The sequence below is a fragment of the Mesorhizobium sp. M0140 genome, from assembly GCF_040322475.1.
Classification (GTDB): domain Bacteria; phylum Pseudomonadota; class Alphaproteobacteria; order Rhizobiales; family Rhizobiaceae; genus Mesorhizobium.
In genome coordinates, this window is the sequence record NZ_JAMYTM010000007.1 from 112807 (window position 1) to 215663 (window position 102857).

111 protein-coding genes and 4 tRNA genes (1 of these 115 running past the window's edge) are annotated in these 102857 nt (G+C 62.3%); 64 read left to right on the plus strand and 51 right to left on the minus strand.

Annotated features, from left to right (window positions below; translation table 11 throughout):
* From NKJ37_RS09575 to NKJ37_RS09605, 7 genes are all read left to right on the plus strand, one after another.
* Positions 1-160 carry the 3' portion of a twin-arginine translocase TatA/TatE family subunit gene (locus NKJ37_RS09575; RefSeq protein ID WP_023812188.1) on the plus strand. Its footprint begins 62 nt before the window's first position, so only the last 160 of its 222 coding nucleotides appear in the window; the start codon falls outside the window, past its left edge; the stop codon is at positions 158-160.
* A 29-nt stretch (positions 161-189) separates the two neighbouring features.
* Positions 190-972 (plus strand): Sec-independent protein translocase protein TatB, encoded by a 783-nt coding sequence (tatB, locus tag NKJ37_RS09580; RefSeq protein ID WP_128304012.1) that lies wholly within the window; start codon positions 190-192, stop codon positions 970-972.
* On the plus strand, positions 969-1844 hold the full coding sequence (tatC, locus tag NKJ37_RS09585) for a twin-arginine translocase subunit TatC (protein WP_023812186.1): 876 nt from the start codon (positions 969-971) through the stop codon (positions 1842-1844). The genes tatB and tatC overlap by 4 nt, the downstream gene beginning before the upstream one ends.
* A 197-nt stretch (positions 1845-2041) precedes the next feature.
* Positions 2042-3346: a serine--tRNA ligase gene (gene serS / locus NKJ37_RS09590; protein ID WP_352773756.1), complete on the plus strand. Its 1305-nt coding sequence runs from the start codon at positions 2042-2044 to the stop codon at positions 3344-3346.
* Positions 3346-4104, plus strand: a complete 759-nt coding sequence (gene surE / locus NKJ37_RS09595; protein ID WP_023812184.1) for a 5'/3'-nucleotidase SurE — start codon at positions 3346-3348, stop codon at positions 4102-4104. Before serS ends, surE begins: the two co-directional genes overlap by 1 nt.
* Positions 4101-4760: a protein-L-isoaspartate(D-aspartate) O-methyltransferase gene (locus NKJ37_RS09600; protein WP_023812183.1), complete on the plus strand. Its 660-nt coding sequence runs from the start codon at positions 4101-4103 to the stop codon at positions 4758-4760. The genes surE and NKJ37_RS09600 overlap by 4 nt, the downstream gene beginning before the upstream one ends.
* A 203-nt stretch (positions 4761-4963) precedes the next feature.
* On the plus strand, positions 4964-6475 hold the full coding sequence (locus tag NKJ37_RS09605) for a LysM peptidoglycan-binding domain-containing M23 family metallopeptidase (protein WP_128304014.1): 1512 nt from the start codon (positions 4964-4966) through the stop codon (positions 6473-6475).
* A 133-nt stretch (positions 6476-6608) separates the two neighbouring features.
* Here NKJ37_RS09605 and NKJ37_RS09610 read toward each other — a convergent pair whose 3' ends face one another.
* Positions 6609-7499 (minus strand): NAD-dependent epimerase/dehydratase family protein, encoded by an 891-nt coding sequence (locus NKJ37_RS09610; RefSeq protein WP_023812181.1) that lies wholly within the window; start codon positions 7497-7499, stop codon positions 6609-6611.
* A gap of 111 nt (positions 7500-7610) precedes the next feature.
* On the opposite strand from NKJ37_RS09610, the gene NKJ37_RS09615 reads away from it, so the two are divergent.
* The gene (locus tag NKJ37_RS09615; RefSeq protein ID WP_023812180.1) at positions 7611-8429 is read left to right on the plus strand and encodes an AraC family transcriptional regulator; all 819 of its coding nucleotides are present in this window, start codon (positions 7611-7613) and stop codon (positions 8427-8429) included.
* 39 nt (positions 8430-8468) lie between these two features.
* Here the strand turns inward: NKJ37_RS09615 and NKJ37_RS09620 are convergent, their stop codons facing one another.
* Entirely contained in the window at positions 8469-9344 is an 876-nt protein-coding gene (locus NKJ37_RS09620; RefSeq protein ID WP_352773757.1) for an ATP-binding protein, read from the minus strand.
* A 275-nt stretch (positions 9345-9619) separates the two neighbouring features.
* On the opposite strand from NKJ37_RS09620, the gene yajC reads away from it, so the two are divergent.
* From yajC to NKJ37_RS09655, 7 genes are all read left to right on the plus strand, one after another.
* Positions 9620-9958: a preprotein translocase subunit YajC gene (gene yajC / locus NKJ37_RS09625; protein WP_023812178.1), complete on the plus strand. Its 339-nt coding sequence runs from the start codon at positions 9620-9622 to the stop codon at positions 9956-9958.
* Positions 9959-9987: 29 nt separating this feature from the next.
* Positions 9988-11112 (plus strand): SecDF P1 head subdomain-containing protein, encoded by a 1125-nt coding sequence (locus NKJ37_RS09630; protein ID WP_352773758.1) that lies wholly within the window; start codon positions 9988-9990, stop codon positions 11110-11112.
* Positions 11113-11237: 125 nt separating this feature from the next.
* Positions 11238-13787, plus strand: coding sequence for a protein translocase subunit SecDF (secDF, locus tag NKJ37_RS09635; RefSeq protein WP_128304016.1), 2550 nt, complete (start codon positions 11238-11240; stop codon positions 13785-13787).
* 28 nt (positions 13788-13815) lie between these two features.
* Positions 13816-14208, plus strand: coding sequence for an Mth938-like domain-containing protein (locus NKJ37_RS09640; RefSeq protein ID WP_352439908.1), 393 nt, complete (start codon positions 13816-13818; stop codon positions 14206-14208).
* Position 14209: 1 nt separating this feature from the next.
* Positions 14210-15052, plus strand: coding sequence for a phytoene/squalene synthase family protein (locus tag NKJ37_RS09645; protein WP_164892931.1), 843 nt, complete (start codon positions 14210-14212; stop codon positions 15050-15052).
* A gap of 136 nt (positions 15053-15188) precedes the next feature.
* Positions 15189-15563, plus strand: a complete 375-nt coding sequence (locus NKJ37_RS09650) for a hypothetical protein (protein ID WP_348629836.1) — start codon at positions 15189-15191, stop codon at positions 15561-15563.
* Positions 15563-16513 (plus strand): sterol desaturase family protein, encoded by a 951-nt coding sequence (locus NKJ37_RS09655; protein WP_352439909.1) that lies wholly within the window; start codon positions 15563-15565, stop codon positions 16511-16513. Before NKJ37_RS09650 ends, NKJ37_RS09655 begins: the two co-directional genes overlap by 1 nt.
* An 8-nt stretch (positions 16514-16521) precedes the next feature.
* On the opposite strand, the gene NKJ37_RS09660 is transcribed toward NKJ37_RS09655, so the two are convergent.
* The 5 genes from NKJ37_RS09660 to NKJ37_RS09680 form a co-directional block, all read right to left on the minus strand.
* Positions 16522-16854, minus strand: coding sequence for a type II toxin-antitoxin system RelE/ParE family toxin (locus tag NKJ37_RS09660; protein WP_128304048.1), 333 nt, complete (start codon positions 16852-16854; stop codon positions 16522-16524).
* Positions 16838-17128, minus strand: coding sequence for a type II toxin-antitoxin system ParD family antitoxin (locus NKJ37_RS09665; RefSeq protein WP_128304019.1), 291 nt, complete (start codon positions 17126-17128; stop codon positions 16838-16840). The genes NKJ37_RS09660 and NKJ37_RS09665 overlap by 17 nt, the downstream gene beginning before the upstream one ends.
* A gap of 73 nt (positions 17129-17201) precedes the next feature.
* Complete coding sequence (trmFO, locus tag NKJ37_RS09670; RefSeq protein WP_352439910.1) at positions 17202-18620, minus strand: methylenetetrahydrofolate--tRNA-(uracil(54)-C(5))-methyltransferase (FADH(2)-oxidizing) TrmFO; 1419 nt, start codon at positions 18618-18620, stop codon at positions 17202-17204.
* A gap of 555 nt (positions 18621-19175) precedes the next feature.
* On the minus strand, positions 19176-19316 hold the full coding sequence (locus tag NKJ37_RS09675; RefSeq protein WP_013531314.1) for a DUF1127 domain-containing protein: 141 nt from the start codon (positions 19314-19316) through the stop codon (positions 19176-19178).
* A gap of 49 nt (positions 19317-19365) precedes the next feature.
* The gene (locus tag NKJ37_RS09680) at positions 19366-19506 is read right to left on the minus strand and encodes a DUF1127 domain-containing protein (RefSeq protein ID WP_013531315.1); all 141 of its coding nucleotides are present in this window, start codon (positions 19504-19506) and stop codon (positions 19366-19368) included.
* Positions 19507-19742: 236 nt separating this feature from the next.
* On the opposite strand from NKJ37_RS09680, the gene NKJ37_RS09685 reads away from it, so the two are divergent.
* From NKJ37_RS09685 to NKJ37_RS09695, 3 genes are read left to right on the plus strand one after another with little or no spacing between them, the layout of a single operon-like run.
* Positions 19743-20861 carry a DUF2157 domain-containing protein gene (locus NKJ37_RS09685; RefSeq protein ID WP_352773759.1) on the plus strand — a complete coding sequence of 373 codons (1119 nt, stop codon included), beginning with the start codon at positions 19743-19745 and terminating at the stop codon, positions 20859-20861.
* Complete coding sequence (locus NKJ37_RS09690; RefSeq protein ID WP_352439912.1) at positions 20858-21442, plus strand: GDYXXLXY domain-containing protein; 585 nt, start codon at positions 20858-20860, stop codon at positions 21440-21442. The genes NKJ37_RS09685 and NKJ37_RS09690 overlap by 4 nt, the downstream gene beginning before the upstream one ends.
* A gap of 26 nt (positions 21443-21468) precedes the next feature.
* Positions 21469-22917, plus strand: coding sequence for an aromatic amino acid lyase (locus tag NKJ37_RS09695; RefSeq protein WP_023812169.1), 1449 nt, complete (start codon positions 21469-21471; stop codon positions 22915-22917).
* Between the two features lie 240 nt (positions 22918-23157).
* Here NKJ37_RS09695 and NKJ37_RS09700 read toward each other — a convergent pair.
* The 3 genes from NKJ37_RS09700 to NKJ37_RS09710 all read right to left on the minus strand — a co-directional run bounded on the left by NKJ37_RS09700 (position 23158) and on the right by NKJ37_RS09710 (position 25135).
* Positions 23158-23243 (minus strand) — tRNA-Leu (locus tag NKJ37_RS09700).
* Between the two features lie 281 nt (positions 23244-23524).
* The gene (locus NKJ37_RS09705; RefSeq protein WP_352439913.1) at positions 23525-24190 is read right to left on the minus strand and encodes an outer membrane protein; all 666 of its coding nucleotides are present in this window, start codon (positions 24188-24190) and stop codon (positions 23525-23527) included.
* 93 nt (positions 24191-24283) lie between these two features.
* Positions 24284-25135, minus strand: coding sequence for an alpha/beta fold hydrolase (locus NKJ37_RS09710; RefSeq protein WP_352439914.1), 852 nt, complete (start codon positions 25133-25135; stop codon positions 24284-24286).
* A gap of 148 nt (positions 25136-25283) precedes the next feature.
* On the opposite strand from NKJ37_RS09710, the gene ade reads away from it, so the two are divergent.
* Positions 25284-27092 carry an adenine deaminase gene (gene ade / locus NKJ37_RS09715; RefSeq protein ID WP_352609629.1) on the plus strand — a complete coding sequence of 603 codons (1809 nt, stop codon included), beginning with the start codon at positions 25284-25286 and terminating at the stop codon, positions 27090-27092.
* 161 nt (positions 27093-27253) lie between these two features.
* Here ade and NKJ37_RS09720 read toward each other — a convergent pair whose 3' ends face one another.
* The gene (locus NKJ37_RS09720; protein ID WP_352609630.1) at positions 27254-28417 is read right to left on the minus strand and encodes an alpha/beta hydrolase; all 1164 of its coding nucleotides are present in this window, start codon (positions 28415-28417) and stop codon (positions 27254-27256) included.
* 143 nt (positions 28418-28560) lie between these two features.
* Complete coding sequence (locus NKJ37_RS09725) at positions 28561-29634, minus strand: alpha/beta hydrolase (RefSeq protein WP_352609631.1); 1074 nt, start codon at positions 29632-29634, stop codon at positions 28561-28563.
* Positions 29635-30099: 465 nt separating this feature from the next.
* Here NKJ37_RS09725 and ilvA point away from each other — a divergent pair, with 465 nt between their 5' ends.
* Both ilvA and NKJ37_RS09735 read left to right on the plus strand, forming a co-directional pair.
* Complete coding sequence (gene ilvA, locus NKJ37_RS09730) at positions 30100-31356, plus strand: threonine ammonia-lyase IlvA (RefSeq protein ID WP_352609634.1); 1257 nt, start codon at positions 30100-30102, stop codon at positions 31354-31356.
* Positions 31357-31370: 14 nt separating this feature from the next.
* A complete protein-coding gene (locus NKJ37_RS09735; protein WP_352609721.1) occupies positions 31371-31931 on the plus strand; it encodes a DUF1697 domain-containing protein in 561 nt (186 codons plus the stop codon).
* An 8-nt stretch (positions 31932-31939) separates the two neighbouring features.
* Here the strand turns inward: NKJ37_RS09735 and NKJ37_RS09740 are convergent, their stop codons facing one another.
* Together NKJ37_RS09740 and NKJ37_RS09745 are read right to left on the minus strand one after the other, a co-directional pair.
* A complete protein-coding gene (locus tag NKJ37_RS09740) occupies positions 31940-32233 on the minus strand; it encodes a DUF2218 domain-containing protein (RefSeq protein WP_352773760.1) in 294 nt (97 codons plus the stop codon).
* 131 nt (positions 32234-32364) lie between these two features.
* Positions 32365-32805, minus strand: coding sequence for a VOC family protein (locus tag NKJ37_RS09745; protein WP_352439918.1), 441 nt, complete (start codon positions 32803-32805; stop codon positions 32365-32367).
* 217 nt (positions 32806-33022) lie between these two features.
* On the opposite strand from NKJ37_RS09745, the gene NKJ37_RS09750 reads away from it, so the two are divergent.
* The 3 genes from NKJ37_RS09750 to NKJ37_RS09760 are packed head-to-tail and all read left to right on the plus strand — an operon-like array spanning position 33023 to position 34992.
* On the plus strand, positions 33023-33619 hold the full coding sequence (locus NKJ37_RS09750) for a cold-shock protein (protein WP_502897069.1): 597 nt from the start codon (positions 33023-33025) through the stop codon (positions 33617-33619).
* Positions 33620-33643: 24 nt separating this feature from the next.
* Positions 33644-34204: a DUF192 domain-containing protein gene (locus tag NKJ37_RS09755; protein WP_352439921.1), complete on the plus strand. Its 561-nt coding sequence runs from the start codon at positions 33644-33646 to the stop codon at positions 34202-34204.
* A gap of 20 nt (positions 34205-34224) precedes the next feature.
* Positions 34225-34992 carry an alpha/beta fold hydrolase gene (locus NKJ37_RS09760; RefSeq protein ID WP_352439922.1) on the plus strand — a complete coding sequence of 256 codons (768 nt, stop codon included), beginning with the start codon at positions 34225-34227 and terminating at the stop codon, positions 34990-34992.
* Positions 34993-35025: 33 nt separating this feature from the next.
* Here the strand turns inward: NKJ37_RS09760 and NKJ37_RS09765 are convergent, their stop codons facing one another.
* Positions 35026-35628, minus strand: a complete 603-nt coding sequence (locus tag NKJ37_RS09765; protein ID WP_352439923.1) for an HD domain-containing protein — start codon at positions 35626-35628, stop codon at positions 35026-35028.
* Between the two features lie 147 nt (positions 35629-35775).
* On the opposite strand from NKJ37_RS09765, the gene cysE reads away from it, so the two are divergent.
* Both cysE and NKJ37_RS09775 read left to right on the plus strand, forming a co-directional pair.
* Positions 35776-36624 carry a serine O-acetyltransferase gene (gene cysE / locus NKJ37_RS09770; RefSeq protein ID WP_013531333.1) on the plus strand — a complete coding sequence of 283 codons (849 nt, stop codon included), beginning with the start codon at positions 35776-35778 and terminating at the stop codon, positions 36622-36624.
* Positions 36625-36774: 150 nt separating this feature from the next.
* Positions 36775-36978: a DUF3126 family protein gene (locus tag NKJ37_RS09775; RefSeq protein ID WP_013531334.1), complete on the plus strand. Its 204-nt coding sequence runs from the start codon at positions 36775-36777 to the stop codon at positions 36976-36978.
* Between the two features lie 62 nt (positions 36979-37040).
* Here NKJ37_RS09775 and NKJ37_RS09780 read toward each other — a convergent pair whose 3' ends face one another.
* On the minus strand, positions 37041-37766 hold the full coding sequence (locus NKJ37_RS09780) for a hypothetical protein (protein WP_352773761.1): 726 nt from the start codon (positions 37764-37766) through the stop codon (positions 37041-37043).
* Between the two features lie 125 nt (positions 37767-37891).
* On the opposite strand from NKJ37_RS09780, the gene NKJ37_RS09785 reads away from it, so the two are divergent.
* Together NKJ37_RS09785 and NKJ37_RS09790 are read left to right on the plus strand one after the other, a co-directional pair.
* On the plus strand, positions 37892-38233 hold the full coding sequence (locus NKJ37_RS09785) for a DUF6949 family protein (RefSeq protein ID WP_352439925.1): 342 nt from the start codon (positions 37892-37894) through the stop codon (positions 38231-38233).
* A gap of 19 nt (positions 38234-38252) precedes the next feature.
* A complete protein-coding gene (locus tag NKJ37_RS09790; protein WP_352609640.1) occupies positions 38253-38780 on the plus strand; it encodes a gamma carbonic anhydrase family protein in 528 nt (175 codons plus the stop codon).
* Positions 38781-38925: 145 nt separating this feature from the next.
* Here the strand turns inward: NKJ37_RS09790 and NKJ37_RS09795 are convergent, their stop codons facing one another.
* The 7 genes from NKJ37_RS09795 to NKJ37_RS09825 all read right to left on the minus strand — a co-directional run bounded on the left by NKJ37_RS09795 (position 38926) and on the right by NKJ37_RS09825 (position 46724).
* Positions 38926-39534: a transglutaminase-like cysteine peptidase gene (locus NKJ37_RS09795; protein WP_352609642.1), complete on the minus strand. Its 609-nt coding sequence runs from the start codon at positions 39532-39534 to the stop codon at positions 38926-38928.
* Between the two features lie 271 nt (positions 39535-39805).
* On the minus strand, positions 39806-40423 hold the full coding sequence (locus NKJ37_RS09800; protein ID WP_023812149.1) for a PilZ domain-containing protein: 618 nt from the start codon (positions 40421-40423) through the stop codon (positions 39806-39808).
* 176 nt (positions 40424-40599) lie between these two features.
* Positions 40600-41232, minus strand: a complete 633-nt coding sequence (locus tag NKJ37_RS09805) for a PAS domain-containing protein (protein ID WP_023812148.1) — start codon at positions 41230-41232, stop codon at positions 40600-40602.
* Positions 41233-41678: 446 nt separating this feature from the next.
* Positions 41679-42695, minus strand: a complete 1017-nt coding sequence (locus NKJ37_RS09810) for an ABC transporter permease (RefSeq protein WP_128304034.1) — start codon at positions 42693-42695, stop codon at positions 41679-41681.
* Positions 42692-44221 carry a sugar ABC transporter ATP-binding protein gene (locus NKJ37_RS09815; RefSeq protein ID WP_352609645.1) on the minus strand — a complete coding sequence of 510 codons (1530 nt, stop codon included), beginning with the start codon at positions 44219-44221 and terminating at the stop codon, positions 42692-42694. The genes NKJ37_RS09810 and NKJ37_RS09815 overlap by 4 nt, the downstream gene beginning before the upstream one ends.
* Positions 44222-44293: 72 nt before the next feature.
* The gene (locus NKJ37_RS09820) at positions 44294-45550 is read right to left on the minus strand and encodes an LVIVD repeat-containing protein (RefSeq protein WP_206638041.1); all 1257 of its coding nucleotides are present in this window, start codon (positions 45548-45550) and stop codon (positions 44294-44296) included.
* Between the two features lie 133 nt (positions 45551-45683).
* Positions 45684-46724, minus strand: coding sequence for a substrate-binding domain-containing protein (locus NKJ37_RS09825; protein ID WP_023812144.1), 1041 nt, complete (start codon positions 46722-46724; stop codon positions 45684-45686).
* A 229-nt stretch (positions 46725-46953) separates the two neighbouring features.
* On the opposite strand from NKJ37_RS09825, the gene NKJ37_RS09830 reads away from it, so the two are divergent.
* Positions 46954-47712, plus strand: coding sequence for a rhomboid family intramembrane serine protease (locus NKJ37_RS09830; RefSeq protein WP_352773779.1), 759 nt, complete (start codon positions 46954-46956; stop codon positions 47710-47712).
* Between the two features lie 87 nt (positions 47713-47799).
* The gene (locus tag NKJ37_RS09835) at positions 47800-48231 is read left to right on the plus strand and encodes a CBS domain-containing protein (RefSeq protein WP_352773762.1); all 432 of its coding nucleotides are present in this window, start codon (positions 47800-47802) and stop codon (positions 48229-48231) included.
* A 48-nt stretch (positions 48232-48279) separates the two neighbouring features.
* On the opposite strand, the gene NKJ37_RS09840 is transcribed toward NKJ37_RS09835, so the two are convergent.
* Positions 48280-48537, minus strand: a complete 258-nt coding sequence (locus NKJ37_RS09840) for a YjhX family toxin (RefSeq protein WP_128304037.1) — start codon at positions 48535-48537, stop codon at positions 48280-48282.
* A 280-nt stretch (positions 48538-48817) separates the two neighbouring features.
* Here NKJ37_RS09840 and gatB point away from each other — a divergent pair, with 280 nt between their 5' ends.
* The 3 genes from gatB (at position 48818) to NKJ37_RS09855 (ending at position 51235) form a co-directional block, all read left to right on the plus strand.
* Positions 48818-50317, plus strand: coding sequence for an Asp-tRNA(Asn)/Glu-tRNA(Gln) amidotransferase subunit GatB (gene gatB, locus NKJ37_RS09845; RefSeq protein WP_128304038.1), 1500 nt, complete (start codon positions 48818-48820; stop codon positions 50315-50317).
* Positions 50318-50321: 4 nt separating this feature from the next.
* Complete coding sequence (locus NKJ37_RS09850) at positions 50322-50810, plus strand: GNAT family N-acetyltransferase (RefSeq protein ID WP_023812140.1); 489 nt, start codon at positions 50322-50324, stop codon at positions 50808-50810.
* 80 nt (positions 50811-50890) lie between these two features.
* Positions 50891-51235 carry a VanZ family protein gene (locus NKJ37_RS09855; protein WP_023812139.1) on the plus strand — a complete coding sequence of 115 codons (345 nt, stop codon included), beginning with the start codon at positions 50891-50893 and terminating at the stop codon, positions 51233-51235.
* A 78-nt stretch (positions 51236-51313) separates the two neighbouring features.
* On the opposite strand, the gene panC is transcribed toward NKJ37_RS09855, so the two are convergent.
* On the minus strand, positions 51314-52165 hold the full coding sequence (gene panC / locus NKJ37_RS09860; protein WP_352439929.1) for a pantoate--beta-alanine ligase: 852 nt from the start codon (positions 52163-52165) through the stop codon (positions 51314-51316).
* On the minus strand, positions 52162-53004 hold the full coding sequence (gene panB / locus NKJ37_RS09865) for a 3-methyl-2-oxobutanoate hydroxymethyltransferase (RefSeq protein WP_023812137.1): 843 nt from the start codon (positions 53002-53004) through the stop codon (positions 52162-52164). The genes panC and panB overlap by 4 nt, the downstream gene beginning before the upstream one ends.
* Positions 53005-53233: 229 nt before the next feature.
* Here panB and NKJ37_RS09870 point away from each other — a divergent pair, with 229 nt between their 5' ends.
* The 3 genes from NKJ37_RS09870 (at position 53234) to NKJ37_RS09880 (ending at position 54811) form a co-directional block, all read left to right on the plus strand.
* Positions 53234-53632: an NADH:ubiquinone oxidoreductase subunit NDUFA12 gene (locus tag NKJ37_RS09870; RefSeq protein ID WP_013531353.1), complete on the plus strand. Its 399-nt coding sequence runs from the start codon at positions 53234-53236 to the stop codon at positions 53630-53632.
* A 123-nt stretch (positions 53633-53755) separates the two neighbouring features.
* Positions 53756-54349 carry a DUF2155 domain-containing protein gene (locus tag NKJ37_RS09875; protein WP_023812136.1) on the plus strand — a complete coding sequence of 198 codons (594 nt, stop codon included), beginning with the start codon at positions 53756-53758 and terminating at the stop codon, positions 54347-54349.
* A gap of 75 nt (positions 54350-54424) precedes the next feature.
* Positions 54425-54811 (plus strand): hypothetical protein, encoded by a 387-nt coding sequence (locus NKJ37_RS09880; protein WP_352552314.1) that lies wholly within the window; start codon positions 54425-54427, stop codon positions 54809-54811.
* 28 nt (positions 54812-54839) lie between these two features.
* Here NKJ37_RS09880 and aat read toward each other — a convergent pair whose 3' ends face one another.
* The 6 genes from aat to NKJ37_RS09910 all read right to left on the minus strand — a co-directional run bounded on the left by aat (position 54840) and on the right by NKJ37_RS09910 (position 60151).
* A complete protein-coding gene (aat, locus tag NKJ37_RS09885) occupies positions 54840-55457 on the minus strand; it encodes a leucyl/phenylalanyl-tRNA--protein transferase (RefSeq protein WP_023812134.1) in 618 nt (205 codons plus the stop codon).
* A gap of 12 nt (positions 55458-55469) precedes the next feature.
* Positions 55470-56813 carry an acetyl-CoA carboxylase biotin carboxylase subunit gene (gene accC / locus NKJ37_RS09890; protein ID WP_023812133.1) on the minus strand — a complete coding sequence of 448 codons (1344 nt, stop codon included), beginning with the start codon at positions 56811-56813 and terminating at the stop codon, positions 55470-55472.
* A 10-nt stretch (positions 56814-56823) separates the two neighbouring features.
* Entirely contained in the window at positions 56824-57282 is a 459-nt protein-coding gene (gene accB, locus NKJ37_RS09895; RefSeq protein WP_023812132.1) for an acetyl-CoA carboxylase biotin carboxyl carrier protein, read from the minus strand.
* Between the two features lie 26 nt (positions 57283-57308).
* Positions 57309-57743 carry a type II 3-dehydroquinate dehydratase gene (gene aroQ, locus NKJ37_RS09900; protein WP_013531359.1) on the minus strand — a complete coding sequence of 145 codons (435 nt, stop codon included), beginning with the start codon at positions 57741-57743 and terminating at the stop codon, positions 57309-57311.
* A gap of 148 nt (positions 57744-57891) precedes the next feature.
* Positions 57892-58695, minus strand: coding sequence for a DsbA family protein (locus NKJ37_RS09905; RefSeq protein WP_352773763.1), 804 nt, complete (start codon positions 58693-58695; stop codon positions 57892-57894).
* 61 nt (positions 58696-58756) lie between these two features.
* Positions 58757-60151 carry a M48 family metalloprotease gene (locus NKJ37_RS09910; RefSeq protein ID WP_023812130.1) on the minus strand — a complete coding sequence of 465 codons (1395 nt, stop codon included), beginning with the start codon at positions 60149-60151 and terminating at the stop codon, positions 58757-58759.
* A 145-nt stretch (positions 60152-60296) separates the two neighbouring features.
* Here NKJ37_RS09910 and NKJ37_RS09915 point away from each other — a divergent pair, with 145 nt between their 5' ends.
* On the plus strand, positions 60297-61445 hold the full coding sequence (locus NKJ37_RS09915; RefSeq protein WP_023812129.1) for a pyridoxal phosphate-dependent aminotransferase: 1149 nt from the start codon (positions 60297-60299) through the stop codon (positions 61443-61445).
* A gap of 4 nt (positions 61446-61449) precedes the next feature.
* On the plus strand, positions 61450-62433 hold the full coding sequence (locus NKJ37_RS09920) for a glutaminase (protein WP_352773764.1): 984 nt from the start codon (positions 61450-61452) through the stop codon (positions 62431-62433).
* 169 nt (positions 62434-62602) lie between these two features.
* Here the strand turns inward: NKJ37_RS09920 and NKJ37_RS09925 are convergent, their stop codons facing one another.
* A complete protein-coding gene (locus tag NKJ37_RS09925) occupies positions 62603-65533 on the minus strand; it encodes a ribonuclease E/G (RefSeq protein WP_352773765.1) in 2931 nt (976 codons plus the stop codon).
* Positions 65534-66186: 653 nt separating this feature from the next.
* Here NKJ37_RS09925 and NKJ37_RS09930 point away from each other — a divergent pair.
* The 8 genes from NKJ37_RS09930 (at position 66187) to NKJ37_RS09965 (ending at position 74712) form a co-directional block, all read left to right on the plus strand.
* Positions 66187-67449, plus strand: coding sequence for an N-acetylmuramoyl-L-alanine amidase (locus tag NKJ37_RS09930; RefSeq protein WP_352773766.1), 1263 nt, complete (start codon positions 66187-66189; stop codon positions 67447-67449).
* Positions 67450-67661: 212 nt separating this feature from the next.
* Positions 67662-70118 (plus strand): penicillin-binding protein 1A, encoded by a 2457-nt coding sequence (locus NKJ37_RS09935; protein WP_352679400.1) that lies wholly within the window; start codon positions 67662-67664, stop codon positions 70116-70118.
* Positions 70119-70236: 118 nt separating this feature from the next.
* A protein-coding gene (gene prfB / locus NKJ37_RS09940; protein WP_127291384.1) for a peptide chain release factor 2 occupies positions 70237-71368 on the plus strand; the annotation gives its coding sequence in 2 pieces (ribosomal slippage) (positions 70237-70302 and positions 70304-71368; 1131 coding nt in all).
* 78 nt (positions 71369-71446) lie between these two features.
* Entirely contained in the window at positions 71447-71866 is a 420-nt protein-coding gene (locus tag NKJ37_RS09945; RefSeq protein WP_352609673.1) for a GFA family protein, read from the plus strand.
* Between the two features lie 286 nt (positions 71867-72152).
* Positions 72153-72530, plus strand: a complete 378-nt coding sequence (locus tag NKJ37_RS09950; RefSeq protein WP_128305863.1) for a hypothetical protein — start codon at positions 72153-72155, stop codon at positions 72528-72530.
* Positions 72531-72686: 156 nt separating this feature from the next.
* Positions 72687-73055 carry a GFA family protein gene (locus NKJ37_RS09955; RefSeq protein WP_352439938.1) on the plus strand — a complete coding sequence of 123 codons (369 nt, stop codon included), beginning with the start codon at positions 72687-72689 and terminating at the stop codon, positions 73053-73055.
* 176 nt (positions 73056-73231) lie between these two features.
* Positions 73232-73882 carry a YiaD family glycine zipper/OmpA-like lipoprotein gene (locus tag NKJ37_RS09960; RefSeq protein ID WP_352439939.1) on the plus strand — a complete coding sequence of 217 codons (651 nt, stop codon included), beginning with the start codon at positions 73232-73234 and terminating at the stop codon, positions 73880-73882.
* A 224-nt stretch (positions 73883-74106) separates the two neighbouring features.
* Complete coding sequence (locus NKJ37_RS09965; protein WP_352773767.1) at positions 74107-74712, plus strand: hypothetical protein; 606 nt, start codon at positions 74107-74109, stop codon at positions 74710-74712.
* A gap of 73 nt (positions 74713-74785) precedes the next feature.
* Here the strand turns inward: NKJ37_RS09965 and NKJ37_RS09970 are convergent, their stop codons facing one another.
* Together NKJ37_RS09970 and NKJ37_RS09975 are read right to left on the minus strand one after the other, a co-directional pair.
* Positions 74786-76375 (minus strand): DEAD/DEAH box helicase, encoded by a 1590-nt coding sequence (locus NKJ37_RS09970; RefSeq protein ID WP_352773768.1) that lies wholly within the window; start codon positions 76373-76375, stop codon positions 74786-74788.
* A gap of 202 nt (positions 76376-76577) precedes the next feature.
* Entirely contained in the window at positions 76578-77351 is a 774-nt protein-coding gene (locus NKJ37_RS09975; RefSeq protein ID WP_023812117.1) for an NAD kinase, read from the minus strand.
* A 955-nt stretch (positions 77352-78306) separates the two neighbouring features.
* Here NKJ37_RS09975 and NKJ37_RS09980 point away from each other — a divergent pair.
* The 3 genes from NKJ37_RS09980 to NKJ37_RS09990 all read left to right on the plus strand — a co-directional run bounded on the left by NKJ37_RS09980 (position 78307) and on the right by NKJ37_RS09990 (position 81699).
* Positions 78307-79341, plus strand: coding sequence for an extracellular solute-binding protein (locus NKJ37_RS09980; RefSeq protein ID WP_352773769.1), 1035 nt, complete (start codon positions 78307-78309; stop codon positions 79339-79341).
* 88 nt (positions 79342-79429) lie between these two features.
* A complete protein-coding gene (locus NKJ37_RS09985) occupies positions 79430-80857 on the plus strand; it encodes an amidase (RefSeq protein WP_352773770.1) in 1428 nt (475 codons plus the stop codon).
* A 140-nt stretch (positions 80858-80997) separates the two neighbouring features.
* The gene (locus NKJ37_RS09990; protein WP_352439944.1) at positions 80998-81699 is read left to right on the plus strand and encodes a TetR/AcrR family transcriptional regulator; all 702 of its coding nucleotides are present in this window, start codon (positions 80998-81000) and stop codon (positions 81697-81699) included.
* Positions 81700-81704: 5 nt separating this feature from the next.
* Here the strand turns inward: NKJ37_RS09990 and NKJ37_RS09995 are convergent, their stop codons facing one another.
* The 5 genes from NKJ37_RS09995 to NKJ37_RS10015 are packed head-to-tail and all read right to left on the minus strand — an operon-like array spanning position 81705 to position 86269.
* On the minus strand, positions 81705-82463 hold the full coding sequence (locus NKJ37_RS09995; protein WP_352773771.1) for an MBL fold metallo-hydrolase: 759 nt from the start codon (positions 82461-82463) through the stop codon (positions 81705-81707).
* A gap of 1 nt (position 82464) precedes the next feature.
* Positions 82465-83529 carry an ABC transporter ATP-binding protein gene (locus NKJ37_RS10000; protein ID WP_352773772.1) on the minus strand — a complete coding sequence of 355 codons (1065 nt, stop codon included), beginning with the start codon at positions 83527-83529 and terminating at the stop codon, positions 82465-82467.
* Positions 83526-84308 carry an ABC transporter permease gene (locus tag NKJ37_RS10005; RefSeq protein WP_352773773.1) on the minus strand — a complete coding sequence of 261 codons (783 nt, stop codon included), beginning with the start codon at positions 84306-84308 and terminating at the stop codon, positions 83526-83528. Before NKJ37_RS10005 ends, NKJ37_RS10000 begins: the two co-directional genes overlap by 4 nt.
* Before the next feature lies 1 nt (position 84309).
* The gene (locus NKJ37_RS10010; protein ID WP_128305855.1) at positions 84310-85164 is read right to left on the minus strand and encodes an ABC transporter permease; all 855 of its coding nucleotides are present in this window, start codon (positions 85162-85164) and stop codon (positions 84310-84312) included.
* Positions 85165-85177: 13 nt separating this feature from the next.
* Positions 85178-86269 (minus strand): polyamine ABC transporter substrate-binding protein, encoded by a 1092-nt coding sequence (locus NKJ37_RS10015; RefSeq protein WP_352439948.1) that lies wholly within the window; start codon positions 86267-86269, stop codon positions 85178-85180.
* A gap of 91 nt (positions 86270-86360) precedes the next feature.
* Between NKJ37_RS10015 and NKJ37_RS10020 the strand changes: the two genes are divergently transcribed.
* Positions 86361-86975 carry a TetR/AcrR family transcriptional regulator gene (locus NKJ37_RS10020; protein ID WP_128305853.1) on the plus strand — a complete coding sequence of 205 codons (615 nt, stop codon included), beginning with the start codon at positions 86361-86363 and terminating at the stop codon, positions 86973-86975.
* 124 nt (positions 86976-87099) lie between these two features.
* Positions 87100-87669, plus strand: a complete 570-nt coding sequence (locus tag NKJ37_RS10025; RefSeq protein ID WP_352773774.1) for a DUF2569 family protein — start codon at positions 87100-87102, stop codon at positions 87667-87669.
* Positions 87670-88224: 555 nt separating this feature from the next.
* Here the strand turns inward: NKJ37_RS10025 and NKJ37_RS10030 are convergent.
* Complete coding sequence (locus NKJ37_RS10030) at positions 88225-88608, minus strand: hypothetical protein (RefSeq protein ID WP_352773775.1); 384 nt, start codon at positions 88606-88608, stop codon at positions 88225-88227.
* Between the two features lie 224 nt (positions 88609-88832).
* On the opposite strand from NKJ37_RS10030, the gene NKJ37_RS10035 reads away from it, so the two are divergent.
* On the plus strand, positions 88833-88976 hold the full coding sequence (locus tag NKJ37_RS10035; protein ID WP_352556259.1) for a DUF1515 family protein: 144 nt from the start codon (positions 88833-88835) through the stop codon (positions 88974-88976).
* A gap of 32 nt (positions 88977-89008) precedes the next feature.
* Here the strand turns inward: NKJ37_RS10035 and NKJ37_RS10040 are convergent, their stop codons facing one another.
* Positions 89009-89431, minus strand: coding sequence for a DUF983 domain-containing protein (locus tag NKJ37_RS10040; protein ID WP_127291340.1), 423 nt, complete (start codon positions 89429-89431; stop codon positions 89009-89011).
* Positions 89432-89980: 549 nt separating this feature from the next.
* Here NKJ37_RS10040 and NKJ37_RS10045 point away from each other — a divergent pair.
* Positions 89981-90220, plus strand: coding sequence for a hypothetical protein (locus tag NKJ37_RS10045; protein WP_127291337.1), 240 nt, complete (start codon positions 89981-89983; stop codon positions 90218-90220).
* Positions 90221-90447: 227 nt separating this feature from the next.
* Here NKJ37_RS10045 and NKJ37_RS10050 read toward each other — a convergent pair whose 3' ends face one another.
* The 3 genes from NKJ37_RS10050 to NKJ37_RS10060 all read right to left on the minus strand — a co-directional run bounded on the left by NKJ37_RS10050 (position 90448) and on the right by NKJ37_RS10060 (position 91869).
* Complete coding sequence (locus NKJ37_RS10050; RefSeq protein WP_127291335.1) at positions 90448-90687, minus strand: DUF6894 family protein; 240 nt, start codon at positions 90685-90687, stop codon at positions 90448-90450.
* Positions 90688-90696: 9 nt separating this feature from the next.
* Positions 90697-91422, minus strand: a complete 726-nt coding sequence (locus NKJ37_RS10055; RefSeq protein ID WP_352581503.1) for a Crp/Fnr family transcriptional regulator — start codon at positions 91420-91422, stop codon at positions 90697-90699.
* A 168-nt stretch (positions 91423-91590) separates the two neighbouring features.
* Positions 91591-91869 carry a hypothetical protein gene (locus NKJ37_RS10060; protein ID WP_352581502.1) on the minus strand — a complete coding sequence of 93 codons (279 nt, stop codon included), beginning with the start codon at positions 91867-91869 and terminating at the stop codon, positions 91591-91593.
* A gap of 74 nt (positions 91870-91943) precedes the next feature.
* Between NKJ37_RS10060 and NKJ37_RS10065 the strand changes: the two genes are divergently transcribed.
* Positions 91944-92351 carry a response regulator gene (locus tag NKJ37_RS10065; protein WP_352581501.1) on the plus strand — a complete coding sequence of 136 codons (408 nt, stop codon included), beginning with the start codon at positions 91944-91946 and terminating at the stop codon, positions 92349-92351.
* Positions 92352-92577: 226 nt separating this feature from the next.
* On the opposite strand, the gene NKJ37_RS10070 is transcribed toward NKJ37_RS10065, so the two are convergent.
* Positions 92578-92653 (minus strand) — tRNA-Thr (locus NKJ37_RS10070).
* A 156-nt stretch (positions 92654-92809) separates the two neighbouring features.
* Here NKJ37_RS10070 and NKJ37_RS10075 point away from each other — a divergent pair.
* The 3 genes from NKJ37_RS10075 to NKJ37_RS10085 all read left to right on the plus strand — a co-directional run bounded on the left by NKJ37_RS10075 (position 92810) and on the right by NKJ37_RS10085 (position 94182).
* Positions 92810-92995 carry a hypothetical protein gene (locus NKJ37_RS10075; protein ID WP_352773776.1) on the plus strand — a complete coding sequence of 62 codons (186 nt, stop codon included), beginning with the start codon at positions 92810-92812 and terminating at the stop codon, positions 92993-92995.
* 219 nt (positions 92996-93214) lie between these two features.
* Entirely contained in the window at positions 93215-93430 is a 216-nt protein-coding gene (locus tag NKJ37_RS10080) for a hypothetical protein (protein WP_023812096.1), read from the plus strand.
* A 446-nt stretch (positions 93431-93876) separates the two neighbouring features.
* Entirely contained in the window at positions 93877-94182 is a 306-nt protein-coding gene (locus NKJ37_RS10085) for a BA14K family protein (RefSeq protein WP_352581499.1), read from the plus strand.
* 80 nt (positions 94183-94262) lie between these two features.
* On the opposite strand, the gene bhcR is transcribed toward NKJ37_RS10085, so the two are convergent.
* Positions 94263-95084 (minus strand): HTH-type transcriptional regulator BhcR, encoded by an 822-nt coding sequence (bhcR, locus tag NKJ37_RS10090; protein ID WP_352581498.1) that lies wholly within the window; start codon positions 95082-95084, stop codon positions 94263-94265.
* Between the two features lie 212 nt (positions 95085-95296).
* On the opposite strand from bhcR, the gene gcl reads away from it, so the two are divergent.
* The 3 genes from gcl to NKJ37_RS10105 are packed head-to-tail and all read left to right on the plus strand — an operon-like array spanning position 95297 to position 98843.
* Entirely contained in the window at positions 95297-97078 is a 1782-nt protein-coding gene (gene gcl / locus NKJ37_RS10095; protein ID WP_352581497.1) for a glyoxylate carboligase, read from the plus strand.
* A 10-nt stretch (positions 97079-97088) separates the two neighbouring features.
* Positions 97089-97892 (plus strand): 2-oxo-tetronate isomerase, encoded by an 804-nt coding sequence (gene otnI / locus NKJ37_RS10100; RefSeq protein WP_352581496.1) that lies wholly within the window; start codon positions 97089-97091, stop codon positions 97890-97892.
* Between the two features lie 33 nt (positions 97893-97925).
* Positions 97926-98843 (plus strand): 2-hydroxy-3-oxopropionate reductase, encoded by a 918-nt coding sequence (locus NKJ37_RS10105; RefSeq protein ID WP_352773777.1) that lies wholly within the window; start codon positions 97926-97928, stop codon positions 98841-98843.
* A gap of 107 nt (positions 98844-98950) precedes the next feature.
* On the opposite strand, the gene rlmB is transcribed toward NKJ37_RS10105, so the two are convergent.
* Entirely contained in the window at positions 98951-99799 is an 849-nt protein-coding gene (rlmB, locus tag NKJ37_RS10110) for a 23S rRNA (guanosine(2251)-2'-O)-methyltransferase RlmB (protein WP_023812090.1), read from the minus strand.
* Positions 99800-99997: 198 nt separating this feature from the next.
* Here rlmB and NKJ37_RS10115 point away from each other — a divergent pair.
* Positions 99998-100082, plus strand: a tRNA-Tyr gene (locus NKJ37_RS10115).
* 89 nt (positions 100083-100171) lie between these two features.
* Positions 100172-100245: transfer RNA gene (locus tag NKJ37_RS10120), tRNA-Gly, on the plus strand.
* 78 nt (positions 100246-100323) lie between these two features.
* On the opposite strand, the gene NKJ37_RS10125 is transcribed toward NKJ37_RS10120, so the two are convergent.
* Positions 100324-100788, minus strand: coding sequence for a YidB family protein (locus tag NKJ37_RS10125; RefSeq protein WP_023812089.1), 465 nt, complete (start codon positions 100786-100788; stop codon positions 100324-100326).
* A 131-nt stretch (positions 100789-100919) separates the two neighbouring features.
* Here NKJ37_RS10125 and NKJ37_RS10130 point away from each other — a divergent pair, with 131 nt between their 5' ends.
* Positions 100920-101177, plus strand: coding sequence for a GlsB/YeaQ/YmgE family stress response membrane protein (locus tag NKJ37_RS10130; protein ID WP_023812088.1), 258 nt, complete (start codon positions 100920-100922; stop codon positions 101175-101177).
* Positions 101178-101252: 75 nt separating this feature from the next.
* Here NKJ37_RS10130 and NKJ37_RS10135 read toward each other — a convergent pair whose 3' ends face one another.
* Together NKJ37_RS10135 and NKJ37_RS10140 are read right to left on the minus strand one after the other, a co-directional pair.
* The gene (locus NKJ37_RS10135) at positions 101253-101390 is read right to left on the minus strand and encodes a hypothetical protein (RefSeq protein ID WP_164778452.1); all 138 of its coding nucleotides are present in this window, start codon (positions 101388-101390) and stop codon (positions 101253-101255) included.
* A 176-nt stretch (positions 101391-101566) separates the two neighbouring features.
* The gene (locus NKJ37_RS10140) at positions 101567-102454 is read right to left on the minus strand and encodes a DMT family transporter (protein WP_023812086.1); all 888 of its coding nucleotides are present in this window, start codon (positions 102452-102454) and stop codon (positions 101567-101569) included.
* Between the two features lie 312 nt (positions 102455-102766).
* Here NKJ37_RS10140 and NKJ37_RS10145 point away from each other — a divergent pair.
* A partial coding sequence (locus tag NKJ37_RS10145) for a GTP-binding protein (RefSeq protein WP_032908143.1) occupies positions 102767-102857 on the plus strand: 91 nt, incomplete at its 3' end.

Below are 102857 nucleotides of genomic sequence, written 5' to 3' on the forward strand. Positions count from 1 at the left end.
CCGCGGCAAGATTCCCGAGCTGATGGGCGATATGGCCAAGGGCATCAAGAGCTTCAAGAAGGGCATGGCCGACGACGAGGTTGCCGAAGACAAGCGCACCGTCGAACACCGTGCCGACGAGACCGTTGCGGCCGCGAAGGAAAAAGCCAGCAAGAGCTGAGCCAAAGGTTCTAGTCGGAACAGAGTGCCATGTTTGAAGTCGGCTGGACCGAAATGCTGGTCATCGCGATCGTCATGATCGTGGTCGTCGGACCCAAGGATTTGCCCAATATGCTGCGCACCTTCGGCCGCACGACGGCGAAGCTGCGCGCCATGGCGTCCGATTTCCAGAAACAGTTCAACGAGGCGCTGAAGGAAGCCGAGCTCGACGACGTCAAGAAGTCAGTCGACGAGCTCAGGGGTCTCAGCCCGATGGCCGAGATCAGGAAGCAGCTCAATCCGTTCGAACAGGCCGCGGCCGATGTTCGCTCCGGCGTCGATGCGGCGATGAAGCCGAAGCCGGCCGATCCGGCAAGCTCTGTCGCTTCGACCCCGCAGGCGGCCGAGCCGTTGAAGAACGGTGCAACGACCATGCCTGGCGTCAACGGACCGGAAGCAGCGCCAGCAGCGCCGATTTTCCCGGCGATGACCGACGAATCGGTGGTGACGACGTCAGTACCGGCGGCACCTGTCGTGGCGCCGAAGGCATCCGCGGCGAAGAAACTAACCAAGCCTGCACCGGCAAAAGCGACGCCGGCTGCAAAAGCTTCGGCAAATGGTGCAAAGGTTGCCGCGAAGGCAGCGTCTGCGTCCAAGACGCCGGCGAAGGCCGTGACGACGGCACAGCCTGAAACGCTCAGGGCCAAGACGCCCGCTGCGGCCAAGGCTATCGCGGCCAAGACTGTAGCGACCAAGACGGGGGCGAAAGCCGAACCGAAGCTTGCAGCGGTGAAGAAGCCGGTGGCCAAGAAGACGGCTGGAGCCGCCAAGTGAGCGTTTCGGACACCGAAAAGGACGAGATCGAGAAATCGTCGGCGCCGCTGATGGAGCATCTGATCGAGTTGCGCCGGCGGCTGATCTGGTCGCTGGGCGGCTTCTTCGTTGCCTTCCTGGTCTGTTTCTTCTTCGCCAAGAAACTGTTCAACCTCCTGGTCGTGCCGTTCAAATGGGCGACGCAATGGGCAGGGCTCGATCCGCACAAGGTCGAGCTGATCTACACGGCGCCGCAGGAATTCTTCTTCACTCAGGTCAAGCTCGCCATGTTCGGCGGCATGGTGATCGCCTTTCCGCTGATCGCCACGCAGATCTACAAGTTCATCGCGCCCGGCCTGTACAAGAACGAGCGGAATGCCTTCCTGCCGTTCCTGATCGCGTCGCCGATCCTGTTCCTGATGGGTGCGTCGCTGGTCTATTTCTTCTTCACGCCGATGGTGATGTGGTTCTTCCTCGCCATGCAGCAGGCCGGCACCGACGATCAGGTGCAGATTTCGCTGCTGCCGAAAGTGTCGGAATATCTCAGCCTGATCATGACGCTGATCTTTTCCTTCGGCCTGGTGTTCCAGCTGCCGGTGGTGACCAGCCTGATGACACGGGTCGGCATGCTGTCGTCCAAGGGACTGGCCGAGAAGCGCAAATGGGCGATCGTCATTGCCTTCGTCGTCGCGGCGATACTGACGCCGCCCGATCCGATGAGTCAGATCGGCCTGGCCATCCCGACCATCCTTCTCTACGAGGTGTCCATCTGGGCTGCCCGGCTGATCGAGCGCGATCGGGAAAAGCAGCGCGTGGCACGCGAGAAGCAGGATGCGGCGGACGAGGTGGCGGACAAAGCACCGGACGAGCCCCCGGCACCTGCCTCCTCATAGGCAACAGAGCGGCTGCAGCGGCGGAAAAACATAGTCGTCGCCCCGCCCATCTTGCATCGATCTCGGATGCGGTTTACGCCCTCTGGCTGAAACGCATCGCGCTCAAAGCGATGCGTTTCAGTTTTGTTTTGAGCATATCGTTGTCCCAAAATCGCTGTGCACTTTTGGGCGACATGCTACCCAGGAGCGTTCAAACCATGCTTGACATCAAATGGATTCGCGACAACCCGAAGGCCCTTGTCGAGGCGCTGGTGAAGCGCTCGTGGTCGGCTGACGAGGCGCAGTCCATGGTCGACGGGCTGATCGCCTCGGACGAGGCGCGGCGCGAGCACGTTACCGAACTGCAGACCAAGCAGGAGCGCCGCAATGCCGCGTCGAAGGAGATCGGTAACGCCATGCGTTCGGGCGATGCCGCCTTGGCCGAAAAGCTGAAAGCCGAAGTCGGCGAGATCAAGGTCTTCATCCAGAACGGCGAGGCGCGTGAACGCGAACTCGACAAGGCGCTGAACGACGCGCTGGCAGTGCTTCCCAACGTGCCGCTCGACGATGTGCCGGTCGGCAAGGACGAGCACGACAATGTGGTCAAGCACATCGTCGGCAAGGTGCCGACGCGGCCGAACTGGGTGAAGGAGCATTTCGAGATCGGCGAAGCGCTCGGCATGATGGATTTCGAGCGCGCGGCAAAGCTGTCGGGCTCGCGCTTTACGGTGCTGAAAAGCGGACTGGCCCGGATGGAACGTGCGCTCGGCCAGTTCATGCTGGACCTGCATACGACCGAACACGGCTACGAGGAAGTCATCCCGCCGTTGATGGTCAAGGACGATGTTCTGTTCGGCACCAACCAATTGCCGAAGTTCGAGGAAGATCTGTTCTTCACGCCGCACGGGGAGGGCAGGCTTGGCTTGATTCCCACCGCCGAGGTCCCACTCACCAACCTTGTGCGCGAAGAAATCACCGCGCATGAAAAACTGCCGCTGCGCTATACCGCGCTGACGCCGTGCTTCCGCTCGGAAGCGGGTTCGGCCGGGCGCGACACGCGCGGCATGCTGCGCCAGCACCAGTTCTACAAGGTCGAGCTGGTGTCGATTACCGACCAGGAATCGTCACTCGCCGAGCATGAGCGGATGACGCAATGCGCCGAGGAAGTGCTGAAGCGGCTCGGCCTGCCGTTCCGCACCATGACGCTGTGCACCGGCGACATGGGCTTTGGCGCGCGCAAGACCTACGACATCGAGGTCTGGCTGCCCGGCCAGAACGCCTATCGCGAGATCTCGTCCTGCTCGATGTGCGGCGATTTCCAGGCGCGCCGCATGGACGCCCGCTACAAGGACAGGGACGGCAAGGGCAACCGCTTCGTCCACACGCTCAACGGCTCGGGCACAGCCGTTGGCCGCGCGCTCATCGCTGTCATCGAAAACTACCAGAATGAAGATGGCAGCGTAACCATTCCTGAAGTGCTGCGGCCTTACATGGGCGGTCTGGAAAAGATCGAAGCGAAATAATGCGTATCCTCCTGACCAACGACGACGGCATTCATGCCGAGGGCCTGGCGTCGCTCGAACGCGTCGCACGTACGTTGTCCGACGATGTCTGGGTGGTGGCGCCCGAGCAGGACCAGTCCGGCTACGCGCATTCGCTGTCGATCTCGGAGCCGCTGCGGCTGCGCAAGATCGGCGAGAAGCATTTTGCCGTGCGCGGCACGCCGACGGATTGCGTCATCATGGGCGTCAAGAAAATTCTGCCTGGCGCACCCGACCTGATCCTGTCCGGCATCAATTCGGGCGCCAACATCGCCGATGACGTCACCTATTCGGGCACCGTCGCCGGCGCCATGGAAGGCGCGCTGCTCGGTATCCGCTCGATCGCGCTCAGCCAGGGCTACAGCTATGTCGGCGAAGATCGCGTCGTGCCCTACGAGACGACAGAAGTGCTGGCGCCGGCGCTGCTGAAGAAACTTGTCGCGACGCCGTTGCCGGACGGCGTGCTGCTCAACGTCAATTTTCCCAACTGCACGCCCGAAGAGGTCGCGGGCACGGTGGTCACCACGCAAGGCAAGCTCGTGCACTCCCTGTGGGTGGACGAGCGCCGCGACGGGCGCGGCCTGCCTTACTACTGGCTGCGCTTCGGCGGCGAGCCGGTCGAGGGCAAGCAAGGCACCGATCTCTACGCGTTGCGCAACAGGCTGGTGTCGGTGACGCCGCTGCAGCTCGACCTGACCGCGCATGAAATCCGTGACCAATTGAGCAAGGCGCTTGCATGAACCAAGGCCTCCCGATCGATGACCGCGAAGGTTTTGCTGCCTTTCTGCTGCGCCTGCGCGGCCGGGGGACTGTGCCGAAGGCGCTGATCGCGGCCTTCGAGGCGACGCCGCGGCGCGGCTTCCTGGCGGCCCAGTTCCATCAGATCGCCTGGTCGGACCGTATGCTGCCGATCGAATGCGGCGAGGCGATCGAAGGTGCCGACATGCAGGCGGCGGTGATCGCGGCGCTCGCTATCGAGCAGGGCAACCGCGTGCTCGAGATCGGCACCGGCTCGGGCTACACTTCGGCGGTGATGTCGCGGCTGGCGGCGCGGGTCATCACCACCGATCGCTACAAGACGCTCGCCGAGCAGGCGCGGCAGCGCTTCGAGGCGCTCGGCATCGGCAATGTGATCGTGCGCCACGCCGATGGTTCCGGCGGGCTGCCGAATGAAGGGCCATTTGACCGTATCGTCGCCTGGGCTGCCTTCGACAGCCTGCCGCGCTTCCTGCTCGACCAGTTGTCGAGCGGCGGTATCGTCATCGCTCCGATCGGCCCCGAAGAGGGCGAACAGGTGCTGGCCAAGCTGACCAAGGTCGGCAGCCGCTTCGAGCGTGAAGACATCGGCCTCGTTCGCCTGCAGCCGATCCTGCGCGGTGTCGCCGCTGTCATCTAGCGCGTATGTCGATGTTCAGGCCGCGCCGCGTCGGGTGCGCGCGCCGTCTTCGACCCCGGCCGGCATGACCTGAAAATCTCCCCTGGGCTCGCTCTCTAATATTTTAAGAAAAATTGCGTCGGATTCCATGGGGTTAACCGTCGAGTAACATTAACGCGCTTTAATCATGCCTAGTTTGTACCGGGTATGTGCGGGTTAGTGCGATGCAACTCAGTGTTTTGAAGACAAACGGTCGCAATCTGGCGCGAGGCTGCGCCATACTGATGGTCGCGGGTGCCGCTGCGGGGTGCAGTTCCCAAGTTTCGCGGTTCAATGGCGTCGACGATGTCTTTACATCCTCGACCAACAATCAGCGCGCCATCATCAACAAGCAGGATGCCGTACAGCAGCCCTATCCGGGCGATGTCGCCGCCGCTCCGATCGATGGCAGCCATACACAGTCGGTCAGCCGCTCCAGCCTCGATCCGGTCTCGACGCGGCCGCTGCCGCCGCCGGTTGCCCAGGCTTCCGAAGTGGCGCCGGTGTCGAAGCCGGTACGCACCGCATTGGCCCCGGCACCGCATGTCGACAGGACCACGACCGGCACCGTCGCCCCAGTGGCGTCGCCTTTCAAGGTTTCGCAACCTGACGAACCCCGCGTGGCTGCTTCCGGCACTCCGCATGCAACCGAGATCGTCGTCAGGGACGGCGAAACGATCGGCGGCCTGGCGCAGCGCTACAAGGTGCCGTCCGACGTGATCATGAAGGTCAACGGGTTGAGCGCGACCAAGGGGCTGAAGACCGGCCAGAAGCTGGTCATCCCGGCCTACGCCTATTCGAGCAAGAGCGAGCCGAAGCTCGCGGATGCCAAGCCGGCGAAAGACACCAAGCACAACCTGCCGGCCACCGCGCCCGACAAGGTGGCCGTCCTGCCGCAGCAGCCGAAGCCTAGGGAGGGCAAGTCCGCCGCTCCGGTCGACACGTCGGCCGCCGCGAGCCAGCCCAAGGAGCCCAAGCCGCAGGTAGCTGCGGCCAAGGCGACCAATGCAGCTGGCACCTATACGGTTCAGTCGGGCGACACGCTTTCCTCGATTGCCAGGAAGACCGGTGTCGGTGTCGTTGCCATCAAGCAGGCCAACGGCATGCAGGATGGCTTGCTCAAGATCGGCCAGACCCTGAAGGTGCCTGCCGGTGGAACCGCGATCGTCGCCGCCGCCAAGCCGGCCAAGGTCGATCCGGTGACGACGGCCACGACGCAGCCCGCGGCAAAGACCACGCCGTCGGAAACGCTGGCGTCCTACACGCCGCCGAAGAAGGATTCGAAGGTCATCCAGCAGGCCGAGGCCGACGACGCCGTCGCGCCAGACGCCACCGGCATCGGCAAGATGCGCTGGCCGGTGCGCGGCCGCGTGATTTCCGGTTTCGGCTCCGGCAAAGACGGCGTTGACATCGCCGTACCCTCTGGCACACCGGTCAAGGCAGCCGAAAACGGTGTCGTCATCTATGCCGGCGACGGCCTCAAGGAATTCGGTAACACGGTGCTGGTGCGCCACGAGAATGGCCTGGTCACCGTCTACGGCCACGCCAGCTCGATCGAGGTCCAGCGCGGCCAGAAGGTCAAGCGCGGCCAGGAAATCGCGCTGTCGGGCATGAGCGGCACGACGGACTCGCCGAAGCTGCACTTCGAAGTGCGCAAGAACTCCGCCCCGGTCGATCCGTCCGGCTATCTCGAATAGTCGAGGCTATCTCGAATAGAAGAAAAAAAGCAATTTTGCGGGCCGTCTGACCTCCAGTCCGGCCCGCCGGCTCAGCCCGTTCCGAAAGGAGCGGGCTTTTTCAGCTTCAACGCGACGCGCCAGTCTTCAAGCTTCAAAGATGATCACGCAGGGTGTCGGCGATCATGACGCCAAGGCTGCTGGCCTTGATGCCGAGAAGCGTCTCCGCGTCGGAGGAATCGACCAGCAAGGGATTGTCGAAGAGGTAGCTCATTTCGATGAGCTCATGCATGCCCGATGCCTCCATTTCGGGGATGGAATAGGAACGTGTCTCTGGAATTTCACGGTGAAGCATTGCCGCCGTCGTTAGGATGAGTTCCCGGGGTGAGGCGTGTTGCGATGGAACATGGAATGCTCGTCCCCATTCGCCCGTGTAGCGGGAAGCGGCGACCAGTGTCCTGGCCACGTCCTTCGTGAAGGACCAGGCATGAGTCGCGTCGAGGTTTCCAATGAAAGCAGTCGGCCTCCCCTCGATTATGGAGGGCAGCGCGACCAGTGAGAAAGAGCTGATCGCGCCATGTCCAAGATAATCGCTGGACCGCACTTCGACTGCCGGCACGTCCGCACGGACCGCGCGCTGCCACATGATCGTCCGGGCGGTTCCTTTCTTCGAAGTCGGATCCAGAGACAGGTCGGAGTGAAGCGGACTATCGGCATGTTCGCCATAGCCATAGAGGTTTCCGAGTATCACAAGCTTCGCGCCGACCGCTTCCGCGGCCCGCACGGTGCCGTCGATGATTGGGAAAAAGTCGGTCGGCCACCGGTGATAGGCGGCCATGGCACACATGAAAACGGCGTCGGCGTTTCGGCAGATACGCGCCAGTTCAACGCCATCGGTGGCATCGGCCTGCACCGCCCGGACGTTCCGCAACCCGTTTGAGCCGACACTCCGGCTCGTGAGAACGACATCATGTCCTTCTTCTCCCAGAAGGCGCGCGGTCTCGTGCCCGACCGGGCCTGCTCCGACAACTACATAAAAACCCATGGCAACCTCTCGTCCAAACTCTATGGAGAGGCGTAGGTACATGTCCCCGGCATTGAAAATCGCGCGGAAATTGCCAATTCTTGGACAGGTTTTGCCATGAAGTGAGAAAGCATGCATTCGCAGTCTGTTCCGGCTCGATTTCCGCCCGACGTCACAATGGCCTTCTGGCATATCGAAGCGGGCGTCCATCGTCTCTCCAAAGCGGCCCATCATCGCATCATGGTGCATGCAAGCGCGGCGACGCGTTCCTACTGCAATGAGGTTGGTCGATATTTCGTGAGGCGCGCCGGCGATATTGACCTGGTGCCCGCTGGCCAAGAGGGCGGTTTCGAGACTGAAACCCCGTTCGACACGATCGAGATCGCGTTACAACCAGCCCTGATGGAAAGGGTGGCGGCTGAGCTTGGCGGCAAGGCGCGCGCATTGCCGCTCGACACACGTCACCTGCTTCGTGATCAGCGCATCCAACATCTCGCCCGAGCACTCGAGAGCGATGTCAACGCAAACTCACCGAGTGGACCTTTGTTTGCCGACAGCATTGGCGCAGCTCTTGCGGTGAGGCTGCTCGGTCTTGACAATCTCGATGTCGACCGAAGAAACCGGTTGTCAGATGCCCAGCTCAAGCGTGTGTTGGAGCATATTGAGGCTGGCCTGCACGAGCCCCTTTCGATCCTCCGACTGAGCCGAGTTGCCGGGGCGAGCAGCTCGCACTTGCGGGCTTGGTTCAAGGCGGCGACAGGCTTCACCCTGCACCGGTACGTCTTGCGACGCCGGGTCGAACGCGCACGCGTCCTGCTCCGGCGCGGGGATCTCAGCACAAGCGAGGTTGCGGAATTGACGGGCTTTGCGCACCAGTCACACCTGGCGCATTGGATGCGTCGTGAGATCGGCCAAACGCCGCGTGACTTGCGGCGGTCGCAGCCCAAATGATCTTGTCATTGGATGGCGTTGGCGACGCCACCCAGCGTATCAGTCCCTCAGTGGCTTGCCGAGCCGGCCAGCCAGGTCCTGGGTGAACTGCCAGGCGACGCGACCTGAGCGGCTGCCGCGGGTGGTCGCCCATTCCAGTGCTTCGGCGCGCAGTTGCTCGGGATCCACGACAAGGCCATGGTGCCTGACATAGCCGTCGATCATGTCGAGATACTCGTCCTGCGAACATTTGTGGAAGCCGAGCCACAGCCCGAACCGGTCGGACAGCGACACTTTTTCCTCGACCGCCTCGGACGGGTTGATGGCGGTCGAGCGCTCGTTCTCGATCATGTCGCGGGGCAAAAGATGCCGGCGGTTCGAGGTGGCATAGAAGATGACATTGGCGGGGCGGCCCTCGACGCCGCCTTCGAGCGCTGCCTTGAGCGATTTGTAGGAGGTGTCGTCATGGTCGAAGGAGAGGTCGTCGCAAAACAGGATGAAGCGGAAGGGCGCCGCCTTGAGCAATCCCATCAGCTTCGGCAGCGTGTCGATGTCCTCGCGGTGGATTTCGATCAGCTTCAACGGCAGGTCGGACTTGGTCCTGGCGTTGATCTGGGCATGCACGGCCTTGACCAGCGACGATTTGCCCATGCCGCGCGCGCCCCACAACAATACGTTGTTGGCCGGATAGCCGCCAGCGAAGCGTTCGGTGTTGTCGACAAGGATGTCGCGGACGCGGTCGACGCCACGGATCAGGCCGATGTCGACGCGGTTAACCCTGCGCACCGGTTCCAGATAGCCCGGATCGGCCTGCCAGACGAAGCAATCGGCCGCGCCGATGTCGGTTTGGGGTACCGGCGGCGGGGCAAGACGGCTCACCGCTTCGATCAGCCGGTCGAGTTTCTGGTTCAGGGCTTCAATGCTGCTGTCGGTCATGGCTGTCTTTTGTTTCGCGTTTTGACGTGTGGGGGCGTGAAGCTGGCCGATTCCGTCTGATACAAAACCGGCTGCAACCTTTTGTTCGAGCGTGATCTTTTCCAAAAACTGGCTCGCGCTTTTCGCGATCCTGCTCTAACACGGCTCAACAGGCCGGAAAAGCAGCCGATTTGGGCGGCCGCGCAGTTGCATTGACAACTTTACCGACTATATTCCGGCCAAATTTCAAGGGGCCGCCAGATTGGCGGCTGTTTTCAAAATTCAGGAGTACCTCGATGTTCGTGACACCGGCATACGCCCAAGGCGTCGGCGCTTCTCCAGACATGTTCATCAGCATTTTGCCGTTTGTCCTGATTTTCGTGATCATGTATTTTCTGATCATCAGGCCGCAGCGCACGCAGCTGAAGAAGCGCGGCGAGATGCTGGCCGCGGTCCGTCGCGGCGACACGGTCGTCACCGGCGGCGGCTTCGTCGGCAAGGTGACCAAGGTGATCGACGACAACGAGCTCGAGATCGACCTCGGCGGTGGCATGAAGGTGACGGCGCTGCGTTCCACGATCGCCGATGTGCGCGTCAAGGGCGAGCCGGTCGCCAACCAGAACGCCAAGAAATAACCGAATTGTCGGCGGAGGGATCCGCCAGCATGCCTGACGGAGGACGCCATTTGCCGCCTTCTTCGCGCTTCAGGATAGTTCTGATCTGTGTGGCTGCGGTCATTACAGCAGTGCTTGATGTGTCCATCCTTTTCGCGGCAAGTCCGCTCGCGAAGCAGCCTTATTGGGCACCAAAAATCCAGACGGCGATTGGCCTCGATCAAAAGGGCATTTCGCGCTTCGTATTCGGCCTGGATCTGGACGAATTGATCAAAGGCAGGCTGGAGACGACCCAAGACGAAATCCGCTCACTGCTGCGTTCCGCTCACATCGGCTATACCGGTCTGGCTGTATCGGGTCGCGCGGTTCAGGTACACATTTCGGATGCCGCTCAGCTTGTTTTGGCCAAAGTAACGCTAAAGACACTGACCGATCCGTCTGCCGATGATGACGCAGTCCAGGAGCTGGTGCTGGATGAGTCCGGACCAGTCTTGCTCAAATTCGTCATCACGGGCGCCGGCATCAAATACCTAACGTCCGCGGCTTTGAAGCAGTCAGTGGAGGTCATCAAGCATCGCATCCATGACTTCAGGAGGGTTGAATCGGGCATTTCGGAGCCGATCGTGCGGCAGCAAGGCGATGATCGGATTATGGTCCAAGTGTCGGGCCTCAAGGATTCGCATAGGCTAAGTAATATCCTTGTTCGTGCCGCCAAGCTGACTGTCCAGATGATTGATGGATCGATGCCGGTGAAAGACGCGCTTAATGGGCCGCTGCCCAATTCGTCCAGCATGCTTTATTCACACGACGATCCGCCGGTCCCCTACCTGATCGAGAACCGTGTCATCGTTTCGGATGACAACCTGATCAATGCGAAGCCGGCCTACAGCCCGCAAAGTAACAAGCCGATTGTCCTGTTTTGGGTCGATTCAAAAGGAACCGCACGGCTAAGCCGGGAGACCTCGCAGAATGTCGGCAGTTCGTTTGCAGTCGTGCTGGACGGTCGGGTGGTTTCAGTACCGGTAATCCGCGAGCCCATCCTTGACGGCATCGGCCAGATATCGGGCAATTTCACTGTCGAGGACGCTAACGATCTCGCCGTGCTATTACGCAATGGCCGCTTACCCGCACGATTGACAATAGTTGAAGAAAGTCCGATGGCAGCACCAAAGTGACCGCCTTGTGCTCGACAACCACAGATGCGCGGATGAATGGTGAGCCGGTGGCGAACCAGAATGCCAAGAAATAACCGAATTTTAGGCGGAGCGATCCGCGGACACGCTCTGACGGACGACGCCATATGCTGTATTTTTCGCGCTTCAAGATGATCCTGATCTGGGTGGCCGTGGCCATCACGGTGATCCTCGCCGCGCCCAATCTCATCCCCGCAAGCACTTTGGCCAAGCTTCCCGACTGGGTGCCGAAGCGGCAGATGACGCTCGGCCTCGATCTGCAGGGCGGCTCGCACATCCTGCTGGAGATGAATCAGAACGATCTGATCAAGGACCGGTTGGAGACGACGCGCGACGAAATCCGCACGCTGCTGCGTGACGCCAAGATCGGCTACACCGGCCTCGCCGGCACCGGACGTGTCTTGCAGGTCCGTATCACCGATCCCGCCCAGATCGATGCCGCCAAGACGGCGCTGAAGACGCTGACCGATCCGGTCGCTGCCGGCCTGTTCACCGGCGGCTCCATCCAGGAAATGACGCTCGATGATTCCGAGCCCGGCCTGCTCAAGTTCAACGTCACCGACGCCGGCATCAAATATCGCACATCGACGGCGCTGACGCAGTCGATCGAGGTGGTCGAGCGCCGCGTCAACGAACTCGGCACGACCGAACCTATCGTGCAGCGACAGGGCGACGACCGTATCCTTGTCCAGGTGCCGGGTCTTCAGGACCCGCAAAGGCTGAAGGAAATCCTCGGCCAGACCGCCAAGCTGACCTTCCAGATGGTCGACCAGTCGATGCCGGTGCAGGATGCCCTCAACGGCCGTCCGCCAGCCGGCTCGTCGGTGCTGTACTCGCAGGACGATCCGCCGGTTCCGTATCTGATCGAAAATCGCGTCATCGTCTCGGGCGAAAACCTCGTTGACGCACAGGCGACATACAATTCGCAGAACAACGAGCCGGTGGTGTCGTTCCGCTTTGATTCGAAAGGGGCGGCGCGCTTCGGCCAGGCCACTGCGCAGAATGTCGGCAAGCTGTTCGCCATCATCCTCGACAACCAGGTGATTTCGGCGCCGCAGATCCGCGAGCCGATCCTCGGCGGCACCGGCCAGATATCCGGCAACTTCACCGCCCAGAGCGCCAACGACCTTGCGGTGCTGCTGCGCGCCGGTGCGTTGCCCGCAACGCTTACGGTCATCGAAGAACGCACGGTGGGTCCGGGCCTTGGCCAGGATTCGATCCATGCCGGCAAGGTCGCCGGCATCATCGGTTCTATCCTCGTCGTCGCCTTCATGTTCGTCGCCTACGGCTTCCTCGGCTTCCTGGCCAACATCGCGCTGGCGGTGCACGTGGCGATGATCGTCGGCGTGCTCTCGTTGCTTGGCGCGACGCTGACCTTGCCTGGTATCGCCGGTATCGTGCTGACCATCGGCATGGCGGTCGATTCCAACGTGCTGATCTACGAACGAATCCGCGAGGAGCGACGCGCCGGCCGCTCCGTGATCCAGGCGATCGATACCGGTTTCACCAAGGCGCTGGCGACCATCGTCGATTCCAACATCACTTCGCTGATCGCCACCGTGGTGCTGTTCTATCTCGGTACCGGGCCGGTGAAGGGCTTTGCCATCACTTATGCCATCGGCATCCTGACGACCGTGTTCACCGCTTTCACCTTCACCCGGCTGCTGGTCTCGATCTGGCTGCGCCGGGCTCGCCCGAAGGAACTGCCGCGCGCGCCGGTGACCTTCGTTCCGCCCGGCACGAAAATTCCGTTCATGGGCATCCGTCGCTGGACGTTCACGCTGTCAAGCGCACTGTCGATCCTCTCGGTGGTGATGTTCATGACCGTCGGCATCAATTACGGCATCGATTTCAAGGGCGGTTCGCTGATCGAGGTACAGGCCAAGAGCGGCAATGCCGACCTCGCCGACCTCCGCTCGCGCCTGACCGAGCTCAACATCGGCGAAGTCCAGGTCCAGCAGTTCGGTACGCCCAACGACGTGTTGATCCGCGTCGGCACGCAGGATGGCGGCGAGAATGCCGAGCAGACCGTCATCGACAAGGTGCGCGGCGAACTGCAGGACAATTATGACTTCCGCCGCGTGGAAGTGGTGGGACCGACAGTCTCCGGAGAACTCGCCAAGCAAGGCACCATCGCCATGCTGATCGCGCTGCTCGGCATCCTGGTCTATGTCTGGTTCCGCTTCGAATGGCAGTTCGCGGTCGGCGCCATCGTGGCGACGGTGCACGATGTGGTCATGACACTTGGCTTCTTCGTCATCACCGGGCTGGAGTTCAACCAGTCGTCACTGGCGGCGATCCTGACCATCATCGGCTATTCGCTGAATGACACGATCGTGGTCTATGACCGTGTTCGCGAGGATCTGCGAAAATACAAGCGGATGCCGCTGCCGCAACTGTTGAACAACGCCATCAACGAGACTCTGTCGAGGACGACACTGACGTCGGTGACGACGATCCTGGCGCTGCTGGCGCTGGTGCTGTTCGGCGGCGAGGTGATCCGCTCGTTCACCATGGCCATGCTGTTCGGCGTCGTCTTCGGCACCTATTCCTCGATCTTTATCGCCGCACCGCTGCTGATCCTGTTCAAGTTGCGGCCGCAGGCAACTGCCGACGAGGAGAAGCCGGTCAATGGCGGCAAGGCGGTCGCGACCTGACGCGCCGCCCCGAAGGGATGACAGAACGATGACCAGCAAAGGCATCGTCATCCGCGAGGCGCATTTTCCGGGCCGCGCGCCGATCGAAGCCTACGGCAATGGCGGGTTCCGCTTTGCCGACATGTCGCACCGTGGTTCGCTCATGTGCCTGCCATCCGGCATCCATGGTTGGGAACCGGCTGATCCCCTGGCGCTGACGGTGGCGGATTTCGACAGGCTGCTGGCTGAGGCCGACAAGGTCGAAATCCTGCTGGTCGGCATGGGCAGGGATCTCAGGCCATTGCCCGCCGCATTGCTGGCCGCGCTGAAGGCCGCCGGCATTGCATCCGACCCGATGTCGACGGGGGCCGCGGTGCGGACCTACAATGTCCTTCTGGCGGAAGAGCGCGCGGTGGCCGCAGCGCTCATTGCCGTCGATTGACATGTCTCGAAGCGCTGAAATCGTCATGGACGCGGTGCGCGCCACCGACCATGACCGCTATCTGACCGCGCTCTATGCAACGGCGGACAAGCGCGACGCGCTGTTTTCGCTCTATGCCTTCAATGCCGAGATCGCAGGCATTCGCGATCGCATCCATGAAGCGCTGCCGGGCGAAGTGCGGCTGCAGTGGTGGCGCGATGTCATTGCCGCCGGCGGCGAGGCCGGCGCCGGCCATCCCGTTGCCGAAGCCTTGAACGCCACGATAGCGACGTTCGGCCTTCCGGAGCCGGCCTTCGAGAACATGCTCGATGCGCGCATCTTCGACCTCTACGACGACCCGATGCCGTCGCGCACCGATCTGGAAGGCTATTGCGGCGAGACGGCCGCAGCACTCATCCAGCTTGCGGCGATGGTGCTCGATCCCGTCGAGGCGCCGCGCTTTGCCGATCTGGCGGGCAGGGCAGGCTGTGCGCAGGCGATGACCGGCCTGCTGCTGCTGTTGCCGCTGCATCGCCGGCGCGGACAGTGTTTTGTCCCGGCCGATATCCTTGCAGCGGCCGGCTCTTCGCCGCAGGAGTTCGTTGCCGGTGATGGCGGACCCGGCGCCAAACGCGCGGTGGCGGCGATGATGGCGCTGGCACGGGAACATCTTTCCGCCTTCGAGCGAGGCGCTCCGGCTCTGCCTGTATCGCTGCGTCCGGCATTCCTGCCGCTCGCCCTGTCACGTGCCTATCTCGGCAAGATGGAGAATGGTTCGCCGCTCGAAGGCGTGGCGCGGCTGTCGGCCTTGCGCCGGCATTGGCTGCTGCTGCGTCGCGCGAGCAAGGGCTGGCCTGCGCTTTGACGTAAACGTCAATCATGTTAAGACGTCCCCGCGCCAAACTGTTGCTGAAGACAACTGGCCGGCCCGGAGGAGATGAATGAGCTTACCCATATTGGTAGCGATCGTTACCTTCGGCATCGCGCTGTCGGTTGCGGCGGTGCATTTCACCGGCGGCAGCAAGACGGCGACGCTCAGCAGTGTCGATCGCGCAGTGAGCCGATTCACTGAGGATTTTCCCGACGAGATCGCGACGGTGGTCCGCCTGACAGCGGATGCCAAGACGGCGTTTCTGGATATCGGGCGAGGGCGCATCGGCATCGTTCACAGCATCGGCGATCGCTTTTTGACCCGCATCGTCTCGCCTCAGAATGTCGCGGTTTTGAACGCCGGAGATGCGAACACGGTTTCGCTGCGGCTCGCCGATTTCACCTGGAAGGGCGGCCGCTTCCGCTTTGCCAGCTCAACGGATGCACAGGGCGTGCTGAAAGCGCTTGAGCCGCAAGGTTCAAATTCCACTGGGCAGGCCGCGTGATGGACAGCTACAATTTCCCGCAAGTCACCCAACTGGCCATCCCGTTCTTCGTGGTCGCGATCCTGATCGAGCTTTGGTTGGTGCGCACCGGCCGCGCCAGGGATTCGTTCGAGACGCGCGACACCTTGACCAGCCTGATGATGGGCACCGGCAATGTCGTTGCCGGGCTGCTGCTTGGCGTCGTGTCCTACTGGGCACTGCTGTGGCTGTGGCAATTCCGCGTCTTCAATCTCGGCCTGTCGGTCTGGGTGTTCCTGGCCGCCTTCCTGCTCGATGATCTGCGCTACTACGTCTATCATCGCATCGCGCACCGGGTGCGCTGGGTGTGGGCCGAACACGTAAACCACCATTCCAGCCAGCACTACAATCTGTCGACGGCGCTCAGGCAAAGCTGGACCGGTCTGTTCACCTTCATGTTCATTTTGCAGGCGCCGCTGGTGCTGCTCGGCTTCCACCCGGCGGTGATTGCCTTCACCTTCGGCTTCAACCTTGTCTGGCAGTTCTGGATCCACACCGAGACGATCGGCAAGATGTGGAGCTGGTTCGAGTTCGTCTTCAACACGCCGTCACACCACCGCGTCCATCACGCCACCAATCCGCGCTACCTCGACGCCAACTATGCCGGCACGCTGATCATCTGGGATCGCGTGTTCGGCACCTTCGTCGGAGAACTGGAAGAAGACCGGCCGCGCTACGGCATCGTCAGGAATGTCGGCACCTTCAATCCGCTGAAAGTGGCGTTCCATGAATGGATCGGCATGTTCAGGGATGCCTTTGCGCCCGGTCTGACGTTGAGCGACCGCCTGAACTATCTGATCAAGCCGCCGGGCTGGAGCCATGACGGCTCGCGCGAAACTTCCGAGACATTGAAAGCTGCCTATGTCAGGCGAAATCCTGATGAGGCGGGCAAGCCGGGGTTGCCGGCGGCTGGTGTCGAGCCAGCCGAATAACCATCGCCTCAGGATGGTTCGCTCGACCCGCCCTCGCGCATCAGCGTTTCATAGTCGCGACCGCCATGGAAGATGTTGACGATGCGGACGAAGTTATCGTCGATGATGTAAGCGATGACTGCAGAGTGCTCGAACGGAACTGTTCGCAATCCTGGCAGGATGTCGTCGCGGGAACGACCGCCGCGAGGCGCGTTGCCGATGCTCTGGCACCGGTCTTCGATGCGCAGAACGAACTTCAGCGCGACGTCAGGACTTCCATTGGCTTCGACTATATGTCTGAAAATGTTGGCCAGATCATTTCTGGCATCTTCACGATACTCGACCTCAAGCCGCCGAATCATCGGCACGGCTCGAATACTGGGCGAAGAGTCCCCGGAGGTGAGTGCGAACCTCTTCTCCCGAATGGCCCGGCCTTGTATCCTCGATCGACGCCTTCACCCGGGCTCTGATCGACGCCATGCGCTCGGCATGCTCTTCCTCTTCGCGCTGGAAGGCGCGAAGGGCTGCACGGATGACTTCGCTGGCCGATCCGAAGGAGCCATCTTCGACCTTTTCGCGGATCATGCGCGCCATTGCGGGCGTGACGGTGACCGATAGTTTCTCGGCGGATTCCATGGCTGTCTCTCTTAGGCAAGAAGTGAGATAGTATCCTACTTGACGCCTATGGTCCAATCAGGGAGGAAGCTGGCTACTCTGCAGCTTCGGCCGTTTCCGTTTGCGCCGCCAATCCCAGCCATTGCCGGCAATCGGCGCGTGCGCGCGATGTGATGGCATGCCGCTTGGCGACGGTCTTGTCCTTGCCGCGCATGCGCTTGCCCTCGGTCTTCGGCGCTTCCACAGGCGGGAACAGGCCGAAATTGACATTCATCGGCTGGAAAGAGCGCTTTCCCGGCTCGTCATCCGAAACGATGTGGCCGCCTGTGATGTGGTTGAGCAGCGCGCCGAAGGCCGTAGTCAGCGGCGGCAGCGACGGCGCATGGCCGAGCCTTTCCGCGGCGGCGAAACGGCCGGCGAGCAGGCCGATCGCGGCACTCTCGACATAGCCCTCGCAGCCGGTGATCTGGCCGGCAAAACGCAGGCCGGGGCGCGACTTCAGCTGCAGCGAAGCGTCGAGCAAGGTCGGCGAGTTGATGTAGGTGTTGCGGTGCAGGCCGCCGAGGCGGGCGAAATCGGCGTTTTCGAGACCCGGTATGGTGCGGAACACGCGCACCTGCTCGGCGTGCTTCAGCTTGGTCTGGAAGCCGACCATGTTATAGAGCGTGCCCAGCGCATTGTCCTGCCGCAGCTGGACGACGGCATAGGCCTTCACCGTCGGATTGTGTGCATTGGTCAGCCCCATCGGCTTCATCGGGCCGTAACGGAGCGTCTCGACGCCGCGTTCGGCCATGATCTCAATCGGCAGGCAGCCGTCGAAGTAGGGCGTGCCTTCCCATTGCTTGAATTCGGTTTTCTGGCCGTCGACCAGCGCCTGAACGAAGGCAAGGTACTGGTCCTTGTCCATCGGGCAGTTGATGTAGTCCTTACCGGTGCCGCCGGGCCCGACCTTGTCGTAGCGCGACTGGAACCAGCAAATGTCCATGTCGATCGTGTCGAAGTGGACGATCGGCGCGATGGCGTCGAAGAAGGCTAGCGCATCGGCGCCGGTCGCTTCCGCGATCGACTGGGCAAGTGAGGGCGCGGTCAATGGACCCGTGGCGATGATCGCCTGGTCCCAATCCGCCGGCGGCAGGCCCGGCACTTCCTCGCGCTGGATTGATATCAGCGGGTGCGCTTCAAGCCTTTTCGTCACCGCGTCGGCAAATCCGTCGCGGTCGACGGCGAGCGCGCCGCCAGCAGGCACCTGGTTGGCGTCGCCGGCGCTCATGATCAGCGAGCCGGCCAGCCGCATTTCGGCATGCAACAGGCCGACGGCATTGTTGTCGGCGTCGTCGGAGCGGAAGGAGTTCGAACAGACCAGCTCGGCCAGGCTGTCGGTCTTGTGCGCATCGGTGCCGCGAACGGGCCGCATTTCATGCAGGATGACGGGCACGCCGGCCTCGGCTGCCTGCCATGCGGCTTCGGAACCGGCGAGGCCGCCGCCGATGATGTGGATTGGGTTTTTGCTCATGAACGCCGGAATAATCGCTTGGTGCGGCGATTGCAATTGCCGTGCGCGGTGCGGAGCAAACAGCTGCTGATCGGAGCGCCCCTGAAAACAACAACACCCGCCGGGGGAGGAGGTCCGGCGGGTGTCGTTTTTGGGGTCGACCCTCGGGAGGAGGTGAAGGCCGACCATATTCGTCATCGCCGGGGAGGAGGTCGGCTTTGACGAAAACTCTTTCGCTAATTTTGAAAGGGGCGAAACCCTTCTGGGGCCGGGAAACAGCGCCCGCCGCGGGAGGAGGTGCGGCGGGCGCCGTTTTGGTGGCCAACCTTCGGGAGGAGGTGAAGGTCGGACCTATTCGTCATTGCCGGGGAGGAGGTCGGCTTTGACGAAATCTCTTTCGCTAATTTTGAAAGGGGCGAAACCCTTCTGGGCAAATTTGATTTGCCCCGGGGAAACAGCGCCCGCCGCGGGAGGAGGTGCGGCGGGCGCCGTTTTTGTGGTCAACCCTTGGGAGGAGGTAAGGGGTGACCGTATTCGTCAAGGTCGGGGAGGAGGTCGACCCTGCCGAAATTCTGTCTAGATCGCCTGGCGGGCGATGATCTTGATTTCGTCGCGGACGATACCGAGATCATGCAGCTGGCGGTTGGAAAGGCGACCCAGCTCGGTAACCGTCTCGCGATAAACGCGCCAGTTACGATAGTTGCGGATCAGGTTCATTGTCGTTCTCTTTTTCAAAACTGGTTCGGACCATTCGCGGTCCGAAGAATTAGACCGCCTTGCGAGCGACGTAAGGAATGTCGCTGCGGCTGATGCCGAGGTCGGTCAGTTCACGGTTGCTTAGGCGGCTCAGCTCGGACACGGTGTCCCTGTAGCGGCGCCAGTTGCGGTAGTTGCGGATCAGGTTCATGGTAGTTCTCGTTTCGTCTTTCTTGCGGATCATTCCGTTTGTGTACGAACTATAAATAGGCGGACCCATATCGATTTAAAAGCGCTATGGCTGCATGGCAGCAATGCAAATTGTGCAATGCAGCATTAACGGGCGTTCACGGACCTGACACAAAGAAACCCGAATCGGAAAATGCCGCCGCGTCAACGATTTGACCGGATCGGCTGAAAAAAGACCAAACGTGGGGGAGACACAGCATGGCGAGCTATTCGTCGCGGGTCAGGGCGGATATCGCGCGCTGGCTGCAGGCCGGGCTGATCGACGCCGCCACAGCCGATTCGCTTTCGTGCAATGTCGAGGCCAACGCGCGCGAGTCGCTTAGCTTCGGCTCTATCCTGGCAATGATGGCCGCCTTGCTGTTCGGCGCCGCCATCCTGATTTTCGTCGCCGCCAACTGGGACGCGATCCCGCGCCTGGCACGCGTGGCGGCACTGTTTGCCGTCATCCTCGGCGGCTATGTCGGCGGCGCGGTGCTGAAGACCCGCGACCATCCGGCGCTCGGCGAAGCGCTGTGGATCGTGGCGGCCGCGGCTTTCGGCGGCTCGATCGCGCTGATCGGCCAGATGTATCATCTCTCGGGCGACGAGGCGTCTGCTCTGGTCACCTGGGGCGCCGGCACGGCGCTGGCGGCGGTTGCGCTGCGTTCGAATCCGCTGACGGTCGCTTCGGTCGGCATCGCCGATGCCTGGCTGTTCCTCAAAGGCTTCGACTACTACAGCCGCAGCGAATTTCCGCATGCCTTCGTGATCATGGCGATCGTGCTGTTTGCCGTATCGTTCTGGACCCGCAGCCAGGCGGCGCGCCACCTGATCATCCTGTCGGTTCTGTTCTATCTTGTGCTGCTCGTCACCAACCACGACACGCTGCAGGTGGCTATCCCGCTGGTCGTCGTCTCGGCGCTGCTGTTCGCGGCCTCGGTCTTCGCGCCGGATCCGGTCGACCGGGTCGTGCAGCTCGGCGGCCGCTTGCCCTTGCACGCACTGCTCGGCTTCCTCACCGGCCTCGCAATGACCCAGTTCGAACTCGCCGACGAGAGCACCTACAACAGCGGTTTTGCCCTCGCTTCGGTGATCGCGCTTGCCGGCATTGTCGCCGCAATCGTGCTGGCAGGACGGGAAAGCCGTGGGCTGCGCTGGTTTGCCTATCTTGGCTTCGCCTTCGAACTCGCCATCATCTATGTGGTGACCTTGCAATCGATGCTCGATACAGCCGGCTTCTTCCTGGCCGCCGCAGTGCTGCTCGGCATCCTTGCGATCGTCATCATCCGCGTGGAAAAGCGTATGAAAGGTCCAGATGCCAAAGGAGCCACGGCATGATCACCGGGAAAAGGCTTGTCATCTCGGCACTGCTGCTGGCGCTCGTTCAAATCGGCTTCCTGAGCTGGATCATCGCCGGTCGCGCGGCCATCCTGCGCAACGGCAAGGAAGTCTTGCTGAAGATCGAACCTGTCGATCCGCGCGACCTCCTGCGCGGCGATTATATTATCCTGGGCTACGATATTTCGCGCATACCGGTGAAAATGATCGCCAACATTCCGCCCGACAAGTTTTCCAGCGACGACACCTCGATTGTCGTGCGCCTGAAGAAGGGCTCCGACGGCTATTGGCAGCCGACGACAGCCTGGTTCGGCAAGGCGCCGAAGCCGGCCGCTGCGGACGAGGCCGATATTTTAGGCCACATCGCCGAGGGCTGGGATCTTCGCGGCGAAGGGATGACCATCGCGCCGGACTATGGCATCGAACGCTTCTATCTGCCGGAAGGCGAGGGGATGGCGATCCAGAACGACATGCGGGTGCGGCCATTCGGCATCCGTCTTGCGCTCGCCGGCGACGGCACCGCGCAGATCAAGGCGCTGGTGGACGGCGACAAGACGCTGTTCGAGGAACCACTCTACTAAGTCCCTTATTTGCAGTGGTGTGAAACATGCCAGTTAGCCTGTCGACGCGTGAGGACATCAACCTCGACACTGTTTTCCGCGTCGCCTGGAAGAAGGACACGGTGGACATCGACGAGAAGGCCTTGCAGCGCATCGCCGAATGCCGCGCCTCGTTTCTCAGGCTGATTGAATCCGATCCGCCACCGGTCATCTATGGCGTCACCACCGCCATGGGAGAGCTGGCGAGCCGCAAGCTCGAACTCGACGAGCGGGATCGCCATGCGCGCATCAAGGCGTTTGCCGCCGCCACCTCGTTCGGCGATCCCTTGCCGGATCGCGTGGTCAGGGCGATCGTGCTTGCCCGCCTGACGAACTTCATCGAGGGCAACGCCGCCACCTCGCCACGCATCGCGCTTGCCGTGGCCGCAATGCTCAATGGTGGGCCGATGCCAACAGTGCCGGCCTCGGGCCAGGGCGGCGCCGGCGAAATCCTGGCGCTCTATCCGCTGTTTGCCGAGCTTTCGACGCGCTTCGATCTCGAGGTCAAGGAACGCGGCTCGCTGATCAACGGCTCGCCCTGCGCTGCAGCCCTCGTAGCGGACGCGGCGCTCGCGGCGCGCCGCCGGATCCGCATGGCGCAAAAAGTGTTCGCGCTGTCGATCGAGGCGTTTCGCGCCCCGCTCGAACACTATGACGCCGCCCTCGATACGCTCTGGGGTGATGAGCATGAGGCCGCGGCCCTGCAGGGTTTGCGGGAATTTCTGGTTGGCGCCGGCGATGGGCGACGCAATTATCAGGCGCCGGTCAGCTACCGCATCGTGCCGCGCGTCCTCGGCCAGGCGCATCGTGCGCTGTCGTCGGCCGAGCGGGCAGCCAATGTGTCGCTGGCCTCTATATCGGACAATCCGGTCTATATCCCGCCCGAAGATGCACATCCGCTCGGCCGCTGCATCTCGACCGGCGGCTATCACAACGCCATGGCGACGCCGGCGCTGGATGATCTGGCGGCGATATGGGCCGACATCTGCCTGCTTTGTGATCGCCACGCCTCCAAGCTGCTCAACGGCAAGGTGTCGCTGCTGCCCGATCTTCTGATGACCGGACGACACTCGGCCGACAGCGATGGCCACGGCAATGTCGGCTACGTGCCGATGGCGATCACCGGCTATCTCGAGCAGGCCAAGCTGGCGGCGCAACGTACCTTCATTCCGGGCACGGAATCGGCCGGTGCGGGGCAGGACGACGTCGCCACGACGGCATTCTTCGCATGGACCAAGGAAGCGACCGCCGGCCGCTGCGTCGATGCCGCCATGGCGATGCTGGCGATGATCGCCTCGCAGGCGCTGCACGTCACCGAACGGACGCCGCCGCCGGCACTGCGCTCCTTCGTCGATCAAATCAGAGCTATCGTGCCGCCTGTCGGTGCCGATCGTGTGCTGGGGCCTGAGCTTGCCAGGCTGGCGGAATGGTTCACACAGAAAGTGTTCGAGGCGTAGAGATGCCAACAAGCCCTGGCTGGTGAAATTGGTGCGCCTGAACGGATGAAATTCGAACCGGTCCTCCTTGGCCAAGGCTTCGGAGGACGCTCCTTTGTCTAAGCGGTGTCGCGCCTTCAGGCGACCCGCTTCAGGTCTTTGTCTTTGTGCATGTCGCTCTCCCAAAACCGAGGTCACTTTGGGCGACATGCACTAACGAGCTTCAGGTGGCTCGCCACTCGAAGCTCGAAGAGCGAAGGCTGGTGCGGACGACGGGAATCGAACCCGTACGATCAGAGATCGAGGGATTTTAAGTCCCTTGCGTCTACCAATTCCGCCACGTCCGCAGGCCAGCCCTTTTCAGACGCCTGACACAGGCCGTCAAGTCATGTTGTTGAGCGTTCGACGAACGTGCAAACAGACGGGGCGACTTGATGATACTGGCGCGATCACGGAATTATCGGCGGGGCGGGTAATGGTAGGATGCGTGTGGTGGATTTGATCTGCCAAGGCCGGCGCCTCTCAGGCCCAACCCATTCCCCCCGCCCACTGGGAGCGTCGGCCACCCTTCCATGAAAGAGCCTTTGAGTGGTTGCCTGGTCCGGCAGCGTCGCGATTGTGGCCCTGCTCAGAACTTGTAGCTCAAATTGATGCCTACCGTGTTGAGCTTCACGTTCTGATCGCGATCGTTGAAGGGTTCCGCCACGTCGTAGTGCTCGGAGCCGAAATCATAGTAGCGATACTGTGCGCCGACGACGAACTTGTCGGTCAACGCGTAGTCGACGCCGGCACCCACGGTCCAGCCGACATTCGTGCGCGTGCTGGCGAACGCCGGACCCGCGACTTGCGATGTTTCGATGCCGGCAAAGGCGACGCCGCCAATGCCGTAGACCAGCAGGCGATCCATGGCGTAGCCGGCCTTGGCGTTGACCGACCCGAACCACTTGATGTCGGTGCCGAATGTGCTTCCCAGCGCCGATACCGTCGTGCCGCCGACCGAGGAATAGTTGAGGTCCGCCTCGGCGCCGAGCACCGCCTGGTTGAACTGCAACAGGCCTGCGACATGGCCGCCGACAAAACCGCCGTCAATGTCGGGCGCGATGGAAAACGGCGCGCCTTCTGTCACCGATATATCGGATTGGCCCCAGCCATAGCCGGCCTGCAGACCAGCGTAGTAGCCGGTCCAGTCGAAGCCGGGCGCGGTCATAGGCACGTCGACGGTTGGGTCGGCTGCAAAAGCCGGCACGGCCAGAACGGCGAGAAAACCGGCACTTGCGACTATCAGTCGACGCATCGAACTCCCCAAATGACGATTCAGAAAGATCCTCGCCAGAAGGATAACCGCATTCGCCGCAATCGCAATCCCCCTGTCGCCGCACAGAATCCTCTATTTGTCGTCGATGAAGTCCAGCACAGCCTGGTTATATTCATCCGGCGCTTGCAGCATGGCGAAATGACTGGCGTTGGGCAGGATAATCAGCTTCGCGCCCGGGATGGCGGAGGCGATATATTCGGTGTGTTCGCGCTTGATCGCTTCGTCATGGTCGCCGGCAACGATCGCCGTCGGCGTGGTTATCTCAGCGAGCTGCTCCTTGGTCCACGCCGGCTCGGTCTCCCACATATGGCTCATCTGCGCCACGAAGGCGTCATACTGGTCCGGTGTTTTCGACATCTTCTTGTAGTCGCGGCCGGAGCGGTCGATGTAGGCGGCAAAGGTCTTGTTGGTCATCACGCCCGGATCGACGCCGTCGGTGGTTACGTTGGCGGCTTGCGCAAACAGCCTTGTCAGCCGCTCCGGATGATGCAGCGCGATGTCGATACCGATGATGCCGCCGTCGCTCCAGCCGACGAGCGCGATCTTGTCGATCTTCAGGTAATCGAGCAGCGCCAGATAGTCCGACGCCATCAAGTCATAGCCATAGGGCTGCTCGGTGCGGGTGGAGCGGCCGTGGCCACGGCTGTCGGCGACGATCACCTTGTGCGTCTTGGAAAGCGTGGCCACCTGGCTGGCCCAGATGTCGGCGTGGCCGAGGCCGCCGTGAATGAGGAGCACCGGGTCGCCCGCGCCGAAAACGGCGTAGTACATCTGGATGCCGTTCACCGGCGCATATCCGCTCTGATCGGGTTTGGGCATGGCCGCAGGCTCCGGCAAGGTCTGCCAACGTTCCTCGGCGGCGGCAAAAGCGCTCGAGGCGGCGAACAAGATGACGATGGCGAACACTTTCCAAAAACGGGTCATGTTTTTTCCCTCATATGGTTCGGTCCGCGGTCAGCATCGCCTTCCAGCCGGATTAGTCAACAAGCCCGGCCTGCGCGGCGTGTCGGACCGACGGCTCTGGCGGCGCCCGCCGACATTTGCGAGACTGGCCGTAACCGAGGAATCGCCAATGACGAAAGCAACGCCCACAAAACCCAGACCGTGGACCGAGATGGCGACACATCTGGTCGATGTCGCCATGGGGCGGAAGCCCGCTGACCTGGTCGTGCGCAACGGCCGCTGGGTGAACGTCCATTCGGGCGAGATCATCGCCGGCACCGACATCGCCATTGCCGGCGGGCGCTTCGCTTATTGCGGGCCCAATGCCAGCCATGCCATCGGGCAGGGCACCACGGTGGTCGACGCCGGCGGGCGCTATCTGGTGCCCGGTCTCTGCGACGCGCACATGCATGTCGAAAGCGGCATGGTGACGGTGACCGAGTTCTGCCGTGCCGTCATTCCGCACGGCACCACCTCGATGTTCATCGACCCGCACGAGATCGCCAATGTTCTGGGTCTGCCCGGCGTGCGGCTGATGCATGACGAAGCGGTCGCCATGCCCATCAACGTGCATGTGCAGATGCCGTCCTGCGTGCCTTCGGCGCCGGGGCTGGAACATGCCGGCGCCGAGCTGACGGTCGCCGATGTCGAGGAGGCGATGACCTGGGAAAACATTATCGGCCTGGGCGAAGTGATGAATTTTCCCGGTGTCGCCGCCAATGATCCTGTCATGTCGGGCGAGATCGCGGCGACGGTTCATGCAGGCAAGACGGTCGGCGGCCACTATGCCTCGCGCGATCTCGGCCTGCCGTTCCATGGCTATGTCGCCGGCGGCCCCGAGGACGACCATGAGGGCACACGCGCCGAGGACGCCATTGCCCGGGTGCGCCAAGGCATGAAGGCGATGCTGCGGCTGGGCTCGGCCTGGTACGACGTCGCCTCGCAGATCAAGGCGGTGACGGAGAGCGGCATCGACCCGCGCAATTTCATCCTGTGCACCGACGACAGCCATTCCGGCACGCTGGTCCAGGAAGGCCATATGGACCGCGTGGTGCGCCACGCCATCAGCCAAGGCTTGAAGCCGGTGACGGCGATCCAGATGGCGACGCTCAACACCGCCCAGCATTTCAGACTGGAGCGCGAGATCGGTTCGATCGCGCCGGGCCGGCTGGCCGACCTGCTGATCGTCTCGGATCTCGCCGCAATGACCATCGACGAGGTCTATGCACGCGGCGTCAGGCTGGCCAAGGGCGGCAAGCTCGAAATCGATATTCCGGCCTATGATTACCCGAAGACGGCGAAGAACACCGTCAAGCTTGGCAAGAAGCTGAAGGGCGGCGACTTCGATATCGTTGCTCCCAAAGGCGCCAACGAGGTGCGGGTGCGCGTCATCGGCGTCATCGAGAACCAGGCGCCGACGCGCGCGCTGGAGGCCGATCTGGCGGTCGAGGACGGGCTGGTCGCCATGGACCGCCGCAACGACATCTGCCAGATCGCGCTGGTCGAGCGCCACCGGGGCACGGGCGGCGTCACCAACGCCTTCGTTTCCGGCTTCGGCTATATGGGCGACTGCGCCATGGCGTCCAGCGTCGCGCATGACGCCCATCACATCATCTGCGTCGGCACCAACAAGCAGGACATGGCGCTGGCGGTAAACCGCCTGGGCGAGGTCGGCGGCGGCGTCGTGCTGTTCTCCAAGGGCAAGGAATTGGCGCTGGTCGAAATGCCGATCGCCGGCCTGATGTCGGACGAGCGGGCCGAGATCGTCGCGGCCAAGGCGGAGAAGCTCACCGAGGCGATGCGCAAGATGGGCTGTTCGCTGAACAACGCCTACATGCAGCACTCGCTGCTGGCGCTGGTCGTCATTCCCGAACTCAGGATTTCCGATGTCGGCCTGATCGACGTGACGACATTCCAGAAGGTCGATCTGTTCGTCTAGGATTGTTGATATTCAGGCCATGCCGGCCTGCAAGTAGCGATTTTCTGCGCTTCCGGTGCTCACGTACTTAAGTACGCTCCGCTCCGGTTCTCGAAAACCACCACTTTCGGCTCGGCCTGACCCGAATCTCAACAATCCTAGGGCCAATGTCGCCCGCTGGCTCACCCGCCGGTGGCGATGGTGAGCACCTTGAACGGCGTGGTGATGACGATCTCGGCGACCGAGCCGACGGCCTTTCCGAGGCCCTGGCCGAGATTGTTGAGCTGAGTCGGGACGGGCTCGTCCGAGGCAAGACCGGCAGGCGCCCGCAGCCGGTCGCCGAGCAGTTGCACCAGCATCGGGTTGTCGGCGAATTTGGCGTGGTTGAGGCGGTCACCGCCCTTGGCCTGGGAAAGGTCGACCACCGACACGCCATAGCTGGCGAGGTCGGCCGCATCGCCGTAATCGCCGACGCGCGGCTTATCGCCTGAGATCAGGGAGGACAGCTTGAGAGCCCGGTCATCCGCCGAGAGCAGGATGGCGAATGGCTTGTCGGGTTTGCCGTAACGGATCATCTGTTTCTTGAACACGTCGACATCGATGTCGGGCGAGGCCAGGATGACGTAGCCGAGTTTGTCGTCGAGATCTCGATCGCCGGTGATGGCAAGCTGGCGCAGAGCCTCCATGGTCACCCAGGTCCCCATCGAATGGGCGATGATGTCGATGCTCTTGACCTTGGTCTTGGCCAGCATCCTGAGCGTCGCCTCGAGGTCGTCGCGCGCTGCGTTGGCGCTTTCTTTGTCGTATATGTAACCCGTGGTCTTGCCGCTCGAAGCCCACGAGAACAGCACCGGCGTGCCGGGATATTTCGTGTCGTGGGCGATCTGCGTCAGCCGGTAGATGCCGTCGTCAAAACCGTTGTTGAAGCCGTGCACGAAAACCAGCGCACGGTCGCCGCGCATGGAAATGTCGGCGCCGACCGCCTTGGCGAATTGCGGCGCGCTTTCATAGAAGGTGACGTCCTTGGCGGTGAAATCCTTGGCCGGATTGCTGTTCGCGGATCCCTTGGCCCGCTCGATGGCGCCGACCTGATGGTTTTTCGGGACGGTGACGTCGACACGGGCAAAGCTGGTGGTCAGCGAGCGATCGCCATCGTACACCTGTCGCGGATCCTTGGTTGCCCTCTGGCGGGTAGTGGCGACGAAGATTTCATGCGTGGCCGCGATGTCGGAAGCGGGCACCGAGACCGTCGTCCTGTTGAGCAGGTCGTGCGTTTTCCCGCCGGCGCAGCCGGTGACAGCGAGCGTCAATGCAACGACGAGATAACTCTTCGAACGCATGGTCATACGCCGGCTCCCGCAAAGGGGGACGTCAAACGCATGACGTCGCTGGCTATTCCGATAAGGCCGGAGACCGGCGCGGTCCAGTTCAAAGTGAATCGATACATCCGCAGTGGTGAACAGGCACGGCGAAAACCGCGGGACCGCATCTATTGTCCAAGCAGGCCGATACGATCGGTCACGTCACGGTCGCTGGCAAAGCCGTCATCCTCGCGCAGCCGCTGGCCGATCATCTTCACCAGCGTCGGATTGTCGGCGAACTTCGTATGGTTGAAGCTGTCCGATCCCTTGACCTTGGACAGGTCGACGACCGTCACGCCATAGGAGGCGAGATCGGCGGCATCCTTGTAGTCGCCGACGCGCGGCCGGGATCCGGCGATCAGGCCGGAGAGCCGCAGCGCGCGGTCGTCGTCCGACAACAGCAGGATGAACGGCTTGTCGGGCTTGCCATAGCGCCGCATCTGGCTCTTGAACACGTCGACATCGATGTCGGGCGAGGCCAGCACCACGTCGCCGAGCTTGCCGCCGAGATCGCGGTCGCCGGTGATGGCCATCTGCCGCAGCGTTTCCATGGTGACCCAGGTTCCGAGCGAATGCGCGACGATGTCGATGCGCCGCGCGCCGGACTGCTCCAGCATCCTGAGCGTCACCTCCAACTGGTCGCGGGCAGCGCTGGCGCTTTCCTTGTCATAGACGTAGTCGGTGGTCCTGGCGCCCGATGCCCAGGAAAACAGCACGGGCGTGCCGGGATAGCCGGAATCATGGACGATCTGGGTCAGGCGATAGACGGCGGCATCGAAGCCGGTGTTGTAGCCATGCACGAAGACCATGACGCGGCCGCCACGCGCCGCGATGTCGGCGTTGAGCGCGCTGGAGAATTTCGGCTGCGTGTCGTAGCCGACGACCTCGGAAGCCATGAAATATTTGGCCGGGTCGTCCGACTTGCCGCGCGAGCGGCGCTCGATCTGGCCGGTCTTGTGAAGCCCCGGAACGGTGACGTTGACGCGGGCATAGTTCAGCGTCGCCGAGCGTTCGCCGTCGAAAACCTTGTTGGGATCGTCGGATTTCTTGCGCGTCGTGGCGATGAAGATCGAGTGGTTGCCGGCAATCTCCGTCACCGGCGCGGACACCATGGCGCTGCCCAGCAATTCCTGTGTTTGCTGGCCGGCGCAGCCGGAGACGAACAAGGCCAGGACAACGGTAAAAATCTTCTTCAAAGGCACGCCTGAATTTCCAACTCCGGCCGAAAGGCCTGTCTATCCTCACGATACCTCCCGGACAGGCAGAGTGCGGCAGAACTAAGTCATGTCCAGTCGAAATGTGATCGGCGCCCCGCTGCGGGCATCGCAGTGTTGCGCGAAAGCCAAAATGGCGGAAAACGCCTGCGTGATCCGCGCAATAAGCGCCGTCGCCGCCGGCCTTCCAATTCCCGCAGAGATAGCGATTTCAAGCCGCCCGGTGCGAGGGGGCATTAGAATGCACCCGCAAGTAGCTGAAAGTATTCCGCAAAATTTCCGCCCGGAAGGACGCACATGATGGACGATGGCGCCGCGTAGCCGGATATGCAATACGCGGGCTCGCGCCGCACCTTGTCCGGGCGCTCAACAACCGACGTGCGCGACCCGATCAATGATAGAGGTCCGCGGACAGCGTGCAACGCAAGGCGGCTTTCCCAAGGGTGGTTTCCGATGAACAGTTTCTCTTCCCGTGTTGCTGCCGCTGCCGCCGCGATCCGCCAGATCTTCCCTGAAACGCCGCTGCAGGAAAACGATTATCTGTCGAAAAAGACCGGTGCGCGGGTGCTGTTGAAGCGCGAGGATCTGTCGCCGGTCCGCTCCTACAAGATCCGCGGCGCCTTCAATTTCTTCCGCAAGACACTGGCGGCCGGCAACGAGGCTGAACTGTTCGTCTGCGCGTCGGCCGGCAACCACGCGCAGGGTTTTGCTTTCGTCTGCCGCCATTTCGGCAGGCGAGGCGTTGTGTTCATGCCGGTGACGACGCCGCAGCAGAAGATCGACAAGACCAGGCTGTTCGGCGGCGATTTCATCGAGATCAGACTGGTCGGCGATTTCTTCGACGACTGCTATCGCGCGGCCCTGGAATTCACCGACAGTTCCGGCGCCCATATGGTGCCACCCTTCGATCACAAGGACATTATCGAGGGCCAGGCAACCGTCGCCTACGAGATCGCAGACCAGATGCCGGGCGCCCGCATGCCCGATATCGTCATGCTGCCGGTCGGCGGTGGCGGACTTGCCGCGGGCGTTACCCATTATTTCGCCGATCAGGGCAGGCAAGCACGGTTCGTCTTCTGCGAACCGGCCGGCGCGCCGAGCCTGCGCGAGAGCCTCGCGGCGGGGAAACGGCTCAAGCTCGCCAAGGTCGACAATTTCGTCGATGGCGCCGCGGTGGCCGAGATCGGCCGCGAGCCGTTGCGTCATCTCAAGGATTTTCCGGCCGACACGGTGCGGCTGATCCCGGAAAACCGGCTCTGCGCCACCATGATCGAAATGCTCAACGTCGAAGGCGTCGTGCTGGAGCCGGCCGGCGCGCTGGCGATCGATGGGCTCAAGGATTTCTCCAAGAAGGAGATCAGGGGCAAGACCATCGTCGCCGTGGTTTCGGGCGGCAATTTCGATTTCGAGCGGCTGCCGGACGTCAAGGAACGGGCGTTGCGCTTCGAGGGGCTGAAGAAATACTTCATCATCCGCTTTCCGCAGCGGCCCGGCGCGCTGCGAGACTTCCTCGAACTGCTCGGGCCCGACGACGACATCGCCCGTTTCGAATATCTGAAGAAATCGGCGCGCAATTTCGGTTCGGTGCTGATCGGCATCGAAACCAGGGACCGCCGCAATTTCGATCTGCTCAAGGCGAAGTTCGAGGCCGAGGGCGTCCAGTATCAGGACATCACCGACAACGAGACACTGGCCGGGTTCATCATATGAGCGATCGGGATCAAATGATTGATCCGGGAAAAATCTTCGTCGCGCTGTTTTCCGGCATCAATGTCGGCGGCAATCGCATCGTCAAGATGGCGGAGCTGCGGTCGTTCTTCGAGGGGCTCGGCTTCTCCGATGTCGCCACCTATGTGCAGAGCGGCAATGCCGTGTTCCGGGCGAAAGAGGGCGAAGCGGTCACGTTGACGAAACAGATCGAAGCAGCCTTCGAGAAGAAATGGGGTTTTTATTCGCGCATCATGGTGCGTGATCTCTCGTGGTTCGAGCGGCTGGTGAACGAAAACCCTTACCCGGAAGTTGCCGGGGACCATACCAAGCTGCACGCCTATGTGCTGGAGCGCGAGCCGACAGCGGACGAGGTGGCGCGGCTGACCGAAAAGTGCACCGGCCCCGAACGCTTCGAGATCAAGGGCGATGTGCTCTACTTGCACGCACCGGACGGGCTGGGCAAATCGGTGTTTGCCGGGCTGATCCCGCGCACGCTGAAAGTGCCGGGTACCGCACGCAACTGGCGCTCGGTGCAGGCGCTGCTGGAGATGGCTGCTCAGGCCGGTGGGAAGTAAGTCGCCGCCTAAGCTGCCGGAGCGGGTTTCCAGTCGAAGGTCAGCTCTTCGCGGAAAGCAAAGCGCTTGATGTGATCGGCGACAACGCTTTCCAGGCGTTCGAGCGAGCCGCCCTCGTCAGTCGTGACCGCGATATGAAGGGCGCCCGCGTCTGCGTCCAGAACTGTGCGGCCCATTGAGAGATCGATGGTGCCGTGGGTGGGATCGAACTCGACCGGAAATTTGTGCGCCCAGTGCTTGCACAGCTGTTGCAGATAACGGCTGGCGTGTTCGGTGGCGACATCGGCACGGCTGGTCGGCATGGATGAATTCTCCTGGTAAGCGCCGGCCTTGCCGGGCAGGCGCGATAGGCAGGTAGATAGGTGCCGTCGATCAAAACGGCAAAGGCGGCCGGCTGGTCCGCGTGGCCGCCCCATTCAAGATGGCGTGATCGCTACCAGGTGCCGGTGTTCGGCATCGAGGCCCAGGGCTCGGCCTTGGGCTTCGCCGGTCCCTTCTGCAGCAGCTCGAACGAGATGCCGTCCGGCGACTTGACGAAGGCCATGTTGCCGTCGCGCGGCGGCCGGTTGATGACGACGCCGTTGTCCATCAGATGCTGGCAGGTGGCGTAGATGTCGTCGACCTCATAGGCGAGGTGGCCGAAATTGCGCCCGCCCTTGTAGTCTTCCGGATCCCAATTGTAGGTCAGTTCGATTAGCGGCGCCTTGTCGGCGATGCCGCTTTGCTCGTCTTCCGATGCGGCGAGGAAGATCAGCGTGAAGCGGCCTTGCTCGTTTTCGTAGCGGCGCACCTCCTTGAGGCCGAGCTTGTTGCAGTAGAAATCAAGCGAGGCATCGACGTCGGCGACGCGGACCATGGTGTGCAGATAGCGCATGTGATTTCCTCGATAAATTGCGTTGCGGTGCAACATAGGGTCGGCCCTGTAAAAGGGCAATCATGCGGCAGCGCGCAATGCCGGCAAAGAACAAATCCGGTATTGCCCCAATGAACCGTGAAAAAAGGCACGGCAGGTCTTGCACACACCGGAAGCCGCAGTGTTAAGCTAGTGTCAAGAATCAGTCGCGGTGTTCTTGAAAAGAGGGGGCATTCTTATGGGGGAAAAGGCCTCTTTCATGGGGCGGGACGGACCCCTTGGCGACGCCCTGCAGCGTGACGAAGGCGGCGACGCCGCCGACCTGCTCGAAATTGCCGGCGCCATCAAGTGGTTCGATGTGGCCAAGGGCTATGGTTTCATCCTCCCGGATGACGGCATTTCGGGCGACATCCTCCTCCATGTGACATGTCTTCGAAAGGACGGCTTTCAGACGGCCCTGGAGGGCGCGCGCGTGGTCTGCCTCGTCAAACATGGCGACCGCGGATTGCAGGCCTTCCGGGTGCTCTCCATGGACGTCACCACCGCGGTCCACCCGGCCGAGATGCAGGAGCAGCGCACCCATGTCGCGGTGACGCCGGAGAGCGGTCTCGAACGCGCCTTGGTGAAATGGTTCAACCGCACCAAGGGGTTTGGTTTTCTCACCCGCGGCGAGGGCACCGAGGACATCTTCGTCCATATGGAAACCTTGCGCCGTTACGGTATCACCGAGCTTCGGCCCGGACAGGTCGTGCTGGTTCGTTTCGGGCGCGGCGACAAAGGCCTTATGGCCGCCGAAATTCACCCCGATATGGGGACCTTGCCGGTGTCGCACTAGGGCGTTTCCGGCCGAGGATCTCGAATGGCTTACAGGAACTGGCTGACCGCGGGCGCGATGTGCGCGATTGCCTTCATCGCCGCCGCCGGTGGTTACTTCTATTCCGAAAAGCCGACCTCGGCGGACAGCCGGGCGATGATCCTTCCGGCCGATCCGGCGCCATTGGTCGTGGTGACGAAAGGCGGTGATCGCTCTTTTTCCATCGAAGTCGCCGACACCGCTGCGGAGCGCGAGGCCGGCTTGATGTACCGCCAGGACATGGCGGACAACCACGGCATGCTGTTCGTCTTCGAGGTCCAGCAGCAGGTTGGCTTCTGGATGCACAACACGCCAATGCCGCTTGATCTGATTTTCGTCGGCCAGGATGGCAAGATCCGGGCGGTCAAGCACGGCGAGCCGCAATCGGACGCCGTCATCTCGCCCGGCGTGCCGGTGCGCTTCGTGCTCGAGCTCAAGGCCGGCACTGCCGCCAGGAACGGCATCGAGTATGGCGACCTTTTGCGCCACCCGGCCGTGGACACGGTATCCGGCCCCGGCATGCCACCAGCCGACAATAGCGATGCGCCGAATGGCGGTGGCGGTTGAGCACACAGGCGGGATCGCAGATGCAGTTTTTCACCCATGACGGCTTCGAGCTTGCCTTCCTCGACCGCCAGCCGGCATCGGGCGAAGGCGATCCGGTGCTCATGATCCATGGCTTCGCTTCGAGCCATTATGTCAACTGGGTGTCGCCCGGCTGGTTCAAGACGCTGAACGATGCCGGTTACCGCGCCATCGCCTTCGACAATCGCGGCCACGGCTCGTCGTCGAAGAGCTATGAGGAGGCCGACTACACGCCGGTCAAGATGGCTTCCGATGCCGCTGCCTTGCTCGGCCATCTCGGCATCGGGCGCGCCCATGTCATGGGTTATTCGATGGGCGCCCGCATCGCGGCGTTCATGGCGCTGTCCGATCCGGACAAGGTGGCGACGCTGGTCTTCGGCGGTCTCGGCATCGGCATGGTCGACGGTGTCGGCGATTGGGATCCGATCGCCGCCGCCCTGCTTGCCGATGATCCGGCCGCCACCAGCCATCCGCGCGGCCGGTCGTTTCGCGCCTTCGCCGACCAGACCCGCAGCGATCGCCGTGCCTTGGCCGCTTGCATCGCCAAATCGCGCGAATTGCTGAGCGAGCAGGATATCGCGCGCATCGCCCAGCCGACGCTTGTCGCCGTCGGAACCACCGACGACATTGGCGGCTCGCCCGACGAGCTTGCAGCGTTGATGCCGAACGCCAGCGCCTTTCACATCGAGGGCCGGGATCATATGCTGGCCGTCGGGGACAAGACCTTCAAGCAGCGCGTGCTGGAGTTCTATGCCGAGAATCCGCTCTGAGCGGACGGCGAGGGACGCGGGACGTGACTGCCCTCAGCCTGTGGTGAGAGCCGCCAGCGACCGCGCCATGTTTTCCCGGGCCTGCCGTTCAAAGCGTTGCCGGAATTCCTCGGTGTGGAAAATGTGTGGGCGGGCGAGGAAATTCTTCAGCACCGCACTGCGTCCGGCTCGCCACATCGGCTCCTCCACCCAGTGATACTCGCGCCGCACGGCGCGCTCATAGGCGTCGAAGGCGTCCGGCGCGGCTCCCAGGATCGACAGGTCCATATCCAGAAAAAGACTTGCGTCCCGTGTGGCCGCCGCGTCGTCGAACGGCGGCACCTGGTGCGTGGCGGTGGCGACGATCATTGCCGAGATGCGGTCGAGACGTGAAGGATCCGCGCGGCCCGCCAGCTCTTTCTCGGCAAGGGCCGCACTTTGCGCCTCATTGTCCTTGGCCTTGCTGTCGTAGATGGCATCGTGGAACCAGATCGCCGCTTCGATCGCCTCGGGGTCGCCGAGCAATTCTCGACAGTCGCCAGCGAGCGCCAGCATTGCCTCGATATGGGAAAGGTTGTGATAGTGGCGGCCTGGCGCCCGGTAGAGAGCCGAAAGCTCGCTTTTCAGCGCGTCGTCGATCAAGGGTTCGTTTTCCATGGCTGCTTGAATTCCCGCGAACCAAATCCATTTGACAAAGCACTAAGGAAAATTGAGTTCAATCGTGCTATGATCTGGCTTATATGTGCGGCCAGGCAACAGGCAAGCACTACAGGCAAGCCAGGCAGGACGCAGGACCAGACGGCGATGAACAGCATCAGCATTTCCCGACACAGCGCATTGAAGCCGGTCGATCCGATCTGGCGTTCGATCCGCGACGAGGCCATGGAGGCTGTCAACCGCGATCCGCTGCTCGCTGCATTCCTTTATTCGACCATCCTCAACCAGGACAGCCTGGAGGAGGCGGTCATTCATCGGCTGGCCGAGCGGCTGGCGCACCAGGACATCGGCTCCGATCTCATCCGCCAGACCTTCAAGTCCATGCTGGCCGACGACAAGGAGTGGCCGACGACGGTGCGTGTCGACATCCAGGCCTATTACGATCGCGATCCGGCTTGCGACCGCTTCATCATGCCTGTGCTCTATTTCAAGGGTTTCCACGCCATCCAGACCCATCGGCTGGCGCATTGGCTGTGGAACCAGGGGCGCAAGGATTTCGCGCTCTACCTGCAGAGCCGCTCGTCCTCGGTCTTCCAGACCGACATCAACCCGGCCGCCCGCATCGGCAAGGGCATCTTCATCGACCACGCCACCGGCCTCGTGGTCGGCGAGACCGCGGTCATCGAGGACGACGTGTCGATCCTGCATGGCGTGACGCTGGGCGGCACCGGCAAGGCCGGCGGCGACCGCCACCCCAAGATCCGCTATGGCGTGCTGATCGGCGCCGGCGCCAAGATCCTCGGTAACATCGAAATCGGCCATTGCTCGAAGATCGCGGCCGGCTCGGTGGTGCTGTCGCCGGTGCCGCACAACAAGACGGTTGCCGGCGTGCCGGCCCGCGTCGTCGGCGAGACCGGCTGCGATCAGCCGTCGCGCCAGATGGACCAGCTTCTACCGTCGCAGACGATGGATCAGGTCGTCAGTTTCGACATCTGATTTTCACGGCGCCGCCGTCTGCTGTCGAATTCCGGCCGCGGGCAGGAGCGGGCGGTTGTCTCGCCTTATCAGGCCGCTTGCCTTTACATCGCCATTGTCGACGTGCCAGAAGCGCGTTGAACGAGCAAGCCCGATGATCGGAGAAGACTGTTGAAGCCGGACGAAATCAGAAAGCTGGACGCCTATTTCAAGCGCGTCTTCCAAAACCCCAAGCTTGAGGTCAAGGCACGGCCGCGCAAGGATGATTCGGCCGAGGTCTATGTCGGCGACGAATTCCTCGGCATCGTCTTCAAGGACGAGGACGACGGCGATTACAATTTTTCGATGGCAATTCTCGACATCGATCTGGCCTGAGCCAGCAAATCTTGCGGTCGGTCGGCTCATGCGGCCGGCCAGCCGGTTCCCTCGAAGCGTTCTTAGCGTCCCGCCTTCAGAACGCGCCCGGCTTCAGTGGCGATTGCCGCGTCGAGCGCCTGCCAATCGCCCAAAAACTCCCTTGGGAAGCGATAGGTGAGGCTGAGTTCGTCGCCGACCTGAATGTCGCGCTCGCAAGGCGCCAGCGATTGCTCGGCACTCGGCCCGCCCAGGCAACGGGCCACGAACGGCTCCTTGCCGGGGCGATTGCCGACAACCAGCACCTCGTTCAGATAGCCTGATTTCTCGTTGAAACCATAAATCATCGTGCCGCCAGGCCCGGCAATGCCGGGTCGGGTGATCAACGCGCTGTAGATCGGCGTGAAGCGGCCACTCATGTCACGCGACATCATCTGCTGTTCGAAGGACAGAAAGACGACGCTCTTGACTGTGCCCGTGTGGTTGAAATCGTTGCGCGCCGGCTCGCTGTAGCCGTCCATCTGGGGATAGCGCAGATAGAGGTCGAGCCGCGAGGCGATGCCGTCGCGCCGGGCTTGGGCGAAACGGATGGCGTTGGCCGGGACCGTGATGACATTGTTGCCGATCACCACTTGGTGCACCGTTGCGTCGTCGGTGTATCCGGCCATGGCGATCGAATGGCCAAACCATTTGCCGGCAAGGCTGATCGCTGCCGAAAGCAGGGCCAGCGCCGCGAATCCGTAGAGCACCCGCTTCATCAGCCTGGAATCGACCACGGTGAGTTCGTTGGCGAGCGCTGCCTGCTTCATCTCAGTCCTCGGATCTCGGGCGGCCCGTCCGCCTCCAGTGTCCCTGGGCGGCACACATCGCACGGCACGGCTCTTGCAGCCTGCATGGAACGACTGTGCAATTTCATGGTAAATGGAAAGTTAAGATGGGACCGCTGGAACTCACACTCTTTGCTTTTGCCGTCGGGTTGACGGCCTGTGGGCTGGCCGGATCGGCTATGGAACTGGCGTCGGGCCGCAAGGTCGCCTTCACCGAACCCTATGTGTCGCCGTCACATGTCTTGCGCTCGCTGCTCGCCACGGCCTGTGCCGGACCCTTCATGCTGGTCAACGATGCCATCGATGCTCGGCGTCAACGCCGCATTTCAACGTTGGCGCTGATGTCCTGCGGCTGCACGGCAATTGCGTGGACCTTGGCGCTGGGCGTCGTCGTGCTTGCCATTGCCTCATGGACGGTCCGTCTCCTAGGGTTCGAGCTGCCAGGCTGAGACGATTCGGAGACCAGAAATGCCGCTTTATGCGATCGATGGAACAGAGCCCAGCTTCACCGATGCTGACTCGAACTGGATCGCGCCCGATGCGACGCTGATCGGCGACGTCAGGGTCGGGCGCAATGCCGGCTTCTGGTTCGGCGCCGTCATCCGCGGCGACAACGAGCCTATCGTCATCGGCGCCGACACCAATGTGCAGGAACATACGGTGATGCACACCGATCCCGGCTTCCCGCTGACGATCGGGGAGGGCTGCACGATCGGCCACCGCGCCTTGCTGCATGGCTGCACGATCGGCGACAACAGCCTGATCGGCATGGGCGCCATCGTGCTGAACGGCGCGAAAATCGGCAGGAATTCGCTGGTCGGCGCCGGCGCGCTGGTCACAGAAGGCAAGGAATTCCCGGACAATTCGCTGATCGTCGGCTCGCCTGCCAAGGCGATCAGGGTGCTGGACGACGCGGCCGTGGCAAGGTTGCGCGGCTCGGCGGCGCACTATGTCGCCAACGGCAAGCGCTTCAAGGCGGGATTGAAGAAGGTCTAACGAGCAGCCTCCGCCAGAAATGGCGGAGCCGGCCCGGGGACGGGGCCGGCTCCTTTCACCCGGTCGTTGGGGACGGGGAGGGTGGGGACTCGACCGGGTTTCTCCTGAAGCGCCTCGCATTCACGCGGCGCGCTTGAGCTCTGTTCTAGCGGACGCTGGCGACCGCGCCGGAGCGGCCGTCATTGATCGTCACCCAAACGCCGGAATTCTGGTCCGACTGGCGCTTGAGATAGGTGTAGTCGGTGTCCGTCCAGGACAGGACCTTGGTCTCGAGATTGTCGAGGATGAATTCTCCGAGGCTGGTGCGCACGGTCAGCACCGCGTGGCCGTCGCCATTCGGCTGGCGCGCCACCGTCATCAGCAAATTGCCGGCCGGCACGCCCGCATCCATCAACTCGCGGCGCTTTTCCAGCGCGTAATCCTCGCAATCGCCATAGCCATTGGCCGGATAGGCCCAATATTCCTCGACACCGTAGTTTTCCATGTCGGTGCGCGGCTTGATGCGGGTGTTGACCGAATTGTTGATGTTGACGATCGTCGCCCACAGTTTGCGGGTCAGTTCGACCGGCGCACCCTTCGGGGTCCGTTCGCTGCATTCGCCAGGACTGCGCTGGCAGAACTCATAATGACCGACAGGCTGGGTGGTGCGTCCGCCGGTGTGCATATAGGTCGGTCCCGCGGCATATGCTGATCCCCAAGCGGAAAGCTGCATCGCCATTGCCACCAGCAACAGCTTGCCCCTCGTTTTCTTCATTGTTGTAGTCTCCCCGTTCGAAGGAGACATTGCCACATGTGGATTTATTTGACGCAAAAGCGCGAAGTAGATATTGAGTAAAACTCCAGTAGAATAAAAATAAAATTTGAATCATTTGAGTATTAATTCGTTTGGATCTTGAGGCGCGAATCTCGGCGCGCGGAGGGCTCCCAAGCCCCGCCTAAAGTGGGCTAAGCATGCCGGTCATGGCGTCGAAAACAAAAAACCGGCCACAAGGGCCGGTTTCCTGGAGTGTCGCTGTCGGGCCTGCTCAGGTGCGTGGCGTGTTGAATTCGGAATCGAGCGTTTCGGGGCGCTGGATCACAGCGAATTCGATGGCGACGCCGTCCTCGAAATGACGCACGACCTGCCCGCGCATGGTGCCAAGCATGACCTGGATGCCGATCGCCGGTTTGACGTCGATCTCGACCGCGGCGCCGGAGAGCGAAAGGTCGATGATACGGCACTGGTACTGGCGGCCGTCGGTGAGCTGCAGCACGCTGGTCGGATTGCGCGGCGCGACGCGCTCGTGGCGGCGATCTTCCGGCAGGTCGAGTTCATGCTTGTTGGCGAGCCAGGTCAATTGCGCGGCCAGCTTGTCCTTCTTGCGATCCGACGCGATGACGGTCATCGCGAAACCGTCCTGCAAGGTGCGCGTGACGACACCTTCGATGCGGCCGATATGATCGATGTAGGCAATGATTTTTTCGCCGGGCATGCCGATGCGGTCGGTGCGAAACGCGACGTTGCCCGGTGACATGTCGACGACCTGGCAGGGGTGTTCGGTGCGGTCTTCCAGCATGAAGCGTCCGTAGATTTTGACCCGGACGCGCTGAAAGTTACGCCTTTCAGCTTGGGACGGCGCATAGTCGACCGCCGCTGACCTCATGACTGCCTATACCCCGTTTGGCATCCCGCGCGCCGATGCGAGGAACTTCATCAGAGAAGTACAACAAAGCGGGTTAACAAAGGGAAAAAGCGGGCGCTCCAAGGTTTCCTTTTTGCAGGCCGTGGTGCCAAAACAGCGGCGCGGTTTTGGGCGACGTGCATCAGGCCGCAAACGGACTATTCCTCGCGCCCGCCATCGAAGACGACGAGATGGCGGATGCGGCGCGCCCGGCCGAGCGCCGAGATCGTCTCGGGTGCTCCAAGTTCATCGGGAACGAGCGAGGGAACATCGATCGCCGGGCGGTTGTTGAGGAGCTCCTTCTCCGGATCTATGACGCGGATCGAATCGATCAACGCGTCGGTGATCGGGTCGGCACCCAGCCAGAAGGGCTTCTCCACGGCGCTGATGACGCCCAGGCAGCGTGGATTTTCGACGCCGCCGTCAAGCGGCAGGGCAAGCAGTTCGAACTTGTTGGAGCGCCCGTTGCGGCTGAAGCCCTCATAGCTGATGAGCACGACCGACTTCTGCTCGAAGACGCCGTGGATCAGCCGCGAGACGAGCCGTTGATCCTTCTCACGCCACAGCGACGGAAAGGAAAACCCTTTGAGTTCTCGGCCGTAGCAGGCGCAAAGCCTGGTGCCGGCGAGCCGGAATACGGCTTGCCCGCGCGTGTCCCGCTCCAGGATAAAGGTGTCGGCCAGCAGCGACTTGATGTCGGCCGGCTCGACCTCTGAACGCTTCGGGGCAGGGCGTCCGTCACGCAGACGGTTCCAATATTGGAACAGCGTGATCGATCCATTCTGGTTCATGCTATGCTGCTCCGCGCATTCTGTCGTCTGATGTCCCATCGGTGAACAGAAGGGCGCCCTCCGATGACCTACATGCGTTGCGGAGCAGGAAGCGTGCCAGCGTCGTTAACACTTGTTCACGGGTCGGGGCCGTTAAGGTTAACAAGTGGTTTACGTTGCGTCGAAGCGAGCCCCGTGGCAAACAAAAACCACTCCAGAAGCGGTCGTTTCGCGACGATCGGCAGCACTTCAGTCAGAGTTTTAGGGGAGCAGGGGGCTCGACCAGCCGTTCAGGGGAAACCTTGAACGGCTTCTTTTTTGATTCGCGCCAGGCGATTCGGGGTTAACGGCGGGCGTGTATTTCTACCTGCCGACAAGTGCTGGCAACCATCCCGGCGGTCGCTAAGGCGGCATCGTCCGATCGCTATGCGACGAAAAATCTGCGTTCCGTGGTCGGCTGGTGTGAACTATCGCTTCTTCCCAAGGCCGAAGGTCAGCGCCAGAGCGCCAACCAACACGACACCCTTGACGAAGTCCTGCGTGTAGTAGGGCGCGTTCAGCATGGTGAGGCCGTTCAGGAGGACGCCGACGAAAATTGCGCCGGCCACCGTGCCGATCACATGCGGGCGACGCTTGTCGAGCACGGCATAGCCGATCAGCGAGGCCGCCACCGCATCGAGCAGGAGCGAGTTGCCGGCCGAGACGTCGCCGCGGCCGACACGCGAAGCGACGATCAGCCCTCCCAACGAAGCAAGCGTGCCGGACAGGATATAGGCCCAGAGTCGATATGCCTTGGTCGGCGCGCCGGATAGATGCGCGGCCGTTTCGTTGCCGCCGATCGCATAGAAGACGCGTCCCCAGCGCGTACGCTCCATCAGGAACCAGGCGAGGATGGCGACCACCGCCATGACCACGACAGACAGGGGTACGGTGTCGAAGAGCCGTGACCGGCCGAGGATCAGGAAAGCCGGATCGTAAGCACCGGGAACGGACGAGCCGTCGGGCAGCACCATGCCGGCGGTGATGGAGCGGCCGCCGGTCGGGATTAGCTGCAGGCCGGCGAGCAGGAACATTGTCGCCAGCGTGGCGAGAAGATCGGGGACGCCGATGCGGACAATCAGCAGTCCGTTCAGGAGGCCTATGAAGGCGCCCATCAGCAAGACCAGACCCATGGTCTGGGCCGCATCCAGCTGCCATACGACCATGGCATAGCTTGCCGCCATCACCGACGAGGCGGCGATGCTGCCCACCGAGAGATCGAAGCCGTCGGCCGACATCGTGATCGAGACCCCGACGCCGAGGATCGCCACGACCGAAACCGCCTGCAGGATGGAGAACAGGTTGGCCGAGCGGATGAAGGCGGGCTGCGCGTACCAGAAGCCGATCACCATCAGTGCCAGCAGCACGAACAGCGCGTAACGGCGCGTTTCGCGGAAAAGCGATGTGCGCGGGGCGGCCTGCTGGACCGTCGTCGGGTTCGTCATCGATGCTCTCCGGCCTTTTCGCTCTCGACCTTGCCGATCTGGTCGGTCAGCGGGCCATGGCCGTCACCGGCCTCGTGAAGGGAGTGATCGCGCATGACGAGGATGCGGTCGGCAACCTCCAGCGCCTCTTCGGTGTCGCTGGTCGCGATCAGCGTGGCGGAACCGCTTTGGCTGTTGCGGATTGCGGAGATCAGGTCGGCACGCGCCCCGACGTCGACACCCTGGAAGGGCTCGTCGAGCAGCAGCAGCCGGCAAGGTGCCGCCTGCCAGCGGGCGAGCACGACCTTCTGCTGGTTGCCGCCGGAAAGCTCGTCGAGCTTGTCATCGGGGCCGCGCGCCTTGATGCCGAGCCGGGCGATCGCCTCGGCGGCAACCTTGCGCTCGCGCGCGACCCGCAGCAGGCCGTCCGGAAACCAGCGCCTCAGATGTGGCAGGGCAATCGTTCCGGCAATCGAGGCGCCGGGAACCTCGGGCGGTAGCAGCGACGATGCCCAGCGGTCCTCGGCGACCATAAAGACGCCGTTTTCGATCGATCGCGCCGGCCCGTTGGAAAGCCACGGTTTTCCATCGAGCACGAAGCTGCCTTGCGCCAGCGTTTCCAGACCAAAAAGCGTGCGCAGCAGCCGGGTCTTGCCCGAGCCAAGCGTACCGGTCAGCGCGATGACCTCGCCGGAGCGCAGATCGAGATCGAAAGGCCTCGCACCGGGAATCAGTTGCGCACCCTTGATGGAGGCGATGATTGGGGCCGCCGAAATCTTGCCGTCATGGGTGGCGGCTTCCAGCGTCCGCCCGATCATGGCCGCAACGGCGGCCGGGAAATCGATCGGTTTGGCAAAGGCGCCGACGATGCGACCGCCGCGCATGACCACGGCGCGGTCGGCGATGGCGGCAAGGTCGCCCAGCCTGTGCGAGATGTAGAGGATTGCCATGCCGCCCGCGCGCAGCCGCCGGATGATGGCGAAAAGCCGGTCCGCTTCCGTGGCCGAGAGGCTGGATGTCGGCTCGTCGAGGATTAGAACGGAGGCCTTGGCCGCGACGGCGCGGGCGATGGCGATCAATTGCCGCTCCGCCGGCCGCAGGTCGACGAAGTCGCGGTCGAGCGGCAGGTCGAGATCGATCAGCGCCGCGATGGCGCGCGCACGCCTGCGGATCGACCGGGCCGAGACGAAGAAGCGCTCGCCCGGCTGGCAAAGTTCATCGAGCAGAAGATTCTCCGCGACCGTCAGTCCGGCAGCCCCCGCCTGATCCGTCGCCTGATGGACGGTCGCGATGCCGGCGGCCTTGGCGGCGCTGGGCGAGGCGAGGGCGACGATCCTGCCGCCCAGGGTGATCGTTCCGGCGTCGGGTACATGCGAGCCTGAAAGGATTTTCACCAGAGTCGATTTGCCGGCGCCATTGGCGCCCATCAGCGCCACGACCTCCCCGGCTGCCACGGTAAGATCGGCTCCAGCGAGCGCGCGCGTCGGGCCAAAGGATTTTTCGATCCCGGCGACAGCGACGGCAATGGGGGCGGCGGTGAGGGACAATTGGTTCAGCCGGTTACAGGTTGAGCGGGAACTGGGAAAGGCAAGCAAGCCAACGGGGCACGGTCGTAATTGTCAGCCGCCATATTCCATGATCGCCAGTCCGGCATTGTAATCCGGCGAATAGACGATGCCGTTGGCGTCGACGAATACGTCGGTCGACTGGATCACTTGCGGCCGATTCGGACGTTTGTCGACCATGCGGCTGGGAGCCGGCGGCACCAGCGCCCCGGTCTCCTTTGGGCGATAGGGATCGGAGATGTCGAAAACGCGCACGCCGGCATTCTGGTAGGTTGCAAAGATCAGGGTGTCTGACACAAAGCTGCCCGGCCGGTTCTCGTGCAGATTGTGCGGACCGAAATGTCCGCCCTTGGCGGTGTAATCGGTCTCGTCCGGGGTCGGCAGGGTCGAGATCGAAATCGGGTTCGCCGGATCGCGTATGTCGAAGATCCAGGTGAGCTTGCGCCCATCCTCCTCATGGTCGAGCACGGCCTCGTCGGCGACAACGAGCAAGCCGCGTTTGAGCAGCGGCAGCGCCGAATGGGTGCCGCCACCATAGGGCGGCGACCAGTTCCTGTGGCTGATCAGCCTCGGCAGGGCAGGGTCGGCGACATCGAGGACGGTCAACCCGCCGTCGCGCCAGCAGGCATAGGCGGTATCACCCTCGACGACCGCATGATGCAACGCATAGCGGCGGCCGTCGGGCCAGCCGGGTGTCTCGCCGCCGGCAAGATGCATTCCTGGAATCCACCAGCGACCGGCCTCGACTGGCCGTGCCGGGTCCTGAAGGTCGACCGTCAGCAGGATGTAGTCGCTGTAGCCGTCGAGAAGCGCCGATACGTAGGCGTAGCGCCCGCCGACGTACCAGATGCGGTGGATGCCGATGCCGTCGACCGGGAAGAAGCCGATCTGGCGAGGCTGCGTCGGCTTCGAGATGTCATAGACGGCCATGCCGGCCGACCAGGTCCGCGCCGCGCCCGAACCAGACGCGGTGCCGATCGTCTCGCCGATCGACTGGGTGTAGTAGACCTTCTCGTCGAACGCGAAAGCGGCGTCGGCGAACAGATCGCGTGCATGGACGACCAACAGCAGATCCTCATGCGTCTGCAGATGGATGGTCCAGGTATTCGGCGGCGCGGGCACGAACACCGTCCCGCCCGGATTCTTGGGATCCCGTACATCGATGATGGAAAAGCCTTGTGACCAGGGATGCGCGACATAGGCGAAGCCGCGATGCACCATCACCTGCAATCCGTCCGGCCGCCCGCCTTGGTCGGAATGACCGATCAGGCGCATGTTCCTGGAATAGTCGGGGGTGGGGACAGAAACCATAATTGTCTTTCAAAAGGTCGGTCCGGCGCACTTTGCCTGTCGCAGCGGGTGGTGTGGCGGAGGCAGGCGCAATCATCCCCCAGCAGGCCGGGGATGATTGTTTGGATCGCTGATTTTGTGAAGGCGCAGAAGCTCAATTCGTCGCCGGGATCCACGGTGCCTTTGCGGCATCGCTGTCCTTGAAGGCCGGGAATTTTGCCTGCAGATCTTCGATCGTCTTGATGTTGTTGTCGACGAGGTCCTTTCTGGTGACGAGCGTCGGCTGGATCAGCACCGAATGGCCGGGATTCTGTCCGGCGATCAGCTGGGCCAGCGCGCGCACCGAAGCCTCGCCGACGACGGCCGGGTTGGTTGCCGCCGTCGCCACCCACGGGCTGTTCGGCTCGAGGATGGCCTGGATGTCCGAGGTCGAGATATCGACACCGTAGATCTTCACCTTGTCTGCCACGCCAAGCTCGTCGATGGCGAGCTTCACGCCACGGGCGAACTCGTCCCATGGGGCGAAGACGACCGAAAGCGTCGGGTTGGCGGTGAGCACGGCCTTGGTCTGGTCGGCGACCGAAGCGGCAACGGTGTCGTTGACCACGCCCCAGGTGGCGACTTCCTTGATGCCTGGGTACTTCTTGCCGAAATCCTTCCACACCGCATAACGACGGTCGAGCGGTGCGAAGCCGGCGACATAGAGGACGCCGCCGTCGAATTTCTCGCCTTGGTCCTTGACCGCCTGGTCGAGCACGAGGCGCGCCATGTCGGCATCGGACTGCTCGACCTGCGGGATCTTGGGGTTGTCGAGGTTGGTGTCGTAGGCCACCACTGGAATGCCGGCGTCAAGCGCTGCCTGTGCGACGTCCTTGATGGCTTCGGGCTGGCCGTTGTTGATGATGATGCCTTGCACGCCGAGATTGATCGCCTGCTGGATCAACTGCCGCTCGGTGTTGATGTCGTTGCGCGCCTGCGAGATGTTGGCCTCGATGCCGAGCGCATCGGCCTGGCGCTTCACGCCGGCCTCGAATGCCTGGAGCCAGTCACCGGAGCCGAGGAAGCTGACGACGGCGATCTTGACGCCGCCCTTATCGAAGGGTGCCGGCGCGCCGGATATGCCCTGCGCCGAAGCAGCGGTGGCGAGACCGGCTATGCCGGCGGCTGCCGCCAGCGAAAGAATATGCTTGATCATGTGGAGACCCCTTTGAAATTGGCCGCATTCTAGGGAGGAGGCCCATCGCTTCCGAGAACGCTCATTGCGAGTTTTTCAAATCCCGGAGCATTTCCACTTCGCTTCCTTTCGGTTTCGTAGCAAATGAAGACGATGCGGTGCCGGGCGTTCGCTGTTGAGAAAACAGAATTGTTCCAACCCGGACATCCTTGCTCTAAAGGACGCGCAGGAATTCCTGGACCAGATGCGCATGAACGAACCGGTAAACCCTTCGGACACGGAACAGATGGACGACGCGCAGCGACGACGGCGCGAGCCGGTGTTCAACCTGCCACCCGTCGTGTTGGCGGTGATCGGCATCTGCGTCGTCGTCTACCTGTTGCAGCAATATGTGTTGAGCGAATCCCAGCAGATGACATTGCTGTATGACGGGGCCTTCATCCCCGTTCTCTACACCTGGCAATACGGCTTCGACTGGTTCCTGTTTTCGCGGCCGTTCACCTATGCTTTCCTGCACGGCGGTTTCGCGCATCTGGCCATCAACATGGTGTGGCTCGCCGCGTTTGGTTCACCATTGGCAAACCGTCTGGGAACGCTGTGGTTCGCGCTGTTTTTTGCCGCAACCGGGTTGGCTTCGGTCGCGCTTTTCTGGGCGATCCATCCTTATGGTGAGGCGCCGCTGGTCGGGGCTTCCGGTGCGATATCAGGCATGATGGGGGCTGCGGCGCGTTTCGGCTTCCGCACCGACCGTTCGGCCGGCAAGGCCGCCTTCGCCGGCCCTGTGCTGCCGATCGCATTCGTATTGCGCTTGCGCGGTGTCGTGATCTTCCTCGCCATGTGGATGGTCATCAATCTCGCCACCGGCCTGCTCGGGTTTGCCCCAGGGGTAGATGGTCAGATCGCCTGGGAGGCCCATATTGGCGGCTTTTTCGCGGGCTTCTTCGGCTTGCGTTGGTTCGACAGGCGATGGCAGGCGCCTGAATGGGAGACGACCGACCACCGCACTTGAAATGCAACCGATCACGGCGCACGATGTTCACTCTTACGTGAAGGCCGGTCAGGGCAGGAACCGGCAGGCAAAGCAGAGGAGGACGCCATGACGGTGAAGGCAATTCTCGAGAGAAAAGGCCATGACGTGTTGACGCTCGGGCCGAACGAAAAGCTTAACGAAGCCATCCGCATCCTGGCAGAGCACAAGATCGGTGCGCTGGTCATCACCAATGGCGATCGCAAGATCGTCGGCATCCTGTCAGAGCGCGACATCGTCCGGGTTGTCGCCCGCGAAGGTGGAGCCGCGCTGGATATCGCCGTGCGCTCGGCAATGACGCCGAAGGTGAAGATCTGCAACGAGAATCACACCGTCAACGAGGTGATGGAGATCATGACCCGAGGCCGCTTCCGCCATCTGCCGGTGGAGAAGGACGGCATGCTCGATGGCATCGTGTCCATCGGCGATGTGGTCAAGCGCCGCATCGAGGATGTCGAGCGCGAGGCCGACGAGATCAGGGCCTATATCGCCACCGCCTGAGCGGCGAGGCGAACCGCCGGCCGGAGAACCGACCGGCGGAGCCGTGGTTTACCTGTTGTCGAGTTCGGAGCGGACGAGCGCGAGCCCGCGCCGGGTGATGCGGTAAGGGCCGCCTCCCGACGAAGAAACCGCCTTCTTACGCTTCAGTTTTCGAAACATATCGAGATCGACGCCCGGATAATGCCAGCCGTCGCGGGTCAGGCATTTGACGGAGGCGATCCGCTTTTTCTCGTTCTTTTCGATTTCAATGCGTCCACCCTGCGCGAGCAGGTGCAGGATGCGCTGTTCTATGCGCGAAATGTCCATGTGAGAGTTTTCCGGGAAAACAAAAAATGCCGCCGCCGCGAAGCTTCGCGGCACGGGGTTTCGGTTTTCTGCCCTGCCTCGCCAGGAGGTCAGGGCCTTACCGGGACTGAGCGTAAGTGGACATCCACTCTCCATTGGAATGAGCGTCCTATAGGCGAACGCGGCTGAAAAGACCAGTCCGTGGCTTTGCGCTTGTCTCTTTTGGCGGTTTGCACTAGCGAAGTTGCAAATCAGAATGTGCATTAATGCAGCTTCCCATCATTCCAGTTCGCAGGCCGCCATGTCCCTTATCGACACCCGTACTCCTGACGCAAAACGCCTGATCCCCGGCGCAACCGGCGACTGGGAGATCATCATCGGCCTCGAGGTCCATGCGCAGGTCACTTCGGAAGCAAAGCTGTTTTCGGGCGCCTCGACGGCCTTCGGCGCGCCGCCTAACGCCAATGTCAGCCTGGTCGATGCGGCGATGCCGGGCATGCTGCCGGTCATTAACGAGGAATGCGTCAAGCAGGCGATCCGTACCGGCCTGGGGCTGAAGGCGCAGATCAACCACAAGTCGGTCTTCGATCGGAAGAACTACTTTTATCCCGACCTGCCGCAGGGCTACCAGATTTCACAGTTCAAGCAGCCGATCGTCGGCGAGGGCACGGTCATCGTTTCGGTGGGCCCGGACCGCCAGGGCGAATTCGAGGACATCGAGGTCGGCATCGAGCGGCTGCATCTGGAGCAGGATGCCGGCAAGTCGATGCACGACCAGCATGCGACCATGTCCTATGTCGATCTCAACCGCTCCGGCGTGGCGCTGATGGAGATCGTCTCCAAGCCGGACATGCGCTCGGCCGACGAAGCCAAGGCTTATGTCACCAAGTTGCGCACCATTGTACGCTATCTCGGCACCTGCGACGGCAACATGGACGAAGGTTCGATGCGCGCCGACGTCAACGTTTCGGTGCGCAAGCCGGGCGGCGAGTTCGGCACGCGGTGCGAGATCAAGAACGTCAACTCGATCCGCTTCATCGGCCAGGCCATCGACTACGAGGCGCGCAGGCAGATCGCCATCCTCGAGGATGGCGGCAAGATCGATCAGGAGACGCGGCTGTTCGACGCCGTCAAGGGCGAGACGCGCTCGATGCGCTCCAAGGAAGAGGCGCATGATTACCGCTACTTCCCCGATCCCGACCTTTTGCCGCTGGAATTCGACCAGGCCTATGTCGATGCGCTGGCCAAGGAATTGCCGGAACTGCCGGACGACAAGAAGGCGCGGCTGATCGCGTCGCTCGGCCTGTCCGTCTATGACGCCTCGATCCTGGTTTCGGAAAAGCCGATCGCCGACTATTTCGAAAAGGTGGCCGCCGGCCGCGACGGCAAGCTTGCCGCCAATTGGGTCATCAACGATCTGCTCGGGCAATTGAACAAGGCCGGAAAAGACATTGAAAACGCTCCGGTTTCGCCCGAGCAGCTCGGTGCGGTCATCGATCTGATCAGGGATGGCACCATCTCCGGCAAGATCGCCAAGGACCTGTTCGAGATCGTCTGGAATGAGGGCGGCGACCCGCGCCAACTGGTCGAGAGCCGTGGCATGAAGCAGGTCACCGACACCGGCGCCATCGAGAAGGCCGTCGACGACGTTATCGCCGCCAACCCTGACAAGGTCGAACAGGCGCGCGCCAAGCCGAGCATGGCCGGCTGGTTCGTCGGCCAGGTAATGAAGGCGACCGGCGGCAAGGCCAACCCGCAAGCCGTCAACGACCTCGTCAAGGCCAAGCTGGGCATCGAGTAGCGCCGTGTTCGTCCGCACCGCAGGTGAACGCGACCTTGCCGCTGTGCGGACGCTGCTGGTGGAAACGTGGCATGCGACCTATGACGCCATTTATGGCGCTGCCAAAGTCGCCGAGATCACCGACGAATGGCACTCGATCGCTTCGCTCCGCTCGCGGCTGACGCGGCCCAACTCGGAATTCCTGGTGGCCGATGACGGCAAGCGGATCGGCGGCATGGCTTTCGCCGCCGCCACCGCCGATGCGAAAATCATCCTGTTGAACCAGCTCTACGTCCATCCGGACTGTCAGCGGCGGGGGATCGGGCAAGCACTGCTCGACGAGGTCGAAGCCAGTTTCCCGGAAGCGCGAACGTTGCGCGTCGAGGTCGAGGAGGCCAATGGCGGTGCCATCGCCTTCTATCGGTCGAAAGGGTTCTTGCCTGTCAGTGCCGCGGAAGAGTCCCGTGATACCTCAAGGCCGACGACGCTGAGTTTCGAGAAACCGCTGGGATAGACCACCGGGATGAATAGAGCGATCAAGCCATGCGTCATCGCGGCGTTTGCTGTGCCGGCTCACGACGGATATGCAAGGGCATGACCAAACTGTCCCGCATTACAGCGCTGGCGCTGCTCGCCATCATCATTTTCGCGACCTTGTCGCCGATCCAGATGCGGCCGCACCTCGCTGAAGCGAATGTCGAGCGTGCCTTGGCTTATGTCCTGCTGGGCTTCGCCCTGGCGATCGGCTTTCCCAACCGACTGTATCAGGTCGTGATCTTTGTGGCTGTGACCGCCGGCATGCTGGAACTGCTTCAGCTCATTGATCCCGGTCGCCATGCACGCCTCATCGATGCATTGGTGAAAGCCCTTGCCGGGGTGGTTGGGATCGTGGCGGGACACCTGATCGTCAGGGCCGGCGGACAAAAGAGCGAGAGCTAGGCGCGGCGGCAATCCGCCGGGAGTGCGGGACCATCGACCTTGGTCGCGGCCCGTGTCTATCTGGCCGAAGCCTTCTCGCTAGGCAGCGGGAACCTCCACATTGTCGATCAGCCTCGTCTTGCCGAGCCATGCTGCCGCAAGAAGACGCCCTTCGCGGTTTCGACGCCATGGCGCAAGCGTCAGGCTTTGGCGTGCCTCGACATAGTCGACCTTCTGAAAGCCGGCGGCGATGAGGGCGCGGCTGGCCTCTTCGGTTGCGTCGCTCTGGCCGGCGCCTGCCGCCAGGGCCGCAGCCGTATTGCGCAATATCACGTTGAGCTGGCGGGCGATCTTCAGTTCGGCCTCATCGAGATAGGCGTTGCGTGACGACATGGCGAGACCATGCGCGTCGCGGATCGTCGGTGCGCCGATGATCTCGACAGGCAGGTCGAGGTCGCGGCAGAGCTGCCTCACCACGCAAAGCTGCTGGTAGTCCTTCTCGCCGAAGACCGCACAGTCGGGCGTTGCCTGCAGGAGGAGCTTTGCCACCACGGTGGCGACGCCGTCGAAAAAAGTCGGCCGAAAGTCCGATTCGAGCCCGGCGGAGGGGCCGCCGACCGAGATTTTCGTGGCGAAGCCGGCGGGATACATCTCGCCAACCGTCGGTGTGAAGGCAAGGTCGGCTTTTGCCGCGCCCAGCCGGTCGAGGTCGCGGGCGAGTTGGCGCGGGTACTTGTCGAGGTCTTCGCTCGGCGCGAACTGCGTCGGATTGACGAAGATCGACACGACGCAGCGCTCGGCTTTTTGGAGCGCGATCCTGACCAGCGAGATGTGTCCGTCATGCAAAGCACCCATGGTCGGCACCATGGCGACACGAAGGCCGTCGCGCCGCCAGTCCCGGATTTGCGCGCGAAGTGCGGCCACGCTGTCGACGACGACGGGTTGGCTCATGCGTCGTCCCTGCTGTTTGTCGCCGAAAAGACATGGCCGGGGCCGGGGAATGTCCGGCCCCGCACCTCGGCTGCGTAGCTTTCAGCTGCACGCGAGATCACGCTGCGCAGATCCGCGTATTCCTTGACGAATTTCGGCACGCGATCGACGGTCAGCCCGACCATGTCGTCGATGACCAGGATCTGGCCGTCGCAGTCGCCGCTGGCGCCGATGCCGATGGTTGGAATGGCGATGCGGCGGGTGATTTCGGCGGCGACCCTCTCGACCGTGCCTTCGATGACGACCGAGAAAGCGCCGGCGTTCTCGACGGCAAGCGCATCGCGAAGCAATGCCGCAACAGCCTCCTCGGTGCGGCCTTTGATCTTGTAGCCGCCATCCTTCTCCACCGATTGCGGCTGCAGGCCGATATGTCCCATGACCGGAATGCCGGCGGCGGCGATGGCCTCGATCTGGCTGATCATGTCGAGGCCGCCTTCGAGCTTCACCGCCTGGCAGCCGGTTTCGTCGACGACCCGCCGCGCCGAGGCGACGGCTTGCGCTGCCGTTGCCTCATAGCTGCCGGCCGGCAGGTCGACGACGACGCAGGCCCTGGCCGAGCCGCGCATCACGGCCTGCCCATGTGCGATCATCATCTCCAGCGAGGCGCCCAGCGTCGTCTTGTGGCCATGCAGGACCATGGCGACACTGTCGCCGACCAGAAGCAGGTCAACATGGTGATCGAGCAGACGGGCGATGGGATAGGTATAGGCGGTCAGGCAAACGATCGGCGTGCCGCCCTTGCGGTGGCGAATCGCCTCGGCGCTGATGCGAATGTCGGTGGTCGGCAATTCCGTGGCCAATCGTCACCTCCTTTGGCCTCAAGCCGGGCTGGATGCAGGCATGGGCGCGCAGAGCTTTAGAAATACCGTAAAGGCTTGGCAAGCGTGCATGCAGTGACCGGCAGGATCACAGGCTTGTGTCGGGTTTCCGGCAAGCCATTTGCGCGCACGCCGTGGCAAAAGCCTTGCCTTCGGCAAGGCCTGACGCCATAAGCAGGAAAACGGGCGCTGCCGGCGCGAGGGTTTTGAAATGAAGACTTTCCTTACGCAGTTTTTCACCTGGTGGAACAGCCAGACGATTGGAACGCGCCTGCACACCTGGCGGTACGGCAAGAAGGTCGGCCAAGACGAAACCGGCAATTTCTACTACGAAGGCGGCATCGATTCGGAAGGCCGCACGCGCCGCTGGGTCATCTACCGCAATTATTCGGAAGCTTCGGCGATACCGCCCGGCTGGCACGGCTGGATGCACCACCGCGTCGACGTCGCGCCGTCCAGCGAGGACTACAAGCCGCGCGACTGGCAAAAGCCGCATCAGCCCAATCTGACCGGCAGCCCGGCGGCCTATCGCCCGAAGGGCTCGGTGCTGACCAATCAGCATCGTCCGCAGGTTACCGGCGACTACGACGCCTGGACGCCCGGGTCGTAATGGTAGGGTGCAGGCCGGTGCTTTATCGCCACAATTGGTGTTTAGCTGCTTGCTGATCAGAAAACGGCGACTAGCCTTGGCGATCGACAGAATCACCCGGGCGCGAACCACCGGTATCCTTGCATGAGCTTTTTCAACCTGACATCGATGGGCGGTCTGACGCTAGCCGCCGGTCTTGCCGTCAGCACCGCGGCGTTTGCCGCTTCGCCGACCCCCGCCGCCCCCGCGCCGGCGCCAGCCCCGGGATCGGACCGGGTTACCAACGCCGTTGCCGAGTTTGCCGGTATCGACAAGATCACCGGCCGCATCATCACCTTCGATGTCTATATCGACGAGACGGTGCAGTTCGGTGCTTTGCAGGTGACGCCGCGCGTCTGCTATTCGCGGCCACAGACCGAAGAACCGAAGACAGATTCCTTCGTCGAGGTCGACGAGATCACGCTGGACCGCAAGATCCGCCGCATCTTCACCGGCTGGATGTTTGCCGAAAGCCCCGGCCTCAATGCCGTCGAGCATGCCGTCTACGACGTCTGGCTGAAGGCCTGCAAGCAGAAGTCGGATGTGCCGGCGCCCGATGGCGCCAAGGCAGACTCGACCAAAGCCGAGGCGCCCAAGCCCGCCGCGGCCAAACCGAAAGCCGCGACCGCTCCGGACGTGACAGAGCCTGGCGTGACGGAGCCGGACGCTTCGGACCCCGATACGACCGACACCAACTGATCCTCCGGAACCGTCCTTGCCACCATACGTTGGAGCACGGATGAGCGCGCATTTATGCGCAGGGAGGATCTTCCGATGTCAGACAGCAAGCGGATCACGGCCGGCAAGGCAGAGTTGCTGGAACTCGAAAAGGGATTCTGGACGGGCGACGCGGCCTACTATACGGCCAATGCCGACACCGAATGCCTGGTGGCGTTTCCGCAGATGGCACAGGCGATGGACAATGCCGATCTCGCCAAGACCGCGACCAAGCCCAACCGCTGGCGCGACCTGAAAATCGACCTCAAGGGTATTATCGAGCCGGGCAGCGACATCATCATGCTGACCTACGAGGCACATGCGACACGCGAGAACGGCGAACCTTACGCCGCGCTGGTCAGCACCGGCTATGTCCATCGCGTCAACGGCTGGAAGATGATGTTCCATTCGCAGACGCCATTGGAAGCCGCCACTGGGAAGTAGGCTCAATCTTCAGGGATAGAATTGGGCGTCAGGGATAGAATACGGCCTCGCCCTTCAGCGCGTCGGCCAGCATCTTTTCATATTTGCCGCGCGGCACGTCGACGGCGCCGAAGCGCTTGAGGTGCTCGGTGGTGAACTGCGTATCGAGCAGCGCGAATCCGCGTGCCTTCAAGCGCTCCACGAGATAGAAAAGGCAGGTCTTGGAAGCGTCCGTCTCCCTGGCGAACATGCTCTCGCCAAAAAACACCCGGCCGAGCGACACGCCATAGAGGCCACCGACCAGCCGGTCCTCGCGCCACGCCTCGACCGAATGACAATGGCCTATCCGATGCAACTCGACATAGGCTTCGCGGATCGGCGCATTGATCCAGGTCGAGCGCCGTTCCACCCGCTTCTCGGCGCAACCGTCGATCGTGGCTTCGAAATCGAAATCGAAACGGATGTCGAAGGGGTTCTTCTTGATCGTTTTCCTCAGGCTCTTCGGTGCGTGAAAACCATCGAGCGGAATGATGCCGCGCGTCTCCGGCCGCACCCAGAACACCTCCGGGTCGCCGGCACTTTCTGCCATTGGGAAGACGCCCGAGGCGTAGGCCTTGAGCAGCAGGTCGGTGGGGATGCGATAGCCGGGCGCGTAGGGGCGGGTCATCGCGTCTCCGCGCTACTCTTCCTTGGCCAGATATTTTTCCAGCCAGTGGATGTCATAATCGCCATTGGCGATGTCGGCATTGCCGACGAGATCGCGAAACAGCGGCAGCGTCGTCTTGATACCGTCGACGACGAACTCGTCCAGCGCGCGGCGCAGGCGCATCATGCACTCGACGCGATTACGCCCATGCACGATCAGCTTGCCGATCAGGCTGTCATAGTAGGGCGGGATCTTGTAGCCGGAATAGACGCCGGAATCGACACGGATGCCCAAGCCGCCCGGTGTGTGGAAATGGGTGATCGTGCCCGGCGAGGGGGTGAAGGTGCGCGGGTCCTCGGCGTTGATGCGGCATTCGATGGCGTGGCCGTTGAACTTGATGTCCTCCTGCTTCACCGAGAGGCCGCCGCCCGAGGCGACGCGGATCTGCTCATGCACGAGATCGATGCCGGTGATCGCTTCCGTCACCGGATGCTCGACCTGCAGGCGCGTGTTCATCTCGATGAAGTAGAACTCGCCATTCTCGTAGAGGAACTCGATCGTGCCGGCGCCGGAATAGCCGAGATCGGCGATGGCCTTGGCGCAGATGCCGCCGATGCGGGCGCGCTCTTCGGCATTGAGGGCGGGCGAGGGCGCCTCTTCCCAGACCTTCTGGTGGCGGCGCTGCAAGGAACAGTCGCGCTCGCCGAAATGCACGCCGCGGCCAAAGCCGTCACCGAACACCTGCACCTCGATATGGCGCGGCTTTTCCAGGTATTTTTCGATATAAACGGCATCGTCGCCGAAGGCGGCACCGGCTTCCGTGCTCGCCGTCTGCAGGGCGATCTCCAGGTCAGCCTCGGTGAGGGCGACCTTCATGCCGCGACCGCCACCGCCGGCCGATGCCTTGATGATCACGGGATAGCCGATCTCGGCGGCAATGCGCCTGGCTTCCTTCTGGTCGGTGACGGCGCCGTCCGAACCGGGCACAACCGGAATGCCGAGGCGCTTGGCGGTTCGCTTGGCCTCGATCTTGTCGCCCATGATGCGGATATGGTCGCCGGACGGACCGATGAAGGTGATGTTGTGCGCGGCCAGTATGTCGGCGAACTTGGCGTTCTCCGACAGGAAGCCGTAGCCCGGATGCACGGCGTCGGCGCCGGTGATTTCGCAGGCCGCAACGATCTGATGGATGTTGAGATAGCTGTCGCGCGATGGCGGCGGACCGATGCAGACGCTCTCGTCCGCGAGCCGCACATGCATGGCGTCGGCATCGGCGGTCGAATGCACCACCACCGTCTGGATGCCGAGTTCCTTGCAGGCGCGCAGCACCCGGAGGGCGATTTCGCCGCGATTGGCGATGAGGATCTTCTGAAACATCAGGCCCGCTCTACTCGATCACGACGAGCGGCATGCCATATTCGACCGGCTGCGAATCCTCGAAAAGGATCGCGGTCACCGTGCCGGCGCGTGGCGAGGGGATCTGGTTCATCGTCTTCATTGCTTCGATGATCAGCAGCGTCTGGCCTTCCTTGACCTTCTGGCCGACTTCGATGAATGCCTTGGCGTCCGGCGACGGCGCCAGGTAGGCCGTGCCGACCATCGGCGAGGTGACTGCGTTCTTGGAAATATCTGCCACAACGGGCAGAGCTACGGAGGCAGCTTGCGCTGCTGCCGGCGCATAGGCCTGCTGCGGCGCTGCGATTGCATGAACAGCCGGCGCCTGCCGCGAGACGCGCACCTTCAGGTCGCCCAGTTCAACCTCGATCTCGGTGAGGTTGGTGTCGTTCAGTATGCCCGCCAGATCGCGAATCAGTTGCTGGTCAACACCGGTCTTCTTTATCGACATTTTCGAGCCTTCTGTTTGTTGGCCGGTCATAGGCGTGCGGCCAGCGCCTGTAGCGCCAGCGTATAGCCGAGCGGCCCAAAGCCACAGATCATGCCGACGGCGACCGGCGCGACCATGGAGACGTGGCGGAATGGTTCCCGCGCATGGATGTTGGAAAGATGAACTTCGGCCACCGGCAACGGTGCGACGGCGCGGATGGCGTCGTGGATGGCAATCGAGGTGTGGCTGTAGGCGCCCGGATTGATGACGATGCCGACAGCCTTGTCGCCGGCTTCCTGAATCCAGTCGACAAGGTCGCCCTCATGGTTCGACTGGCGGAAATCGATCTCGAACCCCAGCGCCGTGCCTGCCTGCTTGCAGTCGTCGGCGATCGCGGCAAGCGTCTTGCCGCCATAGATGCCCGGCTCGCGCTTGCCGAGCGCGTTGAGATTGGGACCGTTCAGGACGAAAACCGTTTTCAAAAAGCCGACCTTTCCCGGCGCCGTCATCAAGCCGGCGCGCTGGGCCCTCTATAATGGGCATAACCGCCCGCGGAAAGAGCGCAAGTGCGTTCTTTCACTGTCCACAACAGGCGGAAATGTGCCCGTGAGAAATAGCTGGCGAGCAAGATCAGAGCGCGGCTTTCGCCGCCTCGATCTTTTCAGCCAGCACTTCCTGCCCGAGCGCCCCGAACACCACCTCGTTGCCGACGACATAGGACGGCGTTCCGGTGATCGCCAGCTTGTTGGCAAGATCGTAGGTCTTGGCGAGGGCCTCGTTGATTGTCGGGTCCTTCATCTTCTCGCGCAGCGCCGCGTCGTCGGCACCGAGCGATAGCGCGACCTTCATGGCCGCCGCCTCGGTGGCGCGCCCCTGGCCACCGAGCAACGCATTGTGGAACTCGCCGTACTTTTCCGGGTGCATCAGGTGGAAGGCCATCGAGACCACGCTCGCCTTCTGCGAATCCGGTCCGAGGATGGGGAATTCCTTGAGCACGAAACGCAGGTCCGGATCGGTCTTGGTCAGCGCCTGCATGTCGTCGATGGCGCGTTTGCAGAAGCCGCAATTGTAGTCGTAGAACTCGACGATGGTGACCTTGCCGTTGGGATTGCCGACGACGCCGTCGAAGGCGGAGTTGAAGATCTGGTCCTTGGCATCCTTGATCACGCCGAGATGAGCGATGCGCTGCTCTTCCTTCTGCTTGGCCTCAAGCGCATCCTGGACCTCCAGGAGGACTTCCGGGTTTTTCAACAAATAGTCGCGGATGATGCCTTCGACCTCGGTGCGGTCGATCTTGGTATTGGCCGCCGCCGTCTCGACCGGCTGCGCGGTACCGGCCTTGGCGATCTGCGGGTTTCCGGCAACGAATCCGAAAGCCAGCATGGCCAGGGCGACCGCAACCCCCGTGGTGCCCAGCAGCAGTGCCTTTTTCATCGTTCCTGTTCCTTCTACCTGTTTTCCGGTCTGGCTATGTCGTGGCGCGCGACCGGAAGGTTCACTTGATCTTGGTTGACGGCCTGTAGTTTATGATATCCTGGGCGCGAAGCCAGCGCGGCTCGCCGCGTTTCATCTGCTGTTGCGCCCGCATGGCGAAAATCTTCGCATCCTTGTAGCTGCCGGAATAAAAATGGCTTTCGGCGGTGGCAAGTTCAGCGCCGGATATGTCGCCCAACTCGCCATAGGCCTGTGCCAGATAGCGATATCCGGCTGAATTTTCCTTGTCGCGACCGAGGCCATTGTTGATCTGCACGACGGCTTTTTTGAGGGAGTCGGGCGTGCCGACGGCCATCAGCGCCTGACCCACGGACACCGGCAGCAGACCGGACCGAGCCGAATCGAGGCTGACCGCCTTGGCGTAAGCGTCCGCAGCTTCCTTGGGTTTGTTTGCTTTCATCAGGATGTCGCCGCGCAGTTCCTGGAAGTAGGCATTTTTCGGCTGCGCTTTGATCAGTGCATTGGTCTTGGCGAGAGCGGCGGCGATGTTGCCGAACAGGTAGGTCGACTGGGCGTCGCCGTACTGCGCGGCGAGGGTTCCTTGCATCTTTCGCATCAGCCGGGACGCGGCCGCCTGGCCTTCCATGTAGACGGCGATCTTCACCCGCATCATGTCATGGCGCTGCTGCAGCGCGGGCGGGTCCGGCCTGTCGACATTGGGGTCCTGTTTCACCAGCACTTCGAGATTGGCGATGCGGTCCTGCGGCATCGGATGGCTGATCCGATACGGATCGACCTGGGCGCCCGAAAGCGACAGTGCGGTCTGGAAGCGGCGGAATGTCTTCAGCATGCCCATGCCGGACTGGCCGGTGGCATTGAGATAGGTGATCGCCGAGCGGTCGGCCGTCATCTCCTCGGTGCGCTGGTAGGCGAGGATGCTGCGCTGTGCCATCTCGCCGCCGCCAGCGGCCACGCCCATGCCAGCGCCGGCGAGACCGCGGCTGCTGGTTGTGGCACCGGCGACAATGGCGCCGGCGCCAAGCAATGTCGCGATGACGGCCATCGTCTTGGCTCGTTCGAGTTGGTCGCGCAGCTTCTGCTGGTGGCCGCCGGCGATATGGCCGGCTTCGTGCGCGATGACGCCGATGATCTCGTTGGGCGTTTCAGCCGTCATCAGCGCGCCGGTGTTGATGAACAGCCGGCGCCCGGTGACGAAGGCGTTGAAACTCTGGTCGTTGACCAGAACGATGTCGATGCCGTCATTCGCCAGGCCGGCCGCCCTGAAGATCGGCCGCGCGTAATCGCGCACCAGCGCCTCGATCTCGGCGTCGCGCACCACCGGCACGTTCTGGGCGAAGGCACTGACCGAGCTCGCCATTGCAACGGCAACGCCAAGCGAAAGCGTCGCGAAGACGCGCGCTGCCTGGGCAATCGTCGATCTGGGTCGGCTCAACATGATGGCTCCACTGGTAGACGAGCGGGCGAAAGATGAAAAGTCGGCGCCGGAAACTTCCTCAACTTGTGATCCTCACATCAATCGGGCATTTGTGCGGCACATGCGCCAGTGCGTGGCGCCGTCAGTCATCGGGAATACTGGTTAAATGGTCGTTTCGCTCTCACGCCGTGGCAATGTCGAGCCCTTCCATGCGATGGACATTCTGGCAGAGGCAAACCGGCTGAAGTCCCAGGGCGTGCCGGTTGTTTCGATGGCCGTCGGCCAGCCCTCCGATCCCGCACCGGTTCTGGTTCGCGCCGCAGCCGCCAAGGCGCTGCAGGATGGACGCATCGGCTACACCGATGCGCTGGGACTGGCAGGTTTGCGCAAGGCGATCGCCGGACACTATGCCGATCACTACGGGCTTGATATCGAGCCCGGCCGGATCGCGGTGACCACTGGATCGTCGGCCGCCTTCAACCTCGCCTTCCTGGCGATGTTCGATGGGGGTGACCGGGTCGCCATCGCGGCACCCGGCTATCCCGCCTATCGCAACATCATGGCCGCACTCGGCATCGAGGTGGTCGAGATCGAGCTCGGCGACGCCGCCTATCTGCATGCCGGCCATCTCGAGACCGCGCATCGTGAAAAGCCGCTGAAAGGCGTTCTCTTCGCCAGCCCCGCCAATCCAACCGGCGCGGTCATACCGGCCGATGAACTGGCGGTTCTGGTGAGGACGGCACAAGAGCTCGGCATCGCCGTCATCTCCGACGAAATCTATCACCGGCTGGCCTATGCCGCCCCCGACACCACGGCGCTGGCCTATGGCGGCGACGTGACGGTGATCAACTCCTTCTCCAAATATTACTGCATGACGGGCTGGCGCATCGGCTGGATGGTGCTGCCGCAAGAGCTGGTGCGGCCGGTCGAGCGCGTCGCCCAGAGCCTCTACATCTCGCCGCCGGAACTGTCGCAGATCGCCGCGATCGAAGCGTTCAGGGCGACCGAGGAGCTGGAGGCGGTAAAAGGCCGCTACGCCTGGAATCGCGAGCTTTTGATGAAACGCCTGCCGGAACTCGGCTTTCCGCTGGCAGCGCCCATGGACGGCGCCTTCTATGCCTTCTGTGACGTCACCAGGCATACCAATGACAGCATGGCCTTCGCACGCAAGATGCTGGCTGAGGCGCATGTGGCGGCAACGCCCGGCCGCGACTTCGACACTCAGGCTGGGCACCGGACGATGCGGTTTTCCTATGCCGGCAGCCACGACGACATGGTCGAGGCAATGGCGCGCATCGAACGCTGGTTGAGGTAGCACCATGCCGGAACTCGAACAGCCCCTCAGACTTGATCAGGCCTCCAAACTTGATCAGGCCCCCAAACTTGATCAGGCATTGGCCGAAGTCGCCGCCGAAATGGCCGATCGCATCGATCGCGGTGATGTCGCTTCCTACATTCCGCAGTTGGGCAAGGTCGATCCGAAGAAATTCGGCATCGCAGCGGTCACCAATGACGGCCGCGTGCTGACGGCAGGGGACGCCGACCAGGCCTTTTCCATCCAGAGCATCTCGAAAGTGTTCACCCTGACACTGGCGCTCGGCAATGTCGGCGACGCGCTGTGGCAGCGGGTCGGCCGCGAACCGTCAGGCAATCCGTTCAACTCGATCGTGCAGCTCGAGCATGAGAACGGCATTCCGCGCAATCCGTTCATCAATGCCGGCGCCATCGTCATTTCCGACATCCTGCTTGCCGGCCACCAGCCGCGCGAGGCGATCGGCGAGATCCTGCGCTTCATCCGTTTCCTGGCCGACGACGAGACTGTTATCATCGACCGCGAGGTCGCGGCGTCCGAACGGGCCACCGGCTACCGCAACTTCGCACTCGCCAACTATATGAAATCCTTCGGCAATCTCCACCATGCGCCGGAACTGGCGCTGGGCGTCTACTTCCACCACTGCGCCATTGCCATGAGCTGCCGGCAGCTGGCGCTCGCAGGCCGCTTCCTCGCCAATGGCGGCAAGAACCCGGCGACCGGGCATTCCGTGGTGTCGGCCGAGCGGGCACGCCGCATCGGCGCCATGATGCTGACCTGCGGTCACTATGACGGCTCCGGCGATTTCGCCTTCCGCGTCGGCATTCCCGGCAAGAGCGGCGTCGGCGGCGGCATATTGGGCATCGTGCCGGGCGTGGCCTCGCTTGCCGTCTGGTCGCCGGGCCTCAATGCCAACGGCAATTCCAAGCTGGGGTCGATCGCGCTGGAAAAGCTGGCCAGGATGATGAACTGGTCGATCTTCGCGCCGTGATGCATGTCGCCCACAAGTGCGCAGCGGTTTTGGGACAACGACATGCTTGGAATCAAAGAAGCGTTTTAGCCTTTCGCGATCCGGCATAACGCCAGATAAGAAAATCCCGCGCCGTCTTCTAGACGGCGCGGGATTTTTGTCAGAGAACTAGCTCATGCGATTGAAAGGCTTAGAAAAAGCCCTTCCGCTGCCACCATCCGCCGCGTTTCGGCTTGTCCTCGGTCTTGTCCTCAGCCTTGGCCGCGGGTTCTTCCGCTACGGTCGAAGACACCACCGGCTCGACCGGCGCATTCACCGCCGCCGGCTTGCGCCGCGACGGGCGGGCCTTCGGCGCCTTCTCGACAGCCACCGCCTCGTCGGACGCAGTGGCCGGCGTCTCGACCTGTGCTTCCGCCTCGGCAGCCGGCTCTTCGGCGACGATTTCGGCCGCGGCCTTCTTCGGCTTGGCGGCACGGCGTGGCTTCTTGGGCTTCTCCGTGCTCGGCGCGTCGTCATTGGCCGGAGCAAGCGCCACCGGCTCTTCGGCCGCTGCGGTAACCACCGGCTCGCTGGCGATCACCTCGGCAGCCGGGACTTCGACCTCGGACGCGTCGGCTGCTTCGCCAGCACTTGCCTCGGCCTCGCCTTCACCGTCTTCGCGGCGGTTGCGCTTGCCGCCGCGCTTGCCGCGCCGGCGCTTTTTACCCTGGCCGTCGTCCGAAGCTTCAGCTGTCTCGGACGTTTCGGCAACACCAACAGGGGCGTTGTCGTCCGTTTCCGTGTCGCCATCGCCGGCGGCCGAGTCCGAAAACTCGCCGGCCGGAGCCGAGACGGAAGCACCGTCCGCAGGGGCGCCATGTTCGTGATCGCGATCCTTGCCGCCGCGCCGACGCCGACGCTTGCGGCGCTTGCGGTCGCGGCCTTCGCCTTCTTCGCCACCGGCGGCGGCAGGTCGGGGTTGTTGCTGCGGCTGCTGGCGTGGCTGTTCGGCCTGGACCGGCGCCTCGTCGTCTTCCTCGACGACGACAATCTCGTCCTCGGGCTCTTCCGGCTCGACATAGGCCGGGAAGCTGCGCGCCTCGACAAAGCCTTCCGGCTTTTCAGCCAGCGCGCCGCGGAAGATCGCATAGTGCTGCGAACCGACCGAATCGTCGGCCTCGACGGTGATCGTCAGCCCGAAGCGGCTTTCGAGTTCGACCAGCGTGCCGCGCTTGTGGTTGAGCACGTAGAGTGCGGTCGCCGCCGGCGTCCGTACCGTGATGTGGCTGCGCGAATCCTTGAGCAGGAATTCCTCGATCGCCCGCACCACCATCAGCGCGACCGACGAATCGGAGCGCACATGGCCGGTGCCGCCGCAATGCGGGCAAGGCTTCATGGTCGATTCCAGCACGCTGGCGCGGATGCGCTGGCGGGACATCTCCATCAGGCCGAAATGCGAGATGCGGCCGACCTGGATGCGCGCACGATCGTTCTTGAGGTGATCCTTCAACCGCTTCTCGACGGAGCGGTTGTTGCGGTTCTCCTCCATGTCGATGAAGTCGATGACGATTAGGCCGGCGAGATCGCGCAGCCTGAGTTGACGCGCGACTTCCTCGGCCGCTTCCAGATTGGTGTGGAGCGCGGTGTCCTCGATCGAGTGCTCCTTGGTGGAGCGGCCCGAATTGACATCGATGGCAACCAACGCCTCGGTCTGGTTGATGATGATGTAGCCGCCGCTCTTCAGCGTCACCTGCGGCTGCAGCATGCGGTCTAGCTGTGCCTCGATGCCGTTGCGCACAAAGATCGGCGTCGTGTCGCGGAACGGCTGAACCACCTTGGCGTGGCTCGGCATCAGCATGCGCATGAAGTCCTTGGCCTCGCGGTAGCCTTCCTCGCCGGAGACAAGAATCTCGTCGATATCCTTGTTGTAGAGGTCGCGCACCGAGCGCTTGATCAGGCTGCCTTCCTCGTAGACCAGGGCAGGGGCCGTGGACTGCAAGGTGAGATTGCGGACATTTTCCCAAAGCCGCATCAGATATTCGTAATCGCGCTTGATCTCGGCCTTGGTGCGGCTCTCGCCGGCGGTGCGCAGGATCACGCCCATGCCCTGCGGCACTTCGAGATCGGCAACGACCTCCTTCAGGCGCTTGCGGTCGACCGCGCTGGTGATCTTGCGCGAAATGCCGCCGCCACGCGCCGTGTTCGGCATCAGCACCGAATAGCGGCCGGCAAGCGACAGGTAGGTGGTCAGTGCCGCACCCTTGTTGCCGCGCTCTTCCTTGACGACCTGCACCAATAGGATCTGCCGGCGCTTGATCACTTCCTGGATCTTGTACTGGCGGCGCACCGGCTTGCGGCGGTTGCGCACTTCCTCCAGCGCGTCCTCGGCGCCGACCGATTCGACCTCGTGATCATCCGGATGCGAGGACTGCACTTCTTCCAGCATGCCGCGATCATTGTCGCCGGAGGCCGCTTCGCTGCCCTGTTCGGCCTGCGGAACGGCTTCGGAAATCACATCGGCCTCTACCGAGGCGGCGATCGACGTCGGGCCGCCTTCGCGGGTTTCGCCTTCGTCCTGCTCGGCGGAATCCTCGCCATGTTCGGACGCATCGGCTTGTTCGGACGTATCGGCCGCATGTTCGATGATCTCGGACGTGTGCGAGATCTCTTCGAAACCAGCGTCGGCGCCTTCTTCTGCCTCGTCGGCAGCATCGTTTGCCTCGCCGGAATCGGCTGCATCGCGCTTGTGCTCACCCCGGTCGCGGGGCTTTCCGCCGCGCCGGCGGCCGCGCCGTCCGCGATCGCGGCTCTGACGGTCATCGCCGTCGCCGTCCTCGTTCTCCTCGTCCTCGGCCTCCTGCGCTTCCGCGCGTAGCAGTGCCTGACGATCGGCGACCGGAATCTGGTAGTAATCGGGGTGAATTTCACTGAAGGCGAGAAAACCGTGACGGTTGCCGCCATATTCGACAAAGGCTGCCTGAAGGGAGGGCTCTACGCGCGTTACGCGGGCTAGGTAGATGTTTCCTTTGAGCTGCTTCTTGTCCTGGGATTCAAAGTCGAATTCTTCAATACGGTTACCGCGTACGACGACAACGCGTGTTTCCTCCGGGTGGGAGGCGTCTATCAGCATTTTGTTGGGCATTATTTCGTTTCCCCCCGGCAGCCGTCAGCCGCAGCTTGCGAGGCAAAGCCTGCTGCTGCGTGTCTGGAATGTGGGTGCCGGATATTTGAACGTCCGTCGGCCGCCGCTTGAGCGCCATGGCGGTGCCGCCCGCAGCCATAATGGCGCGGTTTGATGCGGACCTTTCCATGATTGCGCTTGAAGCCATCGTCACCAACAGAACCTTTTGAACCAAAGCCCGGATGAACCGGACCAGCTTGTTTGCTCATACAGAGCCGGCGCGGGAACAAACCCGGCCGTTTTCCTCACGCAGGCGATTCCCCCGCCACGGGAGCACGCCTGCGAAATTCGTCGCGATCACCTGAACCCTTTTCGCGTGAAGCGAAAGGAGCCGCCTTTACATCTGACCCTGTAGCAAGAAGCTGCGGAGGAGGGCGGTTCCAGGATTGCAGTGATCCACCATCGCTTTTATGATTTGGCGGGATGGAAGGCAACCCCGATTTCCGATGCCGGCAAAAAGCCGTTCCGTAGCGTAAGCCAGGCTTGCGGCCTTGCATGAAAAGGCTTGGTTAACCTTCTCTGGATACCAATCGTTAATCGAGTTCGCGGCCTAACCGGCATATGGACGAAATGACCGGGCGCCGGGCGCCAAACCGGGAGCGACTGGAAGAGAGATGGGATTGGCGGACTTCACAGACAAGGGATGTCGTGTCGGCGGCCGGATCCTGGCCGCTTTCTGCCTCTTGCTGCTGCTGGCGGTCTCATCTGCCCTGTCCTCAAATGCCAATGCCGCCGACGCTCCGCTCGTGGCAAAAGGTTACAAGATGGCCGGCGATGCCACCAAGATGCGCATCGTCATGGACTTCGATCGCGAACCCGGTATCAAATGGTTCCTGCTGCGCGGTCCCAACCGTCTTGTCATCGATCTCGCGAATACGAGATTCGCCGTTGATGCCAAGGATTTGAAGGCGCGGGGCCTGGTCAAGAGCGTGCGCCTGGGCGCCCTCGGCGAGGGCGTTTCGCGGCTGGTCCTCACCGGCAAGGGACCGTTCGCCGTCGACAAGCTCGATGTGCTCAAGAACGAGGACGGCACCGGCTACCGCCTTGCCATCGACATGTCGGCGGCATCCGAGCGCGAGTTCGACCTGGCGCTGGCCAATCAGGCGCTGACCACCGGATCGACCGTTTCGACCGACAAGGGAGGGCGGGTCGGCACCGGACCGGTCTCAAATCCCGGCCATCGGTTCACCGTCGTCATCGATCCCGGCCATGGCGGCATCGACGGCGGTGCCGAGGGCCTGAACGGCACCATCGAAAAGAACGTCACGCTGGCCTTCGCCACAGAACTGCGCGACAAACTCGCAGCCGTCGGCAATTATGATGTCTTCATGACCCGCGACACCGACGAATTCCTGCGCCTGGACGACCGCGTGCGCATTGCCCGTCAGCATGAGGCCGACCTGCTTATTTCGATCCATGCCGACACGATCAGCGTCAAAGGCATTCGCGGCGCCACCGTCTACACCGTCTCCGACAAGGCTTCGGATCCCGAGGCGCAGGCGCTTGCCGACCGAGAAAACCTCTCCGACCAGTTCGCCGGCATGGAAATCAAGAACGACAACAAGGAAGTCACCGACATCCTGATCGACCTGATCCGCCGCGAAACGCACAATTTCTCGATGAGTTTCGCCCACACGCTGGTCGGCCAGTTGTCGACCAGCGTCGGCCTGATCAACAATCCCCAGCGTTCGGCGGGCTTCAAGGTGCTCAAGGCACCCGACGTGCCGTCAGTGCTGGTCGAACTCGGTTATCTCTCGAACGCCAAGGACGAGGCGCAGTTGCTCAACGCCGACTGGCGCGGCAAGGCGGCCCAGAGCATAACCAACGCCGTCGCGCTGTTCGCGTCGGCCAAGGCCGGACCGGGAACCGGAGGTTGACATGACCGGCGGCGCCTGCAACCAGAGGCGGCGTTGCGCGACGACAACACCCAATGCTTTTATTTCCGGCTCGCGACCGCGAAATCAGGCATTGCCGTATTTTGTCCACATGGCGGCGACAAGGGTTTTCGATTACGGATTGGGACCGGCTCGAAAGCTTGCGCGAAAGGCGGCTTCGTTTAGGAAATCCCGAACCAAGGACTGGAGCGGGTATGATTCGTCTCATTGGCTATTTTTTCGGCATCGGCACGACGCTGGCCCTTCTGGTCGCGGCGGGCGTTGCCATCTATATCGGCCATTTGTCGAAGGATCTGCCCGACTACGAGGTGCTGGCCAAATACGAGCCGCCGGTGACCACCCGCATCCACGCGTCTGACGGCGCGCTGATGGCCGAATACGCGCGCGAACGGCGCCTGTATTTGCCGATCCAGGCCATACCGGACCGCGTCAAGGCGGCCTTCCTGTCGGCCGAAGACAAGAATTTCTACAACCACCCGGGCATCGATGTGACCGGCCTCGGCCGCGCCATCATCGTCAACCTGCAGAATCTCGGCTCGGGCCGGCGTCAGGTCGGTGCCTCGACGATCACCCAGCAGGTGGCGAAGAACTTCCTGTTGTCCTCGGACCAGACCTACGAGCGCAAGATCAAGGAGATGATCCTCGCCTTCCGCATCGAGCAGGCCTATCCCAAGGATCGCATCCTCGAGCTCTACCTCAACGAAATCTTCTTCGGCTTCGGAGCCTATGGCGTCGCCGGTGCGGCGCTGACCTATTTCGACAAGTCGGTCAACGAACTGTCCGTGGCCGAGGCCGCCTACCTGGCCTCGCTGCCCAAGGGGCCGAACAACTACCACCCTTTCAAGCATGCCGATCGCGCGATCGAGCGCCGCAACTGGGTCATCGACCAGATGGTCGAGAACGGCTACGTCACGCGTGAGGAGGGCAACAAGGCCAAGGCCGAGCCGCTGGGCGTGACGCCGCGGCGCAGCGGCACCTATCTGTTCGCCGGCGAGTACTTCACCGAAGAGGTGCGCCGCCAGATCATCGCCCGCTACGGCGAGAACGCGCTCTACGAAGGCGGTCTCTCCGTCCGCACCACGCTCGATCCGAAGATCCAGCTCATTGCCCGCAAATCGATGCAGAACGGGTTGATGAAATACGACACGCTGCGCGGCTATCGCGGGCCGGTGACATCGATCGACGTGTCTGGCGACTGGGGCGTGCCGCTTGGCGCCGTCAAGGGGCTGGAGGATGTCCCCGAATGGTCGCTCGCCGTCGTGCTCGACAGTTCTGCGACCGGGCTGTCGATCGGCCTGCAGCCGGCACGGCAGGCGTCGGGCGAGATCGTCAAGGAGCGCGTCGAAGGCACCATCAGCAAGGAGGACATGGGTTTCGCCATGCGCCATGTGGTTGCCGGCAAGACCGTCAAGGCCAAGTCGCCGGCGGAGGTGCTGAAGCCGGGCGACGTCATCTTCGTGCAGAAAAACGATGGTGCCGATGGCGCCTACAGCCTGCGCCAGGTGCCCGAAGTGGAAGGCGGCCTCATCGCCATGGACCCGCACACCGGCCGCGTGCTGGCCATGGTCGGCGGCTTCTCCTACGCGCAGTCCGAATTCAACCGCGCCACGCAAGCCATGCGCCAGCCGGGCTCCTCGTTCAAGCCGATCGTCTATTCGGCCGCACTCGACAATGGCTATACGCCGGCGTCGGTGATCATGGACGGGCCGATCACGATCCAGAGCGGTAACACGAGCTGGACGCCGAAGAATTACGATGGCACCGTCGCCGGTCCGGCGACCCTGCGCTCCGGCATCGAGAAGTCGCGCAACCTGATGACGGTGCGGCTTGCCAATGACATGGGCATGAAGCTGGTCGTCGAATATGCCGAGCGCTTCGGTGTCTACGACCATCTGGCACCCTATCTGCCGATGGCGCTGGGTTCCGGCGAAACCACCGTGATGCGCATGGTGTCGGCCTATTCGATCATGGCCAATGGCGGCAAGTCGATCAAACCATCGCTCATCGACCGCATCCAGGACCGCTACGGCAAGACGGTGTTCAAGCAGGACGAGCGTGGCTGCCAAGGCTGCAATGCGCCCGAATGGCAGAACCAGCCGGAGCCGGAACTCGTCGACAATTCCGAGCAGGTGCTCGATCCGATGACGGCCTACCAGATCACCTCGATGATGGAAGGTGTCGTGCAACGCGGCACCGGCGCCACCATCAATGAACTCGGCCGTCACATCGCCGGCAAGACCGGAACGACCAACGACGAAAAGGACGCCTGGTTCATCGGCTACACGCCCAACCTCGTCGTCGGCCTCTACATGGGCTACGACACGCCGCGCGGTCTCGGCCATGGCGCCACCGGTGGTGGTCTCGCCGCGCCGATCTTCAAGGACTTCATGCGGGTGGCGCTGGACGGCACGCCCAATGTCGACTTCAAGGTGCCCGAAGGCATGAATCTTGTCGCCATCAACCGCAAGACCGGCATGCGTGCCGCATCGGGTGATCCCGGCACCATCATCGAAGCCTTCAAGCCGGGTACCGGTCCCGCCGACAGCTATTGGGTGATCGGCATGGGCGCCGACGGCTCCAATGCCACGGGGGGCGCGTTGTCGCCGCAGGCCAACCAGGCCATTCAGTCCGGCGGCGGCGGCCTCTACTGATGATTTTCATGAGCGGATGGGCTGGCCTTGGCGCCAGCCCATTTTGCTTTACAGCCGGCGGCGGCCTGCCTATGTATCGCGCCAACCGACTTCAGCAAACAGGACAGAACAGCCAGCCATGCGCGCGGAAACGCAGAATATTGTCGACGAGATCAGGCAGGCGATAACCCTGCTGAGGAGGCATCTTTGACTGGGATCAGGCCATAAAGCGGCTTGAATACCTCAATGTGCGCGCCGAGGACGCCAGCCTCTGGAACGAGCCGCTGGAAGCGCAGAAGCTGATGCGCGAGCGCCAGGGCCTCGAAGAGGGCATCGCCTCAGTGAAAGGTCTGACGCAGGCGCTGGAAGACAATATCGGCCTGATCGAGCTCGGCGAGGAAGAGGGCGACGAGGGCGTGATCGCCGAGGCGGAAGCCGCGATCCGCTCGATGCAAGGCGAAGCGAAGGCCCGCCAGGTCGAGACGTTGCTGTCGGGTGAAGCAGACTCCAACGACACCTATCTCGAAATCCATGCCGGCGCCGGCGGTACCGAAAGCCAGGACTGGGCCTCGATGCTGCTTCGCATGTACACGCGCTGGGCCGAGCGCCGTCGCTTCAAGGTCGAAGTGCTGGAAATGCATGACGGCGAAGAGGCCGGCATCAAGTCCGCAACGTTGATGATCAAAGGCCACAATGCCTATGGCTGGATGAAGACGGAATCGGGCGTTCATCGCCTGGTGCGTATCTCGCCCTATGACAGCAATGCGCGCCGGCATACGTCCTTCGCCAGCGTCTGGGTCTATCCGGTCATCGACGACACGATCGAGATCGACGTCTCCGAATCCGATGTCCGCATCGACACTTATCGCTCGTCAGGCTCGGGCGGCCAGCACGTCAACACCACCGATTCGGCGGTGCGCATCACGCATCTGGCCACCGGCATCGCGGTCGCATGCCAGGCTGAACGTTCGCAGCACAAGAACAAGGCCAAGGCCTGGGAGATGCTGCGCTCGCGCCTTTACGAGGAAGAGCTGAAAAAGCGCGAGGCGGTTGCAAACGCCACCGAAGCGTCGAAAAGCGATATAGGCTGGGGTCACCAGATCCGCTCCTATGTGCTGCAGCCCTACCAGTTGGTGAAGGATCTCCGCACCGGCGTCGAGAGCACCAGCCCGTCGAGCGTGCTCGATGGCGACCTCGACGATTTCATGGAAGCCTCGTTGTCGCAGCGCATCGAGGGCGGCGCGGGCGAAGCCGTAGCAGACCTGGATTAGGATATGTCCATGTTCAGGTGAGGTTAGCTGACCTCAATCTGAACATACCCCTGCGCACCACAGCGACGGAGGAGTGTGTTGCCGAGCAAGCTCACCGGAAAGTGCTTCTGCGGTGCGGTTCACTACGAGGTCACTGACGAATTCATCTATGCCGCGAATTGCCATTGTTCGGACTGCCGGCGCACCACCGGTTCGGCCTTCAAGCCTTTCGCCGGTATCGAGCGTGAAAAGCTTGTCCTCACCGAAGGCGAGGACAAGCTCCTGATCTTCGGCGACGAAAGCGGCCATAACGCGCATTGTGGCCGGTGCGGCTCCTTGCTTTATTCGCTCGTGCGCGACGGGGCCTATGTCCATGTCGCCATGGGAACCCTCGTCGACGACCCATCCATCCGCCCGACCGCGCACATCTTCGTCGGTTCGAAGGCGGGCTGGTCCACCATCACCGATGACCTGCCGCAGTATCAAGAGCACGTGATTGCCGGCTCTGACCAGCAGTAGGCTGGAACCACAGCGGGCCTATTCCGTTTATCCGACGCCCGTTTGCCGGGAATTGACCTTGGCCTCATCTCGTCGGCGGTAGCGGATACCTGACGTCCATAGAACGATGTCGGGAATGCATCGTCTTGCGCCGACCAAGGAATCAGCCCAGCATCCAATGGCTGGGAGAGAAAAAGCATTTATGGCCGGACGCGGCATATCTGCGACCCGACGATCCGGCCACTGGGAAGATACGTTCCGGGAACGGGCAAGCGAAACGCTTGAGCTCGTTTGAAAGGAACGCGTCATGTCTGCTGCCACACTCAGATCGGCCAATGCCGTTCAACCGGCTGGCCGACTTTTGTTTTCCCTGTTCGCGATCGGCGCGATGGCAATGCTGACGACACCTGCCTTCGCGCATGACGCCACGCCCACGGCGGCAAAGCCACAGGGCTGGAGTTATCCGTTCGCATGCTGCGCCAACTATGATTGTCGCACGACCCATACAGGCGAAGTGCTGGAGAAACCCGAGGGCTATGTCATCGCCGGAACGGGTGAGATCGTTCCAATGACCGACAAGCGTGTCAAGGACAGCCCGGACGGCGAGTTCCATTGGTGCGCGCACCAAGCGGGCCTCGACGCCGGCAAGACAATCTGCCTGTTCGTGCCGCCGCGCTCCTATTGACGACAGGACGGCGGTCGGACGTCCGCGGTCGCGTGTGACCGGGCCGCAGGCCGGGTTTGCGCGGTTCGGGTGTGCCTGCTGACAGACAGTTGTCAGGAGCACCTCGTTATGGTGCGTTTGCCGCACAGGGTGGCGGGCGACGGGAGGAGTTCGTTGATGATCATCAAGGCAAGCTGTCATTGCAAGGCGACGACATTCGAGGTTTCGCAGGCACCGCAGACGGTGACGCAATGCACCTGTTCTTTCTGCTCGAAGCGCGGCTCGCTCTGGGCCTACTACGTGCCTTCGCAATTCAAGCCCACCAGCCCGATGGAGAACGTCTCTATCTACCGCTGGGGATCGAAAACCGTAAAGCACGGTTTTTGCGCCACCTGCGGCTGCGGCACCTTTACCGAAACGCCGGACTGGTCGACCGGCGAGCCGGATTTCGACAATCCCAAGATCAGCGTCAACGCGCGGCTGTTCGATGATTTCGATCTCGACAAGGTCGAAGTTGTTGTCATAGACGGCAAGAACCTCTGGTAGCCTGATCCAGACCATTCCGGCACGGCGATACGGTGCCACAACCGCGTATTGGTCCCTCGGGAAAAGCCGTGAGCGGCGCTTTTGCCGTTCCGCTTTTCGCCGCAATTCGTGGTACAAGTCGCGGGAAGGGCTGATTTGGCGCCACCGCAAGGCGTGACTTGGAGAGGGACCATCCTATGAAAAAGACTATGCTCGTCGTCGTGGCGACGGCTGTGCTCGTGAGCGCCTGCACCACCACTGATCCGTATACGGGCGACCAGAAGATTTCCAACACGGCGGCCGGCGCCGGCCTTGGCGCCCTGGCGGGCGCCAGCCTTGGCCTGCTTGCCGGCGGCAATGACCGCCGCAACGCACTGATCGGCGCCGGCATCGGCGCGCTGGCCGGCGGCGCCATCGGCGCCACCATGGACCAGAACGAGGCCGAACTGCGCCGGCAGCTCGAGGGCACCGGTGTCAGCGTCACCCGCAGCGGCGACCAGATCATTCTCAACATGCCGTCCGACATCACCTTCAACTCGGATCAGGATGCGGTGAAGCCCGGCTTCTACCAGGTCCTGAACTCTGTCGCGCTGGTGCTGAAGAAGTTCAAGCAGACCACGGTCGACGTGTTCGGCCACACCGATTCGACCGGTGGCGACCAGCACAATTTCGATCTGTCGCAGCGTCGTGCTCTGGCGGTCGCGAACTATCTGTCCGGTCAGGGCGTGGATCAGCGGCGCTTCGCAGTCACCGGCTTCGGCAAGACACGCCCGGTCGCATCCAACGCCACGGCCGAAGGCCGCGCCCAGAACCGCCGCGTCGAAATCCAGCTGTCGCCGCTCACCTGATCCGTTCGGCAAACCAAGCGAAACGGCTCCCATGGGGCCGTTTTTGTTTACGCGGATATTGGCGTTTTTGAATTAGCCATTGCTAAAATATAGCTTTCCCGGAGCTATGGAAAGGAATAGCATCATCGCTGTTCCTGAGGGGATGAGGCGGTGTCACTGGCCGCGCAATCAGCATTTTTCCGCCTCGGTCTTGCACGGCCAGATCAGAAATCTGGGAGGAATGCATGACAAGAACAGCCAGCCTTGGGCGCTGCGGCGTCCTCGTTTTGACAGGTTTGGTGGGCGCGTGGCTGAACGTTGCTTCGGCTCGGGCCGAGGACGCCAACAAGGCCGACATCGAAGCCTTGAAAAAAACGCTCGCCAAATATGAGGATTACACCGTCGCCGTCCGCGATCTCTATCTGTCGACGGTCGGCTGCGTCTACTACAGCGGAGAAAAGATAGCGGGTGCGATGGACTACCCGAAGGGCGCCATGGGTATCCACTTCGTCAATGTCCCGAGTGTCGGCCAGAAGCTCGATCCGATGCACCCCAATGTGCTGATCTACGAACCGACCAAGAAGGGCTTGCGGCTGGTGGGCGTGGAATGGCTGGTGCCTCTGACGCCGGACATCAAGGAGCCCCCGAAGCTGTTTGGCCAAACCTTCATGGGGCCTATGGAGGGGCACTACCCTCTCATCCCGAAGGAGTTCGTCCACTACGACCTGCATGCCTGGCTCGGGGACAATCCGAACGGCATGTTCAGTCCGACGAATCCGAACGTGAAATGCAACAAGGCCGAGTTTCCGATGCTGGAAAAACCGACCAAGATGATGCCTGGGCCGATGTAACGGGCGAGTCAGGCAGGAACCTTTGCCGAGAAGACAAGCCGGATGGCTGGCTTGCCTTTGAAGCGGTCGGGAATCAGACCTTGGCGACGATCCGCATGAAGGCCGGCATGTCATCGCCGAAGCCGACGGTGGAATCGTTGTCTTCCTGGTGTCGTTGGCGGGCAGGGCGGCTGTTGTCGCGCTGCGGCCTCGTGTCGCCGCGTTCCGGTGCGCGCTGTTCATTGCGATCGGATGATTTGCGGTCGGTGTTTTCCGAACGGATCGCTTCCTTGCGCGAGCGCCGTTCGCCGACGTCGGCGGCTGCGGCCTCGGCCACCGGCTGATCCTCGCGGACTGTTTCCGGTGCCGTGTCTTCGCTGCGCTTGGCGTGGCGTTCGCGCGGTTTGCGCTCGCCGCCCTTTTCCCTGCCGCGATCGTCGTCCTTGCGGCCGGCGCGGCGCGGTGCGCCCTTGCCACGGCGCGGAGCATCATCCTCGCCGCCTTCGCTGGCAACCACCGTCGACAAGTCTCCGTCATGCCATTCGATCTTGTTGCCGATCAGCCGCTCGATGGCGTCGATATACTTGGTATCCGACTTGGTCGCGATGGTGAACGACTTGCCCGAGCGCCCGGCGCGGCCGGTACGGCCGATGCGGTGGACATAGTCCTCGGCATGGATCGGCACGTCGTAGTTGAAGACGTGGCTGACATCGGGGATGTCCAAGCCGCGCGCGGCGACGTCGGAAGCGACGAGGTAGCGCAGCTTGCCGTCGCGGAAATTGGCCAGCATCTGCATGCGCGCGCGCTGGTCCATGTCGCCGTGCAGCGCGCCGGCGTCGAAATCATACTTCAGCAGCGAGCGGAACAGCTCCGCCACTTCAACCTTGCGGTTGCAGAAGATGATGGCGTTCTTCAGCTCCGCGTCTTCGGCCTTGATCAGATTGCGCAGCGTCTCGCGCTTGTCCCATGGCTTGGAGCCGGACTTGACCAGCCGCTGGATGATGTTGGTGGCGGCGGATGCTGCCTTCGAGACCTCGACGCGCACCGGCGCGTGCAGGAATTTCTCGGTCAGCTTGGTGATTTCCGGTGGCATCGTTGCCGAGAAGAACAGCGTCTGCCTGGTGAACGGAATCATCTCGCAGATGCGCTCGATATCGGGGATGAAGCCCATGTCGAGCATGCGGTCCGCTTCGTCGATGACGAGGATCTCGACGCCGTTGAGCAACAGCTTGCCGCGCTCGCGGTGATCGAGCAAGCGGCCGGGCGTCGCGATCAGCACGTCGACGCCGCGCTCCAGCTTCTTGTTCTGTTCGTCGAATGAGACACCGCCGATCAAGAGCGCGATGTTGAGCTTGTGGTTTTTGCCGTAGCGGATGAAATTCTCTTCGACCTGCGCGGCGAGCTCGCGCGTCGGCTCCAGGATCAGCGTGCGCGGCATACGGGCGCGGGCCCGACCGTTTTCGAGGCGGGTCAGCATCGGCAGCACGAAGGAAGCCGTCTTGCCAGTGCCGGTCTGGGCGATGCCCAAAATGTCCTTGCCGAGTAAGGCGTGCGGGATCGCACCAGCCTGGATCGGCGTCGGCTGGGTATAGCCGGCGTCGGTGACTGCGGAAAGGACCTTCGGCGACAGGCCGAGGTCTGCGAAGGTCAACGCTTCTTGAGCGGTCGTGGTGTCTGAGGACAAGTGTTGTTGTCTTTGGCTGGTTCGGGGAAGCGCAACGGCGTCTAATGGCGTCTGTCGCGGCAAGCGCCACGCGCCTGCAAGATTGGTATTGCAATTAGGAGCAAGCCCTCGATTTGTCAACAGAAACGGGCAGCAATGGCACGATTGTGAAGTTGTAACCTTAATCGGGATGCTTAATCGACCTGTCGGTCGCAGCGCCGGCTCAATAGCGGAACTGTTCGGCGAGAATACGCTCGTTCCAGGAATGATTGGGATCGAACAGCAACGTTGCTGTCGCCGTGGGTGATTCTCGCACCGTTACCGAGGTCACGGCCTTGACCTCGGTATGGTCAGCGGCGGCGTTCACTGGCCGCTTTTCCGGCTCGCGGATGTCGAAGCGCACGGTGGCCTTGTTGGAGAGCAGCGCGCCGCGCCATCGGCGCGGGCGAAACGGGCTGACTGGGGTCAGCGCCAGCAGCGGCGCGTCGAGCGGCAGGATCGGTCCGTGCGCCGAAAGATTGTAGGCGGTGGACCCGGCCGGGGTTGCGATCATGACGCCGTCGCAGTTCAGTTCCTCAAGCCGGACCTGTTCGTCGACGGTGATGCGGATCTTGGCCGTCTGGTACGATTGACGCCACAGCGCCACCTCGTTGATCGCCAGTGCCGAAATCGTTTCGCCTTCCGAGGTCACGGCCAGCATCTCCAGCGGGCGGATCGTCTCGGCGACGGCGGCTTCGAGACGCTCCGTCAGGCCACCGGAACGATACTCGTTCATCAGGAAGCCGATGGTGCCGCGGTTCATGCCGTAGACCTTCTTGCCGGTCCCCATCGTGTCGCGCAGGGTCTGCAGCAGGAAGCCGTCACCCCCAAGGGCAACGACGATCCCGGCCTCCTCGACGGAAGACTGGCCATAGCGCGCCGACAGGCTTTCCAGCGCCGTCTTGGCGTCAGCGGTGTCGGACGAGACGAAGGCGATGCGGCTGGCGGCTTTGCTCATGGCTCCCCGATGACGACCGATTGGCAGCGGCAGGGCCGCGCCAGCGCCGGGGTAGCATGGGCGGGGTACGTCTGCAAAGGGAGCTGTCCTCCCGGATGCGACCCATGCCGGATGGCAAGGCGGCCGCAGGACGGCGGATCCGGGCTTGCCGTTCGCGTATCATGTCAAAGGCTACGCGAATGTGATGGTTAAGACCGGCCTTAAAGTCTCGTAAAGCCGGATCGGTCATGTTAGCCGGCAGTGGATGGGTGGCGTGGGGGCTAGCCAGTCGAGGCCGACATATTGCCGGTAACACGCCTGATCATCGTCTTTCTGATGCTGGGAAGCTTCGCGCTGCTCTTTGCCGAACTGGTGCGCCAGTCCGAAGAAACGAGCTTCCGGCCGCAGCCCACGGCGTCGCGCTGTGGTGACGCAGCCGGAGCGCCATGTCCGCAAAGGGCGCTGTAGCGCTGTAACCTGATCATCCTTTCGGAGGACCGGCGGCATTGGCGGCCGCTTCGGTGCGCGACATCGCGCGGCAGTTTCTCTCCTTAAAAGCAGTGGCCGGTCGGCCACCGCGAATTGCGGCCGCGAGCATTTCGGCCTCAACGGCCTGACGCGTCCGGCATCGCGGCTAAACCTCTTTCCTGGCTGCTCACTGAGTCACCACCGCATCGGGCGCATCAATGGGCGAGCCATGGCCGTATCCACGATAAGATATTGACTGTATGTTTAGTCATAGTTATTCCTGAGGTCGAGAATTGAGTTGGACAGCCGGGTTCCAGCCGGTGAATGGCCACAATAAAGGGGGGAATATCTTGACTGCCATGCGGCTTGCCGTTGCCGGCGCGCCGCAAATGCGATGTCGACGGCCTTTCTCGTGCCGTCGATCGGCATTGTCGCGGCCATCTTTTCGTCAGCAGGAAACGGACTTGGGGCCGTAGTGCCGCCGGTCCCAACAATGGGAGCATGCAGCATGAACTGGAAACTGACCGCGACGGCCATCGGCCTGTCGTTGCTGACTGTCACGGGCGTGGCCCGTGCCGAAGGCGAGCTCAACATCTACAATTGGGGCAACTACACCAGCCCCGACCTGATCAAGAAGTTCGAAGAGACCTACAAGGTCAAGGTCACCGTCACCGACTATGATTCCAACGACACCGCCTTGGCCAAGGTCCGGCAGGGCGCCTCCGGCTATGACATCGTCGTGCCCTCGGCGAGCGTCGTGCCGGTCTGGATCAGCGAAGGTCTGCTCTTGGAGACCGATCCCAACAAGATGGAAAACTTCAAAAACGTCGATCCCAGATGGGTCGATGTTCCATTCGATCCAGGCCGTAAATATACCGTTCCATGGCAGTGGGGCACGACCGGCATTTCGGTGAACAAGTCGGTTTATGCCGGCGACCCGAACACATCGGCGATCTTCCTCGACCCACCCCCCGAACTCGTCGGCAAGATCAATGTCGTACCCGAAATGGGTGACATCATGTTCCTCGCCATCGCCTACGAGGGTGGCAAATATTGCAGCAGCGACATGCAGATGCTGAAGAAGGTGCATGACAAGCTGGTGGAGGCGAAGGCGAAATGGCTTTCGCTCGATTATGCGGCCGTCGATGGCCTGGGCAGGGGCGACATCGCCGCGGGCGTCAACTGGAACGGCATATCGCTGCGCGAGCGGCTTGAGAACGACAAGATCGTCTATGGCTATCCCAAGGAAGGCTATCCGATCTGGATGGACAATGTCGCTGTCCTCAAGGACGCCAAGAATATCGACAACGCCAAGCTGTTCCAGAACTTCATCATGGATCCGCAGAATGCGGCGCTGATCTCAGCCTTTGCGCGTTATTCGAACGGCATCAAGGGCTCGGAAGCCTTCATGCCCGACGACATGAAGACCGCGCCGGAAGTGAACATCCCCGCTGAGTTCGCCACCAAGGGCCAGTTCATGCAGGCCTGCCCGCCGGATGTGCAGGCGCTCTACACGAAGATCTGGACCAACCTGCAGAAATGACCTGACCCGCGTTTTCCGCGCCGCTGCACGCGGCGCGGTCATCTCCCGTCCATGCCAAACGCGATGCGCAGATCGCAGGAGACTTCCCATGACCGATCTCGACCTTTGCTACATGCCGGCCGGCGAGGCGCTGCGGCTGTTCAAGGCGAAGAAGCTTTCGCCTGTCGAACTGATGCAGGCCACCATCCGCCGCGCAGAGGCAACCAAGGCGACGATCAACTGCTTCACCTTCACGCATTTCGACGAGGCGATGGACCTGGCTGGGAAGGCCGAGGCGAAATACGCCAGGGGCGCCCGGACCGGGGCGCTCGAGGGGTTGCCGATCGGCATCAAGGACGAGAGCTACATCAAGGGCAAGCCGACCTCGCACGGCTCGCTGCTGTCCGGAAATGCGATAGGCGGCCATACCTCGACGATGAACGAGCGCATCATCAAGGCCGGAGGCATTGTCCATGCCCGCACAGCGACGCCTGAATTCAGCTGCGCCGGCTATACCTGGTCGAAACGCTGGGGCGTGACGCGCAATCCGTGGAACCCGGATTTCACACCCGGCGGTTCGTCGGGCGGTGCCGCGGCGACGCTGGCATCCGGCACGTCGTCGATCGCCACCGGTTCGGACATTGCCGGATCGATCCGCATTCCCGCGTCGGCCTGCGGTCTTGTCGGCTTCAAGCCGCCTTACGGGCGCAATCCGGACGAGCCGCCGTTCAACCTCGATTTCTACTGCCACACCGGACCTTTGGCACGAAACGTCGGGGATGCGATCCTGCTGCAGAACGTGATGGCCGGGCCAAGCCCGCTCGACATCGCCACGCTGCGCCCCAAACTGCGCCTGCCCAGCGACTACAAGCCGATCAAGGGCTGGAAGATCGCTTTCTCGATGGACCTCGGTTCTTTCGAAGTGGACGCCGATGTGCGCAAGAACACGCTTGCCGCCTGCGACGTGTTCCGCTCGCTCGGCGCCACGGTCGAGGAAGTCGATCTGGGCTGGGGCGACGACGTGCTCAGGGCGGGCATGGCCTATCTCGAACATCTCTTCGGCGCTTCGCTGTCGCAGCTGCTCAAGGAGCACGGCAAGGACATGACGACCTATGCACGTCAATTCGCCGAGGACGGGCAGAAGTCCAAAGCCACGGATTTTGTCGGAACCCTCGATGTGGCGGCCAGGATGTACCAGACGCTGGGGCCGCTGCTTGAGACTTATGATGTGCTGGTCTGCCCGACCAACGCGCTTCCCTCCGTGCCGGCGGAGTTCGATCAGACCACGGGCACGGTCGAGATCAACGGCAAGCAGGTGAACCCGTCGCTTGGCTGGGTGATGACGACGCCGTTCAACATGATGAGCCGTTGTCCGGTTCTGTCCATCCCTTCGGGCCGGGCGGCAAGCGGCGTGCCGACAGGCATCCAGATCGTTGGCCGCACCTATTGCGATGCCGATGTTTTCCGCGCGGCCATGGCCTATGAGACGGCCAAGGGGCAGTGGTACACAAACGCCGAAACGCGCCCGTCGCTATAACAGGGCGCTGCGGCCCTTGCCGCACCGGTGCTTGATCCGCGGTCTCGGTTGTGGTGAGCCGGCGCCGGACATCTCGAATAGACGGATCCGTGGCGGCGCCGGTGATCGCCGCCAGAAGGTCCGAAAGGAGCTGGACGAAGATGGCGCAACAAAAGGCCGCGGCGGCAAAACGCAAAGGCGCAATGGCGAAGAATGGAAGTGCGGCAAACGATGCCGCGCCGCCCAAGGACCGTCGGCGCGAACGCGGCGAAGCCAGCGTGCAGCGGATCATCGACGCCACCATCGAGCTCATCGCGGAGGAGGGGCTGGCAAGCGTCACCATGCAGCGCATCGCCGAACATGTCGGCTCGTCCAATGCCCTGGTCGTCTTCCATTTTCGCAGCAAGGAGAACCTGTTTCGCGCCGTCCTGCAGTATCTCAGCGATCGCTATGACGAGCTGTGGGTGACGTTGGTGCGGGCGCCCGGCCTGTCTCCGGTTGAGCGGGCCCTGGGCGCGGTCGATTGCGCGCAACGTTTCGCCCGCCAGCACCCGAAATGGGTTTCGGTCTTTGTCGTGTTCTCCAGCGACCGCAAGAGCATGCAGATCTACAACGAGATTGGCCTTCCGAGCGATCTCGCCTACACCGCCGAGGCGCGCGAGCTGCTGATCGAGATTTCGCGCAGCGGCGGTTATAGCGGCGTCGACATCGACACGCTGTCGGAGAGCCTGAATTATCTGGTTCATGGCGCCTGGTATTGGGATCATCTCAATCCGTCCAGCCGTGACACCAACGTGCTGCGCAAGACCATGCTGCTTCTGCTGCATCAGGCGTTCCCGCGGCATTTCGAACTGATGCGCTAACCGCTTCAGGGCTGCCGCAGATGGCAGCCGGCCTGCCGCTTCTGTTCCAGATACTCGTCGACAAGCTGGCGGTAGCGCACCTTGCCGAAGCTGGGGAAATGGCCGCCATGCACGACCGAGACATCGAGGTCGCGCATACGCAGCAGCGTGGCGACATAGTCATCGACAACCGAGTGGTAGACGTCGTCGATCAGCGGGCCGTCATAAATGATGTCGCCGGATAACAGGATGCCCGTCCTGTTTTCGTAAAGCGCGATGCCGCCGGGTGAATGGCCGGGCGTGTGGATCACCTCGAAGGCCCGGTCGCCGAGGTCGACGACATCACCCTGTGCGAGCAAGCGGCCCGCGGGTGCGGGCAGGATGCCGTAGCGCGCCGTGTCCCAGCCTTGCGGCATGCGATCGAACATCTCGTCGGTCGCATAGGTGCCGGCTGCCGTCCATTCGTTGCGCGGATCGGCGAGGATGTCGGCCTCGGCGGCGTGTACGCAGCGGTCCGGAAATTCGTGATGGCAGCCGATATGGTCGAAATGCGTATGGCTGGCGACGCAAATCAGCTTGCGCTCGCTGACCAGCGGCACATGACGCCGAAGGCTGAAATGGCCGAGCCCTGTATCGAACAGGAGATCGCGGTCGCGGCCGCGCACATGCCACATGTTGCAGCGGAAGAACGGTTTTATCCATGGCTCGTGGATCAAGGTCACGCCATCGCTCATGCGGATGGTCTCGTACCAGTCTGGTGCCTCGATGACCGCGAGCGCGCCCATTTCAATCCGTCAGCAGAATGATCTGGTCGGTATCGCACGAAACGGCAACCGTGTCGCCCGGCCGGACGGTGGCTGTCGCGGGCAGCCTGGCGATGAAGTGAAGCGAGGGGTCTTCGACGGAGAAGGCAAGCACGCGCTTGAAGCTGCCCTGGAAGACGACGTCGCTCACTCTGGCCGTGCCGAGCCTGACACAGCCGCTGGTCTCGCCGAGGACAAGATGCTCCGGCCGTATGGCCAGCGCAACGGCAGAGCCGACCGGCAAGGCGCCGGGCAGCGAGATCGGCCCGACGGGCGTGGCGACGGTGCTTGTCCTTTCCTTCGCCTCCGTGACCGTGCCGGGGAGGATCGTGCTTTCGCCCATGAAGGTCGCCGAAAAGCGCGTCGCCGGCCGTGCGTAGACGCGCTCGGGCGGGCCTTCGTCCTCGATGCGCCCGTCATTCATCACCACGCAATGGTCGGCCAGCGCCATCGCTTCTTCCTGGTCGTGGGTGACGTGGATGAAGGCGGTGCCGACGCGCTTCTGGATTGCTTTCAACTCGTCCTGCATCTGCCGGCGCAATTTGAGGTCGAGCGCGCCGAGCGGCTCGTCGAGCAGAAGCACCGCCGGCTCGATCACCAGCGCCCGCGCCAGAGCCACGCGCTGCCGCTGGCCGCCGGAAAGCTGGTGCGGTTTCTTGTCGAAAGCAGCGGCGAGACCAACCAGGGCCAGCGCCGCGCGCGCCTTTGCCGCCCGCGTCGCGCCATCGACCCCCTGCATGCGCAGGCCGAAGCCGACATTGCTGCCGACACTCATATGCGGGAACAGCGCATAGTCCTGGAACACCGTCGTCGTCGGGCGCTTGGCCGGCGGCACGGACGTGCAGTCCTCGCCACGGATGAACACCTTGCCTTCGCTGGGCGTGACGAAGCCGCCCAGAATGGACAGCAGCGTCGTCTTGCCGGAGCCCGAGGGCCCGAGCAGGATCGTGTAGCTGCCGGGCTCGATCTGCAGCGAAACGTCCTTCAGCACCGTATGCTGGCCGAAGCGATGCGAGACGGAGCGAATATCGACCAAAGGCGCAGTCATGCCTTTCTCCTGCGCAGCAATGTCAATTCGAACAGCAAGACCAGCACGATGGAAACGGCGAAAACCAGCGAGCCGACGGCGTTGGTCTTCGGGTTGAGGCCGGAACGCAGCAGGTTCCAGATTTCGACCGGCAGCGTGGTGTCGAAGCGGGTGAGCAGGAAGGAGATCACGAACTCGTCCCAGGAGAAGGTCATCGACAGGAAGAAGCCGGCGAAGATGGCCGGCGCCATGACCGGCACGGTGATCAACAGCAGCACCTTCCATTCCGGCGCGCCGAGGTCGCGCGCGGCGCGTTCGATGTTGATCTGGTGGTCGCCCATCTGGCTGTAGATGATGGCAAAGCACAGCGGCAGGTTGATCACGACATGGCCGATCCCTGCCGCAAGCAGCGATTTCGGCAAGCCGGCCCAGTTGAACAGCACCAGCAGCCCCATGCCGATGATGAGATAGCTGACCGTCAGCGGCAGCGTGATCAGCCCGCGCAGCAGGCCGGAGCCCGGCAGGACGAAACGGGCAAAGCCCCAGGCGGATAGGAAACCGAGCGTGGCGGCGGCGAGCGACGAGATGGACGCCACCAGCAGCGAATTGACCAGCGCCGAGGTCAGCCTGACGTCGGAGAGCACCGCGTCGTACCAGCGCAGCGATGGGCCGGTGAAGGGCGGGATCGGAAACGACGTCGCCTGCAGTGAAAACAGCACCAGCACGATCACCGGCAGGAAGATGAAGCCGTAGATCAGGACGGCGTAGAGCCAGGAGGCGATGCGGACAATCCTGCGCATCTCAGGCCCGCTCGATCTTCAGCCAGCGGGCGCAGGCGAGGTAGGCAATGGTGACCACCGCCATCAGGATGATCGACAGCGCCGAGGCCAGCGGAAAGTCGCCGCGCCGGCCGATCTGCATCATCACCAGCTGCGGCATCAGCAGCTCGTTGTTGCCGCCCAGGATCTGCGGCGTGATGTAGTCGCCGATGCACAGCACGAAGGTGAGGAAGGCGCCGACCATGATGCCGGGCAAGGTCAGCGGCAGCACGACATGCAGGAAGGTGCGCACCGGCCCGGCGCCGAGATCGGCGGCTGCCTTGCGGTAGCTCGGGCTGAGTTGCTTGAGATTGGCGAAGATCGTCAGCGTCAACAGCATGACGAAGAAATGCACGAAGCCGGTGACGGTGGCGAAACGAGTGTTGGCGAGTTGCAGCGGCTCGCTGAACAGGCCGGAGCCGGTGAGCGCCCGGTTGAGCACGCCATTCTGCGCCAGCACCAGCAGCCAGGAGTAGGAGCGCACGACATAGGAGGTCCAGAACGGCAGCACCGCCAGCATCAGCGCCAGCCGCTGCCAGCGTTCCGGCACCTGTTCGGCGAGAATCCAGGCAAAGGGATAGGCGAGCAGCACGGAGATCACGGTGACGATGGCGGTGACCTGCAGCGAGTTCACCATCGCCTGCCAGTAGGACGGATTGGTGAAGAACTGGCTGTAGTTGGACGCCGTGAAACCGCCGCCCTCATGCGCCGTCAGGCTGGAAAACCCCATGGCGATGAAGGGCAGCACGAAGAACAGCAGCGTCCAGCCGAGCGCCGGCGTGACCAGCGCCCAGGGCAGGGCCGCCCGGGGCAGGGGGTTATTTGCCGAGCTGCTCATGAGCGGTATCGGCTCATTTCGCCTGCAGCATTTCGGTCCACATGTCCTGCATCTTCTTGTCGAGATCGGCACTCGGCGCCGGATAGGCCTGGGCGCGCGCCAGGAAGCCCGGCTGCTCGTCGAAACGCAGGACCTTCTTCTGGTCGTCGGTGAGCGCTGCCTTGGTGTTCGCCGGCATGCCCCAATAGCAGGACGAGGTGGCAAGCCGCGCCTGGCCCTCCGGGCTCATAATGTACTGGATGAACTTCAGCGCCATGTCCTTGTTCTTGGAATCCTTGAACATGGCCAGCGACTGCGACCACAGCACCGCACCCTCCTTGGGGATGGAGAAGTCCAGCGCGGGGTTCTCCTTGGCCAGGCCCGCCGTCACCCATTCGCCACCGCCGACCAGAATGTCGACCTCGCCGGTCGCCAGCGCCGTCTGGCTGGCGGTCACTTCGCCGACCAGCTTGGCGTTCGCCTTCATCTTCAAAAGCTCGTCCTTGAGGGCGGGCAGGTCGGCTTCGGTGAGATCGGCCGTCTTCTTGCCGATGGCCAGCGCGGCCATGCCGATGACCGGCAGATAGTAGTCGTAGATGGCGACCTTGCCCTTGTACTTGTCGCCGGTGAGCGCGGCCATCGACTGCATGTCGGCCGGGTCGACCTTGGTCTTGTTGTAGCCGATCGTGTTGTAGCCGAATTTCTCGGTAATGCCGTAGCGTTTGCCGCCGACGACGGTGGAGCCGTCCATCTTCACCTGCGCAAACAGGTCGGCCAGTGGCAGCTTGTCTTCCGGCAGCGGCTCGAACAGGCCCTTTTCGACGCCGCGCGGTATGTCGATGCTGTCGATCACCATCACGTCCCAGTCGCCCGGCTGCGACTGTTCGACGATGGCCAACCCGGCGCCGGTGCCCTCGAATTCCTTGACGTTGACCTTGACGCCATTGGCCTCCTCGAACGGCTGCAGCAATGCCGGATCGGCATGATCGCACCAGATCAGCGCGTTGAGGTCGGCGGCCCGGGCGGCGCTGCCGGCTCCGAGCAGCAGCGTCGTGGCGGCGCACGCTGCATGCAGATGGCTCTTCAGGATGGAAAGCGGATTCCTGGATGTAGGTTTAGCGGACATCGAGTGTTCTCCCTTGCCTTTGTGGCTTCTTGCAAAAAATTGAACCAATTCTAAAATTGAGTCAATTCTGTTTTTATGGCAAGAGGCTGATATGAGCGGATTGCGGGCAAGGCAAAAGGCGGACCGGCACAGGCGCATCATCGAGGCGGCCGCGGAATTGTTTCGCGAGGCCGGCTACGAAGGCGCCAAGATCGAGGCGATCGCCGCGCAGGCCGAGGTCTCGGTCGGCACGATCTACAATTACTACCAGAACAAGGGCGACATCCTCGGCGCCATCGTCTCGCTGGAGGTCAACGAGGTGCTCAATGCCGGGCAGGGCGTCGTCGCCAGGCCGCCGGCCAATGTCGGCGACGCGCTGGACACGCTGATCGGCATCTATATCGAGCATTCGCTGCACTATCTCAGCAAGGAGATGTGGCGGCAGGCGATGGCGATCTCAACGCAACTGCCCGATAGCCCGTTCGGCCAAGCCTACACCGCGCTCGACCGTGCTCTAACCGAACAGATCCGCGCCCTGATCGTCCGCCTGCAAGCGCTCGGCCTTGTGCGGCAGGACATCGACGGGGCAGCGCTCGGCGAACTGATCTTCAACAACATGAACATGATGTTCATCGAATTCGTGAAGCGCGATGCGGCGAGGATTGCGGAATTGCGGGCGGCGGTACGGAGGCAGAACAGGATTCTGGTGGCGGCGATTGCGGTGTGAGTGGCAGGAAAGGGCAGGAGAAAGCGTTGCTTCCGCATAAGACCTGGTTTCAGATGCATGTCGGCTCTTGAGTTGAATTTAAAACCTGATACAACTTATAGGAGCAAAAACGGGGGAGGGGTAAATGGGGACGTTTTCTATCTGGCATTGGGCGATCTTGCTGCTGTTGATCGGCGTGCCTGTTTTCTTTGCTGTTCGATCAGCCGCGAAGCCGTCGCAGAATCCCGAGGCTCTTGTGGGCTTCGGCGGCTGGTTAATGCTGCTGGCGATCGGTCAGACGTTATCACCGTTGCGCACACTCGCCGACTTCGCCAATTCGGCCGACGGCTACCAGCAACTCATGACCCTCCCGAACGGACCCCTGGCGGTGTATGGCGAGGTTGCCCTCAATCTGGCATTTCTGGCGCTTCAGCTGGTCGTGCTCGTTTCGATGTTGCGGCGAAGCCGCCGCTTTCCGCAATTGTTTCTGCTCCAGTGGCTGGCGATCCCTGTCGTTTTCATCCTGGACACGATCTGGGTTGCGTCAGTTCTGGGCGTTCCGGTGAGCCTGGTGCTCGCAGGCGACGCGCTGGTGGCCCCCATAGTCTCGTTTGTGCTGACAGGGCTCTGGGTCGCCTACGTCTACAAGTCCGTCAGGGTCCGGAACACGTTCACCGGGGTTGGGGCATCCACCCAGGTCGCGAGCGTGTCATAAAAGACAGCAAACTTGGAATATTTGGAGCATCACGGGCTCGGCGAACTGATGTTCATCGAATCCGTGAAGCGCGAGGGGGGAGAACCCGAACTGCGCGCGGTGATCGGCAGGCAGAATCGGATTCAGGCAGAATCGGATTCAGGCAGACGCGCGTCCTGCATGAGGTGCTGTTAAACGCGTTGCGGGAAGTCACCGGGAAGGAAGTCGAGTTCATCCGGTGGAACATTACTGGGCCGGTGCCTCCTACGGCGGGGTAGAACCGACTGCAAAGGCGACGGCTGTGCCCCATAACGGGTCAAAAAGTCTGGCATCTAAATTGCTCTGACAGGTATGGGGTGGGCGAGAGCCCGTCGCTTCGCAAATGGAGCGGCGGGTCTACTCTACCAGCGACTGTCGAATGGCCACGGCAGCAGAATGTACCCGCTTTTCAGCAGAAGCTGACGGAACAACCGTGCGCACACAAAGTTGGATTTCAGGAAGCACCGCATGCCGGCTTCCGCAGCCCGTTTCGTGTCACCGGCAATGTGGGCGGGACGGGCTGTTTTGCGTTGGTGACTACTTGTGGGTGATCCAATCCAACAGGCCAACGTCGATCTGCTCGCACCCGACATATTCGCGGACCAGGCTCTCAGCCAAATCGCGCCATTGACATTCAGGCACGCTCATATCCCTGACCAGGGCTCGAAATGCAGAGCGAAGAATATCAGCATCGAAGGCGGAGACGGAAGCAGGAGTCGGGCCCGGATCTTCCCACCCCTGGGCCATGTCATCGCGGTGACGTTGGCGAAGGCGCGTGAGCAGTTCGCGTGATGCCTCGATTGCGCGTCGGGAGTGATCCATATCCCGGCGAAACGAGGCAGTTCCGGCCAGGGAATGGTGCCGCAACCGAAAGCTGGTTTCGATAGCCGCGCGTGCGACTTCCATATGCGTTTCAACCATCGCGGCCTCCCTTGCTGCGAAGGGATTTATTTACTCTCTTCTCACGCGTGACCCAAGAAGGATTCAACGTACGGTTTGATACGCAAGGGCCGCGCGCAGATGGGCGCGGATCGCGGCGGCGTCTCTAACGAGCATTCGGGCGTGAGTAAGCTGTTCAAACAAGACGTGCATTCGCGCTCGCTCATGGAATCCGCTGTTACCAAGCTCAACGGGATATTACGGGCGTGAAGCCGGTAACTGCCGAGGTCACCCGTTGGAAGTTGATGGGCCTGGGGGCCTTGGGCGTCACTGGCATGGCTGCGGCGGCGCCGGCCTCGCTTGTCACAGCCTATTGGGCGGATATCTGGCGCGTGCTGCGGGGCGGGTGATTGATATCACGCGGCAGGGGCCAATGCCTCATCTATTTACCGTGCGGCTCCAACCTTTGGCGGTCGGCCTCAGCGGCATGCCAATCTCGGTCAATCGAACCTTCTGCTGCCTTGTGGAAATATTGAGAACACACGAGCCAGCCTTTAAGTGGTCGAAGCAACAATATGCATGCCCCGATGGTCAGGGGCAGGCTTGTGAGAATGTGTATCCAGAAAGGTGGCTCGAACCGCAACTGAAGCCAAAGAGCAAAGGCAAGGGCCGGGAATGCAACTATCGACATTGAGAAAAATGCAGGCCCATCAGCCGGGTCGGCAAAGGAAAAATCGAGCCCACAGACATCACAACGTGGAGCAAGCTTCAGGTAACCTGCGAACAGGTGTCCCTGCTGACACCGTGGGCACTGGCCCTTGAAACCGGTCAGGATCGGGTTTGTGGTTTCGTTGTAGTCAGTCATGACCGGCAACGCGGCAGACTCGGCATAGTTCCGGTCCGCTGTGGATGGGCGCCCTTAGCGCGATGTCATCCAGGACAGGAGGCGGGAGCTCGACGAACTACCAATGCGGGTTGGAAAAAGCGGCAGCGTGCCCGCTGCCGGTCGAGGCACCCAAGCCCCGGCCGGTCCGCCTCTGCCCGGAAGTGGGGGCGGCCCCACTGAAACTCCGATTTTTGGTCAAGGGAACCTGGTTCTGAAAATGAAGTTTGGTTGTTAGCTTGGCTTAGCCCCCCGGCCAAGTGGTCTCGAGGCAGGGCCCGTCATTGCTGATCAGTGACGGGCCTTCGCGTTGACGCTGCTACGCCAACCCTCTGCCAATGACGCAACCGCCAAGGCCTTGTTTGGGTCCGACTAAAGCCCGATGCCGAGGCGCAAAGGTCTGACCCCTGAAACAACACAGCCTTTTCGACATTTGGAACGTGGCCGTCGATCATCGTCCCTTCATCGCCGGTTCGTTGATTACCCGCCACGGCTCGCTTGGCGTGGCGGGTAATCATTCACGGAGAGCGCATGCAGCTTGGCCAGATCATTGCGAACGCATTTGCAGCGGGTTTGGTCGCCGTCCTGATAGCAGTCGCGTTCCTGATCTTCGGAAAGCCGCTCTGGCCTGAACGAAACGTCCGGATGGTAATCATCCCGCCCGTCCATCGAATGACGACCACCGCCATTCACAATACGGGACCCGACCTGCCAACCAAGTTTGATTTGAACATTGTGCGGCCGAGACCGCTTACCAATGAAGGGACATGAGGGCTGCCCGATGATTTAGGGGTTCTTAGCGGCAGCGCGCCCCGCGCTGCTGGTCGAAGAAAGGGCAACCTTGGTCGGACCCGCATCGGTACTCACCCAAGTGGTCCGGGCCTACTTGATGGAACATCAGGTAATGCTAATGGTTATGGCTTGGCAGGGACCGCCCTCCCGGCACGTCCTCCTTGGACACGCCCGCTGCTGCCGTGAATGGGGCAGCGGGTGGCAGTTCAGAACCGATCCTCAACCACCTCGCTGAACGGCATCACGAGCACCGTTCTGCCGCTCTCGTCCGTGACTTCGAAGCTGCAGTCGAACCAACTGCGCATCGTGTCCATGCGAGTGTTGAAAACGAGATCACGCGCGTTCGCCAATGCATGGCCGTGCACGGCGCTGTCATCGGCCAGTTCGTCGCCCTCGTGGTCGGGGATTAGCCTTCCCCGGCAGCGCACGTTCATGAAGTAGCGCAAGTGCCCCTCTCATTGCTCTCGCTTGATGGGGAACTGGAACACGTTCGAGTATTCCCTCTCGGCATAACCATAGGCCTGTCCTGCGATCGATTCCAGCTTGGCGCGATCCTTCAGCAGGATCTGACCACGCGTGTTCTTGATCGCACCGACGCCCTCCAGCATCTGCACCGCAAGGGTCACACCGGGGCGACGCGCGCCCAGCATGATGCTCATGAACTCATGCGTTACAGGCATGTCGTCCTGTTCCAGCCGATCATGGGTCATAAGCAGCCAGCGCGCCAGCCGCTCCTCGATGGAGTAGCCAGCATTGGCATACGCGGTCTGACTGACTTGCACGATGAAGGTATGCACGAAGCGAAGAAGAAGCTCGCGCAGCGTGGCGCTGTGGTCCATCGCCGCCTGAAGCTCGACCGCCCCGATACGGAATGCTTCACCCGCAGCCTGAACCATGCAGGTGTGAGGCGTGCGGTCGACGCCGAGCACGACAGAAATTCCCGCGAGGCCCTCTGATCCGACCATGCCTACCTCAAACCGTCCTTCCTCGGTGTCGGCGACAATCGAGGCAATCCCTCGTTCCGGGAAGGTTACATGCGTGATCTGCTGCTCCGCTTTGAACAAGTGTTCGCGGGCCCCCAACGTGACCGGTTCGAGATGCGGCGCGATGAGCGCGAAGTCATCTGGCGACAAAGACGTCAGTAGCCGATTACGGATGTGTGGTTGATGAAGCTGAGCCACGCTCTCGCCTCCCAGTTTGGGGCAAGAGCACCGCACCTCAGCTATCTCTCAGTCGCCTGCGCCCAAAAAGTTAGCAGGCGATGGAGATTTATCCTCCTGAAATCGATCAAAGGCTACATTTAAACGTCTAACCAGCCGTTGGGTACGATTCGTACAATGGCTCCGCTGCTATGTTGCGGGCGGGAAGAGACACGGCGCGCTGGCCTCTTCAAACCGTAAGAACTTTTTGTCGTCGGGTGAAGAACGCACATGAAACCGGATTGCGGCGGCGTCTCTGACTTCCATGCGAACATGAGCAATATCGTCGAGCAGCGCACGCATTCGGGCCCGCTCATGCGCAAGGCTGGCGCGCAGGGCACGTGCTAGCTCCAGGTCATTCAGCACGGTGTCAATGGCGTTCATAGGCGGGTCAAAAGCGAGGCGTAGGTTGGTTTCATACCAAGCCATATCACATCCAAGTTACCCTTTAGATGGAACTAAAGTTCTGTCCCGCCGTTGCTTTGGCCGATGTAGGGGGCCTCATGAGCGACATTGCTATTCTGGTCGTCGAAGACGAACCCCTGATCCTGCTCGACCTTGAAACAGCTTTGCAGGAAGCTGGCTTTCTCGTCGTAGGAGTGCCGAATGCCGAAGCCGCCGTGGAGGCGTTTGATGAGGATCCAAGCAAGTTCGCCGGCCTCCTTACGGACATTCGCCTCGGCTCAGGAGAATCTGGGTGGGAAATAGCCAGGCATGTAAGGCGAGGCAACTCAAGCCTACCTGTGGTCTACATCAGCGGCAATAGTGCGGATTTGTGGGGGTCTGAAGGCGTCCCAGACAGCGTGATGATCGTCAAGCCATTCTTCCTCCCCCAGATTATTACGGCGCTGTCGACACTGCTCAATCAGCAACACCCAACAGCAGCGAACGGAGGCGAACCCTCTCATTAGAGCAAGTCGGCGTATTGGAAGGCGAATACTGCTTCAGTGGGCGGATCACTATGTGCACCTACTTCGAAAGCCCCATAGCCCACCCCAGAGACAAGGCTAACGCGAACCCAATACAAACAGCCGCCAAGATCCACATTGTTGCTATCTCCGCTCGTTATGCGGGTAACAATGCAGAAAGCGATCAATGGTTGCACGCGGCCGCGCGGCGCTGCCATTCGCACTGTGCTGGTGCCCCCGGACGGAATCGAACCGCCGACCTTCGGTTTACAAAACCGCTGCTCTACCAGCTGAGCTACAAGGGCACGGCGCTCCGGTTAGCATATTTGTTGCGCCAGTAAAGACAAAACTCCGTTTTTCCCCGGCATGTCCCATGCGCTGTCGGGGCAGGGCATCCTGAAAAGCGCCGGATTGCTTCCTACATCTAGGGAAGGTGCAATCGCTTCGCGCAGGGGTGTCGCATGATCAGACTTGTCATCATTCTCCCTATCGTCTTCGTGGCCTGGATGCTGCTGGTGAAGATTATCAGCGATGTGAAGAAGGCCAATGTCGACTGGACCGGCGTGACCACCATCGTCGGTTCATCGCGCTGGCGTTTTGGCTGCGTCACGTCACCGGCATGGGATGAGGGTGAAGAGAGGGAGTAGGGAGTAGGGAGTAGGGAGTAGGGAGTAGGCAGTAGGCAGTAGGGGAGTCGCAACCCGTAGTCTGCGTTTCCCCAATCCCTAATTCCCAGGACCTATTCCCTCGTCCCCGGCCGCCGCTCCACAAAAAATCTGCAAAACCTTTCGAACCTTTTGCCGCGTCGCGCCGACTGATGCTCAGGGGCGAATGGGTCGCCTCGATCAAGGATCCAGGAGATCATCATGTTCAAGCGCACTCTTACCTCAGGCCTCGTCGCCATCTTCGTCGCCACCGGCGCGCTCGCCGGCACTGTCGGCACGTCGTCAGCCCATGGCATGCACGGCCATCACCACAACTACAACCATCACAAGAAGCACTTCAAGAAGTACTGGTGGAAGCACTACAACCATCACCACAACCATCACCACAGGCATGGCAGGGTAATCATTTTCCTTTGATGGAGGGACCCATTCTTCCAAGAGGGCGGCTTCGGTCGCCCTTTTCGCGTTGGGCGATCACTTTGTGAAGTGGGGACGGCAAAGCTGCCGATCTCCCCCTTTGCGGGGGAGATGTCCGGCAGGACAGAGGGGGGTGTGAAGGATCACCGGCTTCCCCATGAACTTTCTCTATTTTGTCCGTGCGGTTGCCTCGCCCTGATTGGTTGACAAGCTGGCGGGACAGCACCCCCTCTGCCCTGCCGGGCATCTCCCCCGCAAGGGGGGAGATCAGCCGCATCAACTTCTTCGCCAAGCTCTCGCAAGGTCGCCGTCAGCATGACCTCGGTCGATCCGATTTCCCCGATCGCAGAAAAATCGAAAAAAGATTCGAACCTTTTTCCTGGCCGCGACGACAGATGATCAAGAGGCGGATGGATCGCCTCGGTCAACGAAGCAAGGAGATCGTCATGTTCAAGAGCACACTCGTTTCCGGCCTCATCGCCACTGCAGTTGCCGCCGCCACGCTGGCCGGCACCGTCCAGCCCTCGGCCGCCCACAGCCATCACCACAACCGCGAAATCGGCATCGGCATTGCGGCCGGCGTCGGCGGCTTTGTCCTCGGCAGCCTGCTCGCCCAGCCGCGCACCGTCTATGTCGACGAAGGCGGCGGCTCATGGCACGTCCGCCGCTGCTATGACCGCTACGCCAGCTACGACGTCGACTCCGACACCTATCTCGGCCATGACGGCTATCGCCACTACTGCCGTCTCTGAGAGGAGGTGGCGTTTCAATCAGCCAGAAGAGGGGCGCCCCCGCAGCCCCTCTTTTCGCTGTGCTTGAAACGATCGGACCGTCAGGGCGCCCTGATGCCGCCAATCATCCTGGTCACCTCGGCGGCGGCATCGCGCACCAGCGGGCCGATCTCGGCCAGCCGCTCCGGCGTCACCCGCACCGTTGGTCCCGACACCGAAACGCCGCCGATCGGCTCGCCGAATTCGTTGAAGATGGCGGCTGCCACGCAACGCATGCCGGGGTGCCGCTCCTCGTCGTCGACCGACCAGCCGCGCAGCTTGATCCGCGCCAGATCGTGGGCAAGCGCCGAAATGTCGGACAGCGTCCTGTCGGTGAAGCGCTGCAGGCCTGCCTTGCGCAGGATGGTTCCGACGCGCTCCGGCTCGAGATGCGCCAGCACCGCCTTGCCGATGCCCGACGCATGAAAGGGGCTGCGCGTGCCCGGCCGGAAGAAGGCGCGGATCGCCTGGTGCGTCTCGACCTGGCTGACGAAGACCACGCAATCGTCCTCGGCGACGCCGAGATTGGCCGTCTCGCCGGTTCTTTCCATCAGCTCCTGCATGACGACACGGGCGCGGTCGACCAGTTTGCGGCGGCGCAGGAAGGCCGCGCCCATGCGGTAGGTCTCGACGCCGATCGACCAGAGCTGGTCTGATGTGTCGAATTCGACCATGCCGTGGTTTTGCAGCGTCGTCAGCATGCGGTAGGCGGTGGAGGCGGCAAGGCCGCTCTGCGCAGAGATCTCGCTCAGCGACAGGCCGCTGCCTTCCGCGACAATGGCCAGGATGCGCAACGCCCTGTCGAGCGACTGCACCGAGCTGGCCTCCGATGGCCCGTTGAAAGCGCGCGGCCGGCCGCGCTGGCGTTTTTCGGTCGTTTCCATGGCGCCATTCTCAGCCGATTTCGCCAACACACAATGAAAAAGTTTTTCACTCGATCGAAGGGATGAATTCCTGGAAAACGGAAAATCCAACAAAATCAGCATATAGCTGCCGTTTTCTAGAAATGAAAAAATATTCTGAAAAAATTGAAAAATAACCGGCGTGCTGACATCTTGGCCAATCCAACAATGACAAACCCGTGGAGGGCTGGAAAATGGCCAGGATGCGCGCTGTCGATGCCGCGGTTCTCGTTCTCGAAAAGGAAGGCATTTCCTGCGCTTTCGGCGTGCCGGGCGCGGCGATCAATCCGTTCTATTCGGCAATGAAGGCGAGGGGCACGATCCGCCATGTGCTTGCCCGTCACGTCGAGGGCGCCTCGCACATGGCGGAAGGTTTCACCCGCGCCAAGGCGGGCAATATCGGCCTGTGCATCGGCACTTCGGGTCCAGCCGGCACCGACATGATCACCGGGCTCTATTCGGCCGCCGCGGATTCCATTCCGATCCTGTGCATCACCGGTCAGGCGCCGCGGGCGCGGCTGAACAAGGAGGATTTCCAGGCCGTCGACATATCAGCCATTGCCGCGCCGGTCGCCAAATGGGCGGTCACCGTCATGGAACCCTATCTCGTCCCCATGGCGCTGCAGAAGGCGTTTCACCTGATGCGCTCGTCACGTCCCGGCCCGGTGCTGATCGACCTGCCGGTCGACGTGCAACTCGCCGAAATCGAATTCGACATCGACGCCTATGAGCCGTTGACGCCGTTCAAGCCGGCCATGACACGCGCCCAGGCCGAAAAGGCGTTGACGATGCTCAACGCCGCCGAAAAGCCGCTGATCGTCGCCGGCGGCGGCATCATCAACGCCGATGCATCGGATCTGCTCATCGAATTCGCCGAAATTTCAGGCGTGCCGGTCATCCCGACCTTGATGGGCTGGGGCGCGATCCCCGACGACCATCGGCTGATGGCCGGCATGTGCGGGCTGCAGACCTCGCACCGCTATGGCAATGCGACGATGCTGGAAGCCGACTTCGTCTTCGGCATCGGCAACCGCTGGGCCAACCGCCACACCGGCTCGGTCGACGTTTATACAAAGGGCAAAAAATTCATCCATGTCGACATCGAGCCGACGCAGATCGGCCGCGTCTTCGCGCCGGATCTCGGCGTCGTCTCGGATGCTGGCGCGGCGCTGAAGATGCTGCTCGACGTCGCCACCGAATGGAAGACGGCGGGCAAGCTGCGCGACTGGTCGATCTGGGCGAAGGAATGCCAGGCCCGCAAGAAGACGATGAAGCGCAAGACGCATTTCGACCAGGTGCCGCTGAAGCCGCAGCGTGTCTATGAGGAGATGAACAAGGCGTTCGGCCGCGACGTCACCTATGTCACCACGATCGGCCTGTCGCAGATTGCCGGCGCGCAGTTCCTGCATGTCTACAAGCCGCGCAACTGGATCAATTGCGGCCAGGCCGGCCCGCTCGGCTGGACCTTGCCGGCGGCCCTTGGCGTTCGCGCCGCCGACCCGGACCGCACCATCGTGGCGCTGTCGGGCGACTATGATTTCCAGTTCATGATCGAGGAACTGGCGGTCGGCGCACAGCACAAATTGCCCTATCTGCATGTCGTCGTGAACAACGCCTATCTCGGCCTGATCCGCCAGGCGCAGCGTGGTTTCTCGATGGATTTCGAGGTCGATCTTGCCTTCGAGAACATCAACCGGTCAGGCGATCCCGAGGCCGGCTACGGCGTCGACCACGTTGCCGTCGCCGAGGCCATGGGCTGCAAGGCGATCAGGGTGCGCAAGCCCGAAGAGTTCGCTGGTGCCTTCAAGGAGGCGCAGCGGCTGATGAAGGAGCACCGGGTTCCGGTCGTGCTCGAATTCATCCTCGAACGCGTCACCAACATCTCGATGGGTACCGAGATCGACAAGATCACCGAATTCGAGGAGCTTGCCGAACATCAGGAAGATGCGCCGACAGCGATCGTGATGTTGGATTAGGAGAAAAAGAATGCCGCGGTTTTCAGCCAATCTTTCGATGCTCTTTGGCGAGCATGAGTTCCTCGACCGTTTCGATGCCGCCGCTCGCGCCGGCTTCAAGGGCGTCGAATATATCGGCCCCTACGACCATGCGCCCGATGTCGTCGCGGCCCGGCTGAAGAAGAACGGTCTGACCCAGGTGCTGTTCAATCTTCCGGCCGGCGACTGGGGCAAGGGCGAACGCGGCATTGCGGTGCTGCCGGACCGTGTGCCGGAATTCCGCCAGGGCATCGCCAAGGCGATCGCCTATGCGCAGGCGCTCGGCTGCCAGCAGGTCAATTGCCTGGCCGGCATCGCGCCGGCGGGCGCCGACCGCAAGGTGCTGGAGGATGTCTTTGCCGAAAACCTCGCCTTCGCGGCGGAAAAGCTGGAGCAGGCCGGCATCAGGCTGCTGATCGAGCCGATCAACACGCGCGATATTCCGGGCTTCTTCCTCAACTATTCCGATCAGGCCTCGGCGCTGATCGATCGCGTCGGCTCGAAAAACCTGTTCCTGCAATACGACATCTATCACATGCAGATCATGGAGGGGGATCTCGCCCGGACCATCGAGGCTAACCTTGGCCGCATCGCGCATATTCAGCTTGCGGATAATCCCGGCCGTCACGAGCCGGGGACGGGCGAGATCAATTATCCCTTCCTCTACGAGCATATCGACCGCATCGGTTATGCCGGATGGGTCGGGGCTGAGTACAAGCCGAAGGCCGGGACGGAGGCTGGCTTGGGGTGGCTTCGGAGTTGGCCGGGCAGGGAAGTGCTGCGGCGTAAGCACTAGGGGGCGTTTCACACAGTCATTTGGAGAACCACAATGGAAACCATCGGCTTCATCGGCCTCGGCATCATGGGCGCGCCGATGGCGGGGCATCTGCTGGACGCGGGTTACAAGGTCATCGCCAGCGACCATCGCTCCAAGCCGCCGGCCGATCTCGTCGCCAAAGGCCTGAAGACCGTCACCGGCCACGCCGCCGTGGCCAAAGCTGCCGACATCATCATCCTGATGGTGCCCGACACTCCGCAGGTGGCCGATGTGCTGTTTAGCGACAATGGCGTCGCGTCCGGCCTGGCCAAGGGCAAGCTGGTCATCGACATGAGTTCGATCTCGCCGATCGAGACCAAAATCTTCGCAAAGAAGATCAACGATCTCGGCTGCGACTATCTCGATGCACCGGTCTCGGGCGGCGAGGTTGGCGCCAAGGCGGCGTCGCTGACCATCATGGCCGGCGGCGAGGAAAAGCCGTTCGAGCGCGCCAAGCCCGTCTTCGAGAAGATGGGCAAGAACATCACCCTGGTCGGGCCGAACGGGGTTGGCCAGACCACCAAGGTGGCCAACCAGATCGTCGTCGCGTTGACCATTGAAGCCGTCGCCGAAGCGCTTGTTTTTGCATCGAAAGCTGGCGCCGACCCGGCCAAGGTCAGGCAGGCGCTGATGGGCGGGCTGGCGGCTTCGCGCATTCTGGAAATGCATGGTGAGCGCATGGTCAAGCGCACCTTCGCGCCTGGTTTCCGCATCGAACTGCACCAGAAGGATCTGAACCTCGCGCTGGAGGGCGCGAAGGCGCTCGGCGTTTCCTTGCCCAACACCTCGACGACTCAGCAGCTGTTCAATTCCTGCGCGGCCAATGGCGGCGCCAAGGAGGATCATTCGGCGCTGGTCAGGGCGCTGGAGCGGATGGCCAATTTCGAGGTCGGCAGCGAGGCAGCCGACGCCAAGGGCAAAGCGGCATAGGTCAGGAGAGGGCGGCGCAACGTTCCCAAGCCGCAAACTCTTGGCCCGTCGAAGAACGGGTTCCGGCGTCTGTCGGAACCCGTTTCTCGTTTCGAGATATTTTTGGCTTAGCCGCGCTTCAAAAACGCCCGCGCCACGTAAAGGCTGATCGCCGCGGCATTCGACACGTTGAGCGAATGGATGGCGCCGGGCATGTCGAGCCGCGCCAGCGTGGTCACCGTCTCGCGCGTCTTCTGGCGCAGGCCCTTGCCTTCGGCGCCCAGCACCAAGGCGATCTTTTCTCCGGCAAAGCTCTTTTCGAGTTCGGCCGGCGCGTCCGAATCAAGTCCGATGGTGCGGAAGCCGGCCTCGTGCAACTGGCCGAGTGCGTCGGCGAGGTTCTTCACCTCGATCTGGTCGATGTGCTCCAGCGCGCCGGAGGCGGATTTCGCCAGCACGCCCGATTCCTGCGGGCTGTGGCGGGCTGTGGTGATCAGCGCGCCGGCGCCGAAGGCGACCGCCGAGCGCAGGATAGCGCCGACATTGTGCGGGTCGGTGATCTGGTCGAGCACCAGCACCAGCTTCGCGTCGCCAAGCGCATCGAGCCGCTTGGCTTTCAGCGGCTCGGCCTCGATCAGCACACCCTGATGCACGGCGTCCGACCCGGTGATCTTGTCGATGTCCCTGGGTTCGACCAGTTCGGTCTTGAAGGGCAGGGCGGCGAGATCGGCGATTTCGAGGCGCTCGGCCGCGTTGCGCGTCACCAGCATCTTCCTAATCTTGCGGCGCGGATTGTCGAGTGCGGCGCGCACGGTGTGCAGGCCGTAGAGCCGCACCAGGCCATCCGCGGCATTTTCGCCCGGCGGAACCGGCTGTCGGGGCCGGAACGCCGGCGCGCCGCCGCTTTTCTCGTCGCGATAGGCGCGGCGCAGCTTGGCGTAATGGGTGTCTTTGGGGGTGTTGGTTTTGTCGCTCATGGCTGGCTTCTATAGCTGTGTCCTCCGGCCAAGGATATGGCCCGCCGTCACAGCCGGCGAACAGAAACGAAAAACCATGGTTGCGCGGTTGACACCCAATGGGCTTGCCGCCATAAGGCGCTGCGCTGGTTTCGGAGAACACATAACTCGGGTCCGGATCGGCGTGAATGCCTCGTTGCATGGCTCCGGCGGCAGACTGGAGAGGTGCCCGAGTGGTTAAAGGGGACGGACTGTAAATCCGTTAGCTTAGCTTACGTTGGTTCGAATCCAACCCTCTCCACCACTGCCGGCCCGGAAGCCCTGAAACGTGACAAGAATCGGACCGAAAAGTGCATGGCGCTTTTCGGATGAATCCGGTACTTCAGGAACGGCGCGGGTATAGCTCAGTGGTAGAGCAGCAGCCTTCCAAGCTGAATATGCGGGTTCGATTCCCGCTACCCGCTCCAGACACTTATCCCATCACCGGCAAGCCGAAACACTGCGCACGAGGCGCGCAGTGCTCCAATTGTCGTGGCTGTGCCGCGTCAGCTGTTGAACGCGGTGGCGACCTGGTGCTGCTGCGGCACCTGGCCGTTCGGCGTCAGTCTGTCGACGATACCGGGCAGGGCGGTGGACAGTTGCTTGAGCAGTTCCTGCTCGTCCAGCCCAGTCCGTTGCGCGATCTCGCGAATGATCTGCGGTCCGATCGCGGTGCCAAGATCGTTGGCATTGATCGGCTGGTTCTGCCCGGTGCCGACCCAGGAGTCGGCGGCATTGCCGTGGCCGGCATTTCTGAGCTTGTCGAGCAGGCCGCCCAATCCGCCAGCCAGGCCACCATCGGCGGATGTGGTTTCCGTCGGGACGGGGGCGGTCGGAGCGGGCGCGGGAGACTGTTCTGGCTCTTCGGCACTTCTGCCGCTCAGCATCTTGCCGACCAGCAATGCGCCGAGCGCGATCATCAGGGGTTTGGTGATGTTGCCGCCGGGAACGGCGTTGTCAAAAAGTCCCATCGTGGATCCTCCATAGCGACCAAGGCCCGACCCCTCATCAACAATGAAGCATTCGGGCAGAATTTCAAGCTGGCTTGAGGTTTTGACAATCCTATGAAAATGTCGGCTGGCGAGGGGATGGAGAGGAAAAAATGGGTATCATCAGTTGGATCATTCTGGGCGCCATTGCCGGCTTCCTGGGCAGCAAGATCGTCAACAAGACCGGCCAGGGCCTGATCATGGATATCGTCCTCGGCATCGTCGGCGCCATTGTCGGCGGCGTGATCTGCAGCCAGATCTTTGGCGTGGGTGTCACCGGTCTCAACATCTCCAGCCTGATCGTCGCGGTGGTTGGGGCGGTGGTCGTGCTGTGGGCCTACCATCAGTTCAGCGCAAGGCGGACGCTTTAGGCACCTGCGGATCGTCTGAGGTTTCGAGTTTCCGAAGGCAAGACCGGCTTCAGGCCTGTACGTGCAGCGGCTCGTCTATGGCATCAACACTGCATCGGCGGCGACGAAAAAGATCAGCGTTCCGGCGATGAACACCGCCCAGCCGACAAGCGACTTGCGGATAGCGGCCTTGTGCTCGGCGTCGGAGCTCTTGTTCTGGTCAAAATCGGTCACGGGGAACTCCCTTGGCTGATTGATCATGTCGTCGTCGAACGAACGATGCTTCGCCGAGTAGACGATCTTTTTCGGCCCGGCAACTGCTCATGCGCGGGTGCTTGGATGCGGAGGCTCCAGGTTTTGTTTATGCACGTCGTTCTCCCAAAACCGGGGCCCCTTTTGGGCGACATGCGTCAGGCGACGACGGCCAGCCGGCGCTGACGCTGATCCAGCGAGACGATGGTCAGCCCGCTGCCGACGACCAGCAGAATGCCGCAAATGGCCAGCGTGTTGGGGAACTGCCCGAACACCAGCAGGCCCGAAATGACCGCCCAGACGGTGAAGCAATAGTAGAACGGCGCCACGGCGCTGGTCGGTCCGATGCGATAGGCCATGAAGATGAAGAAATGGCCGAAGATCAGGAAAAATCCAGCACCCGCCATCAGCAGCAGGTGATGTGCCTGGGGCATGACCCAGCGCTCTGAAACCAGATGCGCGGCGCCGGCGCCGATCAGCACCACCACGACGGCGGAAATCGCCACGATCATCCCCGGCACCTCGGCCGAGACCCGCCGGCCGGCGAGGTCACGCGCCGCCGCGAGGGCTGCGTTGCCGAGCGCCAGCAGGGCGTAGACCGAAATGCCTTGCATGGTCGGCTGCGCCACCATCAGCGCGCCGACGAAACCGAGCCCGATGAGCGCCATGCGACGGCTGCCGATCCGTTCGCCAAACAGGATCGAGGAGCCGACCAGCATCAAGAGCGGCGTGATCTGTCCGAGCGCGGTGGAATCGGCAATCTGCATATTGGCGAGCGCGACCACATAGCAAAGGATCGCCGCCAGCTCGAGCACGTTCCGGCTCAGTACGCGCTTGTCGAAGATCAGCGGGATCTGCTTGCCGTAGCCCAGCGCGAACAACAGCGGGAAGCCCCAGAGCGCAGCCGCGGCACCCCGCAGAAACAGCACTTCGTAGGACGGCAGGCCTGCCGTCGCGAGTTTCATCATCGTGTCGTTGACGAGATACGATCCCGTCGAGACGATCATGAACAGCGGGCCGCGGATAGAGGCAGGGATGAAATGCATCTGGCCACAAGATCAGAGGCGGGTGGTGGCGGCAATGGTCCATGGCCTGGCCATGAATCAGACAGGGCCGGGCAAGCAAGCCAGCGCTTTCGCGGCCTCGATCGGTCGGCCCGCTACCCCTTCATTTTGCCCAGAGCCTTCCTATATCTTCGTCATATCCCCGCAATCGGATCGATGGTTCGGACTGAGTGAGACGGCACCCGGCCAAAAGACGCTTGTGTTTTTTGGCCTTTGTCGCTAATCGCCCCGCATTCGACTGAACTGAAGGTCTTCGACCGAACTGAAGATCCGGGCCGTCCAAGGAAAGAGACAATGGCAAAAGGTAAATTCGAGCGTAACAAGCCTCACGTGAACATCGGCACGATTGGCCACGTCGACCATGGCAAGACGTCGCTGACGGCGG

Bases quoted from the DNA above. Each gene is read 5' to 3' on its own strand.
- tatB (WP_128304012.1), top strand. From the start codon at position 190: ATGTTTGAAGTCGGCTGGACCGAAATGCTGGTCATCGCGATCGTCATG.
- serS (WP_352773756.1), top strand. From the start codon at position 2,042: ATGCTTGACATCAAATGGATTCGCGACAACCCGAAGGCCCTTGTCGAG.
- surE (WP_023812184.1), top strand. From the start codon at position 3,346: ATGCGTATCCTCCTGACCAACGACGACGGCATTCATGCCGAGGGCCTG.
- NKJ37_RS09600 (WP_023812183.1), top strand. From the start codon at position 4,101: ATGAACCAAGGCCTCCCGATCGATGACCGCGAAGGTTTTGCTGCCTTT.
- NKJ37_RS09605 (WP_128304014.1), top strand. From the start codon at position 4,964: ATGCAACTCAGTGTTTTGAAGACAAACGGTCGCAATCTGGCGCGAGGC.
- NKJ37_RS09610 (WP_023812181.1), bottom strand. From the start codon at position 7,499: ATGGGTTTTTATGTAGTTGTCGGAGCAGGCCCGGTCGGGCACGAGACC.
- NKJ37_RS09615 (WP_023812180.1), top strand. From the start codon at position 7,611: ATGCATTCGCAGTCTGTTCCGGCTCGATTTCCGCCCGACGTCACAATG.
- NKJ37_RS09620 (WP_352773757.1), bottom strand. From the start codon at position 9,344: ATGACCGACAGCAGCATTGAAGCCCTGAACCAGAAACTCGACCGGCTG.
- yajC (WP_023812178.1), top strand. From the start codon at position 9,620: ATGTTCGTGACACCGGCATACGCCCAAGGCGTCGGCGCTTCTCCAGAC.
- NKJ37_RS09630 (WP_352773758.1), top strand. From the start codon at position 9,988: ATGCCTGACGGAGGACGCCATTTGCCGCCTTCTTCGCGCTTCAGGATA.
- secDF (WP_128304016.1), top strand. From the start codon at position 11,238: ATGCTGTATTTTTCGCGCTTCAAGATGATCCTGATCTGGGTGGCCGTG.
- NKJ37_RS09640 (WP_352439908.1), top strand. From the start codon at position 13,816: ATGACCAGCAAAGGCATCGTCATCCGCGAGGCGCATTTTCCGGGCCGC.
- NKJ37_RS09645 (WP_164892931.1), top strand. From the start codon at position 14,210: ATGTCTCGAAGCGCTGAAATCGTCATGGACGCGGTGCGCGCCACCGAC.
- NKJ37_RS09655 (WP_352439909.1), top strand. From the start codon at position 15,563: ATGGACAGCTACAATTTCCCGCAAGTCACCCAACTGGCCATCCCGTTC.
- NKJ37_RS09660 (WP_128304048.1), bottom strand. From the start codon at position 16,854: ATGATTCGGCGGCTTGAGGTCGAGTATCGTGAAGATGCCAGAAATGAT.
- NKJ37_RS09665 (WP_128304019.1), bottom strand. From the start codon at position 17,128: ATGGAATCCGCCGAGAAACTATCGGTCACCGTCACGCCCGCAATGGCG.
- trmFO (WP_352439910.1), bottom strand. From the start codon at position 18,620: ATGAGCAAAAACCCAATCCACATCATCGGCGGCGGCCTCGCCGGTTCC.
- NKJ37_RS09675 (WP_013531314.1), bottom strand. From the start codon at position 19,316: ATGAACCTGATCCGCAACTATCGTAACTGGCGCGTTTATCGCGAGACG.
- NKJ37_RS09680 (WP_013531315.1), bottom strand. From the start codon at position 19,506: ATGAACCTGATCCGCAACTACCGCAACTGGCGCCGCTACAGGGACACC.
- NKJ37_RS09685 (WP_352773759.1), top strand. From the start codon at position 19,743: ATGGCGAGCTATTCGTCGCGGGTCAGGGCGGATATCGCGCGCTGGCTG.
- NKJ37_RS09690 (WP_352439912.1), top strand. From the start codon at position 20,858: ATGATCACCGGGAAAAGGCTTGTCATCTCGGCACTGCTGCTGGCGCTC.
- NKJ37_RS09695 (WP_023812169.1), top strand. From the start codon at position 21,469: ATGCCAGTTAGCCTGTCGACGCGTGAGGACATCAACCTCGACACTGTT.
- NKJ37_RS09705 (WP_352439913.1), bottom strand. From the start codon at position 24,190: ATGCGTCGACTGATAGTCGCAAGTGCCGGTTTTCTCGCCGTTCTGGCC.
- NKJ37_RS09710 (WP_352439914.1), bottom strand. From the start codon at position 25,135: ATGACCCGTTTTTGGAAAGTGTTCGCCATCGTCATCTTGTTCGCCGCC.
- ade (WP_352609629.1), top strand. From the start codon at position 25,284: ATGACGAAAGCAACGCCCACAAAACCCAGACCGTGGACCGAGATGGCG.
- NKJ37_RS09720 (WP_352609630.1), bottom strand. From the start codon at position 28,417: ATGACCATGCGTTCGAAGAGTTATCTCGTCGTTGCATTGACGCTCGCT.
- ilvA (WP_352609634.1), top strand. From the start codon at position 30,100: ATGAACAGTTTCTCTTCCCGTGTTGCTGCCGCTGCCGCCGCGATCCGC.
- NKJ37_RS09735 (WP_352609721.1), top strand. From the start codon at position 31,371: ATGATTGATCCGGGAAAAATCTTCGTCGCGCTGTTTTCCGGCATCAAT.
- NKJ37_RS09740 (WP_352773760.1), bottom strand. From the start codon at position 32,233: ATGCCGACCAGCCGTGCCGATGTCGCCACCGAACACGCCAGCCGTTAT.
- NKJ37_RS09745 (WP_352439918.1), bottom strand. From the start codon at position 32,805: ATGCGCTATCTGCACACCATGGTCCGCGTCGCCGACGTCGATGCCTCG.
- NKJ37_RS09750 (WP_502897069.1), top strand. From the start codon at position 33,023: ATGGGGGAAAAGGCCTCTTTCATGGGGCGGGACGGACCCCTTGGCGAC.
- NKJ37_RS09755 (WP_352439921.1), top strand. From the start codon at position 33,644: ATGGCTTACAGGAACTGGCTGACCGCGGGCGCGATGTGCGCGATTGCC.
- NKJ37_RS09760 (WP_352439922.1), top strand. From the start codon at position 34,225: ATGCAGTTTTTCACCCATGACGGCTTCGAGCTTGCCTTCCTCGACCGC.
- NKJ37_RS09765 (WP_352439923.1), bottom strand. From the start codon at position 35,628: ATGGAAAACGAACCCTTGATCGACGACGCGCTGAAAAGCGAGCTTTCG.
- cysE (WP_013531333.1), top strand. From the start codon at position 35,776: ATGAACAGCATCAGCATTTCCCGACACAGCGCATTGAAGCCGGTCGAT.
- NKJ37_RS09780 (WP_352773761.1), bottom strand. From the start codon at position 37,766: ATGAAGCAGGCAGCGCTCGCCAACGAACTCACCGTGGTCGATTCCAGG.
- NKJ37_RS09785 (WP_352439925.1), top strand. From the start codon at position 37,892: ATGGGACCGCTGGAACTCACACTCTTTGCTTTTGCCGTCGGGTTGACG.
- NKJ37_RS09790 (WP_352609640.1), top strand. From the start codon at position 38,253: ATGCCGCTTTATGCGATCGATGGAACAGAGCCCAGCTTCACCGATGCT.
- NKJ37_RS09795 (WP_352609642.1), bottom strand. From the start codon at position 39,534: ATGAAGAAAACGAGGGGCAAGCTGTTGCTGGTGGCAATGGCGATGCAG.
- NKJ37_RS09800 (WP_023812149.1), bottom strand. From the start codon at position 40,423: ATGAGGTCAGCGGCGGTCGACTATGCGCCGTCCCAAGCTGAAAGGCGT.
- NKJ37_RS09805 (WP_023812148.1), bottom strand. From the start codon at position 41,232: ATGAACCAGAATGGATCGATCACGCTGTTCCAATATTGGAACCGTCTG.
- NKJ37_RS09810 (WP_128304034.1), bottom strand. From the start codon at position 42,695: ATGACGAACCCGACGACGGTCCAGCAGGCCGCCCCGCGCACATCGCTT.
- NKJ37_RS09820 (WP_206638041.1), bottom strand. From the start codon at position 45,550: ATGGTTTCTGTCCCCACCCCCGACTATTCCAGGAACATGCGCCTGATC.
- NKJ37_RS09825 (WP_023812144.1), bottom strand. From the start codon at position 46,724: ATGATCAAGCATATTCTTTCGCTGGCGGCAGCCGCCGGCATAGCCGGT.
- NKJ37_RS09830 (WP_352773779.1), top strand. From the start codon at position 46,954: ATGAACGAACCGGTAAACCCTTCGGACACGGAACAGATGGACGACGCG.
- NKJ37_RS09835 (WP_352773762.1), top strand. From the start codon at position 47,800: ATGACGGTGAAGGCAATTCTCGAGAGAAAAGGCCATGACGTGTTGACG.
- NKJ37_RS09840 (WP_128304037.1), bottom strand. From the start codon at position 48,537: ATGGACATTTCGCGCATAGAACAGCGCATCCTGCACCTGCTCGCGCAG.
- gatB (WP_128304038.1), top strand. From the start codon at position 48,818: ATGTCCCTTATCGACACCCGTACTCCTGACGCAAAACGCCTGATCCCC.
- NKJ37_RS09855 (WP_023812139.1), top strand. From the start codon at position 50,891: ATGACCAAACTGTCCCGCATTACAGCGCTGGCGCTGCTCGCCATCATC.
- panC (WP_352439929.1), bottom strand. From the start codon at position 52,165: ATGAGCCAACCCGTCGTCGTCGACAGCGTGGCCGCACTTCGCGCGCAA.
- NKJ37_RS09870 (WP_013531353.1), top strand. From the start codon at position 53,234: ATGAAGACTTTCCTTACGCAGTTTTTCACCTGGTGGAACAGCCAGACG.
- NKJ37_RS09875 (WP_023812136.1), top strand. From the start codon at position 53,756: ATGAGCTTTTTCAACCTGACATCGATGGGCGGTCTGACGCTAGCCGCC.
- NKJ37_RS09880 (WP_352552314.1), top strand. From the start codon at position 54,425: ATGTCAGACAGCAAGCGGATCACGGCCGGCAAGGCAGAGTTGCTGGAA.
- aat (WP_023812134.1), bottom strand. From the start codon at position 55,457: ATGACCCGCCCCTACGCGCCCGGCTATCGCATCCCCACCGACCTGCTG.
- accC (WP_023812133.1), bottom strand. From the start codon at position 56,813: ATGTTTCAGAAGATCCTCATCGCCAATCGCGGCGAAATCGCCCTCCGG.
- accB (WP_023812132.1), bottom strand. From the start codon at position 57,282: ATGTCGATAAAGAAGACCGGTGTTGACCAGCAACTGATTCGCGATCTG.
- NKJ37_RS09905 (WP_352773763.1), bottom strand. From the start codon at position 58,695: ATGAAAAAGGCACTGCTGCTGGGCACCACGGGGGTTGCGGTCGCCCTG.
- NKJ37_RS09910 (WP_023812130.1), bottom strand. From the start codon at position 60,151: ATGTTGAGCCGACCCAGATCGACGATTGCCCAGGCAGCGCGCGTCTTC.
- NKJ37_RS09915 (WP_023812129.1), top strand. From the start codon at position 60,297: ATGGTCGTTTCGCTCTCACGCCGTGGCAATGTCGAGCCCTTCCATGCG.
- NKJ37_RS09920 (WP_352773764.1), top strand. From the start codon at position 61,450: ATGCCGGAACTCGAACAGCCCCTCAGACTTGATCAGGCCTCCAAACTT.
- NKJ37_RS09925 (WP_352773765.1), bottom strand. From the start codon at position 65,533: ATGCCCAACAAAATGCTGATAGACGCCTCCCACCCGGAGGAAACACGC.
- NKJ37_RS09930 (WP_352773766.1), top strand. From the start codon at position 66,187: ATGGGATTGGCGGACTTCACAGACAAGGGATGTCGTGTCGGCGGCCGG.
- NKJ37_RS09935 (WP_352679400.1), top strand. From the start codon at position 67,662: ATGATTCGTCTCATTGGCTATTTTTTCGGCATCGGCACGACGCTGGCC.
- NKJ37_RS09950 (WP_128305863.1), top strand. From the start codon at position 72,153: ATGTCTGCTGCCACACTCAGATCGGCCAATGCCGTTCAACCGGCTGGC.
- NKJ37_RS09955 (WP_352439938.1), top strand. From the start codon at position 72,687: ATGATCATCAAGGCAAGCTGTCATTGCAAGGCGACGACATTCGAGGTT.
- NKJ37_RS09960 (WP_352439939.1), top strand. From the start codon at position 73,232: ATGAAAAAGACTATGCTCGTCGTCGTGGCGACGGCTGTGCTCGTGAGC.
- NKJ37_RS09965 (WP_352773767.1), top strand. From the start codon at position 74,107: ATGACAAGAACAGCCAGCCTTGGGCGCTGCGGCGTCCTCGTTTTGACA.
- NKJ37_RS09975 (WP_023812117.1), bottom strand. From the start codon at position 77,351: ATGAGCAAAGCCGCCAGCCGCATCGCCTTCGTCTCGTCCGACACCGCT.
- NKJ37_RS09980 (WP_352773769.1), top strand. From the start codon at position 78,307: ATGAACTGGAAACTGACCGCGACGGCCATCGGCCTGTCGTTGCTGACT.
- NKJ37_RS09985 (WP_352773770.1), top strand. From the start codon at position 79,430: ATGACCGATCTCGACCTTTGCTACATGCCGGCCGGCGAGGCGCTGCGG.
- NKJ37_RS09990 (WP_352439944.1), top strand. From the start codon at position 80,998: ATGGCGCAACAAAAGGCCGCGGCGGCAAAACGCAAAGGCGCAATGGCG.
- NKJ37_RS09995 (WP_352773771.1), bottom strand. From the start codon at position 82,463: ATGGGCGCGCTCGCGGTCATCGAGGCACCAGACTGGTACGAGACCATC.
- NKJ37_RS10000 (WP_352773772.1), bottom strand. From the start codon at position 83,529: ATGACTGCGCCTTTGGTCGATATTCGCTCCGTCTCGCATCGCTTCGGC.
- NKJ37_RS10005 (WP_352773773.1), bottom strand. From the start codon at position 84,308: ATGCGCAGGATTGTCCGCATCGCCTCCTGGCTCTACGCCGTCCTGATC.
- NKJ37_RS10010 (WP_128305855.1), bottom strand. From the start codon at position 85,164: ATGAGCAGCTCGGCAAATAACCCCCTGCCCCGGGCGGCCCTGCCCTGG.
- NKJ37_RS10015 (WP_352439948.1), bottom strand. From the start codon at position 86,269: ATGTCCGCTAAACCTACATCCAGGAATCCGCTTTCCATCCTGAAGAGC.
- NKJ37_RS10020 (WP_128305853.1), top strand. From the start codon at position 86,361: ATGAGCGGATTGCGGGCAAGGCAAAAGGCGGACCGGCACAGGCGCATC.
- NKJ37_RS10025 (WP_352773774.1), top strand. From the start codon at position 87,100: ATGGGGACGTTTTCTATCTGGCATTGGGCGATCTTGCTGCTGTTGATC.
- NKJ37_RS10030 (WP_352773775.1), bottom strand. From the start codon at position 88,608: ATGGTTGAAACGCATATGGAAGTCGCACGCGCGGCTATCGAAACCAGC.
- NKJ37_RS10040 (WP_127291340.1), bottom strand. From the start codon at position 89,431: ATGACTGACTACAACGAAACCACAAACCCGATCCTGACCGGTTTCAAG.
- NKJ37_RS10045 (WP_127291337.1), top strand. From the start codon at position 89,981: ATGCAGCTTGGCCAGATCATTGCGAACGCATTTGCAGCGGGTTTGGTC.
- NKJ37_RS10060 (WP_352581502.1), bottom strand. From the start codon at position 91,869: ATGGCTTGGTATGAAACCAACCTACGCCTCGCTTTTGACCCGCCTATG.
- NKJ37_RS10065 (WP_352581501.1), top strand. From the start codon at position 91,944: ATGAGCGACATTGCTATTCTGGTCGTCGAAGACGAACCCCTGATCCTG.
- NKJ37_RS10075 (WP_352773776.1), top strand. From the start codon at position 92,810: ATGATCAGACTTGTCATCATTCTCCCTATCGTCTTCGTGGCCTGGATG.
- NKJ37_RS10080 (WP_023812096.1), top strand. From the start codon at position 93,215: ATGTTCAAGCGCACTCTTACCTCAGGCCTCGTCGCCATCTTCGTCGCC.
- NKJ37_RS10085 (WP_352581499.1), top strand. From the start codon at position 93,877: ATGTTCAAGAGCACACTCGTTTCCGGCCTCATCGCCACTGCAGTTGCC.
- bhcR (WP_352581498.1), bottom strand. From the start codon at position 95,084: ATGGAAACGACCGAAAAACGCCAGCGCGGCCGGCCGCGCGCTTTCAAC.
- gcl (WP_352581497.1), top strand. From the start codon at position 95,297: ATGGCCAGGATGCGCGCTGTCGATGCCGCGGTTCTCGTTCTCGAAAAG.
- otnI (WP_352581496.1), top strand. From the start codon at position 97,089: ATGCCGCGGTTTTCAGCCAATCTTTCGATGCTCTTTGGCGAGCATGAG.
- NKJ37_RS10105 (WP_352773777.1), top strand. From the start codon at position 97,926: ATGGAAACCATCGGCTTCATCGGCCTCGGCATCATGGGCGCGCCGATG.
- rlmB (WP_023812090.1), bottom strand. From the start codon at position 99,799: ATGAGCGACAAAACCAACACCCCCAAAGACACCCATTACGCCAAGCTG.
- NKJ37_RS10125 (WP_023812089.1), bottom strand. From the start codon at position 100,788: ATGGGACTTTTTGACAACGCCGTTCCCGGCGGCAACATCACCAAACCC.
- NKJ37_RS10130 (WP_023812088.1), top strand. From the start codon at position 100,920: ATGGGTATCATCAGTTGGATCATTCTGGGCGCCATTGCCGGCTTCCTG.
- NKJ37_RS10140 (WP_023812086.1), bottom strand. From the start codon at position 102,454: ATGCATTTCATCCCTGCCTCTATCCGCGGCCCGCTGTTCATGATCGTC.